The organism is Paraferrimonas sedimenticola (genome assembly GCF_002282855.1).
Classification (GTDB): Bacteria; Pseudomonadota; Gammaproteobacteria; order Enterobacterales; family Shewanellaceae; genus Paraferrimonas; species Paraferrimonas sedimenticola.
Genome location: NZ_NRIR01000004.1, coordinates 55,352 through 170,694, shown reverse-complemented (window position 1 = coordinate 170,694; position 115,343 = coordinate 55,352). Strand labels below are relative to the sequence as shown.

General features: G+C 51.8%; 99 protein-coding genes and 1 other RNA gene (1 of these 100 cut by a window edge). 42 read left to right on the top strand and 58 right to left on the bottom strand.

Features of this window, described 5'->3' with window-relative positions; all coding sequences use genetic code 11:
• Positions 1 to 16: 16 nt before the first annotated feature.
• Positions 17 to 1,546 (top strand): leucyl aminopeptidase family protein, encoded by a 1,530-nt coding sequence (locus CLC93_RS08795; protein ID WP_095505592.1) that lies wholly within the window; start codon positions 17 to 19, stop codon positions 1,544 to 1,546.
• A 321-nt stretch (positions 1,547 to 1,867) separates the two neighbouring features.
• Positions 1,868 to 3,145 (top strand): serine hydrolase domain-containing protein, encoded by a 1,278-nt coding sequence (locus CLC93_RS08790; protein ID WP_095505591.1) that lies wholly within the window; start codon positions 1,868 to 1,870, stop codon positions 3,143 to 3,145.
• Between the two features lie 57 nt (positions 3,146 to 3,202).
• Here the strand turns inward: CLC93_RS08790 and CLC93_RS08785 are convergent, their stop codons facing one another.
• From CLC93_RS08785 to CLC93_RS08775, 3 genes are read right to left on the bottom strand one after another with little or no spacing between them, the layout of a single operon-like run.
• Positions 3,203 to 4,006, bottom strand: coding sequence for a DUF4198 domain-containing protein (locus CLC93_RS08785; RefSeq protein WP_095505590.1), 804 nt, complete (start codon positions 4,004 to 4,006; stop codon positions 3,203 to 3,205).
• 12 nt (positions 4,007 to 4,018) lie between these two features.
• Entirely contained in the window at positions 4,019 to 4,531 is a 513-nt protein-coding gene (locus CLC93_RS08780) for a DUF2271 domain-containing protein (RefSeq protein WP_095505589.1), read from the bottom strand.
• A gap of 14 nt (positions 4,532 to 4,545) precedes the next feature.
• Positions 4,546 to 5,160: a PepSY-associated TM helix domain-containing protein gene (locus CLC93_RS08775; protein WP_095505588.1), complete on the bottom strand. Its 615-nt coding sequence runs from the start codon at positions 5,158 to 5,160 to the stop codon at positions 4,546 to 4,548.
• 363 nt (positions 5,161 to 5,523) lie between these two features.
• Here CLC93_RS08775 and CLC93_RS08770 point away from each other — a divergent pair, with 363 nt between their 5' ends.
• Positions 5,524 to 7,635 carry a TonB-dependent siderophore receptor gene (locus CLC93_RS08770; protein WP_095505587.1) on the top strand — a complete coding sequence of 704 codons (2,112 nt, stop codon included), beginning with the start codon at positions 5,524 to 5,526 and terminating at the stop codon, positions 7,633 to 7,635.
• Between the two features lie 50 nt (positions 7,636 to 7,685).
• Here the strand turns inward: CLC93_RS08770 and CLC93_RS08765 are convergent, their stop codons facing one another.
• Positions 7,686 to 8,003 (bottom strand): hypothetical protein, encoded by a 318-nt coding sequence (locus CLC93_RS08765; protein WP_095505586.1) that lies wholly within the window; start codon positions 8,001 to 8,003, stop codon positions 7,686 to 7,688.
• A gap of 10 nt (positions 8,004 to 8,013) precedes the next feature.
• The gene (locus CLC93_RS08760; protein WP_095505585.1) at positions 8,014 to 8,373 is read right to left on the bottom strand and encodes a nuclear transport factor 2 family protein; all 360 of its coding nucleotides are present in this window, start codon (positions 8,371 to 8,373) and stop codon (positions 8,014 to 8,016) included.
• A 176-nt stretch (positions 8,374 to 8,549) separates the two neighbouring features.
• On the opposite strand from CLC93_RS08760, the gene CLC93_RS08755 reads away from it, so the two are divergent.
• The 6 genes from CLC93_RS08755 to CLC93_RS08730 all read left to right on the top strand — a co-directional run bounded on the left by CLC93_RS08755 (position 8,550) and on the right by CLC93_RS08730 (position 13,910).
• Positions 8,550 to 9,950 carry a sugar porter family MFS transporter gene (locus CLC93_RS08755; protein WP_095505584.1) on the top strand — a complete coding sequence of 467 codons (1,401 nt, stop codon included), beginning with the start codon at positions 8,550 to 8,552 and terminating at the stop codon, positions 9,948 to 9,950.
• A 101-nt stretch (positions 9,951 to 10,051) separates the two neighbouring features.
• Positions 10,052 to 10,825, top strand: a complete 774-nt coding sequence (locus CLC93_RS08750; protein WP_095505583.1) for a glycosyltransferase family 25 protein — start codon at positions 10,052 to 10,054, stop codon at positions 10,823 to 10,825.
• Positions 10,826 to 10,940: 115 nt separating this feature from the next.
• A complete protein-coding gene (locus tag CLC93_RS08745; protein ID WP_169902923.1) occupies positions 10,941 to 11,720 on the top strand; it encodes a glycosyltransferase family 25 protein in 780 nt (259 codons plus the stop codon).
• Positions 11,721 to 11,851: 131 nt separating this feature from the next.
• Positions 11,852 to 12,955, top strand: coding sequence for a glycosyltransferase (locus tag CLC93_RS08740; RefSeq protein ID WP_095505581.1), 1,104 nt, complete (start codon positions 11,852 to 11,854; stop codon positions 12,953 to 12,955).
• 49 nt (positions 12,956 to 13,004) lie between these two features.
• A complete protein-coding gene (locus CLC93_RS08735; RefSeq protein WP_169902921.1) occupies positions 13,005 to 13,508 on the top strand; it encodes a SixA phosphatase family protein in 504 nt (167 codons plus the stop codon).
• A 12-nt stretch (positions 13,509 to 13,520) separates the two neighbouring features.
• Positions 13,521 to 13,910, top strand: coding sequence for a hypothetical protein (locus CLC93_RS08730; protein WP_245837130.1), 390 nt, complete (start codon positions 13,521 to 13,523; stop codon positions 13,908 to 13,910).
• Between the two features lie 59 nt (positions 13,911 to 13,969).
• Here the strand turns inward: CLC93_RS08730 and CLC93_RS08725 are convergent, their stop codons facing one another.
• The 9 genes from CLC93_RS08725 to CLC93_RS08685 all read right to left on the bottom strand — a co-directional run bounded on the left by CLC93_RS08725 (position 13,970) and on the right by CLC93_RS08685 (position 23,387).
• Positions 13,970 to 14,578, bottom strand: a complete 609-nt coding sequence (locus CLC93_RS08725) for a superinfection exclusion B family protein (protein ID WP_095505579.1) — start codon at positions 14,576 to 14,578, stop codon at positions 13,970 to 13,972.
• Between the two features lie 143 nt (positions 14,579 to 14,721).
• Positions 14,722 to 15,756 carry a methyltransferase gene (locus tag CLC93_RS08720; RefSeq protein WP_095505578.1) on the bottom strand — a complete coding sequence of 345 codons (1,035 nt, stop codon included), beginning with the start codon at positions 15,754 to 15,756 and terminating at the stop codon, positions 14,722 to 14,724.
• 152 nt (positions 15,757 to 15,908) lie between these two features.
• Positions 15,909 to 17,288: an alkaline phosphatase gene (locus CLC93_RS08715; RefSeq protein WP_095505577.1), complete on the bottom strand. Its 1,380-nt coding sequence runs from the start codon at positions 17,286 to 17,288 to the stop codon at positions 15,909 to 15,911.
• The gene (gene gshB / locus CLC93_RS08710) at positions 17,288 to 18,238 is read right to left on the bottom strand and encodes a glutathione synthase (protein WP_095505576.1); all 951 of its coding nucleotides are present in this window, start codon (positions 18,236 to 18,238) and stop codon (positions 17,288 to 17,290) included. Before gshB ends, CLC93_RS08715 begins: the two co-directional genes overlap by 1 nt.
• Positions 18,239 to 18,247: 9 nt before the next feature.
• Positions 18,248 to 18,979: a 16S rRNA (uracil(1498)-N(3))-methyltransferase gene (gene rsmE / locus CLC93_RS08705; protein ID WP_095505575.1), complete on the bottom strand. Its 732-nt coding sequence runs from the start codon at positions 18,977 to 18,979 to the stop codon at positions 18,248 to 18,250.
• 52 nt (positions 18,980 to 19,031) lie between these two features.
• A complete protein-coding gene (locus tag CLC93_RS08700) occupies positions 19,032 to 19,790 on the bottom strand; it encodes an endonuclease (RefSeq protein ID WP_095505574.1) in 759 nt (252 codons plus the stop codon).
• Positions 19,791 to 19,837: 47 nt separating this feature from the next.
• Positions 19,838 to 20,353 carry a SprT family zinc-dependent metalloprotease gene (locus tag CLC93_RS08695; RefSeq protein ID WP_095505573.1) on the bottom strand — a complete coding sequence of 172 codons (516 nt, stop codon included), beginning with the start codon at positions 20,351 to 20,353 and terminating at the stop codon, positions 19,838 to 19,840.
• On the bottom strand, positions 20,343 to 21,506 hold the full coding sequence (locus CLC93_RS08690; RefSeq protein ID WP_095505572.1) for a C15 family peptidase: 1,164 nt from the start codon (positions 21,504 to 21,506) through the stop codon (positions 20,343 to 20,345). Before CLC93_RS08690 ends, CLC93_RS08695 begins: the two co-directional genes overlap by 11 nt.
• A gap of 63 nt (positions 21,507 to 21,569) precedes the next feature.
• Entirely contained in the window at positions 21,570 to 23,387 is a 1,818-nt protein-coding gene (locus CLC93_RS08685) for a GGDEF domain-containing protein (protein ID WP_095505571.1), read from the bottom strand.
• Positions 23,388 to 23,613: 226 nt separating this feature from the next.
• Here CLC93_RS08685 and CLC93_RS08680 point away from each other — a divergent pair, with 226 nt between their 5' ends.
• A complete protein-coding gene (locus tag CLC93_RS08680) occupies positions 23,614 to 25,662 on the top strand; it encodes a M13 family metallopeptidase (RefSeq protein ID WP_169902919.1) in 2,049 nt (682 codons plus the stop codon).
• A gap of 138 nt (positions 25,663 to 25,800) precedes the next feature.
• On the top strand, positions 25,801 to 26,961 hold the full coding sequence (locus CLC93_RS08675; protein WP_095505569.1) for a glycosyltransferase family 4 protein: 1,161 nt from the start codon (positions 25,801 to 25,803) through the stop codon (positions 26,959 to 26,961).
• A gap of 8 nt (positions 26,962 to 26,969) precedes the next feature.
• On the opposite strand, the gene CLC93_RS08670 is transcribed toward CLC93_RS08675, so the two are convergent.
• The 4 genes from CLC93_RS08670 to CLC93_RS08655 are packed head-to-tail and all read right to left on the bottom strand — an operon-like array spanning position 26,970 to position 31,133.
• Positions 26,970 to 27,260, bottom strand: coding sequence for an antibiotic biosynthesis monooxygenase family protein (locus CLC93_RS08670; protein ID WP_095505568.1), 291 nt, complete (start codon positions 27,258 to 27,260; stop codon positions 26,970 to 26,972).
• A 37-nt stretch (positions 27,261 to 27,297) separates the two neighbouring features.
• Positions 27,298 to 29,037: a sugar phosphorylase gene (locus CLC93_RS08665; RefSeq protein ID WP_095505567.1), complete on the bottom strand. Its 1,740-nt coding sequence runs from the start codon at positions 29,035 to 29,037 to the stop codon at positions 27,298 to 27,300.
• The gene (locus CLC93_RS08660) at positions 29,037 to 30,278 is read right to left on the bottom strand and encodes a glycosyltransferase family protein (protein WP_095505566.1); all 1,242 of its coding nucleotides are present in this window, start codon (positions 30,276 to 30,278) and stop codon (positions 29,037 to 29,039) included. The genes CLC93_RS08665 and CLC93_RS08660 overlap by 1 nt, the downstream gene beginning before the upstream one ends.
• Positions 30,279 to 30,293: 15 nt before the next feature.
• Positions 30,294 to 31,133, bottom strand: a complete 840-nt coding sequence (locus CLC93_RS08655) for an HAD-IIB family hydrolase (RefSeq protein ID WP_095505565.1) — start codon at positions 31,131 to 31,133, stop codon at positions 30,294 to 30,296.
• A 270-nt stretch (positions 31,134 to 31,403) separates the two neighbouring features.
• On the opposite strand from CLC93_RS08655, the gene CLC93_RS08650 reads away from it, so the two are divergent.
• Positions 31,404 to 31,871: a YHS domain-containing (seleno)protein gene (locus CLC93_RS08650; protein ID WP_095505564.1), complete on the top strand. Its 468-nt coding sequence runs from the start codon at positions 31,404 to 31,406 to the stop codon at positions 31,869 to 31,871.
• Here CLC93_RS08650 and CLC93_RS08645 read toward each other — a convergent pair.
• Positions 31,868 to 32,302 carry a DUF3010 family protein gene (locus tag CLC93_RS08645; protein ID WP_095505563.1) on the bottom strand — a complete coding sequence of 145 codons (435 nt, stop codon included), beginning with the start codon at positions 32,300 to 32,302 and terminating at the stop codon, positions 31,868 to 31,870. The two genes, CLC93_RS08650 and CLC93_RS08645, sit on opposite strands and share 4 nt — an antisense overlap.
• A 64-nt stretch (positions 32,303 to 32,366) precedes the next feature.
• Positions 32,367 to 33,503 (bottom strand): glycosyltransferase family 2 protein, encoded by a 1,137-nt coding sequence (locus tag CLC93_RS08640; protein WP_095505562.1) that lies wholly within the window; start codon positions 33,501 to 33,503, stop codon positions 32,367 to 32,369.
• Positions 33,504 to 33,701: 198 nt separating this feature from the next.
• On the opposite strand from CLC93_RS08640, the gene CLC93_RS08635 reads away from it, so the two are divergent.
• Positions 33,702 to 34,514 carry a glycosyltransferase family 2 protein gene (locus CLC93_RS08635; RefSeq protein WP_095505561.1) on the top strand — a complete coding sequence of 271 codons (813 nt, stop codon included), beginning with the start codon at positions 33,702 to 33,704 and terminating at the stop codon, positions 34,512 to 34,514.
• Here CLC93_RS08635 and CLC93_RS08630 read toward each other — a convergent pair.
• A complete protein-coding gene (locus CLC93_RS08630; RefSeq protein ID WP_095505560.1) occupies positions 34,504 to 35,295 on the bottom strand; it encodes a hypothetical protein in 792 nt (263 codons plus the stop codon). The two genes, CLC93_RS08635 and CLC93_RS08630, sit on opposite strands and share 11 nt — an antisense overlap.
• Before the next feature lie 131 nt (positions 35,296 to 35,426).
• Positions 35,427 to 36,578: a methionine adenosyltransferase gene (metK, locus tag CLC93_RS08625; RefSeq protein WP_095505559.1), complete on the bottom strand. Its 1,152-nt coding sequence runs from the start codon at positions 36,576 to 36,578 to the stop codon at positions 35,427 to 35,429.
• A 278-nt stretch (positions 36,579 to 36,856) separates the two neighbouring features.
• Here metK and tkt point away from each other — a divergent pair, with 278 nt between their 5' ends.
• From tkt to CLC93_RS08600, 5 genes are all read left to right on the top strand, one after another.
• Positions 36,857 to 38,851, top strand: coding sequence for a transketolase (tkt, locus tag CLC93_RS08620; RefSeq protein ID WP_095505558.1), 1,995 nt, complete (start codon positions 36,857 to 36,859; stop codon positions 38,849 to 38,851).
• 3 nt (positions 38,852 to 38,854) lie between these two features.
• A complete protein-coding gene (gene epd, locus CLC93_RS08615; protein ID WP_095505557.1) occupies positions 38,855 to 39,889 on the top strand; it encodes an erythrose-4-phosphate dehydrogenase in 1,035 nt (344 codons plus the stop codon).
• 18 nt (positions 39,890 to 39,907) lie between these two features.
• Positions 39,908 to 41,086: a phosphoglycerate kinase gene (locus tag CLC93_RS08610; RefSeq protein ID WP_095505556.1), complete on the top strand. Its 1,179-nt coding sequence runs from the start codon at positions 39,908 to 39,910 to the stop codon at positions 41,084 to 41,086.
• Positions 41,087 to 41,221: 135 nt separating this feature from the next.
• Complete coding sequence (gene fba / locus CLC93_RS08605) at positions 41,222 to 42,289, top strand: class II fructose-bisphosphate aldolase (RefSeq protein WP_095505555.1); 1,068 nt, start codon at positions 41,222 to 41,224, stop codon at positions 42,287 to 42,289.
• A 153-nt stretch (positions 42,290 to 42,442) separates the two neighbouring features.
• Positions 42,443 to 43,150 (top strand): DUF481 domain-containing protein, encoded by a 708-nt coding sequence (locus CLC93_RS08600; protein WP_095505554.1) that lies wholly within the window; start codon positions 42,443 to 42,445, stop codon positions 43,148 to 43,150.
• On the opposite strand, the gene CLC93_RS08595 is transcribed toward CLC93_RS08600, so the two are convergent.
• From CLC93_RS08595 to CLC93_RS08575, 5 genes are all read right to left on the bottom strand, one after another.
• Positions 43,147 to 45,270 carry a nitrogen regulation protein NR(II) gene (locus CLC93_RS08595; RefSeq protein WP_095505553.1) on the bottom strand — a complete coding sequence of 708 codons (2,124 nt, stop codon included), beginning with the start codon at positions 45,268 to 45,270 and terminating at the stop codon, positions 43,147 to 43,149. The genes CLC93_RS08600 and CLC93_RS08595 overlap by 4 nt on opposite strands.
• Before the next feature lie 203 nt (positions 45,271 to 45,473).
• Positions 45,474 to 48,611 (bottom strand): efflux RND transporter permease subunit, encoded by a 3,138-nt coding sequence (locus CLC93_RS08590; protein WP_095505552.1) that lies wholly within the window; start codon positions 48,609 to 48,611, stop codon positions 45,474 to 45,476.
• A gap of 2 nt (positions 48,612 to 48,613) precedes the next feature.
• Positions 48,614 to 49,807, bottom strand: coding sequence for an efflux RND transporter periplasmic adaptor subunit (locus CLC93_RS08585; RefSeq protein WP_095505551.1), 1,194 nt, complete (start codon positions 49,805 to 49,807; stop codon positions 48,614 to 48,616).
• Between the two features lie 150 nt (positions 49,808 to 49,957).
• Entirely contained in the window at positions 49,958 to 51,181 is a 1,224-nt protein-coding gene (gene srmB / locus CLC93_RS08580; protein ID WP_095505550.1) for an ATP-dependent RNA helicase SrmB, read from the bottom strand.
• A gap of 47 nt (positions 51,182 to 51,228) precedes the next feature.
• Entirely contained in the window at positions 51,229 to 51,996 is a 768-nt protein-coding gene (locus CLC93_RS08575) for a tRNA1(Val) (adenine(37)-N6)-methyltransferase (protein ID WP_245837129.1), read from the bottom strand.
• A gap of 222 nt (positions 51,997 to 52,218) precedes the next feature.
• On the opposite strand from CLC93_RS08575, the gene brnQ reads away from it, so the two are divergent.
• From brnQ to recJ, 4 genes are all read left to right on the top strand, one after another.
• A complete protein-coding gene (gene brnQ, locus CLC93_RS08570) occupies positions 52,219 to 53,502 on the top strand; it encodes a branched-chain amino acid transport system II carrier protein (protein ID WP_095505549.1) in 1,284 nt (427 codons plus the stop codon).
• A 9-nt stretch (positions 53,503 to 53,511) separates the two neighbouring features.
• Entirely contained in the window at positions 53,512 to 54,417 is a 906-nt protein-coding gene (xerD, locus tag CLC93_RS08565; protein WP_095505548.1) for a site-specific tyrosine recombinase XerD, read from the top strand.
• 189 nt (positions 54,418 to 54,606) lie between these two features.
• Complete coding sequence (dsbC, locus tag CLC93_RS08560) at positions 54,607 to 55,335, top strand: bifunctional protein-disulfide isomerase/oxidoreductase DsbC (protein WP_095505547.1); 729 nt, start codon at positions 54,607 to 54,609, stop codon at positions 55,333 to 55,335.
• A gap of 17 nt (positions 55,336 to 55,352) precedes the next feature.
• Complete coding sequence (gene recJ, locus CLC93_RS08555) at positions 55,353 to 57,071, top strand: single-stranded-DNA-specific exonuclease RecJ (protein ID WP_425439843.1); 1,719 nt, start codon at positions 55,353 to 55,355, stop codon at positions 57,069 to 57,071.
• On the opposite strand, the gene CLC93_RS08550 is transcribed toward recJ, so the two are convergent.
• The 3 genes from CLC93_RS08550 to CLC93_RS08540 form a co-directional block, all read right to left on the bottom strand.
• Positions 57,068 to 57,700, bottom strand: a complete 633-nt coding sequence (locus tag CLC93_RS08550) for an energy transducer TonB (protein WP_095505546.1) — start codon at positions 57,698 to 57,700, stop codon at positions 57,068 to 57,070. The genes recJ and CLC93_RS08550 overlap by 4 nt on opposite strands.
• Before the next feature lie 124 nt (positions 57,701 to 57,824).
• Positions 57,825 to 59,045 (bottom strand): EAL and HDOD domain-containing protein, encoded by a 1,221-nt coding sequence (locus CLC93_RS08545; protein WP_095505545.1) that lies wholly within the window; start codon positions 59,043 to 59,045, stop codon positions 57,825 to 57,827.
• Positions 59,046 to 59,087: 42 nt separating this feature from the next.
• Positions 59,088 to 60,875, bottom strand: coding sequence for an aminopeptidase P family protein (locus CLC93_RS08540; protein WP_095505544.1), 1,788 nt, complete (start codon positions 60,873 to 60,875; stop codon positions 59,088 to 59,090).
• 195 nt (positions 60,876 to 61,070) lie between these two features.
• Here CLC93_RS08540 and prfB point away from each other — a divergent pair.
• From prfB to aroG, 6 genes are all read left to right on the top strand, one after another.
• A protein-coding gene (gene prfB / locus CLC93_RS08535) for a peptide chain release factor 2 (protein WP_169902917.1) occupies positions 61,071 to 62,169 on the top strand; the annotation gives its coding sequence in 2 pieces (ribosomal slippage) (positions 61,071 to 61,145 and positions 61,147 to 62,169; 1,098 coding nt in all).
• A 22-nt stretch (positions 62,170 to 62,191) separates the two neighbouring features.
• Positions 62,192 to 63,682, top strand: coding sequence for a lysine--tRNA ligase (lysS, locus tag CLC93_RS08530; RefSeq protein ID WP_095505543.1), 1,491 nt, complete (start codon positions 62,192 to 62,194; stop codon positions 63,680 to 63,682).
• A 326-nt stretch (positions 63,683 to 64,008) separates the two neighbouring features.
• A complete protein-coding gene (locus tag CLC93_RS08525) occupies positions 64,009 to 64,689 on the top strand; it encodes a hypothetical protein (RefSeq protein WP_095505542.1) in 681 nt (226 codons plus the stop codon).
• A 265-nt stretch (positions 64,690 to 64,954) separates the two neighbouring features.
• Positions 64,955 to 65,623, top strand: a complete 669-nt coding sequence (locus CLC93_RS08520; RefSeq protein WP_095505541.1) for a hypothetical protein — start codon at positions 64,955 to 64,957, stop codon at positions 65,621 to 65,623.
• 354 nt (positions 65,624 to 65,977) lie between these two features.
• Positions 65,978 to 67,246, top strand: coding sequence for a dicarboxylate/amino acid:cation symporter (locus tag CLC93_RS08515; protein WP_095505540.1), 1,269 nt, complete (start codon positions 65,978 to 65,980; stop codon positions 67,244 to 67,246).
• Positions 67,247 to 67,413: 167 nt separating this feature from the next.
• Positions 67,414 to 68,469: a 3-deoxy-7-phosphoheptulonate synthase AroG gene (aroG, locus tag CLC93_RS08510; RefSeq protein WP_095505539.1), complete on the top strand. Its 1,056-nt coding sequence runs from the start codon at positions 67,414 to 67,416 to the stop codon at positions 68,467 to 68,469.
• Here aroG and CLC93_RS08505 read toward each other — a convergent pair.
• The gene (locus CLC93_RS08505; RefSeq protein ID WP_169902915.1) at positions 68,466 to 69,242 is read right to left on the bottom strand and encodes a YbaY family lipoprotein; all 777 of its coding nucleotides are present in this window, start codon (positions 69,240 to 69,242) and stop codon (positions 68,466 to 68,468) included. The two genes, aroG and CLC93_RS08505, sit on opposite strands and share 4 nt — an antisense overlap.
• A 152-nt stretch (positions 69,243 to 69,394) precedes the next feature.
• Between CLC93_RS08505 and CLC93_RS08500 the strand changes: the two genes are divergently transcribed.
• Both CLC93_RS08500 and CLC93_RS08495 read left to right on the top strand, forming a co-directional pair.
• The gene (locus CLC93_RS08500) at positions 69,395 to 70,132 is read left to right on the top strand and encodes a ferredoxin--NADP reductase (protein WP_095505537.1); all 738 of its coding nucleotides are present in this window, start codon (positions 69,395 to 69,397) and stop codon (positions 70,130 to 70,132) included.
• 158 nt (positions 70,133 to 70,290) lie between these two features.
• Positions 70,291 to 70,848, top strand: a complete 558-nt coding sequence (locus tag CLC93_RS08495; RefSeq protein WP_169902913.1) for a cytochrome P460 family protein — start codon at positions 70,291 to 70,293, stop codon at positions 70,846 to 70,848.
• A gap of 64 nt (positions 70,849 to 70,912) precedes the next feature.
• Here CLC93_RS08495 and CLC93_RS08490 read toward each other — a convergent pair whose 3' ends face one another.
• From CLC93_RS08490 to serA, 8 genes are all read right to left on the bottom strand, one after another.
• The gene (locus CLC93_RS08490; protein ID WP_095505535.1) at positions 70,913 to 71,314 is read right to left on the bottom strand and encodes a nitrate reductase cytochrome c-type subunit; all 402 of its coding nucleotides are present in this window, start codon (positions 71,312 to 71,314) and stop codon (positions 70,913 to 70,915) included.
• A gap of 15 nt (positions 71,315 to 71,329) precedes the next feature.
• Positions 71,330 to 73,810, bottom strand: coding sequence for a nitrate reductase catalytic subunit NapA (napA, locus tag CLC93_RS08485; protein WP_095505534.1), 2,481 nt, complete (start codon positions 73,808 to 73,810; stop codon positions 71,330 to 71,332).
• A 27-nt stretch (positions 73,811 to 73,837) separates the two neighbouring features.
• Positions 73,838 to 74,086, bottom strand: a complete 249-nt coding sequence (locus tag CLC93_RS08480; protein WP_095505533.1) for a chaperone NapD — start codon at positions 74,084 to 74,086, stop codon at positions 73,838 to 73,840.
• 161 nt (positions 74,087 to 74,247) lie between these two features.
• Complete coding sequence (locus CLC93_RS08475) at positions 74,248 to 75,324, bottom strand: lipocalin-like domain-containing protein (RefSeq protein WP_095505532.1); 1,077 nt, start codon at positions 75,322 to 75,324, stop codon at positions 74,248 to 74,250.
• Positions 75,324 to 77,789 carry an ABC transporter permease gene (locus CLC93_RS08470; protein ID WP_095505531.1) on the bottom strand — a complete coding sequence of 822 codons (2,466 nt, stop codon included), beginning with the start codon at positions 77,787 to 77,789 and terminating at the stop codon, positions 75,324 to 75,326. The genes CLC93_RS08475 and CLC93_RS08470 overlap by 1 nt, the downstream gene beginning before the upstream one ends.
• Positions 77,771 to 78,487 carry an ABC transporter ATP-binding protein gene (locus CLC93_RS08465; protein WP_095505530.1) on the bottom strand — a complete coding sequence of 239 codons (717 nt, stop codon included), beginning with the start codon at positions 78,485 to 78,487 and terminating at the stop codon, positions 77,771 to 77,773. Before CLC93_RS08465 ends, CLC93_RS08470 begins: the two co-directional genes overlap by 19 nt.
• Before the next feature lie 130 nt (positions 78,488 to 78,617).
• Positions 78,618 to 79,496, bottom strand: a complete 879-nt coding sequence (gene ygfZ, locus CLC93_RS08460) for a CAF17-like 4Fe-4S cluster assembly/insertion protein YgfZ (protein WP_095505529.1) — start codon at positions 79,494 to 79,496, stop codon at positions 78,618 to 78,620.
• Between the two features lie 160 nt (positions 79,497 to 79,656).
• Positions 79,657 to 80,886 (bottom strand): phosphoglycerate dehydrogenase, encoded by a 1,230-nt coding sequence (gene serA / locus CLC93_RS08455; protein WP_095505528.1) that lies wholly within the window; start codon positions 80,884 to 80,886, stop codon positions 79,657 to 79,659.
• Positions 80,887 to 81,111: 225 nt separating this feature from the next.
• On the opposite strand from serA, the gene CLC93_RS08450 reads away from it, so the two are divergent.
• Positions 81,112 to 81,798: a helix-turn-helix transcriptional regulator gene (locus tag CLC93_RS08450; RefSeq protein WP_169902911.1), complete on the top strand. Its 687-nt coding sequence runs from the start codon at positions 81,112 to 81,114 to the stop codon at positions 81,796 to 81,798.
• Here the strand turns inward: CLC93_RS08450 and CLC93_RS08445 are convergent.
• The 10 genes from CLC93_RS08445 to CLC93_RS08400 all read right to left on the bottom strand — a co-directional run bounded on the left by CLC93_RS08445 (position 81,791) and on the right by CLC93_RS08400 (position 90,520).
• Positions 81,791 to 82,381, bottom strand: a complete 591-nt coding sequence (locus CLC93_RS08445; RefSeq protein ID WP_095505526.1) for a TetR/AcrR family transcriptional regulator — start codon at positions 82,379 to 82,381, stop codon at positions 81,791 to 81,793. The genes CLC93_RS08450 and CLC93_RS08445 overlap by 8 nt on opposite strands.
• A gap of 3 nt (positions 82,382 to 82,384) precedes the next feature.
• Complete coding sequence (locus CLC93_RS08440) at positions 82,385 to 83,818, bottom strand: coniferyl aldehyde dehydrogenase (RefSeq protein WP_095505525.1); 1,434 nt, start codon at positions 83,816 to 83,818, stop codon at positions 82,385 to 82,387.
• An 85-nt stretch (positions 83,819 to 83,903) separates the two neighbouring features.
• Positions 83,904 to 84,998, bottom strand: a complete 1,095-nt coding sequence (locus CLC93_RS08435) for an energy transducer TonB (protein ID WP_095505524.1) — start codon at positions 84,996 to 84,998, stop codon at positions 83,904 to 83,906.
• A 116-nt stretch (positions 84,999 to 85,114) separates the two neighbouring features.
• On the bottom strand, positions 85,115 to 86,167 hold the full coding sequence (locus CLC93_RS08430; RefSeq protein ID WP_169902909.1) for an energy transducer TonB: 1,053 nt from the start codon (positions 86,165 to 86,167) through the stop codon (positions 85,115 to 85,117).
• A 67-nt stretch (positions 86,168 to 86,234) separates the two neighbouring features.
• A complete protein-coding gene (locus CLC93_RS08425) occupies positions 86,235 to 86,783 on the bottom strand; it encodes a glutathione peroxidase (RefSeq protein ID WP_095505522.1) in 549 nt (182 codons plus the stop codon).
• A gap of 80 nt (positions 86,784 to 86,863) precedes the next feature.
• Entirely contained in the window at positions 86,864 to 88,663 is a 1,800-nt protein-coding gene (locus CLC93_RS08420) for a glycerophosphodiester phosphodiesterase family protein (protein WP_095505521.1), read from the bottom strand.
• A gap of 3 nt (positions 88,664 to 88,666) precedes the next feature.
• Positions 88,667 to 89,320 carry a ribose-5-phosphate isomerase RpiA gene (gene rpiA / locus CLC93_RS08415; protein WP_095505520.1) on the bottom strand — a complete coding sequence of 218 codons (654 nt, stop codon included), beginning with the start codon at positions 89,318 to 89,320 and terminating at the stop codon, positions 88,667 to 88,669.
• 107 nt (positions 89,321 to 89,427) lie between these two features.
• On the bottom strand, positions 89,428 to 89,997 hold the full coding sequence (locus CLC93_RS08410) for a 5-formyltetrahydrofolate cyclo-ligase (protein WP_095505519.1): 570 nt from the start codon (positions 89,995 to 89,997) through the stop codon (positions 89,428 to 89,430).
• A 24-nt stretch (positions 89,998 to 90,021) separates the two neighbouring features.
• Positions 90,022 to 90,203, bottom strand: a non-coding RNA gene (gene ssrS, locus CLC93_RS08405) — 6S RNA.
• Between the two features lie 8 nt (positions 90,204 to 90,211).
• Positions 90,212 to 90,520, bottom strand: coding sequence for a cell division protein ZapA (locus tag CLC93_RS08400; RefSeq protein ID WP_095505518.1), 309 nt, complete (start codon positions 90,518 to 90,520; stop codon positions 90,212 to 90,214).
• Between the two features lie 139 nt (positions 90,521 to 90,659).
• Between CLC93_RS08400 and CLC93_RS08395 the strand changes: the two genes are divergently transcribed.
• The 7 genes from CLC93_RS08395 to CLC93_RS08365 all read left to right on the top strand — a co-directional run bounded on the left by CLC93_RS08395 (position 90,660) and on the right by CLC93_RS08365 (position 99,516).
• Entirely contained in the window at positions 90,660 to 91,232 is a 573-nt protein-coding gene (locus CLC93_RS08395; RefSeq protein WP_169902907.1) for a UPF0149 family protein, read from the top strand.
• Positions 91,233 to 91,242: 10 nt separating this feature from the next.
• On the top strand, positions 91,243 to 92,448 hold the full coding sequence (ubiH, locus tag CLC93_RS08390; protein WP_281254656.1) for a 2-octaprenyl-6-methoxyphenyl hydroxylase: 1,206 nt from the start codon (positions 91,243 to 91,245) through the stop codon (positions 92,446 to 92,448).
• Between the two features lie 12 nt (positions 92,449 to 92,460).
• Entirely contained in the window at positions 92,461 to 93,672 is a 1,212-nt protein-coding gene (locus CLC93_RS08385; protein WP_245837128.1) for an FAD-dependent monooxygenase, read from the top strand.
• Positions 93,673 to 93,810: 138 nt separating this feature from the next.
• A complete protein-coding gene (gcvT, locus tag CLC93_RS08380; protein ID WP_095505741.1) occupies positions 93,811 to 94,905 on the top strand; it encodes a glycine cleavage system aminomethyltransferase GcvT in 1,095 nt (364 codons plus the stop codon).
• A 32-nt stretch (positions 94,906 to 94,937) separates the two neighbouring features.
• Complete coding sequence (gene gcvH, locus CLC93_RS08375) at positions 94,938 to 95,327, top strand: glycine cleavage system protein GcvH (protein ID WP_095505515.1); 390 nt, start codon at positions 94,938 to 94,940, stop codon at positions 95,325 to 95,327.
• Between the two features lie 6 nt (positions 95,328 to 95,333).
• Entirely contained in the window at positions 95,334 to 98,231 is a 2,898-nt protein-coding gene (gene gcvP, locus CLC93_RS08370; protein ID WP_095505514.1) for an aminomethyl-transferring glycine dehydrogenase, read from the top strand.
• An 832-nt stretch (positions 98,232 to 99,063) separates the two neighbouring features.
• Positions 99,064 to 99,516, top strand: coding sequence for a hypothetical protein (locus CLC93_RS08365; protein WP_141237367.1), 453 nt, complete (start codon positions 99,064 to 99,066; stop codon positions 99,514 to 99,516).
• Between the two features lie 68 nt (positions 99,517 to 99,584).
• Here CLC93_RS08365 and CLC93_RS08360 read toward each other — a convergent pair whose 3' ends face one another.
• Entirely contained in the window at positions 99,585 to 100,547 is a 963-nt protein-coding gene (locus tag CLC93_RS08360) for a hypothetical protein (RefSeq protein WP_095505512.1), read from the bottom strand.
• Entirely contained in the window at positions 100,544 to 101,407 is an 864-nt protein-coding gene (locus tag CLC93_RS08355; RefSeq protein ID WP_095505511.1) for an SDR family oxidoreductase, read from the bottom strand. Before CLC93_RS08355 ends, CLC93_RS08360 begins: the two co-directional genes overlap by 4 nt.
• 90 nt (positions 101,408 to 101,497) lie before the next feature.
• On the opposite strand from CLC93_RS08355, the gene CLC93_RS08350 reads away from it, so the two are divergent.
• Positions 101,498 to 102,097 carry a TetR/AcrR family transcriptional regulator gene (locus CLC93_RS08350; protein WP_095505510.1) on the top strand — a complete coding sequence of 200 codons (600 nt, stop codon included), beginning with the start codon at positions 101,498 to 101,500 and terminating at the stop codon, positions 102,095 to 102,097.
• Positions 102,098 to 102,275: 178 nt separating this feature from the next.
• Here CLC93_RS08350 and yfcC read toward each other — a convergent pair whose 3' ends face one another.
• The gene (gene yfcC / locus CLC93_RS08345; protein ID WP_425439844.1) at positions 102,276 to 103,736 is read right to left on the bottom strand and encodes a putative basic amino acid antiporter YfcC; all 1,461 of its coding nucleotides are present in this window, start codon (positions 103,734 to 103,736) and stop codon (positions 102,276 to 102,278) included.
• Between the two features lie 276 nt (positions 103,737 to 104,012).
• Positions 104,013 to 104,996 (bottom strand): acrylyl-CoA reductase (NADPH), encoded by a 984-nt coding sequence (acuI, locus tag CLC93_RS08340; RefSeq protein ID WP_095505509.1) that lies wholly within the window; start codon positions 104,994 to 104,996, stop codon positions 104,013 to 104,015.
• A 206-nt stretch (positions 104,997 to 105,202) separates the two neighbouring features.
• Here acuI and CLC93_RS08335 point away from each other — a divergent pair, with 206 nt between their 5' ends.
• From CLC93_RS08335 to CLC93_RS08325, 3 genes are all read left to right on the top strand, one after another.
• Positions 105,203 to 107,167 carry a winged helix-turn-helix domain-containing protein gene (locus CLC93_RS08335; protein WP_095505508.1) on the top strand — a complete coding sequence of 655 codons (1,965 nt, stop codon included), beginning with the start codon at positions 105,203 to 105,205 and terminating at the stop codon, positions 107,165 to 107,167.
• Positions 107,168 to 107,272: 105 nt separating this feature from the next.
• Positions 107,273 to 107,632: a group I truncated hemoglobin gene (locus CLC93_RS08330; protein ID WP_095505507.1), complete on the top strand. Its 360-nt coding sequence runs from the start codon at positions 107,273 to 107,275 to the stop codon at positions 107,630 to 107,632.
• A gap of 117 nt (positions 107,633 to 107,749) precedes the next feature.
• Positions 107,750 to 109,291 carry a glutamate synthase-related protein gene (locus tag CLC93_RS08325; protein ID WP_095505506.1) on the top strand — a complete coding sequence of 514 codons (1,542 nt, stop codon included), beginning with the start codon at positions 107,750 to 107,752 and terminating at the stop codon, positions 109,289 to 109,291.
• Here the strand turns inward: CLC93_RS08325 and CLC93_RS08320 are convergent.
• The 5 genes from CLC93_RS08320 to CLC93_RS08300 all read right to left on the bottom strand — a co-directional run.
• Positions 109,288 to 110,373: a BamA/TamA family outer membrane protein gene (locus tag CLC93_RS08320; RefSeq protein WP_095505505.1), complete on the bottom strand. Its 1,086-nt coding sequence runs from the start codon at positions 110,371 to 110,373 to the stop codon at positions 109,288 to 109,290. The genes CLC93_RS08325 and CLC93_RS08320 overlap by 4 nt on opposite strands.
• A gap of 147 nt (positions 110,374 to 110,520) precedes the next feature.
• A complete protein-coding gene (locus CLC93_RS08315) occupies positions 110,521 to 112,584 on the bottom strand; it encodes an ATP-dependent helicase (RefSeq protein ID WP_095505504.1) in 2,064 nt (687 codons plus the stop codon).
• A gap of 103 nt (positions 112,585 to 112,687) precedes the next feature.
• The gene (locus tag CLC93_RS08310) at positions 112,688 to 113,425 is read right to left on the bottom strand and encodes an alpha/beta fold hydrolase (RefSeq protein ID WP_095505503.1); all 738 of its coding nucleotides are present in this window, start codon (positions 113,423 to 113,425) and stop codon (positions 112,688 to 112,690) included.
• Between the two features lie 3 nt (positions 113,426 to 113,428).
• Positions 113,429 to 114,853 (bottom strand): diguanylate cyclase domain-containing protein, encoded by a 1,425-nt coding sequence (locus tag CLC93_RS08305; RefSeq protein ID WP_095505502.1) that lies wholly within the window; start codon positions 114,851 to 114,853, stop codon positions 113,429 to 113,431.
• 170 nt (positions 114,854 to 115,023) lie between these two features.
• Positions 115,024 to 115,343 carry the 3' end of a haloacid dehalogenase type II gene (locus CLC93_RS08300; RefSeq protein ID WP_095505501.1) on the bottom strand. The gene runs 442 nt beyond the window's last position, so the window shows 320 of its 762 coding nt (coding positions 443–762); its start codon lies beyond the right edge, outside the window — the gene reads right to left on this strand; its stop codon occupies positions 115,024 to 115,026.

Here is a 115,343-nt window from a genome sequence, read left to right as displayed (position 1 = left end):
AAACTCTGAGGTAATAATGCGAAACTTCAAGCTTTGGCAGCCCGTGCTGGCTCTTTTTGTCTCTGCGCTGGCCACTGGAGTAAATGCCACCAGTGTATCCTTTGAAAACAAGGTGCAAGGAAAGAGCTTCGCTCGTGTGGTGTTTCAATATGCCGATGGTAGCGGAAACGCGCCTGCCAACCTTGGTAAGGACAGTCAGCAACAACTGACCACCGCCAAGTCGGTTTACGACTTTAGCGGAAAGCTTGGCAGCACCGCCAAGTTAGTCGCACCTGCCGGCGACGACACCATGCAAGTGGTGGTTATGGGTCTTGGTGATTCCGAGCAATTAGACCAAGCAAAAGCGGTTTCTATTGGTGGCAAATTGGCACAACTGTTTGCGCACAAAGAAATTCGCAACGTGGACATCGTCCTCAAGGGGCTGGAAAGCAAACTGCCGTCACAAGAACTTGCGGCAAACATAGCGCATGGTGTGTCACTGGGCTCTTACCGATTTAATGAATATCTTCCGCAAGCAACGGCACCAAACAATGCGTACCGCTTGGTGCTCGACGAGAAGAAACAAGCATCCTCTTTATACAGTCAGCTGCGCGCAGTAGAGAGCGGCGTTTTCCTCGCCCGTGATCTGGTTAACCTTAACGGTGGCGACTTAACTCCGGTGGAATTTGCGCAAACCGCGCAAGATGAGTTGAGCGATTTAAATGTTGAAGTGCAGGTGTTCAGCGATGAACAAATCAAAGCCATGAAGATGGGTTTGTTGCACGCGGTTGGTCAAGGCAGTGTGTCTGGCTCGCGCTTGGTGATTGCCCACTATAAAGGCAGCAACGACAAGCCAATTGCTTTGGTTGGTAAGGGTGTGACCTTTGATACCGGTGGTTATAACCTAAAAACCAACGCCAGCATCGCGGCCATGAAAACGGATATGGCAGGTGCGGCAGCTGTGTTGGGTACAATCAAAGCCTTGGCGGCGCAAAATGCGAAAGTAAACGTGATTGGTGTGATGCCGCTGGCGCACAACATGGTATCTGAAACCGCCTTGATTCCTGGCGACGTCCTTACGTCGATGGCGGGTAAGACGGTAGAGATCATTAACACTGACGCAGAAGGTCGTTTGGTAATGGCAGATGCCATGTGGCATGTACAACAAGAGTATCAGCCAGAAATTCTTATTAATATTGCCACCTTAACTGGTTCGAAAATCCGCGCGGTAGGTAATCGCTACGCGGGTCTATTTAGCGATGACATGGAACTGGTGAATCAGCTCACTGACTCAGGCTCGAGAGTTAATGAGGAACTGTGGCGCTTACCCTTGGCTTATGGCGATATGCTGGATAGTTCCATTGCCGATACCACCAACCTTGGCTCGGGCGGCCCAGGCGCATCCACTGCGGCGATGTTCTTGAAGCTGTTTGTCAAAGAGGACACTCGTTGGGCGCACATTGATATCGCTGGAAACGCGCGCGTTCGCAAGACTAAAGACGAAACGCCGGTTGGCGCGAATGGCTTTGGGGTGCGATTGTTTGTGGAGTGGCTAAACGCCAACTAACCCAAGTCGTAAAACCGAAAATCGGTTATCGATGAAGCACCCAATCGGGTGCTTTTTTTGTGCCTAAGTGGCGCGGCGGTCTCTCTTTTTGCTAGCAAGATCCGGACGTTTCAACGAACCATCAATCCTGTTAGAAATCACTAGAAATTCATCAATCGCTAATCTAGGCGGCAAATAGCCAAGCCGATTGATGCTTGTTGTGAGCCTTAAGCCTTGCCGCTCGCCAGCATACTCCAACGCGCTTAAAGCGCTTCACCAGCTTGGCTAACCGTCTCAATGACTCTCACGGCGATAGCGCCGTAACACTTAGAGGAAGTAAAGATGAAAACACGATTGTTGTCGTTGGCCGTTATGGTAGGCATGGGCTTTAGTGCGCATGCGGTAACCTTTAACTCACCCGATGCAAACTTCATCGACTCGGCCAATTCGATTGGCATGACCGGAGAAACCTGGGAAACCCCAGAGTATGTTTCTTCAGCTATGCCTCACGTCTACAAATTCACTCACAGCTATACCTTGCACAAAGGCCAATTCGTGCAGGAGCTAGAAAAAGGCAAGCCTCTGGATTTGGAACAAGTGCAAGTCGAGGATTTCGATGGCCCGCTGTCTGTGATGGATTTCTTGAGAAATCGCATGCAAAACCACAATGCGGTTATTTTGAAAGATGGCAAATTGGTGCACGAGCACTATGGCAATGGCATGGACCAGCATTCTCCTCATCTCGACATGTCGGTGTCTAAGTCTTTTACCGCCATGGCGGCGGCTATCGCCGTGGATAAAGGCTTGCTGAATTGGACTGACAAAGCTGTGCGCTACGTCCCTGAATTAAAGGGGACGGCATTTAAGAATGCCAGTGTTAGCGACATCTCGGACATGCGCACGGCGGTGGTTCTCGCGCCAGGCACGGTGGAAAAATATTGGGACGTTAGATTGTCCAACGCCCAAGGTTACTATGGAGTGGAGGCTTCCAAACCATACCCCAATGGCACTTTGGACTTCTTTCCTTTGATCACCGAACGTCAAGACTACGCCATGGGTGAGAAGTACGATTACCAAGACGTGAACAGCGAGTTGTTGGGATTGATTGTCGACCGCGCGACGGGCAAGTCCTTTACCGAAATCCTTGAAAAAGAGCTGCTTCAAAAAGTCGGTGTAGGCGCAGATGCCTATTTCATGTCCGACAAAAAAGGGCTGGCAATGGGCTCTACTGGCATGAACATGGCCACCAAAGACTTGGCTCGAGTTGGCCTGCTGTTTTTGAATCAAGGTAAGAATCAGCAAGGCGAGCAGGTGTTGCCTGCACAGTTCGTCGAAGCCTTGTGGCAGGGCAATGAGCAAGTGCGCTCGGCTTGGAAAAAAGGCAAAGAGGCTGGGCTTGCCGACGGATTCTACAAAGACCAATTTCGTCTGTTAGAAATCGGGAAGCGTAAGATCTTGGCTATGGTTGGCGTCAATGGTCAGGTTTGCGCAATGGATAAGCAAAGCAATGCGGTAATTACCTTAAACGGCGCTTATCCCATGGCTGAAACTCCGCGCTTTGCAGTGATGCAATTCCATCAGCTGGTGCCGACGATTCTGGATGCACTGGATAGGGTGTGACCCACACTGAATTCCACACAGGAATAAAAGCCAAGGCGGTGCCTTGGCTTTGTTGAGCTAGTCTAACTGAGCTTCAAACACAGTATTCAAACCATAGCTATGACGATCCGCCAAAGGGTCCTTTGGCGATGCCATACTGTAGCTGGCTTCCGCTAAGTATCGGCCTGGCATCTCTGGGGTGAAGCTTACCTTGCCGTCTTTATCGGTTTTCAGATTGAGCATTTTGGCATCGTTGCGATAGCGCACACCATCAGGGGTTACCACAACTTCAATGTCCGCCGCAGGCTTGCCGTTGTAAAAGTACTGGAAAGTGACCTGCTCGCCTTCAATGATATCCGCTGGGTGGGTGTGCGGTTTCATTTCAAAACCTTTACCGCTAAGGGCTAACGTTTTGTCGTTGGGAGCAGCAACAGTCACATAGGTTTCTGATTTGCGCTCGCTGCGCAGCGTGTTTACCTTTTCAGCGCCGTTTGGCAAAAGCGCATCTCGTTCGGCTTTGTTGGCAAATAAGCGTTGGCGCTGGTCGCCGTCTTGATAAACGGTGAAATGCGACGGGCCAAAGGTGTTCACCACTTTGTAGGTGCCCGCTTGGTCAAAGAAATAGTCAAAGGTTGAGCGGCGTTTGCCTTTGATAATGGCATCGGGAGAGGCCGAGGTTCCATCTGGGTGGAATATGCGAACTTTTTCTGCGGAGGCTGGTTTTAGCGCGCTAAATACCACGTTGGTTGCAGAGACATCAAAGGACACCCAGTCCCCTTTAGCATCTGAGATAGTAAAGTCACTCGGTAGAGTGTAGATAGAATGAGACAACGCCGGTGTTGCGACCAAAGCGGTCAAAAATGCTATTGATTTCAATTTCATAACGACTCCTTTTTAAATTTTGTAGCTAAGCGTCACTGAGCCAATTTCATATTTGGCTTTCGAGCTCATGCTGAATTCTTGTTGACCTAATTGAATGGGTTGGCGAACTAAGTCTCGACCGCCGTGCTCTCTAACTACCTCGACGTACAAGGTGTAATCGCCACTAGTGACAGGATTACCTTCGCCATCTTTGGCATCCCACTGGACTTGGTATTGGCCAGCGGGGCGAGTTGCCGAGGAGTAGGCATCGATACCGTCACCTTGATAACGCCCGAATTTGCGCCACCAGCGGCGAATGTCTTTAAGCCATTCAGTGTCTTTGCCGGTCCAAAGGGCAATGTTTCTAACCGTTTTTCCGCCGCTGTCCTCTACCCAAATGGCCACGTAAGGTCGGGCGTAGTCGGCGACTTCTAGCTTGGGAAGCTCAAACTCAATCTGCATTGAGGCCGATGGCGGGACGTTGGCAGCCTGAGCTGAGCCTAACAACACGGCAGCGACAGCACCGAGCAACAGTCTTTTTTTCATTGGAATTCCTATGGTTATTGGCCAATTAGGTAAATGGCCACGGTAGCGGCGGTGCCAAAGCTCATCCAGCGAAGCCCGCGGTTTAGTGTTTTTTTCTTGGGGAGCAGCAAAATGACACCGGTCGCGATAAACAGCAGCATCAATACTGCGCTAAGGTCGATAAACCAAGCCCAAATCGGCCCTGTATTGCGTCCCTTGTGAAGGTCGTTAAGCCAGGCCACAGTGCCAAAATCTATGCTCTCCACTTCACCTTGACGGTTCAACATGTCGATATAGACGGACGCGTCGTACCCAGGCCCTTTGAAGTTCAAACTAATCTCGCCTTCAATCAGCTCGCCATTGTCACTTTCAATAAACACTTCTAGGGGAGAAGCTATCCCGCGAACATCACTGTGTTGTTTTAGGTACTCGATTAAAGCGGCTTGGTTGGGTCGAAACTTATCTGACTCTGACTGCAGCAAATGTTGAGGTATTTCCAGCTCGACCAGCTCACTCTTTGGTTGCCCGACAAACCAGTCGGGGCGATTCAAGGTGATACCTGTCACCGCAAAAAAAATCATCACCAGTAAAGTGGCCATGGAGGTGTAGATGTGGATGGGCCGAGCCCAACTTTGAATCTGTTTTTGCATTTGAAACTTGTGGATGATTTCGATGCCGAGGACTTTAACAATTCGAACGTTAAAAATAAATGAGAATTATTTTTATTTAGATCTTGATCGAGTTTTTAGCTGATAACTAGCTAGCTGGTTCTATCGATAAAACAACATTAACTCTCTATAAAACAATAGCTTAATTGCAGTTATGTTAGGTTTGTAAATCTTGGTAAAGACAGCATTTTAATCTGTGATCTTGGTACCAAATCGTTAAAAAGTTAAAAAACTTGTTTGACAGTGATAATTATTCTCATTTAGATTTGCGCCTGTTTCGAGCGCAATCACCACAGGAATCAGTGGCAAGCGCTCCACCATATTGGATTCGGAGTAATTACAAAAATGACAGCCAAACTCAGCCCTCTGGCTATTAGTGTCGCCGCGCTATTTCTCAATACATCTGCACTGGCCGAAGAGGCGCCCTACAAAATTGACGAAGTCATCGAAGTGAAAGGTCGCACTTTTGTCGATTACAAAAACGACTCGGCGACAGGGGCGATGCGCGCCGACATGAGCATGTTAGAAACTCCGCAATCCGTGGCTGTGATCCCAGAAATTGTTATCGATGAGCGCTTAGCGACCACACTTGGTGAGGTGTTGGATAACGACTCTAGTGTTAGCGCAGGTTCGTCAAAGTGGAACCGCCAAGTGTTTAACTTGCGCGGTTTTGAGATGAGCTCAGGTACCGGTTACCTCAAGGATGGCCAGCAAGTTTGGTCTCACTTTGTCCACCCTATTGAAATTCTAGAGCGAGTGGAGGTGGTAAAAGGACCTTCGAGCATGTTGTACGGCCAAAGTGCGCCGGGCGGCTTGATCAACATGGTTACTAAAAAGCCAACCCATGACCGTCAGCTCAATCTAGGATTTGACACCGATGAGCATGGCTCAACCCGATTCCAAATGGATGCCAGTGGCGCCTTGACCGAGTCTGGTGCGCTTCGCGGTCGAGCGGTTGTGGTAAAGCAAGACACTAAGAGCTGGCGTCAGTACCAAGATGGTTCGGACAATGAGCGTGATCGCGCTTTGGGCTCATTCCAGCTAGAAGGCGACTTGGGTGATTGGGGCATGCTCAATGTTCACTATGATGTGACTCGAGACAAAGCCGGAATGGACGTCGGCGGTTGGTTGGACCAAGACGGCAATCTCATCGGTGGTCGCGAGCAAGTGTGGGACATGCCTTGGGCCTTCACTGACAACGAAATTCAAAACTATGGTGCGGATCTTACCGTTTATCTGAGCAACGATTGGCAGATGAAAGTGGGTGCTAACCATCAGCTTTTCTACCGTCAACGTTTCGATTCCCTGCCAAGCGCCAGTAGCTACAACTCAGAGACGGGTGAGTACACGCTTTCGCCGTTTGATCGAGAAGACGATTGGCAGTTTAAAACCTTCTACGTGGACTTTACCGGTACGGTTGATCTTGCCGGAATGGAGCACAACCTGTTGTTTGGAATGAATGGCGTTGATTACTTCTATCAAACTCGCCGAGACCGTGGCAGCAAAATTACCGTTACTCCAGGCCAACCATTACCGCCAAAACCCGATTTGGATTTTCGCAATGTCGAGAAGGGCGACCCGTCTGAATACCTGTACTACGGTATTTACTTCCAGGACTTGATCACTGTTAACGAGCAATGGCAAGTGCTGCTAGGTGGTCGTTTCGATAAAATGAACAAAGACGTGGAAACCAAAGGCGATGGATTAGGTGACAGCGATGTGTTCTTACCGCGCGCCGGTTTGATATTTCACCCAAGCGAAAACTCCTCGCTGTACGCCAATTACTCAGAGAGTTTTGAGCCGCAAACCTATATCTCCAATGAAGACGATAAGAATTTTGGTCAGAACTTAGATCCAGTGATGGCGAAATCTGTTGAGTTGGGCGGCAAGCTAGAAATGTTCGACGAGCGTTTGTTGCTCACCGGTGCTGTGTTTGACATCACTAAGAGCAATATCGTGTTGACCAACACACAAGTACCACCGGGCTCAGATTACACTCAGATCACCACACAAAGCGGTGAGCAACGCCATAAAGGGGCTGAGATGTCGGCGTCTGGACAAGCTTCTGAAAAGTGGTTCGTGATGGGTTCGGTAATGTGGCTAGATGCCAAGTACGTCAATCACAATCTGTATCAGGGCAATCGCCCTATCGATGCGCCTGAGTTTAGCGGTAACGCCTGGACTCGTTATCAGGCCAGCGACGAGTTGGCGTTTAACCTAGGACTTACCTACGTAGGTGAGCGCTACGCCAACTTGGACAACACCATTAAGAAAGACGCATACACTCGCATCGACCTTGGCGCATCTTACAAGATGCCGATTGGCGATCAGCAATTGGCGTTTCGAGTCAATTTAGAGAACTTGCTAGATAAGAAATACTTAGGCGGCGGTTCTAGCACGGACGTAACCGTTGGAGAGGGGCGTAACATTCGCGCCTCAGTCAGTTACACCTTTTAATTCACACATTGCTCCCATGTCTTTGCGCGGCTTTTAAGGTCGCGCTTTTTTTATCCGGGTACCTTAGGGATGGTCACTTTCGCGTCGGTATCGCCGGCGTAGCTGGTTACTTGAAGGGTGATAATCGCTTCTGTATCACTGGGCTTAGGGGGAGGGGCTGCATCCAGCTTAATGGGTAATTCGGATAGTAACTCGAGCAACTCAGCAAGTTTCTCAGGATAAATCTCAGCGCGCACCACTAGTGCTTTATTGCCCAATCGGGTCATGTCGTCAATGCCGCCGCAAACCGAAGCCATGCGCTCGCGAATCTGAAGAGTGAGCGAATTTATCGGTTGTTGGGTGCTGGCTTGTAGCTGAATGAATTGCATAACTTACGGCTTATTCGGTGGGTAGCGGCAGACCCTGTTGACGAAGGAAGCTGAGTTTATCCCAATAGCCCCTTTGGTTTTGAATTTTTCCGTCGATTACTTCAAAAAAACCACAACCTCTTAGCCCTTGTGGGTCACGCCATTCCAATATGGCCCAATCGCCATCTTCAAACAGATTTTCTATGATACAGACCATTTCGGCATCGGCAAACTCTCTCGCAAACATGGCGCGAATTTGCTCTTTCCCCGTGACTTCCACTTCCGCCACCTGATGATTGCAGGCGTCCTCGTGATACAGCTCTGCCAGTTCATCGGCGTTAGCGTGATTAAACGCGCTCACCCAATCTCTAACTAGGTCCGCTGGCGTCATAGGCTTTTCCTTTTCTTAGCAGATTGTTAGCTTAAGTTTAGCAGGCTCGTAAAGGTGAGATACCAGCGCTAAAAACAAGCTAGAATGAAATGGGTGTAAGCGCTTTCATAAGGCGTTTAAATCGGGCATAGTATTACCACTTAAATTTACCAAGCAGCGAATAATAAGGGCACTCTGTGACAGCACAACAAACCCAAGATAATCTGCCGTTTATCATCCTCATTAGTGTGGTCGCCACCATCGGTGGCTTTTTATTTGGTTACGACAGTGGCGTAATCAATGGAACCGTTGACGGTCTTAAGTCGGCCTTTAACTCCGACAGTATCGGCACAGGTTTTAACGTCGCCAGCATGCTCTTAGGTTGTGCTATTGGTGCCTTCTTGGCCGCTCGATTAGCAGATCGTTTCGGCCGTCGCACCATGCTGATTGTCGCGGCTGTATTCTTTATCGTCAGCGCCTGGGGTTCGGGTATTGCCTCGGCCTCGATGGAATTTGTGTTCTACCGAATCTTGGGTGGTTTCGCTGTGGGTGCGGCCTCTGTGCTGGCGCCCGCTTATATCAGTGAAGTGGCACCAGCTCGCTACCGCGGCGCATTGGCCACGGTTCAGCAAGTGGCCATTGTGTTAGGTCTGTTCTGTGCTTTTATCAGCAACTATTTCTTAGCCAATGCCGCCGGTAGCTCAACCGCTGAGCACTGGATGGAGTTTGCCGCTTGGCGTTGGATGTTCTGGATGGAGCTAATTCCAGCCATCCTGTTCTTCGTGTTGTTGTTCTTTATTCCAGAAAGCCCACGCTACTTGGTATCAAGCAACCGAGTTCAAGAAGCCAAAGCCGTACTCACTCGCTTGTACGGCGCCGCCAAAGCCGAAACTACTTTGGCAGAGATTCAGCAATCGCTGGCTTCGGACCATCGCCCAAGCCTATCCGACTTGCTCGACCAAGCGGGCAAAGTGCGCAAGATTGTTTGGATTGGTATTGGGTTGGCGGTATTCCAGCAGTTGGTGGGTATCAACGTGGTGTTCTACTACGGTGCGGTGCTGTGGCAAGCGGTTGGCTTCTCTGAAGGTGACGCTTTGCTGATCAATGTTATTAGTGCTGGTGTCAGTATCATTGCCTGTCTGATTACCATCAGCCTTATCGATAAGATTGGTCGTAAGCCTTTCTTGATGCTTGGTAGCATTGGTATGGCAATTACTCTAGCTATCATGACCTTTGTGTTTGCTAACGGTTCTCTAGACGCCAGTGGCAATTTAGATTTGGGCGAGCAGGGCGCCATCGCACTGGTTGCCGCCAACGCCTACGTGTTCTTCTTCAACATGTCCTGGGGCCCGGTGATGTGGGTGATGCTGGGTGAGATGTTCCCCAACCAGATGCGCGGTTCGGGCTTGGCCGTTGCCGGATTGGCTCAGTGGGGTGCAAACTTTACCATCACTATGACCTTCCCAATCTTGCTGGGTGCCATCGGACTTGCCGGTGCCTACGGTTTCTACGCCTTTAGTGCGGCGGTTTCTATCCTGTTTGTTGCCAAATATGTGTACGAGACCCGTGGAATCAAGCTTGAAGACATGAAAGGTTAGATCTTTCACCCAATTTCGCCGCCATTGTTTGTGATGTGGCGGCGAAGTTGGCACAATGACTTCACAACAAAATAATAATAAAAAGTATTTGTGGAGCTAATATGGGTCAGTCTTGTCACATATTGTTAATTAATATGGATCGTTCTAGCGAACGTCTCGAGCAATGCCAACGCAAGTTTGCTGCGGCCGGCCTTGAGTTTGAACGCGTCGCTGGAATCGATGGTAGTCACTTGTCTGAGAGCGAAGTCGCTCAATACACCAGTCCAAACCTGTCTGCGCAGCAATATCATCGCGAGCTTTCTCGAGGTGAGATTGGCTGTTACCTTTCCCACCGCAAAGCTTGGCAAACCATAGTGGATCGCCAGTTGCCATACGCCCTAGTACTAGAAGATGACTTTGAAGTGATTGGCAATGTGGACAAGGCTTTCGAAGCCATTGAAAAACTCGATGCCAGCGAGCAGAGCTGGGATTGCATCAAATTGGCGACCTACCGCCATCGGGAGCGAAAAGTACTTTATCGTCAACCGCTGGAAAATATGGAACTGGTGACCTTTGCCAAGGTACCTGCTGGTACATGTGCGCAAGTGGTTAGCTTGGAAGGCGCCAAGCAGCTCCTCAAACACTCGGCTCATTTTGCTCGTCCTGTGGATACTGATCTGCAGCATTGGTGGGAGCGCGGTGTTGAGATCATGGGTTTGCATCCGTTTGTGTTCCACGCCGAAGACGATGTGGTTAGTGAGATTGACACCGTGAGTCAGCGCGCCAAACCCAAACGGCACCGTTTGCGCCGCCTCGCTCAACAGGTGGGTGCTTGGTACAAAGGTTTCATTGAAACTCGCAAGCTAGTGATTCGTCAGCAACAATTACAACGCTAGTCGGTTGTCGCTGCATTTTCACAATCCCTTGTAGTACTTGTATAATGGCGCGTCGATTGGCGCGCTTTTTTGTGAGACTGGCGCGTTTAACCATTTGCAAACACAAGGCGGCCAAGTGTCCTTTAAATGCCCCATACTGCTGATTAACCTTGATCGCTCCACAGACAGATTGGCGCGTTGCCAGCAGTTACTGTCTGACGCGGGTGTCGAGTTTGAGCGAATCAGTGCCGTCGATGGCGGACAACTTAGCGAGCAGCAACTCGAGCAGTACGCTCCAAAAGCCTTGGCTGATGACCTTTATTATCGCCGTCTAACGCCTGGTGAAATTGGCTGCTACCTGTCCCACCGCAAAGCTTGGCAGATAATGGTTGAACGCCAGTATCCTTACGCGATTATTCTCGAGGACGATTTCGAGGTTAGCGGCGACATTTCCCAAACCATAGCGCACATTGGGCGGCTGGATAAAAGCAGTGAAGATTGGTTTTTCTTAAAGCTGGCCTGTGACGATAAGCGCCTTAAGAGCATTCGCTATCGCCGTCCCCTCGGCGAGATGACACTGGCGACATTCTCCAAACAATCCTCAGGCACTTCAGCACAAGCGGTCTCTCTAAAGGGGGCTAAGCGGCTGTTGAAGCACAGCCAAACCTTTGCAAGGCCCATCGACATTGATTTGCAGCATTGGTGGGAGAAAGGCATTCAAATCATGGGGCTGATGCCTTTTGCTTTTCGCGCTGGCGGCTATTGGGACAGTCAAATTTCGGCGATGGCCAATCGCAGTGACCAGCCTCAGAACAGAATGCGTCGAGCCCTATTACTGTTATCGGCCAAGTTGCAAGGCTGGCACGAGACGCGAAAGTTCATCGTCGAGCAGCAAGAGCGCAACACCAAGTTCTGAATATAAGCTGAATCAGTCCAATTCTTTGCGGCATCCCGTAATCCTTGGGATTATACTTAGAGTTTGATTTTGTTAACCTTCTTTGGCTTTGCTAGAGTCATTATCAGGCGTTATCGTTTCGAGTAGCCAGCATGCCCCAAAACCAAAACATACTTATTGTCATCGACAGCCTCAGTGGTGGTGGCGCCGAAAAAACCATGATTCGCCTCGCCCAGGTCTTGGTCAATAAAGGGCATTCGGTTCACTTTATTCCCATCAATAGTTCGCAAGATTACCCGGTTCCTGACTCGATTGGGGTCTCACCTTTAACGGATATTTCCAGCACCAAAACCACTACTATGGGCAACCTGGGACGGTTTCGGGCTCAGTTAAAAGCGCTTATCGGGCAGTTAAGCCAGCAGCGTCCGTTTGACTTGATCTTAAGTAATCTAGAAAACAGCAACTATTTGCTTGCCGGGCTTGAGCTCAAAAACTTAGTGATAGTCGTGCACAACACTGTCACTGAGGAGTTGCGTCAGGAGCGCAGAAGAGGGCCGTTTAAGTACTTTACGATGCGTCCGAAAAAACTCTGTATGCACAATCAGCATCTAGTGTGCGTGTCTAACGGCGTGCAGCAAGACATACTCGAGTGGGGCAAAATCACCCCCAAAAGCCTGCAAACCATCTACAACCCGCTCAACCAAAGCGATTTGTTAGAGGCAGCCAAGTTAGCACCTAATGATTTGCCCAAGGAGCCCTATATCATTCACGTTGGTCGATTTGCGCGAACCAAGCGCCACGATCTGCTAATGAAAATGATGCAGGACCTAAAGAGCAACGTAAAACTGGTGTGTTTGTGCTCGAACCCGAAAAAGGTAATGGCCTTGGCCAAGAAATTCGGCGTTGAATCCCGCGTCATCGCACCGGGTTTTCAGCCCAAGCCCTATCCCTGGATAGCTAACGCTCAAGCCATGGTGTTGGTGTCCGATTTTGAAGGCTTGCCTACCGTGCTTATTGAGTCACTGGCTTTGGGCACACAGGTAATTAGCTCCAACTGCCCAAGTGGTCCGGCTGAGATCCTAACCGGAGAACTGGCGCGTAATTTGGTTCCTATGGATCAAAGAGACCGCTTTGCTGAGTACGTCGATTCGGCTTTGAATAACCCGGTTGATGTCAGTGATTGCGAGATCGTGCGACAGTCTGACGACCAATATGTGGCACAACAATATTTGGATCTGATTCCCAAATTGAGTTAACCAAAACCGCGATTTAGTGCTGTCGCGATTGGCGAAAAAGGTGAGCGATGTGAAGCAATTAACCCTGCTACGCCACGCGAAATCGAGCTGGGCCGACCCAGAGCTCGATGACCATCAGCGACCGCTAAACGCCCGTGGAACGCGCGCTGCCAAGGCGATGGGCGAATTTTTTAGTCAATTTTTAGAGCTTCCTCTGATACACTACAGCCCAGCTTGCCGGTCCCGCCAGACCCTGGAAGGGTTGATTCAAGGATGGCCGCAACTTGCGCAAACCCCACACCAATGCACAGACACACTCTATACCTTTAGCAGTGCGGTCTTGTTGGACTGGATACGCCGGCAGCCGGACTCAGACCAAAGCCTGTTTGTGATTGGGCACAACCCCGCGCTGTTAGATTGCGTGCACTATGTCGCCCCTGAATTTGATTGTCACAAGCTACCAACGGCTGGATGGGTCGAATTAACATTGGCCATTGACCACTGGCAAGCGCTAAGTCCTGACTGCGGAAAAGTGACTCGCTTTCAATGGCCCAAACGCCTTTCTATTGATTGAGTAGTACAAAAAGTGAAAAAACGACTTTTAGCGGCAATGGCATTGGCCGCAAGCACCTCTATGGCTCAAGCTTCAGCCAATCCACAAGTTGGCCTGATGGTCGGCTCTGACAACGGTGTGTCTATCCGCCACCACGATCTGCAATTCGGTGTTGGTATCAACCGCTTGTCTTTCTCGGTAGACAAGACCTATTTCTTTAAGAGCAACCCGAATTTTTACTGGGGCGGTGGCGCTAAATTGCAAGACCATCACAGCAAGCAACTGGCAGCTCGCGCGGTATTTGGTGCCAGCACCAAAGTGGAAGATTTTGTTTTCTTTGCCGAGCTCAAGCCAAGCGTTTACTTGGTTAACAAGGCCTCTGTGGACCTAGAAGCCAATATCGGTGTGCGTTACCAGTTCTAACCGGTCGTCAAACGATAAAGCCCCAGTGAGTTCACTGGGGCTTTTTTGTGACCTGTAGTTTACGAGGTGTGCAGTCTGGGTTTGCAGATACTGGCGGAGAAGCCAGGGCGCGAAGCCAGCAGCTTTTGCTTTTGGCCTTCGTCCAAGCTGCCTTCGGGCAGTCTTAGTAAACGGCGGGATAAACGCTTGCGCGCGGCCAGTGCAATTTTGAACTCAGCAGTTGGGCCTTGAATGGCGTAGTGCTTCGGGTCGCCAACCTGAGCCAATACGCCAGCTTGATGCAGCGCCACTACCGCAGGCTCATCAGCAGGCATGGTCAGCACAGCGCTGGATTGCAGGAAAAACTCGCGTAACAAGGCGCGCTCACAAGGGTCGAGCAGCGCCAATTTATGTTCTACTTTTCTCGCCTGACGCTTATCGCGCACAAAGCTTAGTAACTTTTCGGTGAGAGCGTTTAACACGCGCATTAGCAAAAAGGCCAACGCCGCTATCCAGGTTAATCCCAAATGATGACCATTGAGCGCTCGCCACTGGTCAATGCCCAGCTGAAAGGCGATGGATTCGGGAATACAAAGCAACAAGCCGCAGCTAATCAATACCCAGAAACTGAGTTTGGTGAGGGCTTGGGTGAACGGAGCAAAACCCCGCTGAGTTACGAATTCAGGCATAGCTGTGTCAGTTTTTTGTTATTTCACGACTCTGCACAGGTTTTTGCAATTTAAGTGCCAATTGCGTTTAGACTGGCAACTGCAATTTTATCGCCAAACAAGAATCAGGGAGTGCTCATCGACTCCCTGTGGCCTAGCGCCAATTAGCTCTGAATTTGCTGATAGATCTTAAATTTACCGTTGTCGGCGATGACCCGAGCTTGGCCGAAGTGGGTGGCAATTGCATCAGCGTAAGGCAGGTGGCCATTGGCAACAATTTGCCACAGACTGCGACGCTTCAATTTTTGCTTAGACAGTCGAATAAACTCCATCGCCACTGAGGTGCTGGTGTTTAGCCCGTCGTGAAAGGGAGGGTTCGACAATATGGCTTTCAGGCCGTATTCCACTTGCTGTAGGCCATTCGAGGGATAGACCTTAGCTTGAATTTGATTGCGCTCAAGCGTCATTTTGGTACTGGCCAGCGCCATAGCGTTGATGTCCACGCATTCGAGCTCGATATCTGGGTAGGCTTTCTTGGCCACACAAGCTATCACACCACAGCCACAGCCAAAGTCCAGAACGCGTCCTTTCAGCTCGGGTAAATGCTCCAAAAACAACTCGGTACCCTTGTCTAAGCGTTTGTCGCTAAAGACCCCTGGCAAAATACTCATGCTCAGTTCGCCTTGCGGGGTTTGCACTGTGTAGTGGTTTACCCAATCTTTTAGCGGCGGCATTGGTACTGGTGCGCTGCATACTGCGCTAAACAACAGGCAGTGGCGTGCGTTGTCTTGCTTGATGGCCGGCGCAAAGGCATCGGGTAGCTGTTTGGCAAGGGATTTGATACCGGATTTGTTCTCGCCCACGACCCACAACATGCCATTGGGGGTTAGGTAGCTTGCCGCTAACGCAAACAGATACTTGGCCAGCGCCTTGGCTTTGGGGTAGTAGATTACGACTTGCTCGTAGCTCTGTGGTGCTGTTTCTGGAAGTTGAGTGCCAAAATGACTAAACAGCACTGGGCTTTGTAAGCGCTGTAACTGCTGGTGGTGTTGATAATCAAAAGACAGCGCCGTCACCGGACGCTCGGCCATAGCGAACTCAAGTGCCATCGCATCGTCTTCGTGGTTGAGAAAGAGGGTCGGCGTGTTGTCAAACACATCGAGGTTGCGTTCGATGAGTTGTGATGGGGCTGTCAGCACTGTGATTTCCTGAATGGGTTGAAAGCTGAAAGTATAAGCCACCAGTCGTGCTGGTGGCAGCTCGATATTTCGCTGGTGGCAGCTAGATGTTTAGCCAATAGCGACTATGAGTTTCACTGGCAGCCATTGAATTTTTGGCGGCTGCGGGCCACTCAATTCACGGCTATCCGCTTGCTCGCCGAGTATTCTGTGTGGGCTTGCTGGCCAGCGGTGTTTTCTTGCTTTGGCAATAAGCTCATTAACTTAGTCGCAATTTCTGTGTTGTCTTGATATCCGATAAACAGCTCAGCACCTCGGCCTTTAGCCATTACCGGCACGTCGACCGCGGTGTGCCCCGAGGTGGTCCAGCCGGTGTTGGTACGGGTATCTAACAGAGCTTTTAGGGCCTTGGTAAACTGCTTGGGCTCACCAGTGTCTCGGTCCATTTGTTGCGCCTTGGATAGCGCTTGCCACTCATCCTGGGTTAAACCGAATCCAAGCTTGTCACCGATTTCCGCTTCCCAGCCCGGGTTGTTCATGCTGATTTTTGCAATGGTGTCTAAGCTGGCGGTTAGATTGTGCAGAACCTGAGGTTGCCAAAGATACTCGCGACTCTTGGCCAAGGTCAGGCCTCCGGTACCGTGATCGGCGGTTACCACCATGGTTGAATTCGGATATAGGCGAACAAATTGCTCAACCACTTCAATGGCATAGGCAAAGTCCTTGGTTTCGCTCATAACACCGTGAATGTCGCGCGCATGGCCGGCCCAATCAATTTGACTGCCTTCTACCAACAACAAAAAGCCGTTCGGGTTTTGTCCAAGCAAGCGCAAGGCATGCTCGGTCAACAGGCTTAAACGCTCAGGGTTGGTGTCGTCAATCGAGCGCGGCAGCGAGACATCGCCAAACAAGCCCAATACCGGCGGGCTGGCAACATCATCGAGCTTTGAGTATTCGGTAATGTGGGCAAAACCTTTGTTCTTAAGGGTGGCTAGCATACCTGGGGTGAAGTAATTGCGCCCGCCGCCAAGCATGACATCCGCTGGTGATTCGACGTAGGTCTCCATGATTTCAGCGTAATTACGTCTGTGCTCATTGTGCGCCATGTAAGCCGCGGGCGTGGCATGGTTGATTTGCGAGGTCACCGCGAGGCCGATGCTCATGCCACGCTGCTGGGCCATGCGCATCACAGAGGTCACTGGCTGTTTGTCGCTGTCTAAGCCTATGGCGCCGTTATAGGTTTTCACCCCTGCCGCTAGCGCCGTCGCTGCGGCCGCCGAGTCGGTCACATAGCCGCTTTGGTGAGCTGGATACGTACTCGCCATTCCCACTAGCAGGCGATCAAAGACTGTCTCTTCGATTTCTTCGCTGTCGGGGTTGTCCTGAAAATAGCGATAACCTGTAGTCACCGCAGGGCCCATACCATCGCCAATCATGATGATGATATTGTTGGCCTGAGCGGCGGCAATCGGCGTAGGCTGAGCATCGCCTTCGGCGAATGCATTAGGTGCCAACAACAACAGCGCGGATAGCGCTATGGCGTGAATGCGCATCAGTTTTCCTTCACTTGAGTTTCGATAGCATCAAACAAGGCATCCGTGATGCTAATGCCGTAAGCGGCTTCAATTTCTACCAAACAGGTGGGGCTTGTGACGTTAATTTCGGTGAGCTTGTCGCCAATCACATCCAGCCCAACAAACATCAGACCGCGCTTTTTCAGCTCAGGTCCAATGGCGTTGGCAATCGCCCAATCGCTATCGCTAAGCGGTTGAGCAACACCTCGACCACCGGCGGCAATGTTGCCTCGAGTTTCGCCTTTAGCAGGAATGCGCGCCAAACAGTAAGGCATAGGTTGGCCATCGACCACCAGGATGCGCTTATCGCCGGCATCGATTTGGGGAATGAAGCGCTGTGCCATGGCGTAGCGAGTTTGGTGCTCGGTCAGGGTCTCGATGATAACCCCTATGTTCGGGTCACCTTGCTTAACTCGGAAAATTGAGGCGCCACCCATGCCGTCGAGAGGCTTTAGAATGACATCGCCAAACTCGTCGATGAAGCTGCGAATCTGACTTTGAGAGCGGGTGACTAGCGTGGTTGGCGTAAACTCGCTAAACCAAGCGGTAAATAGCTTTTCGTTGGCGTCGCGCAAGCTTTGTGGCTTGTTGACGATCAACACGCCTTGCTCTTCAGCGCGCTCTAACAGGTAAGTGGCATAGATAAACTCAGTGTCAAAGGGTGGGTCCTTTCGCATCAATACCGCATCGAGCTCAACCATGTCTGTGCTTTGAGGCTCACCAAGGCTGTACCAATCGTTTGGATCCGCCTGAACCTTTAGCTCACGCATATCGGCAAATGGCTTGCCATCGCGCAAATGCAGGTCTTGCATCTCCATGTAGTAAAGCTGATAACCACGAGCCTGCGCTGCCAGCAACATGGCAAAGCTGGTGTCCTTTTTGATATTGATATCGCTGATGGGGTCCATCACGATCCCGAGTTTAAGCATAGCCATCTCCTATCCCAAGTCTCCAAATCTAAGTTGCAGCGCACTGATCACGGTCAGAGCGGCAGTCTCGGTGCGAAGCACTCTTGGGCCGATTAGAATATCGGTGAAATCATGTGTTTGAGTAAGCTGAATTTCAGCGCTGGATAAGCCGCCTTCGGGGCCTATTAGCAGTCGTACTCGTTCGTTGGGTAACGCTAATTGGTTGATGCCGTGTTCGGCTCTTGGATGCAGATTTAGCTTTAGCGCCTGGCTTGGCTCTGCACACCAATCTTCCAAATTCATCGCCGCACGTACTTCAGGGACCGTGGCTCGGCCACTTTGCTCACAGGCGGCGATAACAATTTTCTGCCATTGGCCGATGCGTTTTTGTAAGCGCTCACCGCTTAACTTGACTCCACAGCGCTCTGAAAACAGCGGTGTAATGGTACTCACCCCGAGTTCGACTGATTTTTGCAAGGTGAAGTCCATGCGATCGCCACGGCTGATCACTTGGCCTAGATGTAGGTTCAACGGCGATTCGTTATCCGCAGCAACGCCGGTATTGGCTTGAACCTGAACTGATTTTTTGCTGGTTTGCAAAATTTCAGCGGAGTAGTTGTTGCCATCACCGTTAAACAGCTCAAGGGATTGCCCTGGACTCATGCGCAGCACGCGAGCGACGTGCCCTGCGGCTTCTGCGTCGAGGTCAAATGGGGTATTTGGCGTGATAGGCGCCGAGTGATAGATGCGTGGGACTCTCATCTTGTTGTTTCTAAAGCCGCTTTGTGCCCAGTCGATAAAGGCTTAGTGTAACCTAAAGTGATTCGCTTGTGCGCTCGCCTGCCGCCAAATTTTGAGGCTGACCACAGCGAGACTGAACGTAGCGATTGCGCGTACCCTGCTTGGCGGCGATCGCCAACTCGCGGGTGCACTCGCTTGGTAGGGGCGGGAATTGGCGGTCCCAAGCCTCAAACAACTGCTGTTGGGCGGGAGAAATCTGCAATCCGTACTGATCGCGCATGTACCAATAGGTTCGGGCGATTTGACCACGACTCGCCTCTGGCGGCGAGGCTTTGCGGGCTTTAAAGTCCACTTGCATGTCGCACTGACCGTATTGGCTTGCCCTTCCTGCCAGCGGTGAGAAGCGATAATTGCTGCGATCGCCGTTGACCTCGCCAATTGCCGGCACCAAGTTGTGCAGGTCGGCCTCCATCAAACGAAAAACCGGGTCACTTTTGCGGCACAGTTTGCGGCCACCCTGTTGCCAACACTGGCGTTGATGACCTAACTCCCAGGCGCTTACCAAATGCTCCCACTCGATTCTAGCGGCGCGTTTTTGCTGTTTACGCACCTGATAGCCACAACTTTGCCAGTCGACACTCCAGCGTTTTTGCTCCACCACAATGTCACAGCCGCAGTAAAAGGATTTTAACGGCAGCAGCTCTAGGTACAGACCTTTAGCGAGGCGTTTGGCTTTTTCAAACGAGGTTGGAATTTGCGTTTGCAGCGCAAAGCTTAGGGCACTGGCTAGAATAGTCGCCGTGCTCAGACAGATCAGTAACAGGTAGCGCATCAATTTTCCTACTCGCTTTGGCGCGAGTGACTTCGAAAATACGGGAACTATCTAGCAATTTGGGCGGAGATTTGGGTCAGCACATCACCACAGCGACGACACTGGTAACGAACCCCAGACAGTACCTTGTTGTGTCGCCGCAGTGTAAGAGATACCGGGCCGCAAGTACACTGATACTCAAAGGTTTTACCGATCACTTTGCTGACGTCAAAACTGTGAGTGGCTTTGGGATTTAAACCGAACACTTGCGCCATTAAGGCACGCCATTCAGGGCCGTGGGGGCGCACTTTACCGTACACTTGATGGCATACCAAATGGCACACTTCGTGAGGAACCACTTCTTGCAAAAAAGCCTGCTGATTGTCCTTGTATAGCACGGGATGAAAGCGCAGACGATTGCTGGTTAGGTAGGCGCTTCCGGCAGCCTTTCCACGTTGGCTAAATTCGATGCTAGGGCGAGAAAAGGAGCGTTCTAGTGCGGTTTCAAGCGCTTGAAAACAGGTCTCAACCCTTTGCTCAAGCGCTTGTTGAAGCTGACTATCGAGGTGGCGGCTAGAGGGCAAGCGCGGCCTCGGTCAGCATGGCGTGAATTTGCTTAACGATTTTTTGCTCGGTTTCTTTGTCGTAGCCTTTCACTCTAGGGGTGTGAATATGGCCAACCGCAATCGTGCTTTGGTGCAAGTCGCGTTGCAGCAGCGAGCGATAGCTGATTTCGTTAGACAGGTAACCACCGCCCGAGCCTTCAACCGAAGTCTGTTGCTGTAAGTAGTACAGACTGTCAGCGTCAAATTGGCCTTTTTCCAAAGTGGTGACCTGATGGTTGTCGATGACTTTCCAAGGCCCTTCAGCGCGTTGCATAGCTTCTACCGGCAAGGAAAACTCAATGAATTCAGGTCCGTTTAGCGCCTTTTGATGAAGCTGTGGTGCAACCGGCGATTGGGCATTGGCGCCAGTAAGGTGGTTGAGGTTATCCACCGCCGCCGCCGAGCGGTTACGCCCAGGGAAACGCTCTAAATCAAAGTGGTCGCGGCCCATGGAGATGGTGGTCACCATAGATACTTGGCTATTGCGAAACACAGGTGCTAACCAGGATTCAATCATACCTTGGTCAAAGTCTTCAAAACGCACGGGGATCATGACTGACTGGACTTGTACCTTAAGGCCATTAGCCTTCCAGGTTTTTCCATCGAGCCACAGAGCCGCCAAACCTGAAGGGTTGCTTTGGCTAATGTCTTTGTCGAGGAAGAAAGGGTCAAAGCCGCTGACTAGAATGGCGATATCCGTATCGTCATCAAATTGAATGTTGGCCATGCCGCGAGAATTGGTTTCCACTGCAGTAAGTGCGATGTTTTTCTGCCAATCGGCCATGGCAAAGCCCGGCTTAGTTTGCTTGATAGCTGAGCGCAGGGCCAGTCGTCCCCAGTATAAGGAACGGTCGTCCCAATGGCCCGATTGCACATCGCGTACCGCCTGTTGCCACAAGCGCTCCCCTTCGCGAGCGGCGATTTGCGTGGCCGGAATTTCAGCTTTGCTCTTGGCGAAGCGTTCAATGCTGATATCCAGCATAGGCTGGTAGCGAGTAACCACAGAATCTAGGGCTTGCTCGGCCTTGGTCAGACGGTTTTCTTCGACATCTAACGGCATCAAAGCGGCACTAACGGCGAAGGGTAAACCGGCGAGGGCGGTCAGGGTGAGACGTCGGGCGGTGGCAAACATGTCAGCAATCCTTTGGCATAGGTTTGCTGTCAGAGTATTACATGCGCTCTAAAGGCTCAATAGTTAGCGAGGTTGAGAGGGTAAATGTGGTGAAAAATGTGCGTCTGGGCTGGCGTTTGGCGAGCCCTCAAATAACACCACGCGATTGCGTCCTAGGTTCTTAGCGCGGTACATGGCAAAGTCGGCATCCGCCAACAGTTGCTTGTAGTCGTAGCCAGAGATTTTGGTGGTAGTGACGCCAAAACTGGCACTAACCAAGATACGTTTGCCCACTTGCTCGCTACCTAGGGCCAATAAGGCCTGGCGACATTGCTCGGCTAAGGCTAGTGCCTGATGTTGCGAACAGCCCGGCAGAATAAAGCCGAACTCTTCACCACCCAACCGTCCAAACAAGTCATTCTTGCGGCACACGTCTTTGCACACTCGCGCGGCTTGTTGCAGTACAACATCACCCACAGGGTGTCCGAAGGTGTCGTTGATGGATTTGAAGTGGTCAATGTCCAGCACAATCATGGCAACCGCTTGCGAGCGTTTGCGATTGAGTTGCAACAATCCCTTGGCTTGCTTGGTGAAGAAGCGGCGGTTGTAGCTGTCGGTGAGCGAGTCAAACTGAGCGATACGGCTGACCTGACGGTGCTTGCGGTGAATGCGATATAACCAGAACAGCAAAGCCAGCGACAGACTGGTCAGCAAAGCAATAAACAGGCGATTGTTGGACGCTTGTTGTTGAGCGAGGCGTTGCTCGAGGGTGAGCATCTGATTTTTTTGGTTGAGCATCTGAATTTGCGATAGCTTTTCGCTGTTGCGAAAACGGGTGAGCTGCATTGCCAATTGCTTTTCACCGTCGCTGAGCTCATCGCTGGTACCAAGCTGAGTGTAAGCTTGTAAGTAGGCCAAGGCGTCCTGATTATTTTGCGCCAGTAGTTCAATTTGGTAGCGCAAATAGTAGGCTCGTTTGAGCTCGGGTGTCGCCACTTGCAGCGATTCGCCAAGTTCAATTGCGCTTTGGGCGTAGCGGCGTGCCTGCCCCATGAAACCCAGTCGGAAATAGGCTTGTGCTGACAGGCGGTAGTAGCTAATTTGCAGCGGAGCGTACTGAGATTTAGCGAACAGGGCTTGGTGTTCGACCAATAAGGCCAGCGCTGTGTCCGCTTGCTCGTGATTAAGCCAATGCTGTGCGGTCAGTTGGTGAATGCTGGCGAGCATGATGCTTTCGTTGGCGGCCTGACAGTCGCGTACGGCCAGTTGCAACGGCATGCCGTTAGGGTCTAAGCGGTTGTCAAAACTGTGGGACTCGATAATTAGCCTTCTCGCTAAGCAGGCTTCTCTGGGACTTGGCTGAGCATTCAAAATCTTGGCGGCGTACTCGGTACCCAAGTGATAGAGCCCAAGTTGATTGAAAAACAGGCCCAAGGTTGCCATAGCTCGGTTTTTTTGCGACTGAGAAGATAGTTCGGGCATTTGTGCCATGGCATCTTCGGCGACCGTTAAGCCCTGCTGCCAATCCCGCATCAAACCGTAACTAAATACCAGCAGGGTTTGCGCTTCAAAACGAAGCTCTTGAGAGCTAGACCGGTCAATTAATCGGGTCAAGGCCGCGCGAGCGCTTTGGTGGCGGTTGAGGAAAATGTCGCGATGAGCGCGCAGCAGTGTGTAGCGCTCTAACTGGGATTCATTAAGCGCCAAATCCATTTGAGCCAGCTCTTGCATCAGTTGCTCAAAGCGATCCGGATCCTGAGTTAAAGTGGCATCGGCGTCATTGAGTTTGGCTTCGATTGTTCGGTCACTAGCCATGACGTTGCTGGCGCACAGCAAAACCACCAACACCCAAAGGGTACTGGCTAAAGCCTGCTTTATATTTTTACGTGTGCTGGGCGACATAGCGCGATTCCTAATTCTTCCATAACCGAGGAGTTGAGCGCAAAACGGCCAAAGCACAGTCACTTTGGCCGCCAACTCGCTGGGGTTCTAAATTAATAGTAGTTGGCATTTAGCAAAGCGCTGCAAAAATTGAGGGAAAATTGAAAAAATCAGCTCACGGGCGTAGCTTGCTCCTATGACCCTGACAAAACACACAAATTTATTAGCCATCAACAAAGGTTGGGCAGTGCGAGTCGGCTTAGCGCTGGCGCTGTTAAGCGCTTTGGTGGCTTGTTCAAATGGCGAGGGGCGCTCTCACACTCAAACCGCAAGGGTTGCAGCACCAGTTTCAGGGGTGATTGTGGCGAACATGAACCCTGATATCCGTCCACAGGATGACTTCTACGGCTACGTCAACGGCGGCTGGCAAGACAAGGCAAAACTGCCAGCCAACAAACTCGCCACGGGTGCTTTTTACGATTTACGCGCCTTGTCGTTACAAAGGTTAAAGCTATTGGTGGAGGAAACCGCTGAAGGCGAAGACTGGCCAGCGGGCAGCGAAGCTCAGATGATTGCCGATATGTACCGCTCGGCGATGGACATTCGTCGATTAAATCGACTCGGCCTGAAGCCCATAGCGCCCTTACTCGAGCAGATCGACGCCATTCAATCCGTTGACCAGCTCATGGGGTTCTTTGCCGACTCGCAAATCCTTGGCGGCGGCACGCCTCTGGCTTTTTACGTGGGCATCGACAGTAAAGACTCGAGCAACTACATCGGCCAATTCTGGCAATTTGGTCTTAGCCTACCAGACCAGGATTACTACCTAGCCTCAACCGAGGAGATGCAAAAGCTTCGTCGCGGCTTTCGCAAGCACGTAGTGGAATTGTTTCGACTGGCTCGGCTACCAGGCGCCAGTGATGCCGGAGAACAGGTGTTAGCCCTTGAAACCAAGCTTGCCGAGATCCACTGGGATAGAGTGCAAAATCGCGACGTGGATTCTCGCTATCATCGCTTTAACCAATCCGAGCTGCCCCAAATTACTGACCGCTTCCACTGGGACAGCTATTTGCAACGACTGGGCCTTCCTAGCGACGAGCCAGTGTTGATTAATCAACCCAGCTACGTCGCTGGACTGGGTGAGTTGTTGCACAGCCTCTCGCTTGACGATTGGAAAACCTACGCCCGCTGGCACACGCTCAACAGTTTCTCAAGTTTATTGGGCGATGAATTTAAGCAAACGCGATATGAGTTTTTTGGTCGTCAGGTAGAGGGACTATCCGCCGCAAGGCCCGAGTGGAATCAGGCGGTCAGTTTAGTCGACGACAGTTTGGGCGATGCCTTGGGACGCTTGTACGTGGAGCGCTATTTTTCAGAAGACGCCAAGCAGCAAGTGTTACGCATGGTGGGCAACATTAAAGTGACCTTTGCTGAGCGCATCAAAAATCTGGAGTGGATGAGCCCCCAGACCAAACAAAAAGCACTAGCCAAACTGGCCGCTATGCAGGTGAAAATGGGGTATCCAGACCAATGGCTGGATTACTCAGGTTTAGATATCGATTCGCGCTATTTGGTGCGCAATTGGATGAATTCCCAAACCTATGAGCATCAAAGGCAATTGCGCTTTTTACAGGAGGGAGTCAAGCCTTGGCATTGGAGTATGGCGCCACAGCGAGTGAACGCTTATTACAGTCCGACGCGCAACGAAATCGTATTTCCCGCTGGCATTCTGCAAGCACCCTTCTACGACGCTAGTCATGATGACGCGCTCAATTATGGGGCTATTGGCACCATCATCGGCCATGAGATGGCGCATGCGTTTGATGACCAGGGTGCTCGCTACGACGCCAATGGCAATTTGAATAATTGGTGGAGTGAAGCGGACTACACCGCGTTTCGCGAGCGTACCCATGCCTTGGTGACTCAGTTCAACGGCTACCAATGGAAGGACGGTCAAGCGCTCAATGGCGAGTTAACTCTGGGCGAGAATATTGGCGACTTATCCGGGTTGGCTATCGCGTATGAAGCCTATCGCCACAGTCGCGCAGGTAAACCTGCCCAGACCCTTGATGGCTTTACGCCCGAACAGCGCTTTTTTATCGGATTCGCGCAAATCTGGCGTTCTAAAATCAACCCTCAGACAATGCGCAAGCGGCTGACCACAGGCACTCACTCGCCGGCTCAATTTCGAACCATAGGTCCCTTGTCCAATTTCACACCTTTTTATCAAGCCTTTGACGTTAAGCCCGGTGATGGCATGTATATTCCGTCGCAACAACGGGTTTCAATTTGGTAAAACTGCGGGCTGACTTTTAATCTAAAAACAGAGATTTAGGAGTCAGTTCAAAGCGCTAGCACTTGAACAGCGACTATGGTTAGAGTTTTCTGATATAGTCGCGACGCATTGATTCGCCTTAAGCAGAGGAAGGCTGTTATGACTCGCCCGATAAAAGTGGCCTTGTTGGTAGATGAGTACTTCGGTGGTGCAAAAACTGCCTTTGGTGGGTACGGATTTTTAGCGCGACACATAGTTGCCAAGCACTTGCCTAATGACGAGTTTGAAGTGGAAGTGCTCTTGAAAAAGACCGGCGCCAAACTCAGGTACGCCCCTAAGTGTTACATGGTTGATGGCATACCTGTGTATCACCTCGCCAGCACACCTTGGGATTGGAACAATCGCCGTTTCTTGCGCAAAAAGAACTATGACGTTTATCTGTCCATCGAGCTAACCAATCGTTCTTTTGAAATCATGGCCATTGAGCCGGACACCTCAAAGCCTTTGTTGCTCTGGGTGCAAGACCCCAGACCAAAAGCCGACTGGGAAGAGATAGATACGGTTGAGTTGTTCGCTGAGGACAGTTATTACCATCAACCCACTTACGATTTTGTTCATCAGGCGCATCAAAATGGTCGGGTTCAGTTTGTTACTCAAGCGCACTTCTTAACGCCAAAAGCCAAAGAGTTGTATCGACTGCCAGCCGATACGCCAATTCCATTTTTGCCCAACCCTATCGAAATCGACCGAGACTTCGATGTGGAGCAATACCCCAAAAAGAATCAAGTGATTTTTCTGGGACGCATTGAGTCGGTAAAACGCGGCTGGCTGTTTTGCGAAATTGCCAAGGCCATGCCCGAGCTTGAATTCATTGTATTGGGCAAATCTGGGCGGGATCAGGAAGCCAACCAGAAAATCATGGCGCCTTACTACGAGATTGAGAATCTGACCTTTGCCGGTCACGTGGAAGGTGAGCGAAAACAGCAGTTTTTGCGCGATGCCAAGGTGTTGGTTAACACCTCTATTCACGAAGCCTTGCCGGTTTCTTTCTTAGAAGCGCTAGAAGTCGGCACTCTGCTCGTGAGCTGCCAAAACCCAGACAACTTGACCGAGCGATTTGGTCATTACACCGGCGTGGTGCTTGGTGATGGTTTTGATAAAGTGCCACTTTTCGTTGAGGGGATTCGCAAACTCATAGACAAGGAAGCCGAGCGTCAAGTGCTGGCAATAGAAGCGCGTCAGTACATCCTTGATACTCACTCCATTGAAGCCTTTCAGCGAGATATGCGCGCTGCGCTAAAGGGGATTGTTAAGCGCTAAGGTGGAGGTTACTCAGGTGTACGCAAGTCGCCAATCTGTGCGATTTGGACTTGATAATCACTGTACCAAAGCTGCTTGCCTAGTACTTGAGCACGCCTGTGCTCAGGGTCGGCTTGCCAAGCCTTAATCGAGGCCAAGTCTGGCCAATAGGACAGGGCGATCTCCTGTTTGCCCTCGCAGGCGCTAACAAACTCCAAGCAGCCGTACTCGCGAATCGCTTTGTCTCTTAATTTCACCGCCAACTCAGTGTATTGAGGGTCGAGCTCAGCGGTGGTCGCTCGAAAAATCACTACCAGCATAAACCACTCCAATCGTCCTTAAGCTAAGTTAGGGCGGCTAGGCGGGATTAGCAAGGTTAGTCAGCCAGACGCTCTGATAAGGTGCGAGCTGCAGGGACTTTTGGCTGGGATCAATGCTTTGCTGGCTGAGCAAATCGGTCCACTGGTCTAACTCGGTTAGGTTGATTTCCGATAGAGGCAGGGACTGAGTTTGACTGCTGACGTTGTGGATTGCGAATACGCTTTGGCGACGGTCCAAGCTCTGGCGCCAGATGCCAAATAAGTGTTTGCCCAACTGCAATGTGTACTGAGTGGCATTGGGGTGAAATGCGCTTTGGTGCTGACGAATGCCAACTAGACGCTTTAGTGCAGTTAACGCCTTGGCGTGGTGGCTATCGGTATCCGCGAGTGCGCTTTCTAGTTGGTCTGCTTGCCAGCGGTGGCGATTGATGGCGCGATTGTGCTGGGAGTGCTGCAATTTGTGATAGTCGTTGCCAGTGGCCAACCAACTGTGAATGTAGATCGCCGGAATGCCCTCAAGCGATAGCATGATGCAGTGGGCGCAGATGAATCGAGCCAACTGATGAGAGTCCACTCCTTTGGCGGTGCCCTTCAGTGCGTCGAAGAGACTGATGTTTATCTCGTAAGGTTTGACCCTTTGCTCGGACAAGTTCCGCCAGGAAATGCGTCCGCCAAATCCTTGCATGGTGTTAATTAAGGTTTGGGTTTCGGCCTCATCCAATATGTGTTCGACCGGGCGCAGACCAATGCCATCGTGGGACGCTATAAAGTTCAAAAAGAAGGTGCCGTTTTGCGCCGGCGGCATGGCCATCGCCCAGTTGCTCAAGTGACTGGCATCACCGCTGATTAGAGTGTGCAGCAGCAGTGGCGGCAAGGCGAAATTATAGATACCATGGGCTTCGTTAGCGTTGCCAAAGTAGCTTAAGTTCTCGCGGTTAGGAATATTGGTTTCGGTAATGATCACCGCATTTGGCTGGGCGTGCTCCACCAATAATCTGAGCAGTCGAACTAGGGTGTGGGTTTGAGCCAGATTGAGGCAATTGGTACCTGGGATTTTCCACACAAAGGCGATGGCGTCTAGGCGAAATATGCGCACCTTGTGATTCAAGTAATGGCGAATGATGGCCAAAAACTCCAGCAGTACCTGTGGATTTTCAAAGTCCAAATCCACCTGATCACGGCTAAAGGTGCACCACAACCAGCGCTCACCATCGACGCTGGTATAGCTTTGCAGCAGGTCGTTGGTGCGTGGGCGTACCACCTGAGACAAATCCCAACTCGGATCGGCGCACTTGAAAAAGCCACGGCCGGGATCGCGATTGTGGCGAAAGTTCTCAAACCAACCGCTACGGGCCGAACAGTGGTTGATCACCAAGTCCGCCATCAAGTCCCAACGCTCGCCTATGGCGCGAATGTCATTCCAATCGCCCAGTGAATCGTTGACCGAGTAATAGTCGATGACCGAGAAGCCGTCGTCCGAGCTGTAGGGAAAAAAGGGCAGTATGTGCACCCCTGATACGGTTTCCGCCAGCTGGGCTTCGATAAACCCGTGCAGTGTACTCAAGGGTTTCTCACCGGACTTGAGAATACTATCGCCGTAGCTGATCAGCCAACAGTCGGATTGATCCCAACTGTTGTTATGGGCGCTCGGTGTAGTTACCTCAAAGTCCAATTCCATTTGATACAAGCATTGGCGTGCCAACTGATGGGCATCCAGCTTGGGGTAGAGCTGTTCTAAATAGGCAACAAGGCGTTCAAATAGAGAACCGTGGCTCATTAACTGGCCTTAGCAGGAAGCTGCAAGAACTCTTGAGTGTCCAGCTCAACCGCTTCCACCAAACGCTCCAAAATGTCTGGTACTGCGGCTGACACTCGATGCCAACTAGGAATAAATGGCGTTTCCATGCTGTGGTTGAGAAAGTTGTCACCGGCTTTGAGAATGTTCTCGGCAAATAGCTCTACCGCGGCTTCTTCTTTGTGCACGTCAATGTCCAAGCCATTGATGATGGCATCGTTGCGGTAAGACTCGATAAAGTCCAACGCCAAACGGTAGTAACTGGCTTTTATCGTACGCATCACGCCTTCGTTAAACACCGCACCCTGAGTGGCGAGCTTGCGAAACAGAGCTTTGGAGATGTCGATGGACATTTTTGACAGTCCACCGTTGTCGTTACCGGCGGACAGGTCTTGGTGTTTGTGGTCGTAGCGGTCGCAAATGTCCACTTGGCACAAGCGGTTACTGGCGTAATTGCGCTTCATCTCTGCCAGCACACCAATCTCCAGTCCCCAATCGGATGGAATACGCAGGTCGTTAAGCACGTCTAAGCGGAAAGAGAACTCGCCTGCGAGCGGGTAGCGGAAACTGTCTAAGTATTCCAGGTACTCGTTGTCGGGGAATTGGCGTTTTAGGGTGCGAATCAGCGGGGTCACCAGTAAGCGGCTGACGCGGCCGTTGAGGGTACCTTTAGCAGCGCGAGCGTAATAGCCTTTGCAAAATTTGTATTGGAATGCAGGCTGAGCCACTGGGTACAACAAGCGTGCTAACAAGCCGCGCTCATAGGTAACTATGTCGCAATCGTGCAGTGCTAACGCCTTAACTTGATTGGTGGCCAAGGCATAGCCAAAGCAATACCAGACGTTGCGGCCTTTGCCCATTTCCTCTGGGGCTAAGCCCTTGCTTCTCAGTTCTGCGTCGATGGCACGCAGACGCGGGCCGTCGTTCCAAAGTACTCGATGCTGCTGCGGCAACTGGCCAAAAAACTCCAACGCGTGCTGGTACTCAGCGAGGTTTGCTCTGTCTAAGCCAATGATGATTTGAGATAGGTAGGGTACCTTTTTGAGCTCATCGATGATCTTGGGCAGTGCTTGAGTTTGCAACTCCGAGTACAGCGAGGGCAGTACTAAGCCCAAGGGACGGCGCTTGGCGAACTGGCACAAGTCGCTTTCTAAATCTTCCAGCGAGCGACAGTTGAGATTGTGTAGGGTAGTTATCACACCATTTTGATGAAAATCTGCCATGCGTGTTTTCTCCGCTTAGTAACTGCCAATCAGACTGGTAATGGCTTCGTTCCAACCCGCAGGCCCTTGAGCGCGAGTCGTGAACGACAACCTGTGGTAGCCGGCATCAGGCACCGGATGCGCAGGCGAGCGCACCCAAATTGCGATGTCGGCGGCTTGCATCATGTCGATATCGTTGTGGCTATCGCCAAGAGCGATAACCGTGGTGGGCGAGCCGTGTTGGTTTTGGTAAAGATCTTTGAGCCAGTTGAGCGCCTGGCCTTTGTCGGTTTGACCCAGCACGTGGTAAAAACGACCACCTTTGAGAAGGCGCAGCCCCAACTTTTCTAGGCAGTTTTTAAAAATGGTCAGAGCGGCTTTGCTGTCTTGCCACAACAAAGGCTCAGAATACTCGCGCTGATTGGCCAGCTCGGCATCACCAGCGGACAGGCCAGTGTGGCTCACCAGTTCACTCAAACGCATGTCAGAAAAACCGGTAAAGCGAAAACCGCGTTCAGCTTTGAGCCGTTTCAGTTGAGAGACGATGTGACTGCGAGATAACCCCAGCGGCAATACCCATTCATTGGCGGTTTGCAACAACGCACTGGTATCACAGCTCAGCCGCGCCATCCAAGCTTTGGGAATGATGATCGCTGAGCCGTTTTCGACAATGTAGGGGTCATTGATATTGAGTTGCGAGCGAATTTGAGCCGACTCGATGCGCGTCTTGGAGGTGTTAAAGATCACGGGAATGCCAAGGGACAAGCAGCGGCTTAATGCTGGCTGGGCTTGGTCGGATGAATAGTTGCTGTGGTCCAGCAAGGTGCCATCCAGATCCGTGGCTATCAGGGTGTGCAGCGACGAACAGGTCATCATAGCGCCCTCCTTAGGCTGTGGCTTTGTGTGACAAACGCTTGTCTAAAACGCTTTCTCCGTAAACTCTTTGCTTATACAAACAGGCAAACCCCGTTCCACTTCTGTATCCAGCTGTTTTAATTGATTTTTATTAGTTAGGATGGTTTGAGGTGTTGAATTTTTGCCCAAACCGAGTGCGAGAACGGTTTGTTTGCACCAATCTGGTGCGCGTGCAACATAGCCGCAGGTTTACCGGTCAACTGGTTAAACGCAAATTCTAATGGAGGCGATATGACAATTTGGCGATTAGCTACAGTAATATTTGCCGCACTGCTTATCAGTGCGTGCACCAGTTTAGGCGATGAGCCGGTATTCACAGAGGAGGGTGTTGCTAATCGCGGTTACGACGTGGTGGCGTACTTTACCGATGGTGAGCCGACGCTTGGTGATGCGGCCTTTACCAGTCAGTACCAAGGGGTGCAGTGGCGTTTTGCCAACGCACAGCACAAGGCCATGTTTGATGCAGAGCCGGCAAAGTACGCGCCTGAATACGGCGGTTATTGCGCTTACGCCATGTCGCGAGGCTTTGTGGTAAGTACCGACCCGCAGGCCTGGGAAATCTACAACGACAAGCTCTACTTAAATTACAGCTTGGGCGTGCGAGAGACCTGGCGTAAGGACAAAGAAGGGTATGTCGAGAAAGCGGACGCTAACTGGGTAGAGAAGGCGGCAGAAGTTGCCGCCGAGAATAAGAGTTAGTCTTCGGTTTTCAGATGACAAGAGGCGAAGGCGCTAGTAAAGGCGCCTTCTTGAAAACCTTTAAGGCCGGTGGCGGCAAACTCGATAGGCAGCGGCGTGTGCTTAAGCGAAGTCTTGATTTGATTGGCGCTTAACAGCTCAACGTTCAAACCTTCGATCAGCTGGATTGCCGCTTCCATCTTGAATCCAACCGCGCTACCGGCAAAACGTCCCTTGGTTGGACGTTCGCGGATCACCACTTTTTCTACCTGATAGTCCTTCATCAGCTTTGAGAATTCGAACTGAAAATCTTTTAGAGTTTGGGCATCGGTGCCTTTGCTCATGGTGACGCGACGAGCGCGAAACGGGGGCAGGTCAACTAGGCCTTCAGCGTAGGAAATTAGCGATACCACCGCTTCGTTACTTTTCAGTTCAACACCAACAATTCGCATTTTCTGTCTCTGTTCTCAAATTCTGTCTTAGGTTTCGGAGCGGCATTATAGCCTTTTTCTGGGCCTACCGCTCTCTAAAGGCGGTTAAAAACCAGAGATTTACTCGGTGTTTGGCAATCGCCCAGCGCTGCAGTCGCTGTTTTGGCGTCAGTCCGATACTGGGGTTTAGCTGAGTTTCCACTTCGCAGAGTAATTGATCGGCGAACGCCAGCATGCTTTGAGTCGAGGCAAACGTCAGCCCCTTAGTCCGAATTCGCAGATAATGCCCAAGCTCATCAAACAACTGTTGGTAATAGGTGTTAGCTTGAGTGCTGTTTGCGGATTGATATAACTGCCAACCGGCCTGCAGACTGTAACAGTGATGCCAGCCGTGCTTAGGAGTAATGCGCTGGCGCACAATGGATTTGGGGTTTGAACGATAGAAAGCACTAGCGGTGCGCAGATGGCGTAAACTTTTTACTCGGTAAACCAGAGCATTACTGATTATGCTGTCCTCAAACAATAAGCCATCGGGAAACTCGCAGTCATGCCACAAACTGTGGTGCCAGAGCTTACCCCAGGCAAACCCGCTAAGGTTGGTCTTGATACTCTCAAAGTCGGTGTAAAGCGGCGAGGGACCTCCAAAGGCTTGCTCACGGCTGAAACTCTTGAGTTGAAGACGGTCGAGTTCATCGGTGGCAATCGGATGATTATAGCTTTCCACCACTTGCGCTTCACCAGACTCGGCTTGCACCATAAATTGATTCAAAATCCCCGGCTTAAGTACATCGTCGGAATCAAAGAATAATATGTACTCGCCCACGGCTTCGCTCAGACCAGTATTGCGAGTAGCGGCAATCCCTTGGTTTTGCTGGTGGTTAACGATGCGAAAACGATGACGCTGAGGGTGCGACTCCATAATGGCGAGCGAGCTATCTGGGCTGGCGTCGTGCACCAGAATGATTTCCAGTTTGTCCTGATACTTCTCATCAAGCGGTTGTAGCAGCAAGGAATCTAGGCAAGCGCGCAGATATTTCTCAACGCCGTATACCGGAATCACAACAGAAACCAAAATGTTCTGGTCGCGAGCTTTTCTCATAGGTTTACTGGCGCGCAACGGCGAAGGAGCGGGCGCGTGTGGCTTGGGGTGCTGGCGTAAAGACCACCAATCCATCACCCAAGCAATTGGGAGCAATAGTGTGCGAGAAATCAGTTTCAACATAAGGAACCCATATTCCGTTTTTTAAAACCTGCCAATTGTGAACAAAGTACCCTGAATCGGGGCTGAAGCCAGTGTTAGATGCGTTTGGCAATGTGGGGTATTTGCGGTTATTGTTGCGCCGAAATTAGCGATAGTTGATTAAGTTAACTCTAATTAACTAGAGTAGAAGAGCGGACTCACAGCCCTTGAGGAGACTTAATGCCTTCACCAAAGCGCATCAGTTTAGTGATTACCACCTACAACTGGCCGGATGCATTGCGACGTTCGGTTGAGTCTGCTTGGCGGCAAGTTCGCATGCCTGACGAGATAATCATTGCTGATGATGGCTCGGGTGAAGAGACCCGTGCTTTGATTGCCGAACTTCAACAGCAGTCGCCTGTGCCTATCATTCACAGCTGGCAAGAAGATGACGGTTTTAGGCTTAATCGAAGTCGCAATTTGGCGATAGCCAAGGTCAGTTCAGATTACATAGTGGTGATTGACGGCGACATTGTAATGCACTCGCACTTTCTGGCAGATCACCAGGAAATGGCCAAACCCGGCTATTGCTTGGCAGGGCGGCGCATGTATATGAACCCGACGCTTTCACAACGTGTCCTAGATGGATACGTTCCTCACATGTTGTCTCCGGGCATTCACGCTCATCGTTCTGACTTAATACGCCCGGTATGGCTGCGAAATCTTCGCAGTAGCGTGTGTCACAAGTTACGAGGGTTTTACGGTGCCAACATGTCCTTTTGGCACAATGATGCGCTGAAGGTAAATGGGTTTAATGAAGCCTTTACCGGTTGGGGCGGCGACGATTTAGAGTTTGCGATACGTTTGATGAATATCGGCGTTCACAAGATTAGGATCCGCCACGGCGCCACAGCGTTTCACATCTACCACACCGAGTCTCACCGAGCGATCTCACCTGAGAACCACGCCGAATTTGAGAAAACTCGTATTGAGTCCCTTACTTGGTGCGAGCAGGGACTCAATAGCCATTTGAGCGAGAAAGCTAGTGATTAGCCAGAGCGTTGTTGTAGCGCTCCACTAAGCTGACGCCGCTGCTGTGCTCGTGCCACTGCAACAGATCTATCACAAGTTGGCCTTGGCTATCGTACTGAGCACCCAACAGACCCAGACCTTGCTCGGGTTGCTCAAAGTTGGTCAACAAGCCCATGGCAAAATTGGCGTATTGAAAGGCTTCAAATTCGTTTGCCAAAGCGTAAAAGTCGCTGGCGGACCATTTCTCTGTTTCTTTTTGCAGCACAAACGCCGCTTGCCAAGCTTGGGTAAGCTCGTCGGGTTCGGTTTGTTGCAGTTGATAGGCGTGGCGAGTTTCGTGAATCAACAGCGCTAACGATAACCAAGGATTGGCGTCCGCCAACTTGGCCGAGTTCAAAAACACTTTACCTTCGAGAGGCTCGCTCGGGTCAAAATCAAAGTAGGCAACCTTGTCTGGGTAACTGCTGGCGTCAATTAACAAATCTGGTTGTTTGATCTGCATGAGGCGCACTTGGATAGCAAAGATTTGCTCTAGGTATTCCACTCGCTCGCTGAAGGGCAAAGTCTCCCACTCCTTGAGGGCCTTGGCCAGTGTGCGCACTCGCTGAATGTTACGTGCCAGTTGTCGCGCCTGAGTTTGAGTCTCTAGAGCAGCGCGCTCCAAAAACGGCTTGGCTTCAGGTTGTAGTACGAACGCGTGAGGGGCTTTCGATTGCACTTTGTCAGAGGCAAACCCTTGCGCCGCACTGGTAAAGGGAAGACAGCACAGGCTGACAATGGCAATGGTGAGTTTGACTGACATAACAACTCCCTGTGTCAGTGATTTTTGCTCAGTCTAACCAGTATCCATGCGCGGTACAAACCACCACAACTGAGCTTGAGGTACAAAAAAGCCAGTCGCGAGGACTGGCTTTGGACGAACAGCAGTGGCAGTTACAGACCGGCGTCTGAGCGCAGGGCCTCGGCTTTGTCGGTGCGCTCCCATGGGAACTCTTCGCGACCAAAGTGGCCATAAGCAGCGGTTGGCTGGTAGATAGGACGGTTAAGGTCCAACATTTCAATCAGGCCGTATGGACGTAGGTCAAAGTGACGACGCACCAAATCAATGAGTTTCTCTTCAGATAGCTTACCAGTACCGAAAGTATCGATGCTGATAGAGGTCGGCTCGGCAACACCAATCGCGTAAGACACCTGGATTTCCAAGCGGTCGGCCAGACCAGCGGCAACCAAGTTCTTAGCAACATAGCGACCCGCGTATGCCGCTGAGCGGTCAACTTTTGATGGATCTTTACCAGAGAAGGCACCACCACCGTGACGCGCAACACCGCCGTAGGTATCTACGATGATCTTACGACCCGTCAGACCACAATCCCCCACAGGACCACCGATAACGAAACGGCCGGTTGGGTTGATGAAGAACTTGGTGTTTTTGGTGATCCACTGTTCTGGCAGCTCAGGCTTGATGATGTGTTCGCGAACGGCTTCAATCAGATCCGCTTGCTTGATGTCTTCGTCGTGCTGAGTGGATAGAACCACCGCATCGATACCAGAAATTTTGCCATCTTCATAAGCGAAGGTTACCTGAGATTTGGCATCAGGACGCAACCATGGCAGCTGGCCACTCTTACGCACTTCGGCTTGGCGCTTAACCAAACGGTGGGCGTAGGTAATTGGGGCTGGCATTAGAACGTCGGTTTCGTTAGACGCGTAACCAAACATCAAACCTTGGTCGCCGGCGCCCTGTTCTTTAGGGTCAGCACGGTCAACACCTTGGTTAATGTCAGGCGACTGCTTGCCAATGGCGTTCAGAATCGCGCATGAATCGGCGTCAAAGCCCATGTCTGAGTGGGTGTAGCCAATTTCGCGAACTGTCTTACGGGTTAGCTCTTCAATGTCTACCCAGGCCGAAGTAGTGATTTCACCACCGACCAAAACCATGCCGGTTTTGACATAGGTTTCACAAGCCACACGGGCTTTTGGATCTTGCGCCAAAATGGCGTCTAGCACCGCATCAGAGATTTGATCCGCAATCTTGTCAGGATGCCCCTCAGATACTGACTCTGAGGTAAATAAATGTTTTGCCATGATTTTGCTTCTCGATTGAAGAATTTAACCGTAAAAACGTGTAGAGGTTTCTACTTCTAGACGTCTATTCTATGTATTTAGAGTTCGGATGCTAGTGAAAATCCCAAATAAATTAAAGCAAAGCTTGTAAGGAATGTGTAAAGGCTTGCGAATAGTCACAAAATCCCATTAAAAAATTTGAAGCCTTTCTCAAATTTATTTGATTCAAGTGCGCGCCTTTGGGAAAATGTGGCGCCCCAAATTTTCAACCTACCATTTTAATAATTGCAGGAGAGACCATGTCTTCTCGTAAAGAACTCGCTAATGCCATCCGTGTATTGAGCATGGATGCAGTACAAAAGGCCAAATCAGGCCACCCTGGAGCCCCCATGGGTATGGCCGATATCGCCGAGGTACTTTGGCGTGACTTTCTAAAACACAACCCAGCCAACCCTAACTGGGCCGACCGCGACCGCTTTATTCTATCCAATGGTCACGGTTCAATGCTGTTGTACTCTCTGCTGCACTTATCTGGTTACGACTTAAACATCGAAGACCTGAAAAACTTCCGTCAACTGCACTCGCGTACTCCAGGTCACCCTGAGTACGGTTACGCACCTGGCGTTGAAACCACTACGGGTCCGCTAGGCCAAGGGATCACCAACGCGGTTGGTATGGCGATTGCCGAGAAATCTCTGGCTGCTCAGTTCAACCGCCCAGGCCACGACATCGTTGACCACTTCACCTACGTATTCCTAGGTGACGGTTGTCTAATGGAAGGTATTTCACACGAAGCTTGCTCGCTGGCCGGTACTCTGGGCCTGGGCAAGTTGGTTGCGTTCTGGGATGACAACGGCATCTCAATCGATGGCGAAGTCGAAGGCTGGTTCTCTGACGATACGCCTAAGCGCTTTGAGTCCTACGGCTGGCACGTCATTCCAGCGGTAGACGGCCACGATCCAGAAGCGATTGCTGCGGCTATTGAAGCGGCGCGCGCTGAAACTGGCAAGCCGACTCTGATTTGTACTAAGACCATCATTGGTTACGGTTCGCCTAACAAGTCTGGCAGCCACGACTGTCACGGTGCCCCTCTGGGTGACGACGAAATTAAAGCGTCTCGCGAGTTCCTGGGTTGGGACAAGCCTGCCTTTGACATCCCAGCAGACGTGATGGAAGCCTGGAACGGCGTTGAAGCCGGTACAGCAGCCGAGAAAGCCTGGGACGCCAAAATGCAAGCTTATGCGGCAGAATTCCCTGAGCTAGCGGCTGAGTTTAACCGCCGTCAAGCCGGTGACCTGCCAGCGGATTGGGAGCAAAAATCGCAAGCCTTCATCGCTGAGCTGCAAGCCAACCCTGCTAACATCGCCTCGCGTAAAGCGTCGCAAAATGCTATTGAAGCCTTTGCACCTATGCTGCCTGAGTTCATGGGCGGCTCGGCCGATTTGGCCGGCTCTAACTTGACCCTGTGGTCTGGTTCTAAAGGCCTAGAAGCGGACGACGCTTCGGGTAACTACATCTTTTACGGTGTACGTGAATTTGGCATGAGCGCCATGATGAATGGTATTGCTCTGCACGGCGGTTTCATCCCTTACGGTGCTACCTTCCTGATGTTCATGGAATACGCGCGTAACGCGGTTCGCATGGCGGCGCTGATGAAGCAGCGTTCTATCTTTGTTTACACCCACGATTCAATCGGTCTGGGCGAAGACGGCCCGACTCACCAGCCAGTAGAGCAAATCGCTTCATTGCGTTTGACCCCTAACATGAGCACTTGGCGTCCATGTGACCAGGTTGAGTCTGCAGTGGCTTGGAAAGCCGCGGTTGAGCGCAAAGACGGTCCAACTTCTCTGATTTTCTCTCGCCAAGGTTTGGCACAGCAGGCTCGTGACGAAGCGCAGCTAGCCAACATCGCCAAAGGCGGTTACACCTTGGTGGACTGTGACGGTACGCCAGAGCTAATTTTGATTGCTACCGGTTCTGAAGTCGGCCTAACCGTTGAAGCCGCGGCCGAGCTGACCGCTCAAGGTCGCAAGGTACGCGTGGTGTCTATGCCGTCTACCGACGTCTTTGACGCGCAGAGCGATGAGTACCGCGAATCAGTACTACCAGCAGCCGTGACCAAGCGTATCGCGGTTGAGGCGGGCATCGCTGACTACTGGTACAAGTACGTGGGCTTTGGAGGCAAGATCATCGGTATGACCACCTTTGGTGAATCAGCGCCAGCGGGTCAGTTGTTTGAAATGTTTGGCTTTACCAAGGCGAACGTTATCGAAACTGCTAACAGCCTACTGTAAGCCATGATCCGCGTTGCCATTAATGGCTATGGCCGTATCGGCCGCTCGATATTGCGCGCCCTGTATGAATCAGGGCTGCGCGACCGAGTCCAAGTGGTGGCCATTAATGAGCTGGCGGACGCCAGCGCCATTGCGCACCTGACCCAGTACGACACCACCCATGGCCGCTTTGCCAATGAGGTGTCGCTACATCACAAAGATGACAGTACCTGGATGCACGTCGGTCACGACGACATCCAGTTGCTGCAAATCGCCGATCCAAGCCAATTACCTTGGCGTGAACTCGACATTGAATTGGTGTTTGAGGCTACCGGTGCTCTAAGTACCCGAGATGCCTGCCAAGCTCATATCGATGCCGGTGCTAAGCAAGTCTTGATCAGTCACCCCGCGGACCAAGCGGTGGATGCCACCGTGGTGTATGGGGTTAACCATGAGCAACTCACGGGTCTCGAGACTGTAGTTTCCAACGCTTCTTGCACCACCAACTGCAGCGTGCCGGTTATCGATTTGCTGGACAAAGCTTTCGGGGTTGAGAGTGGGGCGATTACCACCATTCATTCGGCCATGAACGACCAGCAAGTGATCGATGCTTACCATAGCGACCTGCGCCGCACTCGCGCTGCCGGTCAGTCGATCATTCCGGTGGATACCAAGTTGGCCTTGGGGGTTGAGCGAATACTGCCCCATCTAAAAAACAAATTTGAGGCGATTTCAGTGCGCGTGCCAACGGTCAACGTGACCGCTATGGACGTCACCCTGACCCTTAAAAAAGCGGTGGATATCCAAGCCATTAACAGCACGCTAGAGCAAGCCGCAGCTCAGTCTCACAATCACGTGCTTGGCTTTACCATGGACCCATTAGTGTCCACAGATTTTAATCACGACCCGCGCTCATGCATTGTCGATGGCACTCAGACTCGAGTCAGTGCCTCGCACATGGTGAAGATGTTGCTTTGGTGCGACAACGAGTGGGGGTTCGCCAACCGCATGCTAGACACTGGCGTGCACCTGGCACTATTGAAACGAAATACAGCCTAAATCGATTGAGGAAAACCAATGTCAGTATTGAACATGCGTGAACTGGATTTAACCGGTAAACGAGTGCTGATCCGTGAAGATTTAAACGTGCCAATCAAAGACGGCAAAGTCGCGTCAGACGCCCGTTTGTTGGCGGCACTGCCAACCATCAAGCTGGCATTGGAGAAGGGCGCTCAGGTAATGGTAATGTCCCACCTTGGCCGTCCTACCGAAGGCGAGTTCAACGCCGAGTTCTCTATGGCGCCTGTTGTGGCTTATCTCAACGACGCCCTTGAGCAAGAAGTGGTTTTGGCTAGCGACTATCTCGATGGCGTGGCGACTCAAGCCAATCAGGTGGTGGTATTTGAAAACGTTCGCTTTAACCCAGGCGAGAAGAAAAACGACGATGCCTTGGCGCAAAAGCTAGCGGCCCTTTGCGATGTGTTCGTGATGGATGCCTTCGGTACTGCTCACCGCGCGCAAGCCTCAACTCACGGGGTTGCCAAGTACGCGCCTATCGCTTGCGCAGGCCCGCTTTTACAAGGCGAGCTAGAAGCGCTGGCCAAAGCACTGGACAACCCTAAGCGCCCGCTCGTGGCTATTGTGGGTGGTTCTAAGGTTTCGACCAAATTGACCGTGCTAGAGAGCTTAAGCCAGGTAGTTGATCAACTAGTGGTTGGTGGTGGTATTGCCAACACCTTTATCGCGGCTGCCGGCAATGGTGTGGGCAAGTCTTTGTACGAGGCTGACTTGATTGAAGAAGCACAGCGCCTAACCGCACAAGCGCAAAGTCGTGGTGGCGATATTCCGGTACCTACCGACGTGGTTTGCGGCACTGAGTTCAGTCCAGAAGCTGTAGCCGAGCTAAAAGTGGTAGATCAGGTCAACGAGCAAGACATGATTTTCGATATCGGCCCGAATAGCGCAAAAGCGCTGGCCGCTATCCTCAAAAACGCCGGCACCATTGTTTGGAATGGTCCTGTGGGCGTGTTTGAATTTGACCAGTTTGGGGAAGGGACTAAGCGCATAGCTCAGGCCATTGCCGAAAGTGATGCTTTCTCTATTGCCGGTGGTGGTGACACTCTGGCCGCCGTGGATAAATACGGCATTAAAGACAAAGTGTCCTACATTTCTACAGGGGGCGGTGCCTTCTTAGAGTTTTTGGAAGGGAAAAAACTTCCAGCAGTTGCTATCCTAGAAGAGCGCGCTGCACAATAAAATAACATTAATATCAGACGCTTATACTTTGGCAAAATAGCCCAAGATAAGCGTCGACCAGGCAGACATAATAATAACAATATTTGATTAACTAACGGCGATAACACTCGCCACCGAAATTGGAGTTTCGAGACCATGGCACTAATTTCATTGCGTCAATTGTTGGACCACGCTGCCGAAAACGGCTACGGCGTACCAGCGTTTAACGTTAATAACCTAGAACAAATGCGCGCCATCATGCACGCGGCTGAAGTTACCGATAGCCCGGTAATCGTTCAAGCCTCTGCTGGTGCGCGTAAGTACGCTCGTCCTCAGTTCTTGAAGTACCTGATGGAAGCCGCGCTAGAGCAGTACCCAGACATTCCTGTGTGTATTCACCAGGACCATGGTACTCACCCAGACGTATGTCAGCGCTCAATTCAATTGGGTATGTCATCAGTAATGATGGACGGCTCTTTGATGGCGGACGGTAAAACCCCGGCCTCATACGAGTACAACGTCGACGTGACTCGTCGTACTGTGGCTTTCGCCCACGCCTGTGGCGTGTCGGTAGAAGGCGAAATTGGCTGCTTGGGTAGCCTAGAAACCGGCCAAGCCGGCGAAGAAGACGGCATTGGTGCTGTGGGTACTTTGAGCATGGATCAGATGCTGACCAGTCCAGAAGAAGCGGCCCAGTTCGTTGCCGACACCCACGTTGATGCACTGGCGATTGCGATTGGTACCAGCCACGGTGCTTACAAGTTCTCTAAGAAGCCAAGCGGTGACGTGTTGCGCATCGATCGCATCAAAGAGATCCACGAACGCATTCCTAACACTCACTTGGTGATGCACGGTTCCTCTTCTGTGCCACAAGAGTGGTTGGAAGTGATCAACCAGTACGGCGGTGAAATCCCAGAGACCTACGGTGTGCCTGTGGAAGAAATCGTTGAAGGCATTAAGCACGGTGTGCGTAAGATTAACATCGATACCGACCTGCGTTTGGCCTCTACCGGTGCCGTGCGCAAGTTCTTGGCTGAGAACCCTTCAGAGTTTGACCCGCGCAAATTCTTGAAAGCCTCGCAAGAAGCCATGACTCAAGTGTGTATCGACCGCTACCAGGCCTTTGGTTGTGCCGGACAAGGCTCTAAAATCAAGCCTAAGTCACTGCAAGCCATGTACAAAGCTTACCAAGCCGGTGAACTTGACCCACAAGTCGTACTTTAATTTGTACTGATTTGTATGAAAAACGCTCCGAAAGGGGCGTTTTTTTATGCCTTCAACCTCGCAAAGCCAATAGTCTCAGTGATACACTGCTCGCCAACATAATACCTACAAATAATTCACAATAGTTTTCGACCATTCGTTTAGGGGTAGTAGATGAAACACGCGCTGATGTTGGCCGCTTTGGCCACGCCTTTGGTTGCGCTGGCCGAAGAGCCGCAACCATCTTTCACTGGTGAAGCTGAACTGGGCGCCACCATTACCACAGGTAACACCAAAACCACCTCAGTCAAGGGTCGCGTAGACATGCGCCACAACATCATGGACTGGGACAATCAGTACTTGCTTGAGGGGCTATTCAAGGAAGACGAAGATATCCGCACGGCGGAAAACTACCGTGGCTTGCTTCAAGGTAACTATCGCTTCACTCCGACCAACTACATGTTCATCAACTTGACCCACGAAGTGGACAAGTTTGCTGGCTTCGATTCCAAAACCACAGGCGCTGCCGGTTACGGTCACAGATTCTTTGAGCAGGGTAGCACCATTTTGGATGTGGAAATCGGTCCTGGTGTACAGAGTATTAAATACTCCGAACCAAACGATATGCGCGAAACCGACTGGGTAGCCCACGGTGTGCTTAACTTTGCTACTGACATCAGCGAAAACGCTACCTTCAAGCAAATCTTCGTCGTGGATGCGGGCAAGAAAGTGACGGGTCGTTCAGAGACTTCCGTTTCGGCCTCGCTAATTGGTGCGCTGGCGATGAAAGTCGCTTTGGTCGTTAAGTACGACTCAGAGCCTCAGCCAACCTTTGAAAAGACCGACACCGAAACCAACGTGACTCTGCTTTACAAGTTCTAAACGGCGGCGGATTGCTTGGAAAAAGCGATGCAGATTTTCATACCGGACATCTGCTTCGCTCTTCTTAGGGCAATATTTAGCTGACGATAGAGGCCATCGGCATCTGCCAAGTGCGGGTTACCGGTAATTGCGGTGCTAATTCGGTGCTCGCTGTCCAATGAACTCAGCGCCAAGTGCACCTTGCGCACTCGATAGTAAATCTCCTGCGCTTCCCCTTTTGGTACTAACACCATCAGCTGACCTGGACGCCAATGCCAACGTTGCCAGGTGTTGGGAAAGTCCAACTCAATCTGCTGAGTCAAATACTGAATCAGCTCATCTTCACCGTTTTCAAAAGTGCTGGTTTTAGGCGCTACGTCAAACAGCATTAGCTGAATACCTGCACTGTCCTCGTCAGACAAGCGTTCCAATTGACGCTCGAGAGCGGCTTGACTGTCATTGAGCTGGTTGACGGGCAGTGGCTCTATGCTATTGGCGACCACTGTCATCTGGACGCTGATGTAGCGAAGTTGATCGCTCTTGCTCCACTGGCCTTTAGCGCTCACTTCCAGCGCCGCAGATTGATTGTGTTCGTTGCTCAATTGAATCCGTGCCGAGAAGTTCTTGTGCGAATGGCAATGGTTGGTTAGCCGCTGCCAGAAGTTGGCTTGCTGCTGCTCTAACAGAGTCTTTAGGTTGTTGCCGGGCAGTTCGAGATGGTAGTCAGCCAAAAAGCTCTCGTACGCCGGGTTGGCGTTTTCTATTTTGCCATCAGGAGTGACAAGCAGATTCATTTGCGCGCTGTCTAACTGGGCGTGCAAGCGTTTGTTATTGCGTTCCAGTTGGGCCACTTGGCTAAGGTCGGTCAGGCCCAGAATAAACAGCTCAATACTAGAGTCTTCCATGCGTCTGTGGGCCAAGCATTCAACGTTAACGCTGAGTTGGCGCTGGCCCATGGTGATGCCAATGTTGTGCTGTTGATCGAACTTGAGTAGCTTTTGTGCCTGCGCTTCATCAAAGCCCAATAGGCTCTTTAAACTCGAATCTTCCAGTCTGGTTTGTTCGCCGAACAAGTGTCTGGCACCGTCGTTGGCGTAAAGCACTCGCTGGCTTTTGGACACGATCAATATCGGGCTGCCAACAGAGAATAATCGCTTGGCTAGCTTGTGACTGTATTTACGAGTGGCCGTCTCGTTGTGCAGTGTAAAGATGGTGATTACTAAAGCGATAGCCAACAGTCCCAAGATCACACCGATACCAATCACCACGTTGTGGTGACGGGTCAAAGCGGCCTGAATCTGGTCGTTGCGAATATATGATATCAGGTAGTAGTCGTGGCGATTGGTTTCAATGCCTCCGGCTAGGCTGGCTTTAATGTATACATAGGTTGCCTCTTCGCCGGCAATTCGGCCAAACGCTTGGCCCTGCATTTGCTGCCACAATTCTGGGGCTACTTCGGTGATTTGGTCGCCTAAGTTATAGGGTAGTGCAAGGCCTGCGCTTGACCCCCGCTGGTAAAAGAGTCCGCCGTACTCATCCAACACCACAATCGGGCGATTGTTTTGCGCTAAGTAAGGTGCCGCGGTTCCCAGCACTTGCTCAGCGGAAATGTAATGTACGAAGTAACCTCTATCCATTCCCGGCGTGGTTTCCATCAGATTGACCAAATAGAACAGAGGCGTGTCTTTTCCATCGATGGGGTGAAGCTGCATTTCTGAGGTGTAGAAGGTCTGGTTGGCCAGCAGAGCACTGTCATTGATCACCTTTGCTTCAAGCTTTTGTGGCATGAAGTCGTTGGTGGTACTTAGCTCGAGATTACCGTTGAGGTCGTAAAACGCCAGCCCCTGCATACTGGCCAGCTGCTCTGTGTAGTATTCCCAGTTAGCTTGCAGACGCTCTTGGTTAGTTTCGTTGGGGTAATTGAGGTAGTTGCTCAGCAATGAAGAAGAGGCGAAGAATCCGGTGCGACGGATCTGGTTGCCCATTTCTTCCGAGGTCATATTGGCTACGGTTTGCAGTTGATTAAAGCTGTGATCGGCCCAATGGCGCTTTTCGAGCTGAGTTTGGGCGTTGTTTAAGCGAACCACACCATAGCAGACAATGGCGATGACACTCAGGCAGACAAACAGCAGTAAACCCATCCGGCGCTTGCTCCAAAGTACCGGATGAAGCAATTGCTGGAGCGAGTTGAAATCTTGTGTATTGAGTCCGCGCGAGGTAAACATCTAGCTTGCAAAATTGTTATATTTGTACAGCGAGGTAACATCCTAGCACGGCGATCAACAAAAGCGAAAAGCAAGGCGACTGGCATGAAAAAGCGGGACATTAGCCCCGCTTTTTTGCGTTATTGGTTAACAGTTTGTTGCGATTCTCGATTGGGCCGCCACCACCATCGAGTTAAACGTTTGAGATCGTCCAATGCGATGTACAGCACAGGGATCAAAATCAAGGTCACCACGGTGGAGAATACGATACCGAAGGCCAAAGAGGTGGCCATAGGTATCACCACTTGCGCCTGCAAACTGGTTTCAAACATGATTGGCACTAAGCCAAAGAAGGTGGTCAGCGAGGTCAGGATGATGGCCCTAAAGCGCTCACAGCCGGCATTAATCGCCGCATCGACAATCGCCATACCTTGCTTGCGGGCTTTGTTGACGAAGTCCACTAGGATCAGCGAGTCGTTAACCACAACACCTGCCAGCGCCACAATCCCCATCAAACTCAGAATACTGACGTCTAAACCGCGGACTAAGTGGCCGATTACCGCACCAATAATGCCAAACGGAATCACCGACATGATGATCAGCGGTTGACTGTAGGATTTCAGTGGAATGGCCATCAAGGCGTAGATGGTGAACAAGGCGAAGAAGGCCCCTTGAATCAGCGCCACCATAGCAGTGGCCTCATCCGCACTACTGCCATCGAGCTCACTGGTGACATCGGGGTAGCGTTCCTGCATCGCCGGGATCACTCGCTCCAGAATGTCTTTGGTGACCTTTGACGGCTCGACCACGGCTTTGTCGGCGTTGGCACTAATGGTAATAGCGCGCTTGCCATCGACTCGAGTAATGGACGAGAAGCTTTCCGACTGCTCAATTTCGGCAATGTAGGAGAAGGGCACCATTTGGCCTTGCGGGGTGCGAATGCGCATATTCTCCAAGTGGCCAATGGTGCGACGCTGCTCCAACGGATAGCGCACCATGACTTTCACTTCTTCTTTGTTGCGCAAAATACGCTGCGCTTCAAAGCCGTAGAAGGCGTATCGCACTTGCTGGGCTAAGTCGCTTAGGCTAATTCCCAGTGCTTCACCTTGAGGTAAAATTTTAAGGCGAATCTCATCCGAGCCAGATGAGTAGTTGTCCGAGATATCAAATACCCCAGTGTAGTCTCGAAGCTCCCGTTTGAGTTCATCAGCGGCACGGGCCAATTGCTCCAAATCGCTGGAAACCAGACGGAAGGAGATAGCACCACCACCCTGATTACCGGAACTTTGGATATCGACTTTCTTGGCACCGGCGAGCTCGGGTAACTGGTCGCGCCAGGCATTGGCGATTTGAGTGCCTGTGACCCCCAAATCCTCCATCTTATAGAGTTCAACAAACATGAAAGCACTGGTGCGGCTCGACATGTTGACAAAGGTGTGTTTCACCGGCTCAGTCGGCAATTCCTGCCCCATCTGATCGTTCATGCGATACAAGGCGTCTTCAACTTGTCGCAGAGCGTTGAAGGTAGTCTGTTCAGACACACCTTCATCCATTTCAATGCGCACCTGCAAAAAGTCTTGCGGAATGTCGGGGAAGAATACCCAGCGCACTTTACCACTCGCCACCAAAGCCACCGACAAAATCAGTACGGCAATGAAGGACGACAGCACTGTGTAGCGGTTGTTTAAACACCAGCTGACAAACGGACGGTACTTCTCTTGGACAAAGCGATTAAACGCTTGGTTGAACATGATTTTTCGTTGGGTGAACCAGTTGTATTCCTCGAACGGCTTGGGCTTGGCCAGCTTCATGTGCGATAAGTGAGCCGGCAGAATCAACTTGGATTCAACGATGGAGAACATCAGACACAGGATCACCACAAAGCCAATGGACTGCCAGATGCTGCCCATGGGTCCAGACACCATCACCATAGGGGCAAACGCGGCTATGGTAGTCAGTACCCCAAAGATTGCCGGTACCGCTACTCGTTTGGTACCGCGCACTACGCTGTCCACCGAGTGTCCTTCCCGTTCAATGGCGGTATAGGCGCTCTCGCCGATAACAATGGCATCGTCCACCACGATCCCGAGCACCAGAATAAAGCCAAACAGACTGAGCAGATTGATAGACAGGCCCATGAAGGACATGGGCATGATCAACACGGCGCCCAAGAAACAAACTGGCAGACCGACAATCACCCAAAACGCCAGTTTGACGTTGAGGAACAACGCCAGCACCACGAATACCAAAATCGCACCGCCGGCCATGTTAGATAGCATCATGTTCAGACGGCCCGACAGGTAGTGGGTCAAGTCTAACCAGATGTCTAATTCGGCACCCGCTGGTAGCGTATCGCGGCGTTCTTCGATGTAGCGTTTAATGGTTTGGCTGATGGCCAGAGCACTTTGATCGTCAACACTATTGATTTGGACGGTTACCGCAGGTTCGCCGTTAAAGCGAGTGTAAGCCAAGCCCTCTTCAAAATCATCGCGAATGGTAGCCACTTCTGGAAGCATGATGCGACTGCCGTCAGGGCGGGTTTTAACCACTACTTGAGCGAAGTCATCGCCGTAGTATTTCTGTCCCTTAGTGCGCAGTAAGATGTCGCCGGCCTGGGCTTTAATAGAGCCGCCAGGCAGGTCAAGCGAGCTGGCGCGAACCGCTTGTGCCACTTGCTCAAAGCTAAGGCCGTATTCGCGCAGGCGATCTTCTGACACTTCAATAGCGATCTCGTAAGGGCGTGCACCCCAAAAATCCGTGTTGGTAATACCGGGCAGGTTGGTGACTTCGTCGCGAATTTGCTTGCCCAATTCCTTCATCTCGGTACGGGTAAGGTCGCCATATACCGACATCCACAGCACGTTGGACTTGGGTTTTATTCGAAAGATGCGCGGGCGTTCGATGTTTTCTGGGAAGGTTGAAATGGCGTCGATACGCAGCTTCATTTCGTCCAAAACTTCCTTGGGCGAATACTCGTTCTCCACTTCAACAGTGACCTGACCCACGCCTTCGCGAGCCACGGAGGTCATCTTCTTAATGCCATCGATATCCTTGATCTGTTCTTCGATCTTGATATTGATGCCTTCTTCGATTTCCTGCGGGGCCGCGCCAGGATAGGCCACGTTCACTTGAACTAGGTTTAACTCAAAGCTTGGAAACACTTCTTTGTTAATGGTCAGGGCACCAAACAAGCCCCCCACTAACAGAATGATCATCAATAGGTTGGCGGCGACGCTGTTTCGCGCAAACCAAGCAATAATGCCTTTTTGGGTATCCATGCTTAGTTAGCTCCCTTGGCCGCAACCTCGGTCACATTGTCAGACTCTGCATCAGCATTATCTTCACCTAGTACGCGCACTGTCATACCTTCTTCCATGCTGTTCAAGACTGTCATGGCTACACGGTCACCGGCGTTTAAGCCAGAGTCGATGTAAACCGAATCCAAGTCGCTGCGAGCTATGGTGACGTCGCGATACTCAATAGTGTTGTCGTCTTTTACCAAAGCGATTTGGCCGTCCTCCACCAAGTGACGTGGCAAAATGGCCACTTGGGTTAATGGACGGCCTTTGATGCTGGCAGTAACGAAACTGCCAAACTTAAGCGGCATTTCGTGGCTGTCTTTTTTGCGCAGGTATGGGTCGTTCACTTCGGCTACCAAGTACACCATACGGTTCTCGGTATCGATGACGTTTTCGCTACGCGTGATTTGGCCTTTCCAGCTCACCGGCTGTCCCGCCAGTTCCGTGTTTAGCTCAACACTGGTATCTGGATTCGAGATAGATTGCAGATAAGCCAATTCGTCACTGGTCAGTGGCAGGCGAACCTCGGCGATGCGAGTGGAGTAAAGCTGTCCCAGATTCACACCGGTATTAATAAACTGACCCAAATCGACGTTGCGAGCTCGAATGAGACCATCGAAGGGGGCGCGAATTGTGGTGCGGTCAAGGTTGCGCTGAGCTCGAGCCAAGGCGGCTTCGGCAAATCGTACGTTGGCTTCTTCTTGCTTGCGCTGCGGAATGCGCAACGCCAATTCAGTGGGGACTTGGCTGGTGACACCGCGCCAGTTTTCTTCCGCTACACGGCCTTGGGCCACTTCTTCTTCCAAACGGGCAGTGGCTTGCGCCAAGCTGGCTTGGGCTTGCATCAGGTCTGCTTGATAATCGGCGGGCTCAATAACCGCCAAAACGTCGCCTTTTTTGACCATGGCGCCGGCAACAAAGTTATCGGATACGTCGACGAGTCGACCGGAGACTTCGGCGACCAGCTGGGTTTTAACTTTGGGATTAACAGTGCCGTAGGTGTCAATGCTGAAGTAGATGTCTTGCAGCTCTACCGGAGCCACTTCGATAATAGGGGCTTTAACCTGCTTAGGTTCGGTTTCTGGCCCTTGCTTGCTCGCAACTAAGGCGGCGGCACCAACAATTGCGCCGGCGATGATGAGAAACGGCATCGCTCTTCGTAGGTATATGTGCATCTTAAGTCTCGTGTTCCAATCCAGTTGCTTCTCGACTTATTGTCGATCCAATCTTCCGGTGAGAATTTTAATATTAGTACTCGGTAAGATTGTTGCTGTTATACCATAGCTTCCGCGGCGATGGGACAGCCCATTGCCGCGGATTTGTAATCATTTCTTACTCTTGGCTTTGCGCTTGGTTTTAGCGGCACCTTTCTTCTTGACCTTTTTCTTGGTGGGGGCCTTGGCTTCTTTGTGCTTTGGGCGCAATTCAGCGATGACACGGCGCTTCAAGTTTTGGTCGGTAAAGCGCTCAATTTTCGGAATGACGCCGATGTCGTGAGCTTCGACCAAAGAGATGGCAGTGCCTTTGGCTCCGGCTCGACCAGTACGGCCAATGCGATGCACGTAAATGTCGGCCTTGCGCGGCATGTCGAAGTTGATCACGTGGGAGATATTCTCGACGTCGATACCGCGAGCGGCGACGTCGGTGGCAATCAGTACTTTGGCTTCGCCTTTAACCAAGCGAGACAGAGCGCGGAAGCGGTCTCTTTGCTCCATGTCACCGCGCAAGAATGCGGCGGTGATCCCTGCCGATTGCAGCTTGCCCTCAAGCTCTGCCACGGTTTCGCGTTTTTTGACAAACACAATCGCGCGAGTCACTTCTTCTTGGTTGAGCCAGTGGCACAAGAGCGCGAACTTGTGGTCTTTGTCGTCGGCCAAATGCATCCACTGATGGATTTTACCGCTCTCGCGGCGAGGTGGTTTGGCTTCTAGGCGCTGCGGGTTATCCAGCAGCGCATCGGCAAAGGCTTCAACGCCCGGGCTGTTTAAGGTGGCGGAGAACAGCATAGTTTGCTGGCGCTTAAGTGCCGCCGTTGCAATGTCCTTCACGGTTTCTCTAAAGCCCATGTCGAGCATGCGATCCGCTTCGTCGATCACCAAGATTTCTACTTGTTCTAAGGAGAAAGACTCGTTGGCAATGTATTCCACCAAACGCCCCGGAGTTGCTACCAGCAAGTCCATGTTTTTGGCCAGCTGCTTGAGCTGAGGTTGGTAGTCCTGACCACCCGTGATAATGCCAATCTTGAGCTCAGTGAGGTGTGCTAGGTGCGAAGCGTACTGATGAATTTGCGCCGCCAGCTCACGAGTGGGGGTTAGCACCAAAGCACGGGCAGGACCTGGGCGTCGACGGGGAAAGTCGATAAGGTGCTGCAAAATTGGCAACAAGAAAGCGGCGGTTTTACCGGTACCGGTTGGCGCACTGGCAAGAATGTCTTGCTGATCCATCGCCAGAGGTAGCACGGACTCCTGAATCGTGGTGGGACGTTGGTGGTCCATACGTTCAAGGGATGCCATCAATTTGGCATCTAACAACAGGTGATCAAAAGACATTCAATAATTTCCAGTAAAACGAAACAAGTTGGCGAGTTAATCGACCATTATAACTTGAGGTAGAAGGATTTGGTTAGTGCCGCAAACTCTGCGGTGTAATTTTGTTGCTGGTCATAGACCTGCAATTTGCCCCGTTGGCAGTGATCCGGTGCACTAGTTAGCTCAATCAACACGCGATGAGGCGCTTTGTTTGGGGTGGAGTTGACCGCCACTAGACGGGAGGGGTGCAGCCCTACGTTGGCGCACTCCTTCAACAACGCCGATTCGGCGTCCAGAGGTACAATCAAACTGGCGCGTCCCCCAGTGGCCAAACTGCTGGCCAGACTTTGAGCCAGCTCGGCAAAACTCAAAGTCTCAGTGTGCCTAGCTTTGGCGCGCTTGGGATCTGGGCTCAACAAGCCGTTATCGAAGTAGGGCGGGTTGCAAATGATGTGGTCGAAACGCTGCTTGCTTTGAGCAAAGTCTTGCGCTGATTTTCCGATTAAAGTCAGTCGCTCGCGCCAGGGACTGGCGTCGAAGTTAGCTTGGGCACACTTAAGCGCATCCCAATCGATATCGATAGCCGTGATTTGTGCATTTGAGCGCTGAGCGGCCATCAGGGCCAACAGCCCACTACCGCAACCTAAGTCCAATAGGTTTTGCGCTTTGTCGAGCTGTGCCCAAGCCCCGAGCAACACAGAGTCGGTGGATACTTTCATGCCGCATCCACTGTCATCCACGCTAAAGGCTTTAAATCGAAATCCCAACGGCAAACCTACTATGCTTTGTTCAACCTGCGCTAGTTTACGCGAGAAAGGGCGGAAAATCAGTGCCACAGCGGTTATGACGCCAATAGAGCACGGCTGTAATGGAGGCGTTAGCCCTTTGTTGAGGGCTTAGTACTGTTTGCTCGAGTTAAGCCGGCTTAGCTTGAATGTCGGGATTAACTCTGTTATCTCTTGAACCATATGCGTTACATTTGAACACTTTATTAACTTGGCGAGCGAGCCAGTCCTGGTAATTCAAGCCGCTAAGTCCAATCCGTTACGGAGTTAATTTTGCAACAGAATCAATTGTCGTTGGCTGACACTCTCGGCCTAGGCTTTATGACATTCGCCTTTTTCTTGGGCGCCGGTAACCTGATCTTCCCACCTTTGGCTGGACTCATGAGTGGTGAAGCAATGCCGATGGCCATGATGGGCTTTATGCTCACCGCGGTGGGACTGCCTTTGCTCACCTTGTTTGCCGTGGCCAAAGGCAATGGCACCATTATGAGTCTGTTGCCGCCGGTTGTCGCAATTACCGTGACTGCCGCGATTTTCATCATTATTGGCCCGGCTTTCGCTGCGCCAAGAACCAGCTTGGTCGCCTACGAGATTGGTTATAAGCCTTTCTTTGCCGACGCCAACGCGACCAGCCAAGCCCTATACACAGGTGCCTTTTTCGTGGTGGCCATGGTGCTCTCCCTGTACCCGGGACGACTGTTAGATACCGTGGGTAAGATCCTCACGCCAGTGATGATTATCCTGCTGATGATCCTGTCCACTTCTGTGATGTTCTACGACGGTGCCGATGCGCTGCCAGCCTCGGGTAATTTTGCCGAAGGCGCTTTTGTGGCCGGTGTGCTGGAGGGCTACAACACCATGGACGCTTTGGCTTCTGTGGTGTTTGGTGCGCTAATCATCGACGTTTTGCGCAAAAAGCAAATTACCGACCTAAACCAGCAAAACCGCTACCTAGTGATTGCCGCTGTTATCGCTGCAATCGGTTTGGCTGGGGTTTACTTGCCGCTATTTGTCTTGGGCTCACAAGCGGCTGAGCTTGCTCCTAACGCGGAAAACGGTGGCCAAATCCTAAGTGCTTACGTTAGCTCTGCCTTTGGTGGTCCTGGTTTGGTCATGCTGGCCGCGGTAGTGACCTTGGCGTGTTTGACCACAGCTGTGGGTCTTATCAGTGCCTGTTCTGACTTCTTCTCGGAAACCTTTAAGCGACTGGAATACAAGCCTTTGGTTGTGCTTTTCTCTGTGGTTTGTGCGGTGATTGCCAACGTGGGGCTGACTCAACTAATCGCCATTAGTGTGCCAATTTTGGTGTCTGTTTACCCTGTGGCTGTGGCACTGGTAATCGTAACTCTGTTGCGTGACCGCTTTGCCGACCCGGTCACAGCACACCGCGTCGTATTCGCTTTTGCCCTTTGTTACGGTCTAATTGACGGCATGAAAGCTGCTGGCCTGGATATGTCTTTCGTGCAGCGTTTAAGCGATGTATCTATGGGTTGGGTTATCCCGACAGCTATCGTAGTATTTGTATTTACTCTGCTAAAACAAAAACCTCAGTCTTAAAGGGGCTCAATGTCCGAATCCGTTGTAGAGGCGTCGCTGCTAGCAGTAGACGCCTTTGTCGAGCACTTGTGGTTGCAACAAGGGCTCGCTGACAACACTCGCGCCGCCTACCGGCGCGACCTCACTGATTTTGCTCGTTTTGTTCAAACCAAAGGCACTTTGCTGCAAGCTCAAGGCGATTGGGTGCAGGACTATCTGGCTGACAGGCTAGAGCGTCAGCTCAGTGCTAACTCCACCGCCCGCTGCGTCAGTGCCTTGCGGCGCTTTTACAAATGGCAGCAACAGCTTGGGCGCATCGAGCACAATCCGATGGCGCTGATTCAGCCGCCAAAAACTCAACGCAAGCTACCGACCAGTTTGTCGCAGACTCAAGTGGAAGCTCTGCTCAACGAGCCCGACGAAAGTGAGCCGCTCGAGCATCGCGACTTAGCCATGTTGGAGTTGTTGTACGCCTCGGGATTGCGAGTCAGCGAACTGGTGGGGCTGACCATTGACCAACTCAATTTACGCCAAGGACTAGTGCGAGTCATGGGGAAAGGTGGCAAGGAGCGCTTGGTGCCCATTGGCGAGCAAGCAATGGCTGTGATTAGCGACTACTTGGCGGGCTCTCGTGGTGTGCTACTAATGGAAAAACGCTGCGACCATGTGTTTCCCAGCCAACGCGGCAAAGCCATGACCCGCCAGACCTTCTGGCATCGAATTAAACTGTATGTGGCGCGGGCTGGGATTAAAGCGGATATTTCGCCCCATACGTTGCGACACGCTTTTGCCACCCATTTGCTCAATCACGGCGCTGATCTGCGGGTGGTTCAGTTGTTGCTGGGCCACTCGGACTTATCGACCACTCAGATCTATACTCATGTAGCTAAAGCCAGATTGCAGGCCTTGCATCAGGCCCATCACCCCAGAGGCTAATCAAATCCGGCGAATGAGAAGCGGGCAGTGCAGGCTAGACAGCGCAAAAAAATCGACACTGTATTTGCTTTCAATAGACGGTGTCAGTAAGTTTATTCGCACACCTCGGGTCATGTATTCTAACAGGCGCATGTTTTATAGTGATGGCGCTTACACGACTCATCCAACGCGGTAATAAAAGGACAATTCATGTTTCAAGTTAAACCTTGGTTAGTTGGGCTTGGTTTTATGCTCACTCCTCTGATGTCGGCACAAGCTGCCACTGACGGTGATGCAGACCTGGCCCTCAAAAATCAATTGCAACAGCGCCTCAATATTCAAATCGAATCCATTGAGCCTGCGCCGGTTGAAGGCTTGTTAGAGGTCATGTCCGATCGCGGCTTGCTGTACGTGACTAGCGACGGCAGCAAGATGTTTTACGGTCAGATTTATCAGCTTGATGACATGACTAACCTGACCGAGAAAAAGATGGGAGCCGCTCGTCTGCGTCAACTGTCGCCGTTTGAGCAAGACATGATTGTCTACAAGGCCAAGAACGAGCAACACGTGGTGACGGTATTCACGGATATCACCTGTGGCTATTGTCGCAAATTGCACAAGCAAATGGACGAGTACAACGAGTTGGGTATTACCGTGCGTTACTTAGCCTTCCCACGCGGCGGGTTGAACTCGCAAAGCCATCAGGAACTGTCATCGGTTTGGTGTGCGGACAATCAGCGTTCAGCCATGGATAGCGCCAAATCTGGTGGCAAAATTGCCAGCAAGACCTGTCAAAACAGTGTTGACCGCCAGTTTGCTTTGGGCCAACGCTTCGGGGTCAACGGCACCCCTGCGATGGTGTTGAGCGATGGTAGTTTGGTCCCTGGTTATCAGCCACCAGAGCAACTAAAACGCGTCTTGGACGCCAACTCAAAATAATTTAAAAGCGATCCTGAGTGAGCCAAATTCAAGCCATTCGCCGTCGTCCTTGGGTGGACGACGGCCATCTTAGCCATCCCATTCCACTCATTCGTCAGCTGTATGCGCGCCGAGGCGTCAGCAGTGAGGACGAATCCTTAACACTACAGCGACTTATTCCGCCACAAAGTATGTTGGGCCTAGACAAGGCGGCACGACGGATGGCCGACGCGCTGCAAGCCGGCGAGTCGATTTTAGTGGTTGGGGATTTCGACGCTGACGGGGCGACATCGACCGCGATTTGCTTGTTGGGATTGCAACGGATGGGGGCTACCAAGGTCGACTTCCTGATCCCCAACCGCTTTGATTACGGCTACGGTCTGAGTCCACCGCTAGTGCAACTGGCGGCCAGTCGCGGCGCTCAAGTACTGCTTACGGTAGACAATGGCATTTCTTCTATCGACGGTGTGACTCTGGCCAATGAGTTGGGATTGGATGTGGTGGTCACCGACCATCACTTGCCTGGAGAACACCTACCTGAAGCTCACGCGATTGTGAACCCCAATCAACCCGGCTGTCAGTTCGCCAGCAAAGCGCTCGCCGGCTGTGGCGTGGCCTTTTATTTGATGTCGGCGATTCGCGCGGAACTCAAGGGGCGCGGTTGGTTTGACACTCGTCCTGTGCCGAATCTTGGCGAATTGTTGGATATTGTAGCGCTTGGCACGGTGGCCGACTTGGTACCACTGGATGGCAACAACCGGATTCTGGTGCAAGCGGGACTCAAGCGGGTGCGCAGTGGTCAAACTCGACCTGGCATTCAAGCGCTGCTGGAAATTGGCAAACGTCGTTTGCCCCGGGTGGTTGCCAGCGACTTTGCGTTTGCGGTGGCACCGCGCCTGAACGCCGCCGGTCGTCTTGACGATATGGCGCTAGGGGTAGAGCTCTTGTTGTGCGATGACCCCAATCAGGCACAGCGCATGGCGCAGCAACTGGACTTGCTCAATCAAGAGCGGCGCGAGCTGGAAGCGGAAATGCAGCAAGATGCGCTAGCGCACCTGCAAGCCATCGAGTTTGGTGGCGAGCTGCCATGGGGTTTTGCGCTGTTTGACGACAATTGGCATCAAGGCGTGATTGGGATTCTGGCGTCGCGGCTGAAAGAGCGCTACCACAGACCCGTGATTGCCTTTGCTGATGGTGGCGATGGTCAAATCAAGGGCTCTGCGCGCTCGATTCCAGGTTTGCACATGCGCGATTTGCTCGAACGCATTAACGCGCTTCATCCTGGCATGCTGATCAAATTTGGCGGCCATGCGATGGCGGCCGGACTGACCATCAAGCGCAGCGATTTTGAGGCTTTTGAGCAGGCCTATCAGGACAACATCAAAGCCAGCATCGACGCCTCGGTACTCGAAGGTGAGTTACTTAGCGATGGTGAGCTCAGCGCGGCCGAACTCAATCTCGACAATGCGCAGGCGCTGCGCGATGCAGGACCTTGGGGCCAGGGCTTTGACGAGCCTTTGTTCGACGGGGAGTTCTTTATTACTCAGCAGCGAATCGTTGGTGAGAAGCACCTCAAGTTGCAACTTCTGACTCAATGTGGCTCGCAAGAGCTAGACGCCATTTGCTTTAACGTGGATTTAGAGCGTTGGCCTGACGCCAATGTCTCTAAAGTTCAGCTGGCGTATAAGCTTGACGTCAACGAGTTTCGCGGCCACCAAAACGTACAGCTGTTGGTGCAACAGATTCAGGCGTGTTAGCGCGAGCGGGTTAGGCGAAAGTCCAGCTGCACCACTTTGCCGGGCTGACGCACCGCTTTACCACCGATCCGTTTAGGTTGATAGCGCCACTTTTGTAGGGCGCTAATCGCCGCTTGATCAAACACATCCACAGGCTCAGAGGCCACCACCCTTATCTCATCCACCGAGCCGGACTCGGTAATGGTGAACCCTAACTGCACCCATCCTTGAATTCGGTCTCGAGCCGCAGCAATTGGGTATCTAGGCTCGATGCGAACTAAGGGGGTGGCGTTAGCGTCGCCTTGATAGTGGGTTTCTGCTTCCAAAGAGCCCATGCCGCCCAAAGCCAAACCACCAAAATCCAATTGACTGAATTCAATCTGGGCCAGCTCAGGTGAGTCGACTTGCACCGCCGGAACTTCAATTTCGGGGCGTTGAGGGGAGATTAAAGGTTCGGGAGGTGGTAGCTTTGCGCGATATTTTAGCGTCGGCTCGCTGTCCTTGAGCTCCATTGTGATGATTATCGTGGGCACAATCGGCTCCATCAGTGCCGCGCGCTTCGCGCCACCGCTAATAAGCTTGGCCATAAAGCCGAACAACGCAAAGGTCACTACTGTGCCTAACAGCAGGGACCAAAGAGCACGCTTCATAGAAGACCTCAGTCGTCCTGCGTGCCCCTAAGTATAGTGATTAAGCCTTTGTATCGCCGGAATTAACTCGATGCTTTAAAGTCCAACTCAGCGCACGAGAAAGAAAAGGGCGCGGGCGTTGGGGTTAGCTGTGAATGACTTGATAAGTTTCAGTCCAGTCCACCGCCTCAGCGTACGCCTCGGCCACGGCTTCGTAGCTCAGCATCAGCTGGCGCGCCGCTTTGCCTGTGTTGTACCAGCTGCCTTTTTCGTAATGGCGAACCGTGTTGAGGATGTGGAATAAGGGAGTGCGTTCGGCTTCGGTCAGCGCGACAACGATTTCCTGTCGCAGCGGCAACTGTTGCAACAACTGCTCAAGAGGACGGTTGAGAATGGCGTCCAACAAGGAAAGTAAGCCCACTACAAACGCAGCTTCGGCTAGCTTAGGGTCGTACAGTTTGGCGACCAACTCGCAAAAACGCGCCCGCAGTACTGACAGGCGAATCAATTCCCGCGGTTTTTTGCTGGCGCAAACCGCACTGACTAACAGCAGACTCAGTTTTCTTAGCTGAATATCGCCCAAATACACCACAGCCTGCTTAATCGAGGCAATGTCCTGAGTGTTGGGTAGCGTGCCCGAGTTAACAAAGCGCAGTAGCCGATAAGTAAGGCCTGTGTCTCGCTCAAATACCGCAACCATATTGTTGATGATGATCTGGTCGCGCGAGGCTTCGCGATATAACTCGACCATCATTGCCGAGGCCGACTCTAAATCCGAGTGGACTTCCAGTTCAGGCTTGCAGAAAAAATAGCCTTGGAAAAAGTGAAAGCCCAAACGGCGCGCTTGCGCAAACTCTTCTGGAGTTTCGACTCGCTCCGCCAAGAACTTCAATGTGCTGCTTTCGCGCAGGCGTTTAACCAGCGGCTCGACCTCGGCCAATGGTGTGCGCTGAATGTCGAACTTAATCAGTTTCACGTAGGGCAAAAAACGCTCCCACCTAGGCTCGTAGACAAAGTCGTCTAAGGCTAAGTGATACCCCGCTCGGTACAGCTTTTTACAAATCTCCAGCACAGCATCGCTAGGCTCAACTGTCTCCAGAATTTCAATCACGACTTGCTCGCAAGGCACCACTTCGGCAAGGCCAGCTTTCAGGGCTTTTTCCGGAAAGTTAATCAGCGCCGGTTTGCCGCCGGTGATCTTCTTGAGACCAGTGTTGAGGTGGGTGCGCATGATCAGTCGCGCGGTGGCCTCATGCGGGTCAACATCGGGAAAGATGTTTTCCGGGCCATCGCGATACAAAAGCTCATAGGCAACCACTCGTTGTTGGCGGTTAAAGATGGCTTGGCGGGCGGTGTAGATCTTCAAATTGGGTCCTAGCAGCGCTGCATCCAGCAGCGCTTTTGTGTGTTACAGCGCTCGTGTGGCCTGTTTTAGCCATGCCAAATCACTGCCGGTCAGTTCAGGCGACAGGGCTTGGTAAACCAATTGATGATAGTCATTAAGCCAATCGCGCTCGGCACGGGTTAGCAACTCGGCATCAAAAATGCGCAGGTCAAATGGAATCAGAGTCAGAGCTTCAAACTCCAACATATGACGCTCGCTGTGGGCCAAGGCTTCACAACGACGCACCGCCACCAAGTTTTCCAGACGAATGCCGTAACCGTCCGCCTGGTAATAGCCAGGTTCATTGGACAGCACCATGCCTTCAAGCAGTGGCACGCCATTGGCGTTCTTGGCGATTCGCTGTGGTCCTTCGTGAACACTTAAGAAGTGCCCCACGCCGTGGCCCGTGCCATGGTCGTAGTCCAGTCCCTGTTGCCACAGAGGCAAACGAGCTAAGGCGTCCAGTTGTTGTCCTGAGGTGCCTTTAGGGAACTTGGCCTGATCCAGCGCGATGTGACCTTTAAGGACTAAGGTTGCGCGCTCGCGCTGTTCGTCGGTGATATCCCCAATGGCGATGGTACGGGTCACATCGGTAGTGCCGTCGAGATACTGACCGCCCGAGTCCACCAAGTACAAGCTGTTCATTGGCAACATGGCAGGGGTGCCATTGTTGTGATTGTAATGACACATGGCGGCGTTGGCACCAGCGGCCGAAATGGTATCGAAACTCGGCTCTTGATACTTATCCATTGGTGCGCGGAATTCGGCGAGCTTATCTGATAGCTGGCCTTCGTCGTACAAGCGGCCAGCGGCCACTTCGCTATCTAGCCAAGCCAAGAAGCGGGTCACTGCCACACCGTCGCGGCGGTGGGCTTGGCGTAAACCGTTAAGCTCGACCGGGTTCTTTTGCGCTTTAACTAAAGCCACAGGATCGGCTCCGGCGATCAAACTGGCACCTGCGCTTTGAGCGCGCAATTGGCCCCAAGCGTTGCTGCTGTTGGGGTCGGCTAATAGTTTCACATCCTTTAAGCCATCCAGTGCGGCAGCAAAATCGCTCTCGGGGTGAAAGCTGACGCCTTTGCCTACGTGCTCAACGGCAGCGGCTTCTATAAGCTCAACGTCCAAGAACACTTGCATATCGCCATTAGCGTGCAATAAAGCGCTGCCCAGAAGCGCTGGTAGACGCGGAATGTTGTGGGAGCGCAAGTTGGTCAGCCATGCAATCGAGTCTAGCGCGCTGATCAGTGCCACATCCGCTTGGGCTTTGGCGACTAACTCTCCGATTTGCTGGCGCTTTTGCAAACTGCTAGCACCGGCGCTGGCATCGTCAAAACAGAAAATCGGTTGGCTAGGTGCGGCAGGGCGGTCATTCCAAGCGCTGTCCACTGGGTTCTGCTCGACGGCGCTCAGTTGCAGACCGGCTTTTTCTAACTCTAGCTGCAGCGACTGGAAGTCGGCGAGGGTGTGTACTCGAGCGTCAACACCGACAGTCTGACCCCGGCTCATGTTGTCGATAAGCCAGGCGCCTAGCGGGTCGTCGGTCAGCGACTGGTAGCCAAATAGCTCGCCATCCACTTGGGATTGAACCTGCACTGTATAGCGACCATCGACGAAGATAGCGGCACTATCGGCTAAAATCACTGCATGACCTGCGGAGCCGGTAAAGTCGGTCGCCCACAACAAACGCTCGTTGTGCTCAGGCACGTACTCGCCCAAATACTCGTCGGCACGTGGGATAACAAAAGCATCCAGCTGTTGCTTGGCCATCAATTCCCGGATGGCGGCTAGTCGTGAGGCAATGATTTGCGACATGAAGATTCCTTGGAGTGTTACGGCTTGCCGAATGACCGGCAAACGCTCGGAATTTGTGATTATTTCAATGGCCTTGGGTATAGGTTTATGCCAAGGCTTAGGGTAAAATGCCCGGTTTCTATTGGCGCCTGCATTAGCGTCAGCTAGTTAAGACCTAGCCGCAGCATCGGCGAGCCCTAAGAGTAAATTGAACCCATGTTTGAAGTAAACCCAGTACAGAACAAAATTGTGGAGTTGTCGGAACGGACCAACCTCCTTAGGGGGTACCTTTGACTACGACGCAAAATCTGAGCGTCTAGAAGAGGTTACCCGCGAGCTTGAGCAGCCGGAGATTTGGAATGAACCGGAACGCGCCCAAGCCCTAGGAAAAGAGCGCAGTGCGTTAGAAGCCGTGGTAAAGACCATAGATACCATGGATTCGGGTTTAGAAGATGTGGAAGGTTTGGTGGAGCTAGCGGTTGAAGAAAACGACCAAGACACCTTTAACGATGCCGAAGCCGAACTGGCCGAACTAGAGAAACGCTTAGAAGAGCTTGAGTTCCGTCGCATGTTCTCTGGTGCACAAGACGCCAACGACTGCTATTTGGACATTCAAGCAGGTTCGGGCGGCACCGAAGCCCAAGACTGGGCCAGCATGCTACTGCGTATGTACTTGCGTTGGGGCGAAGCCCACGGCTTTAAGACAGAGCTGATGGAAGTCTCCGACGGTGACGTGGCGGGTATTAAAAGCGCCACTATCAAGTTCTCTGGCGAGTACGGCTTTGGTTGGCTGCGCACCGAAACCGGCGTGCACCGCTTAGTGCGCAAATCGCCGTTTGATTCTGGCGGTCGTCGTCATACCTCGTTTGCCTCTGTGTTTGTATTTCCTGAAATTGATGACTCAATTGAAGTGGACATCAATCCGGCTGACTTGCGAATCGATGTGTATCGCGCCTCGGGTGCTGGTGGTCAGCACGTTAACAAAACCGAGTCAGCGGTGCGTATTACTCACTTGCCCACCAATACCGTGGTGCAATGTCAGAACGACCGCTCCCAGCACAAGAACAAAGATACAGCGATGAAGCAGCTGAAAGCTAAGCTGTATGAACTTGAGCTGCAAAAGCAAAACGAAGCCAAGCAAGCCTCGGAAGACGCCAAGTCGGACATAGGCTGGGGCAGCCAGATTCGCTCTTACGTTCTCGACGACAGCCGCATTAAAGACTTGCGCACCGGCGTTGAGAACCGCAATACCACTGCCGTCCTAGACGGTGACTTAGACAGATTTATTGAAGCCAGCCTGAAATCCGGGCTGTAAACGTGACCTACGAGACTTTGTAATGACAGATCAACTTCAAGACGAAAACAAACTGATTGCCGAACGTCGTGCCAAGCTGGACAAGATCCGCCAGAGCTGCAAGGCCAATGGTCACCCAAACGACTTTAACCGCGAGCACCTAGCCGCCGACCTGCAAGCGCAATTCGGTGAGTTCGACAAAGAAGCACTGGCCGAGCAGGGCAATCAAGCCGCTGTTGCCGGTCGCATCATGGCGAAGCGCGGGCCTTTCTTGGTGCTGCAAGATGGCTCTGGCCGCATTCAAGCCTACGCGCCAAAAGAAGTGCAAAAAGAGCTGAAAGCCATTGGCGGTTTGGACATTGGCGACATCATTGGTGTTGCCGGTGAACTGTGTAAATCGGGCAAAGGCGACCTGTACGTCAACATGGACAAGTACCAGTTGTTGACCAAGGCACTGCGTCCATTGCCTGAGAAGTTCCACGGCCTGACCGACCAAGAGCAGCGCTACCGTCAGCGTTACGTTGACCTGATCATGAACGAAGACACGCGCACTACCTTTAAGTTGCGCTCAAAGATCGTCAACGCGATCCGCAACTTCATGGCTGACCACGACTTCATGGAAGTGGAAACGCCTATGATGCAGGTAATTCCAGGTGGCGCTTCGGCGCGTCCGTTTGTGACTCACCACAACGCCCTAGACCAAGAGATGTTCTTGCGTATTGCGCCTGAGCTATACCTTAAGCGTCTGGTTGTGGGTGGTTTTGAGCGTGTATTCGAGATTAACCGCAACTTCCGCAACGAAGGCCTGTCGCCGCGTCACAACCCTGAGTTCACCATGATGGAGTTCTACTGGGCTTATGCGGATTACAACGACCTGATGGACCTAACCGAGTCCATGCTGAAAACCGTCACTCAGCAAGTACTGGGTACCAGCAAAGTGAAATACGGCGAGGTGGAGTTCGACTTTGGCGCTAAGTACGCTCGTATCTCAATGAAGGACTCAGTACTTGAGCACAACCCAAGTGTGACTGCCGACCAGCTTGAAACATTAGAAGCGGCCAGCGCTGTGGCCAAAGGTCTGGGCATCGAAGTGGAGAAGAGCTGGGGTCTGGGCAAAGTGATCACCGAGATCTTTGAAGAGACGGTAGAGCACAAGCTGATTCAGCCTACCTTTATTACCGAGTATCCAGCCGAAGTCTCGCCATTGGCGCGTCGCAACGATAACGATCCCTTCATTACCGACCGCTTTGAGTTCTTCGTTGGCGGGCGTGAGATTGCCAACGGCTTTAGCGAGCTTAACGACGCTGAAGACCAGGACCAGCGCTTTAAGGACCAGGTTGAGCAAAAAGACGCGGGTGACGACGAAGCCATGTTCTACGACGGTGACTACATCACCGCCCTTGAGCACGGTTTACCGCCTACTGCAGGACAAGGTATTGGTATTGACCGCTTGGTGATGCTGTTTACCGACAGTCACACCATTCGCGATGTGATTTTGTTCCCTGCCATGCGTCCGCAAGGTGTTCAGAGCTAAAATCTCAGCAATTCTTGCAAAGCCCGCCGCTCTTGGCGGGCTTTTTTGTATCTGAAGCTGAATAAAAGTTCCTTAATCGCTCAGCTTTTTTAAGGTTATTTAGCGTCTGAACGACAGCCGTTCATTTGTGAACTTGTTAAGCCTTCTATCTTTTGATGTAACTTATTGAGTTTGTTGGCTTTAGTGTAATTTTAGATGAGATCTCGTACAGGTATATTAGGAATTACTGTTCAACTTAGGTTCAGTTAGAAAACCCTACACTGCAATTCAACACGTCGGGGGTCTATTCCGGCTAGATAAACAAATTGATACGGGTAAAGACTCACATGAAAAAAGTATTAGGTTTAGCGTTGGCCTCTTTGGCTTTCGCCGGTGCTGCTCAAGCAGCAGGTGATGAGAACTTCAAAGCGGCTGAGCTATTGGTAGGCACTACCTTTGGTGAGCAAGGCAACTTGCACGCATACTACGAAACCAACTCTGACGTTGGCTACCACGAGTTTGGTATCGGTTATGACTTCCGTGACGTAGCGGTTGAAGGTCTGACTTTGACTCCTCACTACGCTTTCATTAAAGCAGTAAACGGTGGTGACGATAAGCACCGCGCTCAATTCCGCGCTACCTACAAGTTCGCTGAGAACTGGATGGTTCGTGGTGAGTACCGTTACACCGGTGGTTCTCAAGACCAAAACAAAACCTTGCCAGAAGGCACTCCAGGTCGTGGTAACGCAGACAAGTTTGACGATGTTCACCGTGGCCGTATCGGTCTAGGTTACGACTTCGGTCGCGTTAACGTAACTTACGATGCGTTCGCATTCCGTCAAACCAACGACATCATCGCTGCTCGCGAAAACCGTCGTAGCTGGACTGCTCAAGAAGTTCAATTGAACCTGAACACTGGCACTGGCGTTACTCCTTTCGTTCGTTTCATCCACACCTCTGACGGTGGCGCGGCGACTCAGAACAAAGCTGACGACAAAGCCCTATTCGGTCTGAGCTACTGGTTCTAAACCCCAGTACAGACTTGATAAAACACCTCGCCTCGGCGGGGTGTTTTGCGTTTAAGGCACGAACTTTCGAGATTCGCCACAGTGAGCGGCGAAGTTGCGCAAACACCTGATGTGTCAATAAAAACACAGCCAGCGGCGCAACTCTCGATAGACTAATAGTGCTCAAAAACATATTAGCCAATGGCCTTAAAACACCTCGCTTTCGCGAGGTGTTTTGCGTTTAGGGCAAAAACTTTCGAAATTAACCACAGTGAGTGAGTCAAACATGAAACATTTATCAAAACTGGTCTTTCTAGGATTGTTCGCATCAAGCGCAGCTTTTGCCCAAGGCGATAAGAATTTCCTGCCTGCCGAGCTCAATATTGGCACCTCATTTGGTAACGCTTTTGCCTTCTATGAGACCACTTCTGAAATTGGCTATCACATGTTTGGGCTTGGCTATAACTTCAAAGACATACTGACCGAGGGCTTGACCATAGCACCGACGGTAGCGCACATTGCTGGAGTGAACGGCGCGCAGAACAAGAACCGAGTTCAGCTTCGCGCGACTTATACCTTTTTGGAAAAAGCCTTTGTACGAGCTGAGTATCGTTATACCAGCGGCGACAAGCGTGTCGAACTGACTGAGCCAATGAGTGAATATCGCAACCTCAACTACAAGTTCGACGATCAGCAGCGTGCCCGTTTGGGAATAGGCTATGACTTTGGCCGAGTGAAACTCAGCTATGACGTGTTTGCGCACCGTCAGGACAACGATGTAATTGCGGCTCGCCAAAACCGCCAAGAGTGGACCAGCCAGTGGATCCAAGCCGATCTGAATACAGGTACTGGCTTAACCCCATTCGTTCGATTCACCCACACCTCTGACGCCGGTTTGGCTGCGGGCAACCGTCCAGACGACAAAGCCTTATTCGGCCTGATGTATTGGTTCTAATTGACTTCGCCAAACCGGGTAAATGCAAAGCCTAGCAGTCGCTGGGCTTTTTTGTGCGCATATTGAACACGCATACAAACAAGTTGGCGTAAAGGGCTAGAATTTCCGAGTTTAAAAACTATTTTTGGCACTCTTTGTTTCTTTTGTTTTTGTATGGTTAATAAAGCGAGCTATTGTTGATTTATTACCGTTAAAACATGGTGTTGCGTGATGAGTGTCTCACTTTTTAATTGGCGCCAAGTGATCTGGATCACGTCGCAGTTTTGAGTTTTAAAGCTCGGTAATTCAGGATTGATTTAACTATTAAAAACGCCCTTGAGGCGTGTTAGCAATCAACAAAAACTGGGTTTCATTATGTTTCGTTCTCTTTCCAGCAAGATCTTTGGCGGACTCTTCATCGGTCTGTTATTTGGCACGCTGATTCAATACGCATTGGTCGATATTCAATTCTTCAGCGGTACAGTGGTGGAGTTGGCTAGCGGTGCCGGCACCATGTTTGTCAGCCTGATTAAGCTACTGGTCGTCCCTCTGGTGTTCTTTAGTATTGTCAACGGCATTTGTGGCTTGAAGGACATGAATACCTTCGGTCGTCTAGGCGGTAAGACTTTTGGCTTTTATATCGCCAATACTCTGATTGCCATTTCGGTGGCCTTAGTGATTGCCATGGTGCTGCAGCCAGGCAGAGGGCTGGACTTGACCGGCATGAGCAGTGCTGAGATTGCAGCCACCGAGCTACCTAATGTGATCCAGCTGATTGTTGGCATTATTCCGGATAACCCAATTCAAGCCTTTGCCGAAGGCAACATGCTGCAAATCATTTTCATGTCACTGCTAACTGGCGGCATCATCAAAAGCCTTGGCGAAGCCGCAGCACCAGCGCAGCGTTTTTTCGCTCAAGCCAACGCCATCATGATGAAGATGATCACTGTCGTGATGCAGCTGGCACCTATTGGTGTGTTCGCGCTGATGGTGACTCTAGGTGCCACTTTAGAAGCATCAAGCTACCTAAGTGTACTGGGTTATATTGGCCTAATTTTGAGCCTGCTAGTGCTGTGGATCTTCGTGGTGTACCCAAGTCTGGTGGCTTGGAAAACCAATGTGAGTGCTGCGGAGTTTCGCCGTAAGACCCGCGAGCAGTTCTTGTTCTCGCTATCGACCGCCAGCTCTAACGCCACTATCCCAGTGACAATGCGTACCCTGACTGAAAAGCTTAACGTAAAGCCAGCGGTCGCGGGCTTTGGTGTGCCGCTGGGAGCGACCATGAACATGGGCGGTGTGTCGATTTATATCACGATTGCCGCTGTGTTTGTGGGGAATGCCTTTGGCGCGCCAATTGGCTATGAGCAGCTACCGGCATTGGCCTTCTTCGTCTTCTTACTGTCAGTGGGCGCCGGTGGCGTACCCGGTGGTGGTATGGTGATGATTGGGGTTCTGATTCATCAAATGGGCCTGCCAATCGAAGCCTTTGCCCTTGTGGCCGCACTAGACCGTATCATTGATATGTTCGTAACCTCGGCCAACGTGGTGGGTGATAGTGCTGTGGTAACCATTGTGGATCGCAGTGAAGACGATGCCGTAGCCGCACCGGCAAAAGCGCCAGAGTTAGCGACAGCGAACGCCTAACTCAAGCTTGCTCCACTGTTTACAACCGCGGCTCAATCGGCCGCGGTTGTTGCGTTTTAGGCCTTTCCTAGTTGAAAAATAGTGAAACGTGAGCTTGAGGTTTGCACTGAGTAAAGGGTTGCGAGTAGAGTGAGTGACTTGCAAAAATTCCAGAGACAATAAGCATTATGACCGCCAAGACTCACGACTTACGCATTGAGCGGATTAAAGAGTTGCTGCCACCAATTGCAGTCACCGAAAAATACCCAGCCACCGAGCGCGCCATCGATACGGTCGTTGGTTCGCGCACGTCGATTCAAAAGATTTTGACGCGCAAAGACGACCGCTTGTTAGTGATCGTTGGACCTTGTTCGATTCACGATACTGACGCCGCGATGGAGTACGGTCGCCGTTTGGTTAAGCTGCGCGAACAATACAAGGACGACTTAGAAGTGGTGATGCGAGTTTACTTTGAGAAGCCGCGCACCACTGTGGGGTGGAAGGGGCTTATTAACGACCCGTACATGGACAACAGCTTCCAACTCAACGATGGTCTGCGCATGGCGCGCAAGCTGCTGCTAGACCTGAATGACTTGGGTTTGCCGACCGCGGGTGAATTTTTGGATATGATCACCCCGCAGTACGTGGCGGATTTCATGTGTTGGGGCGCGATTGGTGCCCGTACCACAGAGTCTCAGGTGCACCGTGAGCTAGCCTCGGGTTTGTCTTGTCCCGTGGGCTTTAAGAACGGTACCGACGGCACCATTAAAATTGCCATCGACGCCATTGGCTCGGCCAGTTCGCCGCACCATTTCTTGTCGGTAACCAAATACGGTCACTCGGCGATTGTCGCCACTAAGGGTAACGAGCACTGCCACATTATTTTGCGCGGCGGTAAGCAGCCGAATTACCACGCCGACGATGTGGCCGCGATTACCCAAGAGTTAGAGAAAGCCGGTTTGCCCGCCAACATTATGGTGGACTTCTCCCACGCAAATAGCCTCAAGCAATACAAGCGTCAGTTGGATGTGAGCAGTGATATTGCCGGCCAGATTAGCGCGGGTAATTGCAATCTGTGTGGCGTGATGATTGAAAGCCACTTAGAAGAAGGTCGCCAGGATTTGGTTGAAGGCCAACCATTGGCGTACGGTCAGAGCATTACCGATGCCTGTATTGGCTGGCCAGACACTGAGCAGGTGTTGGCTGAGTTGGCGCAATCCGTGCGCCAGCGTCGCCAAGCTTAAGGTTTGGTTACCGCCTTTAATTGGGCCAGTGGCTGCTGCTTGTCATCAAGCAATTGTAGGCGCTGGCCTTTGACATTGAACGACTGGGTCTTGCCTAACACTGTCGATACTTGACGCTCAAGTTCGCTGCCCTCGGCACACATCTTCATGGTGCTGGCCATTAGACCAAAACTCAGCGCTTTGCCTTTTTGCTCGATAGCGCCATTAAAGCTGTTGCAGCCATTAAAACCGCCGACTTTCTGTTGGTCTTGGTCAAACTCTAAATAGGCTGCTCTGCCTTGCTCACCGCTTGCCAGTTCGCCATCGCTAAGCGATTCAAACTGCCAATGTACTCCATATAAGCTACCCATGGCGCTTTGTACCCTTTTCACCAACACCTGACGGTGCGGTTTGTTTTCGTCAAAAGCGGCGATGTACTCGTCATTGGTGTACATCAAACGGCCGTTGTGCTCGATCCGCGCTCGCAGTGCGTATCTATGATTGTTCTTGAATTCGATATTCTGAATTGCAAACTCAAACGGGTAGGGCGGTGCATTTACCGTGTTGAATTCGGCGTGCGCTAACACTTGCGAGGGAGCGTCCGCCAGTGAAACATCTTCGAGATAGACTTGTAGGGTGGCATCCTCAGGCAGTTTTATCTTCTCGCGATAGTAAACCTCACCGGTTAGTACTTCAGGTGTGGTGGACTGTGCAGGCGGATTTGGCTGACACGCTGCCACGCCGGCCACAAGGGCAAGCAGGATGCCGCTGCGCAGTATAGAGGGTGCTCCCATGGAGTCTCCTTTTTGGAATCGAAGCTGAAAATCGAATGAGTAAAAGCACATGCTTTGCTATCTGTCAGTTTCGACCTTGGTTTGCGAAAGAAGTTCGCATCGACTGTGCGAATCGGTATGCTAGTTACATAGATTTAACAAGAGGATGCGCTATGTGGGTTGAAGGTAAAGTGATGCAACGCATCGACTGGAATAACAAGCTGTTTAGCTTGCGTATCGATGCGGATATTGCGCCGTACACCGCCGGTCAGTTCATTAAACTCAGTCAAATTAAAGACGAAAAACGCGTGGCTCGCGCCTACTCTCTGGTCAATGGCGAAGGCTCTGACTTTCTTGAGGTTCTAGCGGTGGAGGTGGAAGAAGGGCAGTTGTCGCCTAATCTGCACCAGCTTGAGCCGGGTGACAGCATTCAAGTCAGCGCCAAGGCGGCGGGCTTTTTGGTGGTCGATGAAGTACCTGCGGCTAAAAATTTGTGGCTGTTGGCTACAGGTACCGCGGTCGGGCCCTTTGTGTCTATGCTGCAAGGGCAAGCCATTTGGGATAAGTTCGAGCGCATTTATTTGGCCTATGGCGCCCGCTTTGAAGAGGACTTGGCCTATCGCGATCAACTGGATGAGTTTGTGCAGCGTGCCCCTAAGCGCTTTGCTTGGCAGCCGTTGATCACTCGAGAGGATTTCGAGGGCAATCTTAGAATGCGAATTCCTCAGGCGCTGGAGCAGGGCGTCTTGCAAAGTCAATGGGATTGTCCGATTGTGGCAGACGATTGTCAGTTCATGCTGTGCGGTAATCCAGACATGATTCAAGAGACGGTGGAGTGGCTTAAATCGCAAGGGTTGCAGAAAAACCTTCGCCGTAAACCGGGCCAGATTACTGTGGAAAAGTATTGGTAATCAGTACTCTAATGTCTGTTTGGACTAAAACTTGTTCAACAGCATTCGGTCAGTGTGCAAGTTTTTACCACTGGCCATTTTGTGATTGACCTCACATTCAGTTGGCGCTTGAATAGCGCCCCTTTCGCTTTTGCGATCACTGAATGAGGACAATCCCAATGCGCCACCTTGTACTAAGTTTCTGCCTGCTAAGTGCCTCGGCTATGGCCGAACTGGCAAACCCTGCTGATACCTACCAAGAGCTAGTTAGCGCTAGTGGCGAGATTGCGTTTCCTGCAGACTTTCAAACTCAGCTGATTCACCTAGGCACCAATGCCGTGATGGGCGAAGGTGGCGAAGTGCAAAACCTCAACGGTATTTACACCCAAAAACTGGCGCTTGAGGCTTTCAACCAAACCGGCGAGTGGCCTGATGGCACTGTGTTTTTTAAGGACATCAAGTTCGCCAAGGCAGAAAAGCTCAACACGGGCACGGTTTACCACCAACAAGGCAGTGACATTTTCTTTGTGATGGTCAAAGACACGCGCGGTCGCTTTGTATCTAGTCCGCATTGGAGCGATGGTTGGGGTTGGGCCATGTTTGACCCAGAGCCAAAGGCCAACGTCAGCCCAAACAGCAGCTTTTGCAAAACTTGTCATGCGCCACGCCAACACACCGATTGGTTGTACATCGACCAATACCCAGCACTGATTGCGCCCAAGCACTTAGTTAAATAATTCGCCTGAATTAAAAAAGCCCCTACCAGCTTGGCTGATAGGGGCTTTTTGCTAACTGGCGAAATTAGAAGTCGTTGCCAACAATTTCGCTTTTATTCGACGCTTGTGGCACGTGACACTGAGTACAGTTGTACCACTTGTTGTCCAGTTGCTGATCGGCGCCAATGTGGCTTGAGTGCACAGGACGCTTCTTGCTAACACCGTGACAGTTCAAACAAGAGTTCTTGTCAGCCGTGATACTGTAGTCCTTGTGCGGAATCAGCGGTGGCTGGTGGACGAAACCACGCTCCATGCTCTTACCCATTTTCGGGTACTCAGGCATGGCATCGGCCGGACGAACCGTGCTGATGTCAGCTGGACCGTGCAGCGACTTAACTGCAACCGGCTCGGCCTGTGGTTCGCTCATTTGTCCTGAGCAAGCGCCAAGTAGTAAGGCGACTGCGACAACGCTTAGTGATTTTTTCATTGTAATATCTCCGCCTTAAACCTTAGTTACCTTCACAGGACACTTCTTGAAGTCCGTTTCTTTCGACAATGGGTCGGTGGCATCAAGCAATAGCTTGTTGACCAACTGACGCGCGTCGAAGAATGGCATGAAGACAACGCCACGAGGCGGCTTGTTGCGACCTTTGGTCTCTACACGAGTACGTACTTCACCACGAGGTGAGGCTACCTTCACTTCGTCACCGCGAACTAGACCGCGAGACTTAGCGTCTTCTGGGTGCATGAAGATCTGCGCGTCTGGGTAAGACTTGTGGATCTCAGGTACACGAGCGGTCATCGAACCTGTGTGCCAGTGCTCCAATACGCGACCTGTGCTCATCCACAAATCGTACTCTGCGGTTGGCTCTTCAGCGGCTGGCTCGTATGGCAGTGCGAAGATAACCGCTTTGCCGTCTGGCTTACCGTAAAACTCAAAGCCTTTACCTGGCTTAACGTATGGGTCAGAACCTTCGGCGTAGCGACGCACGGTTTCTTTGCCGTTAACCACAGGCCAACGGTAACCGCGGCTGGCGTGGTAGGCGTCAAAGTCGGCCAAGTCGTGGTAGTGACCGCGAGTAAAGCCGGCGTACTCTTCGTACAAGCCTTTTTGAATGTAGAAACCAAAGTGGTCTGACTCGGTGTTCATTTCACCTTTACAGTCGCTCACTGGGAACTTGTTCACTTCGCCATTGGCAAACAACACTTCGTACAAGCTCTTACCTGCGTACTCAGGCTTCTTAGCAATCAGCTCGGCATCCCAAACATCTTCGACTTTGAAGCGCTTAGAGAACTCAACTAGCTGCCACAAGTCAGACTTGGCGCCTTTTGGCGGCTCAACTTGCTGGTGCCACATTTGCGTACGACGCTCGGCGTTACCGTAAGCACCTTCTTTCTCTACCCACATCGCAGTCGGCAGAATTAGGTCAGCGGCCATGGCGGTCACGGTTGGGTACGGGTCAGATACCACGATGAAGTTTTCAGGGTTGCGGTAACCTGGCAGTGCTTCGTCGTTGGTGTTCGGACCGGCCTGAATGTTGTTGGTACACATGGTCCAGTAACAGTTCAGTTTGCCGTCTTTGAGCATGCGGTTTTGCAGAACCGCGTGGTAGCCCGGCTTAGGTGGAATGGTGCCTTCAGGCAGCTTCCAGCGCTTCTCAGCAGCTTCGCGGTGCTTAGGATTCTTAACCACCATGTCCGCAGGCAGACGGTGGGCAAAAGTACCCACTTCACGAGCAGTACCACAAGCTGAAGGTTGACCGGTCAAGCTGAATGGGCTGTTACCAGGGGTAGCGATTTTGCCGGTTAGCAGGTGAATGTTGTAAATCATGTTGTTGGCCCAAACACCACGTACGTGCTGGTTGATACCCATGGTCCACAAGCTCATCACCTTGATGTTTGGATCAGCGTAGGCTTCGGCCAACGCAATCAAGTTCTCTTCTGGTACACCAGATTCTTTTGAGGCACGCTCAAGGGTGTACTCAGATACGAAGGCTTTAAAGGCTTCAAAGTCGATCGGTTTTGCACCGCCGTTGCCAGGGTTCTTGGCTTTCTTCTCCAGCGGGTGATCCGGACGCAGACCGTAACCAATGTCGGTCACACCTTCAACGAAGTTGACGTGCTTACCAACGAAGTCTTTGTTGACCTTGTTGTTCTGAATAATGTAGTTGGCGATAAAGTTCAGAATGTACAAGTCGGTTTGCGGCTTAAAGATCAGCGTGTTGTCAGACAAGTCGCAAGAGCGGTTTTCAAAGGTCGACAGTACGTGAACTTTAGAGTTTGGATTGCCTAGGCGACGGTCTGATACGCGAGCCCACAAGATTGGGTGCATTTCTGCCATGTTGGCGCCCCAAAGCACGAAGTGGTCAGCGGCTTCGAAATCGTCGTAGCTGCCCATTGGCTCATCCATGCCGAACGCACGCATAAATGCGCCTACCGCAGAGGCCATACAGTGGCGAGCATTTGGATCGATGTTGTTGGTACGGAAACCGGCTTTGTGCAGTTTAGAAGCGGCATAACCTTCCCAAACCGTCCACTGGCCTGAACCGAACATACCTACAGAAGTTGGGCCTTTTTTAGCGATAGAGGCTTTCCACTTGTCAGCCATGGTGTCTAGCGCCACGTCCCAGCTCACTGGAGTGAACTCACCGTTTTTGTCGTATTTGCCGTCTTTCATACGCAGCAGTGGCGAGTCTAGACGGTCCTTGCCGTACATAATTTTCGACAAGAAGTAACCCTTGATACAGTTCAAGCCCTTGTTGACTGGGCTTTCTGGATCACCTTGAGTCGCAACAACGCGACCTTTTTGGGTACCGACTAAAACGGAACAACCCACACCGCAAAAACGGCAAGGGGCCTTGTCCCATTTGATCTCGCTATCTTTGTCAGCAGCTAACACTTTTACCGGGATGCTCACACCCGCAGCGGTAGCGGCAGCAGCGACAGCGTTGCTCTTTAAGAACTGGCGACGACTGATGCTCATGCGTTCCTCACTTTTCAATATTGGTATTTATTCGATGGGTTCGATTTGGTGATACACCAGAGTGGCAGATAGCACACCTGGGGTTTTGTTAATGGCTTCTACGCCGTCGAGCAGGCCTTTTTGCGACTCGCTTTCAACGGTGACTACTAGCTTGCCTTGATCATTGGTGGCGTGGACTTCAACGCCGGCTAGCGCATTGATGCGCTCGGTGACTTTAGATTCGATATCCGGTTGGCAATGGACAACCAAAGAGGTGACTTGATATTCGTCGGCCATGGATTTGCTCACTTCCTGAGAAATTGGTTTGCGATCAAGTGTAGATTAGATAACCGAAGTTTATTCCACACATTTTTGAGGGATATACCCCCCTAGAGGTAATTCATGAAAAGCTGGATCAGCGTCAAATATTCGCCAATACCTGTTTATTATTCAGTACGTTAATAACCTGTCAACTCTAGGTAACCAAAGCCCTGGTGGGAGCCGAAGAATTGTACCGGCCCTTCCCAGTAGGGCAGGGTCAGCGGCATGCGGCTGTCGGGGTTGATGGCACTGACTTTGAGGTCTATTTGGTAGCGCTCGCTTTTGATGGTCCATTCGCTTGGATAGCGACTGTCATCGGCTTCGAAAAAGCCGGTGGGAGTCATCTGTATATCCGCCGAGTCGAGCGGCTTGCGAGTTCCGTCTCGATACATGATGTTGGCATAAAGGTAAGGATTCTCGCCCCTTAGTTGATACAGCATCAGGCGCTCATCCTCAGATAGCTTGAGTGCGAACCAATCCCAGCCGTCTTGGCTTTCGCCCAAAAACTGTGAGCTCCACTCTCGGTCAAGCCAGGCTTCACCGGTGACGGTTTTTATCTCATCGCCAAAGCGCACTTGTCCGCTGACTCGTATAAAAGGTTGCGAGTAGTAGTGACTGGCGATGGGCTCGCTGTGATGCTTTTGTGAAAAACCGTCTTCACCTTGCAGCCAAATTTGCGATGTACCTTCAAGGCGAAGTTGGTAGCCAAACTCTTCGGTGCTTACCGACAAGCTCGCTGGCAATAGGGTTTCGCCATCACTTTGCCAGCGCCAATTGTTGAGCGCCACAGTTAGCGGGGCTGCGGTGACAAAGGCCAATTGTGGGTGTTGTCGCTGCCAACGTTCAGCGGCTAGGTGCTGGTCTGCCGAAGTGACCGCCGCATGGCCGAGAAACAACTGCTGGGTTTGCCAATCCGGTTGCGCTTCGGCTGGTACCTCTGGAGTTAGGGACACGCGAAACTGAGTCCACTGCAGCCCAAGCGGCTCGCCCTGTTCGTCTTTTAGGTTAGCTGTCAAATACCACCACTCTTGGCGAAAGGCTGGATGAGGGCCGTGGTCTTGGGGGAATTCGATTCGAGTTTCGGGCAATACTTGCGCATAGTCGTCGCCAGATTGCTGCATCGAAGCAATCACCAGTTGTGAGTCATCGCTAGTGGCGGCAGGTTGGCAGGCGCTGATGCCCGCAATGGTCAGTAGTAGGATAAGGATTTTCATCAGCGTGCCTCGGTCTGCAGGCGTTTGAGCAGGGGTTGCGCCAACTGCCAGCGAATGGCGCTCAAGCTCGCCACGCCGGTGGCAATCAAAGCAATCGCTAGCACGTAAAAGTAGTCACTCCACTGCCAGCTCATAGCAATGGTCCAGCCAAAGCTGTGCAAGGTAACTTTGTCGATAAGCGCCCATGCCAGCATTGCGCTAAAGGGCAGAGCCAATAAGCCGCTGGCCAGCACTAGCGTCAGGTTTTGCGCCACGGCCAAGCCCAACACCTGTCTTGGCGATAGTCCTAGGCTGGTGAGCAGCGCAAACACTGCCTGTCGTTGCTGGGATAAGCTGAGCAAGGCACTGAATAGACCAATGGAGGCCACCAATAGGGTCAAGCTGTTGAGCGCTAAAGTAATGGCAAAGGTCTGCTCAAACATGGCCAAAGCGGTCTGTCGCAGTTTCTGCTGGTCAATGATATTTTGCTCTGAGAGGTTAAAGCTTTGCGTCAGCTCGGTGAGCCAAGTTTGCGGGTCTTGATCGTCCGCCAAGAACAGGCCCAGTGACAGAGGTTTGGCCTGCGGCAGCAGTTGCTGGTAAACCGGCATCGGGATGAAGGCTTGCCCTCTAGGGTTGCCGTAGTCGTAGTAAATGGCCGCCACCTGGAACTGACCCAATTCGGCCAGAGTGATGGTCTGTCCTACCTCGAGACCCATTCGCAGGGCTAATGGCTCGCTGATGAGCGCGCGCCGGCTCTCACCAAATTCGGGCCAATACAGCGGCAGCTCGTCTTTCATCGCCAGTACATTGGCCAATTGGTCGGTTTCACTGCTCGACACCAGTACCGGCTGTTCGCCGAGGCGAATGCTGGTTTGATAATAATGCACCACGCGCACATCATTGCCGCGCTGCTTTAAGCTCGCTTCCATGGCTTCACGTTGTGCCGCAGGTGGGCGCAGGTAAATATCGGCGGCCAGCCTCTGGTTGAGGAACCCTTTAAGGCTGACCTCAAAACTGGAAACCAGTGTGTTGATGGCCAAGTTGGCGCACAGAGCAAGGACCATGGCCATCAAGGCCAAACTCAGCCCATCCGCCAGTTGACGTGCATCGGATAGTAGCCACTGACCTAGACCGGCAGGGCGCTTGGAAAGCGGTTTGGTCACCAGTAATAGCAGGCGCTCAAGTGCTAGCGGCAGCATCAGGGGTATGGCCAAGGTCAAAGCGCCTGTGGCGCCTAGAGAGACACGTGGGTGCTGGCTTATCAGCAAGGTGACAAAAGCGGAGAGCGTCAACAACACCCCGAGACCGAACAATCGTTTGCGCAGGTTTTGGTTGCGGTCGAGGCGATCGCTAAGCTCCGCCAGCTCGGTGAGCTTGGTTTGATGTAACTGACGCCAAGTTGGCGCCAACGCCAGCGCGGCGGTGGCCAGAGTGAGCAACCAAGCTTGAATGAACCAACTGATGCGCCACTGCCCCGGCAGCAAGGTCACTTGATACAGTTGTTCTAAGGTCATGGCCACCATGGGCTGTAGCCATTGTGCCAGTTGCAAGCCAACGAAGACGCCAAGGGCCGCACCTATTGCGCTGATAAGTATCATCTCCAGCGCTAATGCATAGGCCACGGCGCGTCCATCGAGGCCGAGTTGACGTAGTCTCAGCAGCAGGTGTTGGCGTTGTAGCAATGAGAAGCGCAGCGCGTGGTAGCCAATAAAAGCACCGACGATAAAAGCCAGGTAGCTAATAGCCTGTAAGTTGAGGTGAAACGAGTCAGTCAGCGAGGCCAATTCCAAACCCTTGTCTTGGGCTTGCATGCGCACCCCATCAATCAGCAAGGGTTCGACCTGTTGTGCGGTCTCTTCGCTAAAAATGGCGATATAGGACAACTGTTGCGGCATTTGTAACAGCCATTTAGCTGCGGCAATGTCCACCATCACACCACTGCCAAGGCGCTCGTCCGGACTAATTAAAATGGGTAGCTGACGTTGATTACTCAAGGCCAGCGAGTCTCCTTCCTCGAGGCCTAAGCGATTGGCGGTATCGCGACTTACAATACCGACAAACGGAGGCTGCCAGAGTTCGGCTAAGTCGAGTCTGGCATCCGTTTCGAGCGTCAATGGCGCTTCGCCACGCCAGTTGGCAAGAATGTCGAGGCCGGTGAGTTTTATGGTGTCGCCATTGGCCAAGGTCAGCCAGCCGCTGATGTAGGGCGCAATGTTCTCAATACCGGCTTGCTTGAGCGCTACGTATTGCTGGTCGCTAATTCCACCATAGTCGTTTTGCGGACCAATCACATGGGTGGCTGGCGCGGCGAGTAGTTCAGAAGCATTTTGATAGCTGTCTTTCGCGCGTTCGTTGATGGCCTTTACGCCTATCAACAAGCTCACAGCCAACACGATGCCCACCAAGGCCGATACAAGCTGCATTGGTGCCTGGCGGTAGTGGCGCAGTAATACGTGAAATGCGGTTAAGGTATCGCTCGCCATGGCGCCTGCTCCGTCTGTGGACTTTGCTCGTCAAAGTGCAGTTGCCCTTGATGCAGCTCGGCTCGCTGTTGCAGGAAGTCGGCGGCTCGGCGAGAGTGAGTCACCATCAAAATAGCGCTGTTGGACGCCTTGCCCAGCTCCACCAACAGTGCCATCACTTGGTCGCTGGCTTCTTGGTCTAGGTTACCTGTGGGCTCGTCGGCGAGTAACAATGGCGGTTGATGAGCAATGGCGCGAGCAATGGCCACCCGTTGTTGCTGTCCACCGGATAGCTGGTAGGGCAATTTGTCCAGAAGTGGTTCTAGGGACAAGCGTTGACAACAATGATCGACCCAGTCGCTCCAAGGTTTACCCGCCAGTTGCAGGCAGAACTCTATGTTCTGGCGAGCGGTTAGCGGGGCGAGCAGATTGTATTGTTGAAACACTACACCAAGGGAGCGACGACGCCACTGAGCCAGCTCGGCTTGACCTAGGTTGGCCAGCGGTTGTCCATCAAACAAAATTTGACCTTGGTCAGCGGGTTCGAATTGAGCGATGACGTTTAACAGGGTCGATTTGCCGCTACCGCTAGCCCCCATCAGGGCCAACTGACTGCCCTCGTGCAGGCTCAAGTCTAAGTTGTCGAGCACCTGCGATGTTAGCTGCCCTTGCGAGAAGGCCTTGCTGATTCCTATAAGTCTTAACAATTCGCGCCCCATCAATGCGTCCTGTGATTAAAGCCTGTTACGAGTGAAGCATAGGAGAGGATCAGCGCGAGACAATGGCGGGCACGCTCAACAGATACAAAAAAGCCGCGCAGTTGCGCGGCTGATTCATGCGGTTTTGACCTTAACTTTGACCTTCATTTAGGCTGTAAGGCAGCGCTTGGACTTGCAGCTGACTATCTATGTCGGCCACTTGGTAGTTGGCGCTCTCATCGGCATCGATGCTCATAATTGCCAGCAGCGACACTTGCTCACCACTCTGGGCCACGGCAACAATTTCACCGGCGCGACGACCGCTGTCTAATTGCAAGCCAGTGGCCGGGCTTACGGTCGATTTGGCCTCGCCTTTAAGCACAAACAAACGACGCTTTAAGCCACCGCGATAGTGGATACGCGCCACGGTCTCTTGGCCAAGATAACAGCCTTTCTCAAAGCTAATGCCGCCAATCGCTTGTAGATTAAACATCTGCGGAATGTACTGGCCCATGTGCTCATTGGCCAGCAGCGGTAAGCCCGCCTCAATTTCATGAGCGATAAAAGGCGAGGTGGCAGTTAGGGTTGCCGCCAATGGACCGATAACCAGCAGACCGTGGTCTTGGCGAACAAAAGTAGTGTCATTTAGCAGGGCAGACTGGCCATCAAAGCTTTGGCCGTGCTCACTGATAAAGGCATCAACATCGCCAGTAACTGCCGCCATGGCCACTTCATCGTCGTGCTGGAATTCTACTTTGTTGAACACGGCGTACTTTTGAATCTGAGCTAGGTCGTCGCTGGCCACACTGTTTGGCAGCAGCAACAAGGCTCCATCGCCCTGACGCACAATTCGAAACGGTGCCAGTAACTTGCCTTTGGGATCGCAGTGACCACCCCAGCACACGCCACCGTCTTCTAGGGCAACTACGTCACAGGTCACTTGGCTTTGCAGAAAACTAAAGGTATCAGCGCCTTCGACGCGAATTAGGCTTAAGTGGTCTAACGAATGAATTTGATACGCTTGGCTCATAGAAGGTCCTATGGATTATTGTTGGCTTGCCTTGTATTGGCTGGAATTGTAATCCAATTCTCAGCATTGGGAAACGAAACCATAAACGGGTAGCCTGTGCTACCCGTTTTTCTGTCGACTGCCTCAGGTTTTGACCGAGCCCTGTTTAGCTGAGAAGGTTTTAGTTGAGTAACCGTGCTCGAATGGTGCCATCAATCGACTTCATCTGCGCCAACGCGCGTTCAGCATCGTTGCTGTCCACATCCATCACCACATAACCAATGTCCGCTGTGGTTTGCAGGTATTGCGAAGCAATGTTGATTTGCTGCTCGGCAAAGGCTTGGTTAATTTGGGTTAACACACCGGGTTGGTTGCGGTGTACGTGCAACAGACGACTGGCGCCTTCGTGGGTCGGTAGCGACACTTCAGGGAAGTTAACCGCGGATAGGGTAGAACCATTGTCTGAGTACTTGGCCAGCTTACCAGCCACTTCAATGCCAATGTTTTGTTGGGCCTCAGCGGTAGAGCCGCCAATGTGTGGTGTGAGCAATACATTGTCTAAACCGCGCAACGCACTGACAAATTCGTCCTGGTTCGACTTGGGCTCAACCGGGAATACGTCAATCGCCGCACCGCCTACGTGGCTTGAAGTCAGGGCTTCGGCTAAAGCATCGATATCCACTACGGTACCGCGCGAGGCGTTGATTAACTTGGCGCCTGGCTTCATCGCTGCCAATTCGGCTTGGCCAATCATGTTCTGAGTTTCTTTGGTCTCAGGTACGTGTAGGCTGACCACATCCGACATGCTTAGCAGTTCGTTTAGCGAGTGAACTTGCTGAGCATTCCCCAAGGGCAGCTTGTCTTCGATGTCGTAAAAGGCCACCTGCATGCCCAAAGTCTCCGCAAGAATTCCAAGCTGAGTACCAATGTGGCCATAGCCAATCACACCTAGAGTCTTACCGCGAACTTCGGTGGAACCTTGGGCGCTTTTCGCCCAACCGCCGCGATGACACTGAGCGTTGCGCTGCGGAATGCCGCGGCACAGCATGATGATCTCACCTAACACCAATTCAGCGACCGAGCGAGTGTTGGAAAACGGTGCGTTAAATACCGGAATTCCTCTGATCTCAGCGGCTTTTAGGGCTACCTGATTAGTGCCAATACAGAAGCAGCCGATGGCCACAAGTTTGTTGGCGTGAGCAATAACTTCTTCGGTAAGCTGAGTGCGACTGCGAATGCCAATAAAGTGCACATTGGCAATTTTTTGCTTGAGCTCTTCATCGCTAAGGGAGGACTTGATTGACTCAACATTGGTGTAGCCCAAACGAGCTAGAGTGTCGATGGCGCTTGGGTGAACACCCTCGAGCAAGAGTATGTTGATTTTGTCCTTATCCAACGAATGCTGCGTCATGGATTTTCCCTTGTTGTTAATTGGCTTTTTTATTCGGTATTTCGAAGCCTCAAAAGTATCAAAAAACCCAAGCTTTGTAAGTGCGTTTCGCCGCTTTGTATGGGATTTATTTTCAACTAGTGCCGCTTGAGTCATACCTTTGGCTGAGGGCGAATTGGCGATACTGGGATTTGTTAGCTATACCCTAGTTACACGATGGAATGTGTATCACGCAAAGGAATTGCCATGCACTCACAAAAATCCCTATTTCTGGTTCAACCCAACGCTCAAGCTTGCACGCTAACGGCAGTAGCGCGGCGCGCCGGCTATCGAATTGCAATCGCTCCTCACTGGCGTTCGCTCCCCTGGCAAGAACACCAAGATAACTCTGTACTGGTATTGCTCAGTTGTCGCGCGGCGTTTCCCTTTGATAACGGTATCCCCCCGCAAGCGGCCGAGTTGCTGGCGCAAACGCCTGACGTCGCTGAGGCGCGAGTGGCCTTGTACCAAGCGCCGAAGAACAGTGTTAACGAGCGGGTGGCGCTAATGATGGGGTTGCAGGGGATTTACTATGACCATCATTCGCTGGAGCGGCTGTTAGTGGGTTTGTCGAAAATGTTGGCCGGAGAGTTGTGGTTTTCCAGCCACGTGGTGGGAGAGCTGTGCCAGCAATTAATCAAGGAGCAAGGCTCTATCGAGGTTGGGCCGCAATCGCTGGAGAAGGTGCAAGCGCTAACCAACAAAGAGGTGCGGGTACTAATGATGATTCACCAAGGTGCGCGTAACAAAGAAATCGCACGCTCGCTTTACATCAGCGAGCACACGGTCAAGTCACACATCTCGGCACTGTATCGAAAAATCGATGCGCGCAGTCGCATCGATTTGCACGAGTGGGCGTCGCGGCATAAGCGTTTGTTAGCGGAAGCTAGCTAACGCTTATGCCCTTCCACATCAATTGAAAGGCGGCGTCCCTGTGCTTTGCCTGATGCCAGAGCTCAGGGTTAGCCATGAAGTACTCGGTAGCCGCTAAAAATTGGCTGTGGCTCATGTGAGCCATCAAGGGCAATGGCGCATGCGTCAGATGTCCTTGGCCAAGTTGTAGAAGCTCGCCAATCAAGCCGATGGCCTGGTCAATGGCTTGCTGATTGATGCTGTCTGACACCTCGTGGCCTTTAAAAAAACGATAGAAAAAACGCGTTTTTAAAGGATTGGCCAGCGCTGTTTCTATGGATTGCTTCCAAACCGACTCAACCAAGGCGCGATACTCGACCGCGCTGCTTGGTGGCGCTGCGCCCTGTACCGATTGAGCGAGAATGCTGGCCATGTCCTCTTTGACTTGCAAATAGAGTTGGTCGAGCAGTTCTTGTTTGTTGGCAAAGTGGTGAAACAGAGTTCCAGTGGCCACTTCAGCGGCGCGCGCAACCGATGCGGTGGAGGTGGCCTCAAACCCCTGTTCAACAAAGAGTTTGAGGGCCGCGTCCAAAATGGCATCTCGCTTGGTAGATTTACGACTCATGGCTTAGCCAACAAACAACTTAGCCAGTATCTTGTGGATCGGCCCCTTGTAAGGAGGATGCACCAACTTGGCGGTATACAAGCGACTTTGACTTAATACTGTCTTGGCTTTGGAGAAGGTCTTAAAGCCTTCCTCGCCGTGGTAGTGACCCATACCTGATGGACCCACGCCACCAAACGGCGCATCTTCGGCCGCTACGTGCATCACAGTGTCATTGATGCACACACCACCAGAGTGAGTTTGCTGTAAAAGCTTGGTTTGCGTGTCTTTGTCAAAGCTCATGATGTACAGCGCCAAAGGTCGGTCGCGGTCGTTGATGTAGGTGATGGCTTCATCCAGAGAATCGTAAGGTACCACTGGCAGTACAGGACCAAAGATCTCCTCTTGCATCAGTGTCATGGTGCTCGACACATTGGTCACCAGTTGAGTCGGCATTTTGCGACTGTCAGTATCAATGCCGTCGTCGCTGGCACTCACTACGCTAGCCCCTTTGGCCTTAGCGTCATCAATCCACTCCATGATGCGATTGAACTGGCGTTCGTTAATCACGTGCGTGTAATCTGGGTTGTTGGCGAAATCCGGGTACATGGCGTTAAAGCGCTTTTTGTAGGCTTCGATGAAGGCCTCTTGCTTGTCTCGTGGCAGCAATACGTAATCTGGGCTAACGCAAATTTGACCGGCATTCAGACACTTACCATAGATAAGACGTTGAACCGCTGTGTCTATGTCCATGTCCGGAGCAATAACCGTTGGGGATTTACCGCCCAGCTCTAGCGTCACTGGCGTCAAGTTATCCGCGGCAGCGCGCATTACGTGCTTGCCAACATTGGTCGAGCCGGTGAACAGCAGATGGTCAAATGGCAGTTGTGAAAATGCCGCCGCTACATCGGCCTCGCCCTCAAAAATGGCGACTGTGTCGGTGTCGAATACTTCAGACAGCAAACCTTGCAACGCTTGGTTGGTGTTTGGGGTGAACTCGGATAGCTTCAGCATGATGCGGTTACCCGCTGCCAGCGCGGTAATTACTGGCACTAAGGCCAACATGATCGGGAAGTTCCAAGGGACAATATTGCCAATCACCCCTAGCGGTTGGTACTCAACTCGAACGCTGGCTGGAGACAGCAGCATACCTGCGCTGCGCTTAGAAGGTTTCATCCATTTCTTTAGCCGTTTGCGGGTGTAATCCAAACTGGTCATGGTTGGCAAAATATCACCCAGCATGGTGTCTTCAGCAGAGCGGTGGCCAAAGTCTTTGCTAATCGCTTCAGTCAGATTAGTTTTGTGCTTGGCGATCGCCTCTTTGAGCTGACTCAGTTGCTTTAGTCGCTCTTGCAAACTCGGGTAGGGGTTGGCTCGAAACGCCGCTTTTTGGGCGTCCAGTTGGGCTTGCATCTCGGCTTTGGGATCTATGGTTAGCGGGGTGACAGCCTGAGTCATTGTAATTTCTCCACGTCTTATTCTAAAAAAAACCGACTGACTAGTCGGTTTAATATAGGTGGATTTTTGAACGCTGGCAAGTGGGTTAACTCGACCCCACTTCAATCAGATGAAATTGAGTATTCTCTTTTCCTAGTACCCAAAGTTCGCACTGTCCCCACTCCACAGGTGCGAAGTGAATCTGTTCGGCCTTGTAACTCAACTCTTGGCGATGATTATCACAGTGAATCTCTAATCGAGTAATTTCACCATGCTCTGGAAGTAGGCTGAAATGATGGCGGAACAGCTTGTGGTTCCAATAACCCTGGTTGCCAATTTGTCCGGCTGCTGCCCAAGAAGCGCCGCTATTGAGTTGCTGAGCGACGCCATTAACGTAGGTGTTGATGGTGCTAGCTAAAGTGGATTCTACTTTCTTACCCGCAAACTCTTCGTAAGTGTCCAATACCAATTGGTATTTGCCAGCTCTCGCGGCTAACTCGATGATCCTGGCTTGGTTAAATTGGTATTTGTTGACGTGTAAATACTGCTGATAGTTATCCAAGTAACTGGTGCGGTAATACAGCTCGGTAGTTTCATCGCCTTCGAGCATGGCAACATTGGCGCTCAACAAACGGAAATAGGCGTCCTCGAACAAATTGGTGCGACCGCGTTGCACGATTTTTTCCAAGTACTGGCGGGCAACTTTAGGATTTCCAGCTTCAACGGCCTCAGCGGCTTTGACAAACAGCGCCTTAAAGCCATCACGCGGCTCTTTAGGGCGTGGGGTTACGAAGAACTCGTAGGTCAACACATTGCGTATGTTAATGCTGTTGTCATGACTCTCCCAAGGCTTAAAGCGCCATTGCTCAATCACTTTCATTAAAGACTCTTCTGCCCAAGCTTGTCCCGACGAGTCAACTAGCTTAGGGGCAATCACTTTGCCTTGTGGGTCGATACTAAAGCTAACTCGGGCCCAACCTTCTTGCCCCGAATTGGAGGCGCCTTTCTTGTGAGATGGCTGAACTTGCTCAATTACCGGCATTGGTGTTTTCAGCAGTGCCTGCGAGTCTGGTTCTTTTTTCAGTTTTCGTTTTTGAATGTCGTCGTCGAGCCAGCGATATTCCCAATCACTTGCGGCCAAAAGGGGAAGGGACAACAAACCGCTCAGCACAGCTGACCCAATAAAAGTAAGATGACGCATACGAGTTCCTTTGTATGTAGTTTTATGGGGAACTAAGAGACCGCGTCATTATCCCGCGCATTGAGTTGATAGCAAACTTGCGATGAAAAAGTTGCGAGCCATAACAATTAATTAACTCAGTACTCGATAAGTGTGAGCTCTGCATCGGAGTCTGCTTTAACAGTGATGCCGCAGTTGTTGCCTGCAGGCATTGAGTAGCGGAAATTGTAAACAAAGTTGTATTTGTACGCCTTATCGCCGCAGTTGAAGATTAACCAGGCGATTTCACCTTGGTGAACAACCACTTCGAATTGTTCGCGCACTGGCTTATGGTACCAGCTGCGATTGGCGCTAAGTCGATGCAACACCTGTATTGGAGCCTCCTGCTGTTCGAGGTCCAGAATTTCTGTCTTGAGTTCTTCGACAAATGCTCTGGTTGGCGAGTCTTGAGGTTGGCCTTTGTATTCCGGCTGTTCTTCAACTAACTGCAGAACCCTCTGGGCTTGTCTAAGGTGCCCAAGTTCAACCGCAACTGCGACGAACTCCAACCGGTTAAATAAGCTTTGTCGGCCATTCAGGGCATCCCGGTAATTGTTGACCAACAGCCTTCTCAACTCGTAGACCTTTAGCCAATCTTGCAGTTCTGTGTAGTAGGCGGCTTGTAGGTAAGTACGACGATTATTTTCGTTGAAGTTGGTGGGTTGATATTGAGCAAGCTCTTGGTAAATCACGGAGCGGGCATTGCTATCGTCGCTATAAAGCGCATCGTAGCTTTTCTGATAGAGAGTATTGAATGTCTTGGATGGTCGAGGAGCGTGTCCGGGCCGACTGTTAAACAGTACTAATTGCACTAAGTTAGTAGAGTCAACGGCGCGCCCGTTGAGTTCAGCCGCTTGATACACTGAGGATTGGACTCGCTTTAGTGCCGCCCGCTCTAGCCATCGAAGACCGATAGAGTCGTAAATTTCCGCGCGTGTGACCTTGCCTTCGGCATTGAGGTCGTAACTGACAAGCGCCCAACCTTCTTGGTCGAACTGGTGTTGTCGGCGGGTTTCTTTGATTTGGCGGTATTCAAGCAGTTTGGAGGGCTGGTAACTACCCACAAACAACTGTGTCTGATCCAACGCTTGCGCCGCGGTTGGGACGCATGCCAGTACTACGATAAGCAGCGAGGCCATCCTAGTGTTCATCATCTTTCCTTAGATAAAAAAGGCAGCGTCATTGCTGCCTCGGTTATTTTAGCCCATTTTCAGGACCTTAAGGCATAGCGATAGTATTCTCAATGGCGCTGATGATCTCGTCGCTGTCAGGTTTTGTGCGTGAGCCCCACGAGCCAATGACCTTACCGTTTTGGTCTACTAGATACTTGTGGAAGTTCCAGTTTGGCGCGTCATCCGCTTGGTCAGCAAGATTCTTGAACAGTGGAATGGCATCTGAGCCGCGCACAGCCACTGGCTGAGTCATGGCAAATTTCACACCGTAGTTGATGTAGCAAACCTCAGCGGTCTTGGCTTGATCATCGTCTTCTTGAAAGAAGTCGTCTGATGGGAAACCTACCACTGTGAGGCCCTTGTCTTTGTACTGGCTGTAGACCGCTTGCAGTTCTTTGAATTGCGGGGTGAAGCCGCAGTGACTGGCGGTGTTGACTACGAGTACGGCCTTACCGGCAGTCTCGGCACACATGTCGATGGTTTTATTCGAGTGCAGTTTTGGGTATTCGGTGTTAAACACCTCAGCACACTCACTTGCGATGGCAGACGTGCTAGCAAGTCCTAGTGTTAGAGCGAGTAAAGACAAAGTTTTCATGACAGGTTCCCTCGGCATAAAGTCAGTTTAAGTTAACAAAGGATTGCCTGATTAACGAGTGAGGTGTCAGAAAAGATCAGCTAGCGCAGCAGTTGGTGCACTCTCCGTAAAATAATCTCCGCTTCTGAAAGTTGGTTGTAAGCGTCTATTGCTTCACGGATCGCGCCAAGCTCGTCGCTGATAAGCGAATCGGCGCCCAGCAACATGGCGCGCTTGGCATTGACCTGAGTGTTAACCGTCCAAACGTGTACTTCCAGACCCTGCTGTTTGTAGGCCACCACACTAGCGCTATCCAACTGGCCTTGGTTGACCGCCACAAAATCAAAACCCTCGAGGTTTTGGCTGCCGAGACTAGCGGTGACAATTAGCCCCAATGGAATGCTTTGATTTTGAGCGCGCACTTGGCGCAAGGCGTTTTGCGACAAGGAACTGATAACCACCTGATCGGCCATCCTGGCTGACTCAATGGCTGCAAGCACAGCGGGTACCAACTTGGGTGATAATGGCCCGAAATGCTTGAGCTCAATGTTAAGCCGGATTCGGTCTTTGGCTGCGCCGAGAAACTCGTCCAAACTAGCCAAATAAGGCTGGGGTTGGCCATTCTTTGAGAATAGCGGCACTGAGGCTAATTGTGCCAACGGGCTCTGCGACACCACCATAGGCTCGCCGGCCAAGCGCATCAAATCCCGGTCGTGGATCACTACCACACGTCCATCGGCGGTGAGCTGTACGTCAATTTCTGCCAACTCAGCACCGCTTTCAATGGCGCTTTCAAGCCCGGCCAAGGTGTTCTCCACTTGGCTAAAGCCGCCTGCGCGATGAGCTGTGAGGGTTACCTCTTGTTTGGGGAAGTAGTGGCTGGCCAAATAGTAGTTATCGGCTACCAGTAAGAATAGTACGCCTAAGAAACCGGCTTTAAACCACCAAGGTAAATGCCGCGGAGTGTCTTGACCGAGTTTAAGCCGACCGGGTGTGGCGATTTGATAGACCCGCATGGTCACCATGGCCAGCAACAGCGAATCGATGCCGGAGATAAATATCACGGCGAGAGTGACTAGCAGCAAAGCACCCACAAGCCAGGGTAAGGCTGCATCAAAATCAGTGGGCAAAAGCGGAACTAGAATATCCACCGCCCAAGTGGTCAAGGCTAACAGTGGAATCGCAAACCCCAATCGCAAGCCTTGCCATAACAACAAATAGATAAACAGTTGGTGACGGTTTCCGTGCAGGCGATTGCGACTTTCTTTCATTGCCGGCTTTACGGCCATGCCTTCAAACAGCATTAAAGGCAAAGCAAGCTGCCAGTTGATTAACCAGACGCCAAGTGCGATGAGCGCCGCGATGCTAGCCAGTCCTAGTAAGCCAACCGCCAGTACAAATTCACCAGGGAGCTCGCTCAGGTAGTAGTTAATGTCGTATTCGGTGAGCAGCCAGTGGTATAGCCCCAAGCCAATTAACAGCAGCGGCGCGATAAGAGTCATGGTGGAGGCGGCCTGCAGCACTGAGACTTTGAGCAGCGGATAGCTATGGCGAACTATCTGTTGAATCGAGTGTTGCCAGTTCTTACCGCGACTTTTGCCTTTGTCTGTGGCTAATAAAAACAGCATACCGGCGTGCTCGAGGTGATACGAGGTCAAAGCCGCGGCTAGCAGTACAAAGATAGAAACAAAGCCCAAAGGGGAGAGCAGGAAGTTAACTAGTTTGAAGTTGGCCAAGTCTGCAGGACTAATTAGGCTAAGGCCAATACCACCCAAACTGGCGGCGAGCGGGGTCAACACTACCAAAAGGAGTGTCTTATAAACTAACTGAAAACGCAGTAGCGCAATGGCGCTGCGCCGCACCTGGGCTACTGCGTATAGGACGTCGTGAAAAAGCTGCAAAGCTTACTTTTTAATGACCCCAGACTCAGCGCCAATTAGCAGCGCATCGGCACCGCGATCGGCAAACAAACCGTTGGTAACAACACCCACAATCGCATTGATTTGAGTCTCAAGTGCTACTGGATCGGTAATTTTCAGACCGTACACGTCAAGGATCACATTGCCGTTGTCAGTGATGCAGCCTTCGCGGTAAACAGGATCTCCGCCCATTTTCAACAGCTGACGTGCCACGTAAGAACGCGCCATTGGAATCACTTCTACTGGCAGTGGGAATTCGCCCAGAACGTCCACTTCTTTAGTGTCGTCCACGATGCAGATAAACTTCTCAGCAACTGCCGCCACAATCTTTTCGCGAGTCAGTGCTGCACCGCCGCCTTTGATCATGTGGTTTTGCGGATTGATTTCATCAGCGCCATCAACGTACACCGACAAGCTGTCGACTTCGTTTAAATCAAACACGTCGATGCCCAGTGACTTAAGCTTTTCGGTTGAGGCTTCAGAGCTTGATACCGCGCCATCGATTTTCTCTTTGATGCTACCCAAGGCGTCAATGAAGTGGTTCACAGTTGAGCCTGTGCCAACGCCAACAATGGTGCCAGGTTTTACGTATTCCAACGCAGCCCAGCCTGCTGCTTTTTTCTTTTCGTCTTGGGTCATGACGCTCGATCCTTAGGTGTAGTTATGGGCGCCTATAAGCATAGGCCTTTGATTGTTGCGGCGCATTATAGAGCTTGGTCAGCAAACCGTCACCCAAATCCTTTCGCTCATAGCTCGAAGATTTTGTCTGAGGTGATGATGCCGTGTAGCGGTTGATCCCAACTCTCAACGGGCAAGGCCCGCTGTTCTTGAATGGGATGGGCCAAACCATAGGCTTTGGGGGCATGGTCACTCGCCAAAGTGCGGTCGTAAAAACCGCCACCCATACCAAGGCGATTACCTCGACTGTCAAACGCTACTAATGGGGTGAAAATCGCGTCTAATTGCGCCAGGGGGATCACCGCTGAGCAATCGAGTTGCGGCTCTTGTATGCCATAGCGGTTGCAGCGCATCGGCGTGTCTGGGCGGTAATCAATAAACAATAAATGCCCTTGGCTAAAGGGGTGCAAGATCGGTAGGGCGACTTGCACATCCGCTTGCCAAAGCGCTTGAATCGCGGCTTTAGTGCCAATCTCGCCATCGAAACTCAGGTATAAGGCCACGCGAGAAAGTTGTTTGAGCGCACAGAAGTTGACTAGCTGAGTAGCGAGTTGGTGTTCGGCTTGGGTTTGCTGCTCGGCGGATAAGGCTCGGCGCGCGTCGCGCATTTGCTGTCGAATCGCCTGTCGTGTATCCATACCCGCACCAGCTGAAAGAGAGAAGGGAACCCCAGGATGCCGCCGCTAGGTGTTGCCCTTGAAACCGTAGTTTCAAGGCGGGATAGTAGTATCGGGATTAGGCTCCTCAGTACATGCTGAGTTTGCACACCCTCCGATAGTTCCTAACCCTAGGTTAATAGCATCGGCCAGGGACGTTACCCAACAAGCAAACACCCCAGGGAAAGTCAGTAGTTTATTCGGCTTTTACCGCGTGCTCAACTAAAGCCTCTTCTAATGTGCGCTGTAGCAATAAAATGCGCTCTTCAAAGGCCTGTTGGGCATTTTGGTTTCGATTTTTCTCTTTTGACAAATCGTAGCCTAGCTGCAGGGCAGCCATCACCGCCAGTTCTTCTCGATTTTGGCAGTGGGTGCGCGCACGAATAGCACGCATTTTATCATCTAGGTCCCTAGCTACCGCTTGCAAGGCCTCTTCTTCGCCGTCAGGGCAGCTAACGCTGAACACACGGCCCATGAGGTTAATGCTTATACGGTTAACAGTCACTAAGTTTGACCTATTTTAGCAAGGATTTTCGGCGACTATATCCAGCCCCGAATAAAAGTGCAAGTGGGAGCTGTGCGTCTTTTGCCAAGGCGGCGAATGTTGTAGCATTAACAGCCAGATGCACACTAGGGAAGCGGCTATGTCACTGTCAGCCACCATACAACTCGAACAAATACAACAAGCCCTACGCGACGCCGAAATCGGTATGCACCCAGTTGAACTCCAAGCCGTGGTCACCGGCCTGATAGCCGGCGGGGTTACCCTTGATGAGCGCGGTTGGCGTCGGCCTTTCTACGAATTGGTCAACGACGGTCAAAAGCTACCGGAAGAAATATACCGAAAAGCCCAAGCCCTTTATCGCGAAGCCGCGGCCGCTTTGTCCGAAGGTGAAATGAACTTTAACTTGCTTCTGCCCGAAGACGACGATGCGTCGCTCGCGCAACGTCTAGAAGCCCTGTCTTTGTGGACTCAAGGCTTTTTGACCGCGATTGCCATGGTGCAACCTGAGCTCAATAAAGCGCCGGCGGATCTCAAGGAAATGATTGAAGATTTGGGCGCGATTGTTCAAGTGGACCAAGACGTTGAAGACAACGACGACAACGAGCACGCCTACACTGAGCTCAGCGAGTACGTCAAGCTGGTGGTTATCAGCTGCTTTGCCGAATACGGCAACAGTGCTAGCGAAAACAACACCAACCCAACCATTCACTGAGTAAGCGTCCGTGAGTCAACCTAAGACTTATGATTTGGTCATCGTTGGCGGCGCTATGGCGGGCGCCAGCTTGGCCTTGGCGCTTTGTCAGCTTACAAACAGCGCCAACAAAACCCCTAAGATAGCCTTGGTTGAGGCCTTTGAGCCTTCAACTAAGCATCCTGGCTTTGATGCTCGTGCAATTGCGCTTGCTGCCGCGACCCTGGCTCAGCTAAAGCGTTGGGGCTTGTGGTCGTCATTATCGAGCTTGGGCACGCCCATTGAACACATTGAAGTCAGCGATCGCGGCCATGCAGGTACCTGTCGCCTGCACGCTGAGGATTACCATCAGTCTGAGCTAGGCCACGTTGTTGAGCTTGAGGCGGTAGGCCAGGTGCTGCATACGCTTTTGTCGAAAGCAGATGTAGATTTGTATTGCCCGGACTCAGTACAAAGTGTTGATTCGACTGTCGATAACCATACCCTGACCTTGAGCAGCGGCCAGCAGTTGCAATGCGCTTTGCTGGTGGGTGCCGATGGCCTCAACTCAGTGGTGCGCCAGAGTTTAAAGATTCCACTGACTCAAAAAGATTTTGGTCAGGCGGCGGTGATTGCCAATATTCGCTGCGACAAGCCAAGCAATGGCTGGGCGTTTGAGCGCTTTAGCGAATTTGGCCCGATAGCCCTGTTGCCCATGAGTGATGAGCGTATGTCGCTGGTGTGGGCCATGGAAGAAAGCCAGCAAGCCGAGATTTTAGCGCTAGAGGATGACGCCTTTATCGCTCGGTTGCAGCAAGCCTTTGGCTACCGATTGGGTAATATCACTCAAACCGGCGCGCGCTCGGGCTATCCATTGAAATTGAGTTTCATCGAGCGACCCATTCACCACAGATGCGTGTTGGTGGGCAATGCGGCGCAAACCTTACACCCAATCGCAGGCCAAGGGTTTAACTTAGGCCTTCGCGATGTGGCCGCCCTGGTGACCTGCATCGACAAAGCTTGGCAGCAAAGCCAGGACTTAGGCTCGGTGGCGGTGACCCACGATTATTTGCAATCGCGCGCAAGCGATCGCAGCCAAACTATTACCAGCATCGAAGCACTGGTGCGTGGTTTTTCTAATTCGCATTGGCCCATGGTGGCCGGGCGCAACGTCGCTCTTCATTTACTTAATGCGATCTCTCCTTTGAAAACTCCAATCGCTCAACGCGCTATGGGGTTTCATCAAGCGCTAGATTAAGGACTTCAGAGTATGAATCAGCCGATGCAGGCTCCGATTAACGTCGACATCGCGGTGATCGGCGGTGGCATGGTAGGTATGGCGTGCGCCGTTGGTGCGGCGCAACAGGGCTACTCGGTGGCCATTTTGGCTCCAGAAACCGTGCCGCCAATGAGCGACGACTACGGCTTACGCGTATCAGCTATCAGTCATGCCAGTCAGCGCTTACTCACTCGCTTAGGCGCTTGGAATAACATTCCGCGAAAGGCGCCGTATCAATCAATGCACGTATGGGATAAAGATGGCTTAGGCCGCATCGACTTAACTGGCGACAACCTAGGTCATAAGACCATAGGTCACATCATTGAGAATCACGCGGTGCAGTTGGGTTTGCAAAGCGCGCTAGAGGCCAGTGACAAAATTCAGGTGGTTAGCGATAAGTTAGCGCAACTGACTTTAGGCGATGACTCCGCGTGGGCGATGACCGAAGGCGGTCGCATGGTGGGTGCCAAGCTGGTGGTCGGTGCCGATGGCGCTCGCTCAAAGGTGCGTCAGTTGGCCAATATAGGCATCAAGTTTCAGGACTACGGCCACAACGCCTTAGTCGCCAGCATCAAAACCGAATTGCCCCACGACGGCGTGGCCCGTCAGGTGTTTCTAAAAGATGGCCCACTGGCCTTTTTGCCATTGGGCGAGCCAAACCTGTGCTCTATCGTGTGGTCATTACCACCGCAAGAGGCCAGTCGTTTGAGCCAGTGCTCGAATGATGAGTTTAACCGAGAGCTGACCGCCGCCTTTGATGGCGCCTTGGGCTTGTGCGAGTTGGTATCAGAGCGCCCGGCGTTCCCGCTGACCATGCGCTTGGCCAATGACTTTGCCAAGCAGCGCTTGGTACTAATGGGCGATGCCGCCCACACCATTCATCCGTTAGCAGGACAAGGGGTAAACCTTGGACTGTTGGATTGCGGCTCGCTCTTGGACAAACTCGAAGATTGGCAAGGACGCGGCGTCGATATTGGTGACGAGCGTTACTTGGCGGAATACCAGCGTTGGCGCAAGGCCGAAGCGCTGGAAATGATTGCCACAATGGAGGCCTTTAAGCGCTTGTTTGCTGGCAACCACCCACTAAAACAAGGCATTCGCGGCTTGGGCATGAAATTGGTGGATAACTTGCCTATGCTCAAGGACAAGTTGGTGGCTCGCGCCATGGGATTGTCGGGTGATTTGCCCACTTGCTGTCGTTAGACCAGCCAAAGCGCTTTTTTTGTATACAAAACGCCGCATCTCGGTATAATTTGCGGCGCATCACATCCCGACCCCAACGACTGTGATAAGGCACACAGTTGCGGGAGCCATAAATAATAAAAGATGATGGTTAGCTACATGCCAAATAAAACCGTTCTGTTTGATAAACACCTAGAATCTAACGCCAAAATGGTCGATTTCCACGGCTGGGAAATGCCCATTAACTACGGCTCACAAATCGAAGAACACCACGCGGTTCGCCGCGACGCCGGTATGTTCGACGTGTCTCACATGACAGTTGTCGACATCAAAGGCGCCCAAGTCAAAACTTTCCTACAAAAACTGCTGGCCAACGACGTGGCTAAACTGACCGTAGCGGGTAAAGCCCTATACGGCGGTATGCTGAACCTAGAAGGCTGTGTAATTGACGATTTGATCACTTATTACCTGGCTGATGACTGGTATCGTTTGGTAGTGAACTCGGCCACTCGCGAAAAAGATCTGAAGTGGATCGGCGAGCAAGCCCAAGGCTTTGAAGTCAGCGTGACTGAGCGTCCTGAACTGGCGATGATCGCGGTTCAAGGCCCGAACGCTAAAGCCAAAGCCAACGCCGTATTCAACGCCGAGCAGCAAGCCGCTGTTGAAGGCATGAAGCCTTTCTTTGGCGTGCAAGCGGGCGATCTCTTTATTGCTACCACAGGCTATACTGGCGAAGCGGGCTACGAGATTGTGGTCCCAGAAGCTCAAGCCGCCGAATTGTGGCAGGCGCTGTTAGACCAAGGCGTAGCCCCATGTGGTTTGGGTGCTCGTGATACCTTGCGTCTGGAAGCTGGCATGAACCTGTACGGTCAGGACATGGACGAAAGCGTCAATCCGCTAGCGGCCAACATGGGCTGGACTGTGGCATGGGAGCCGGCTGAGCGCGACTTTAACGGCCGCGCCGCATTGGAACAAATTAAAGCCAAGGGCACTGAGAAATTGGTGGGTTTGGTGATGAAAGACAAGGGCGTTTTGCGCGCGGGATTGAGCGTGCACTTTGTCGATGCTGACGGTCAGGAGCACGAGGGCGTGATTACCTCAGGTACCTTCTCACCGACCTTAGGCCACGCCATCGCAATGGCGCGCGTGCCAAAGGGCATTGGCGAAACCGCCGAAGTGGCAATGCGCAAGAAGCGCGTTGAAGTAAAAGTTATCAAGCCTTGCTTTGTTCGCAACGGCAAGCAAGCGTTTTAACAAATTAGACTACCGAAGCTAGGGGAACAACAATGAGCAACATTCCTGCAGAACTAAAATACGCTAACTCCCACGAGTGGGTTCGCAAAGAAGAAGACGGTAGCTACACCGTAGGTATTACCGAGCACGCCCAAGAGCTGCTAGGTGACATGGTATTTGTTGAGCTGCCAGAAGTGGAAGACACAGTAAGCGCTGGCGACGACGTGGCGGTTGCTGAATCGGTAAAAGCCGCTTCTGACATCTACGCACCTATTTCAGGTGAAATCATCGCGATTAACGAAGAGCTAGAAGACTCGCCAGAGCAAGTAAACTCTGACGCCTTTGGCGATGGCTGGATGTTCCGCATCATGCCTTCAGACGTTTCTGAACTGGACTCTCTATTGGATGCCGAAGGCTACCAAGCGGTAATTGACGAAGAATAAGCAGTTATGACTCAACAGGTGACCCTTTTTGATCTGGAGCAGCACGAGCTGTTCCAGCGTCGTCACATTGGCCCATCAGAAGCCGAGCAACAAACCATGCTCGACTTCGTTGGCGCTGAAAGCCTTGACGACCTGACTCAGCAAATCGTACCCGAAGCCATTCGCCTGCAAGGCGAGCTAAAGGTTGGTGCTTCCAAAGGCGAAGCCGAGACTCTGAGCTACTTGAAATCCTTGGCTTCTAAAAACCAAGTGTTCAAAAGCTACATTGGCACCGGCTACTTTGGTACCGAAGTACCAAGCGTTATTTTGCGCAACGTGCTGGAAAACCCAGGCTGGTACACAGCGTATACCCCTTACCAACCAGAAATTGCTCAAGGCCGTTTAGAAGCCATTCTGAACTTCCAACAGTTGAGCATGGACTTAACGGGTCTGGATTTGGCTTCAGCGTCTCTGCTTGACGAAGCGACTGCTGCGGCAGAAGCCATGGCGCTGGCCAAGCGTGTGTCCAAGAACAAGAAGTGCAATCTGTACTACATTGCTGACGACGTTTACCCACAAACTCAAGACGTAGTGATCACTCGCGCCGAGCAGTTTGGCTTTGACGTGATGGTAGGTCCTGCAGAAGACGTGGTAAATCACGACGTATTTGGTGCGCTATTACAGTACCCGAACCGTTGGGGTGATATCACTGATATCAGCGGTCTGATTAGCGAAGTGCAAGCCAAGAAGGGCATTGTTGCGGTAGCTGCTGACATCATGTCATTGGTACTGCTTAAGTCACCTGGCAGCCTAGGTGCCGACGTGGTGCTAGGTTCAGCACAACGCTTTGGCGTACCTATGGGCTATGGTGGTCCACACGCCGCCTTCTTCGTGACCCGTGACGCTTACAAACGCTCTATGCCTGGCCGTATCATTGGCGTGTCTAAAGACACCCGTGGTAACAAAGCCTTGCGTATGGCGATGCAGACTCGCGAGCAGCACATTCGTCGCGAGAAAGCCAACTCCAACATTTGTACCGCTCAGGTGCTGCTGGCCAACATGGCAAGCTTCTACGCGGTATTCCACGGCCCACACGGTTTGCGTGTGATTGCCGAACGCATCAACCGTCTGACCGACATTCTGGCCGCTGGCCTTAAGTCGAAAGGCATCAAGGTGGTTAACCAAAGCTGGTTTGACACCCTGACCTTTAGCGTTGAAGACGTTGAGGCTGTAGTGGCTCGCTCGCAAGTCGCGGGTATTAACCTGCGTATCGACCAAGTGGGCACTCTGGGCGTGTCGATTGACGAGACCACCACTCGCGAAGACTTGGTGGTGCTGTTTGACGTTATCCTAGGTGAGAACCACGGGGTAAGCGTTTCAGTTCTGGATGCCGACTTAGTAGCCAATGGCTCTAACTCAATTCCAGAAGAGCTGGTACGCGAAGACGACATTCTGACTCATCCGGTGTTTAACTCTTACCAGAGTGAAACCGAGATGATGCGCTACATCAAGCGTTTAGAAAACAAAGACTTGGCGCTAAACCACTCAATGATTTCATTGGGTAGCTGCACCATGAAGCTAAACGCTGCCACTCAGATGATCCCAGTGAGCTGGCCTGAGTTTGCCAACATGCACCCGTTCTGCCCAGTGAATCAGGCGGAAGGCTACCAGCGCATGATCAAAGAGTTGGATGATTCTTTGGTTGAAATTACCGGTTACGACCACATTTGCATGCAGCCAAACTCTGGTGCGCAGGGCGAATACGCGGGTCTGTTGGCGATTAAGAAGTACCACGAGTCTCGTGGCGAAGGTCACCGTAACATCTGTCTGATCCCTCAGTCAGCCCACGGCACCAACCCAGCGTCTGCGCAAATGGCCTCACTGAAAGTGGTTGTGGTTGCTTGTGATAAGTCGGGCAACGTGGACATGGAAGACTTGAAAGCCAAAGCGTCTGAGCTGGCGGACAACCTGTCTTGCATCATGATCACCTACCCATCGACTCACGGTGTGTACGAAGAGCAAGTCAAAGAAATCTGCGACGTAGTGCATCAGCACGGCGGCCAGGTTTACATGGACGGCGCCAACATGAACGCTCAAGTGGGTTTGACCTCACCAGGCTTTATTGGCTCTGATGTGTCTCACTTGAACCTGCATAAAACCTTTGCCATCCCGCACGGCGGCGGTGGTCCTGGTATGGGACCGATTGGCGTGAAAGCCCACTTGGCACCGTTTGTTGCCGGTCATAGTGTCGTGAAGCGTGGCGACGAAGCGCAAGACAATGGCGCAGTATCCGCAGCCCCTTGGGGTAGCGCGGGTATCCTGCCTATCTCTTGGAGCTACATCACCATGCTAGGTGCCAAGGGTCTGACTAAGTCGACTCAGGTAGCCATGCTAAATGCCAACTACCTGACCAAGAAGCTGGCGGAGCACTACCCGATTCTGTACACCGGCCGTAACGACCGCGTGGCGCACGAGTGCATCGTTGACCTACGTCCAATCAAAGAAGCCTCTGGCGTGTCTGAAATGGACATTGCTAAGCGTCTGATGGACTACGGCTTCCACTCGCCAACCATGAGCTTCCCAGTTGCGGGCACGCTAATGGTTGAGCCAACCGAGTCGGAGTCTCAGTTCGAGATTGACCGTTTCGTTGAAGCCATGGTGAGCATCAAAGCAGAAATCAACAAGGTAGAAAGTGGCGAGTGGCCAGCGGATAACAACCCGCTAGCGAATGCGCCGCACACCCTAGCCGATATCGTTGACCCAGAGTTTGACGCCCGTCCGTACGACCGTCAGACCGCGGCTTACCCGGTAGAGACCTGTAAGCTAGACAAGTTCTGGCCGACGGTTAACCGCATCGATGATGTGTATGGGGATCGCAACTTGTTCTGTTCTTGCCCTCCGTTGGAGAGCTACTCGCAAGAGTAAGGCAGATGTAGAGATACCATTAAGAGTGTGAACTCGATGATTTTAGAGGAGGGCAAAAGCCCTCCTCTTTTGTTTGGTAGAGGCATAGATCGAAAAAGAGATTTCAGTCGTTTACACAGTCTCACAGCAAGTTGTACGAGCAGACCAGCATTATTGCTATATCGAACTTTGGTTTATTAGAATGGTCAAAAGTAGTTAGTGCAGCCAAATTGGCGACGGCACGCAGCATTGCTGCATCGTAGAAACAACCATTGAAAGCTTTAGATTTTAAGCGTCAAAACGTAACAATCCGTTGAAAGGTTGAAGTGGTCGAATGCTCAGGTTTTGGTCATAATTTGAGCTGAAGGGTGGTTCACTTTCCAATGCAAATTCACATTAACAAAGAGAGATTTGAAAGATGGGTAAATTAGATAAAGCGTTAATTGTTGGCATCGTAGCAGCTGTTTTAGTTTTGTTTGGCTCCGTGTTGTATGACGTCTTTACTCTCTCGAATTATTCAGGATAGTACTAGCTGCCTGTAGGGTGGTATGCGTTCTAGCTTAGACTTGATCTACCAAGAGTGACTCTACAGTGCCCATCGGGGCGAGATCCAATTCACAGCTTTGTTTTCTTCTCGCCACAATCTTGTTTTGATTAAGAATACCGCTTTCAGCGGTGTTCTTTTGTGCGTTTAGTAAAAATGCCCCTTGGGGATACAAACAGCCTCAAAGGCAAGATAGTATTGGCGCATTAAATTCTCGTTGCTCCTTGGATCACCGCTTTGACTCAACCCAAATCAACATTCGTCACTGTTTTAGCATGGCTATTCATTATTGGCTCTGGGTTCAGCCTCGTGATGGCTATTCTGCAAGGTGTGCTGTTTGGCGTGTTATTCTCAGGTGAGATGGCATCGTCAATTGCCAGGGACTTTCCTGTTGAGTCTATGGATGCTTTCCAGTCCTTCTCGACCTTGTTCACTGTGTTTATCGGCATTAGCGTTGTGGCGCTGGCATGCTCGATTGCACTGCTGAAACGAAAGAACTGGGCGCGACTTCTGTTCATTGGACTGACTGGTGTGGGTGCTTTGTTTCAAAGCATAGGTCTGGCGCTGCAACTTAAAGTGGCGACACTGTTTTCAACTGCGCCTCGAGTGGAAGGCTTTAACGAAGCCGAGCAACTAGGCAATATCATGGTCTGGTTTGTAACCGGTATTTCGGCTGTGATGCTAGGACTGATGCTGTGGGTCATTTACAAGCTTTGCAGCAAGCCAATAGTGCGAGAGTTTAAGCCGATCAACGAGGCGTAAACAGCTGTAGAGATTGAAAAAAAATGCGCTCAAACCGCGAGCGCAACATTCACATCCTAGGGTTGGATTTAAAGGTATTCGGCCCCGAGTACTAGCTCTTTTTCTGTCCAGCGAAGCAAGCCATAGGTCATGTAAACCGGCTGTCCTGAAGCGTAGAACTGATACACGCAGGCCATGTCTTTATTGTCGTTGACTATGATTTCTCGGCTAAACAGATGGCCCGACTCACCGAAGAAATGGCGTTGAGCGAACATATAGCGGCCAAAGCCGGTGCCATTCCCGTACACATCTGGGCCCAGGTATTGGCAGTTATTGTCCTTGCGCACTCGTAGCGATTTGAACTTGCGATTGATCACCCCTTCGATGGTGACAGTCTGCTCGGCATGCAGCATGTTGACCGGTTTATGCTCTATCACCACTCGGTTTTTACCCAAGTACTCTTGGTTCATGTCATACACGTCAAACTCGCCGACCCAAACACCCGCGTGCTTTACCGGCACAGTGTGGGGTGTGCGTCCAAGCTCGCGCTCAGACACCTGCCAGTCGGCGATTTTTGCCTGAGTTTCTGGGCTCTCATCACCGCTTTCGGTATTGATGTACAGACCATTCATCACTGCAACCAAAGTGTTGCCCTCGTACATTTGTGACGAGTAGGCCTGCAAACCCAACTCGGGAATGGTTTGGTTAAGCGTGTGCAGGTTGTAGTTCCAATAGGGCGAGTAGTAGTAAGAGTTCACAAGGTTGCCAAACGGCTGTCCGCTGCCGATGAAATCCGGCCCGGTATAGATGCGATCTTTATCGCTATCCACCACGCCAAACAGCTGGTCTTCGCCGCGTTCCATGCGCGATCTCAGCGGCCCATTGGTATCGAATTCATCGCGGATCCAATAAGTGGCTTGACCGTTTTTAAAGCTGCTTTCGCGGCTCACTTTATTCGCACCTACAAAGCTGCCATCGGCTTCAAACACACAGGGGTAGCCGTGCCACTCACCGGATATTTTTTGCTGAAAATCGCTGGGTTTATCGCTCATTGCTGGCCTCCTTGAAACACCGCTTTATGGGCTTTGACAAAATCAGCCAAGCTGCGCGGCGGACGTCCAACCACCTCTTCAAAGGTAGTGGTGGTATGGACATAATCGTCACTGGCAATGTCCACCAAGAGTTCGGTGACCACTGTTGCGTGCCAGGGCACCAGTACGGTTTCTAGGATGGCTTGATACTCGGCGGCGGGTATATCCACATAGCGGATTTCACGACCAAGCACTTGAGAGAAAATCTCGGCAGCGCGATCAAAGTCCATCAGCTCAGGACCGCTGATTTCATAGGATTGGCCGGCATGTTTGGCATCGCTTAATACTTCGGCCAAGAAAGCACCCACATCATCACAGTCCGTCATCGCTACTTTGCCTTTGCCGCTAGGGTAGGCGAACAGATTGTCGTGATTAATGGTGTAGGCGCTGGCCAGTAGGTTTTGCATAAAGAAGTTCGGACGGACAAAGCACCAATCCATGCCGCTGTCGCGAATTTGTTGCTCGATAGCCAAGTGCATTTGCGGCACTTGAGCATCCACTTCAGGGCGCGACTCCATCGAGGACAGTTTCACCACGTATTTCACTTGCTGAGCTTTTGCCACTTCAACTAGCAAGCTCTCCATGGCTTGCTGCTGTGGGCCATTGGGCAGCAGAATAAGCAGTTTGTCAGCGCCTTTCATGGCTTGCTCAAGCCTTGCCTTGTCATCGCAACTTCCCTGGACTAACTCGACTCCTAGCTCTTGCAGAAACTGTGCTTTGTTGCTGTCGCGCACGATGGCACGCAGTGGCAAGCCTTTTGCCGCCAGAGTCTTGGCGACCACAGCGCCAGTTTTGCCGGTGGCTCCAGTTAACAGAATCATTGAAGTGCTTCCTTTTTAAGCAATGGTGTTTACACATTATTTAATATTGTAAACAGTGTCAACACCAAAAAGCTCAGATATAATCCTGATATGAATCAGACACTAAGCAATACCCCTCGAGTCAATGAGGACAAAATCATAGAGGCTGCACTGGTGTGCTTTGGTCGCTATGGCTTTCAAAAAGCCTCGATGGCGGATGTCGCCAAGCAGGCTCAGTTGTCTCGAACCGCGCTTTATAAGTACTACAACAACAAAGAAAAACTCTTCTTGGCAATTTGCGATAAGGCCTTTAGCGAAGTGTCTGAAGCCATTCAGCTCGCGGCTCAAATTGAGGGTGAGCCACTGACGCGCTTACAGGCGATCTTCAGCGCTCGAATGCTGTGGTTTTTCAAGATGCTGGATTACGGGCCGCACGGGTTTGAGATGATCGACCAAAACCACAAGGTTAGTGGTGTCGTAGGCTCTAAAGCTAACCAAAAGTTTGTCGCGCGCATTGCGGGGTTGTTTGAAGAGGCGGAGGCATCTGGAGAGCTTGCACTCGCGGCGCAAAAAGTATCACCTATGTTCGCGGCCCAGTTGCTGGTGGACTCCGCTGACGGAGTGCTGGCTGAAACCCATCACAAAGATGAGCTTCAGCAGCGAGTGGCTTTGTTGATTCGAGTGTTTTGGCAAGGATTGGCGGTTAGGTAGATTGCGCTGCTCTGTCATTCTCGCGCCGCCGTTGTCATTCTCGCGAAAGCGGGAATCTAGCCACTCGCTATTTGCAGTTGGGTAGATCCCCAGTCAAGCTGAGGATGACGAGGATGACGAGGATGACGAGGATGACGAGGATGACGGGATGACAGGGATGACAAAACGTCTTTCCTACCTAGCTAAACCCTATCTGCACCGCCACCACGATAAAGGCGATAGAAATCGCCGCCAGTATCAACATAAAGCGCCACACAAACTTAGCCCACACGAACCAGTCCACCTTACACACGCCCAAGCAACCAATCAGCGCTGCGGAGGTTGGAATGATGATGTTGGTAAAGCCATCGCCTAGCTGGAAGGCCAACACCGCAATCTGGCGCGACAAGCCAAGAATATCCGCCAAGGGTGCCATAATCGGCATGGTTAACGCTGCCTGACCAGAGCCTGAGGCGATAAAGAAATTAAACACCGACTGGAACAAGTACATGCAAATCGCCGACAGGGTTTGCGGCAAGTCGCCCAGCGCCTGTCCTGTATAGTGCAGTAGGGTATTCAGCACCGAGGCTTGGTCCGCCTGATCGCCACCAAGCACAATCACAATCCCCTTGGCCATACCTACAATCATGGCGGCTGGTAATAACTCTTTGGCGCCGCTCTTAAAGGCATTTGCCACTTGATTGATGGTCATCCGCCCGCAAGCGATGGCGAAGATGCCCACTACTACACCTAAGGTGAAGAACTGACTGGCCAACTCAGGAATGTAATAGCCGCGAGCAATTACGCCCCAAATCACCCAAATAATCCCGGCTAAGAAGGTGCTCAAAATCAGGCCGTCGGTCTTGCTAAAGCGCGCATTCGACAGACTGTCTAAGCCTTGAATCGGTGAACTGTCAGGGCACACCGACAGCTCGGGTTGGCGCTTAATTTTGGCCGCGTAGTGCATGGTAAACACCACACCAACCGCAGTGAACACCACCCACATCACGATACGGAAGTTCATCCCAGACATCAGTGGAATGTCGGCAATCCCCTGAGCAATGGCCACGCTAAAGGGGTTCATCCAAGAGGCGGCAAAGCCAATCTGGGTCGATGCGTAGGCCACTAACACAGTGACGACACCGTCGTAGCCCAGCGCCCGCATTAACGGCAGCAAGACAATACAAAAGGCAATCGACTCTTCGCCCATTCCAAAGATGGCACCACCGGCGGAAAACAGAACAAACAGCAGTGGAATAAACATCACCTCTAGCTGCTTGGTGTTGTTAATCAGGGTCAAAATGCCGTTATCAATTGCCTTGGTTTGCATGATGATGCCAAACGCACCACCGGTGAGGATGATGAACATCATCACCCCAATCGCCGAGCCCCACTTACTGCCCGACACCATGCCCTCAAAGGCGAAGTTCAAAAAGCCAATCTCACCGTGCTCGGCAAACAAGGGCACCCCTTGATAGTCCTCGGCAAATTGAAAGCTCCCTGCAACTAGCTCTTTCTTGTTGGTGTCTGGGTTCATCACCACTTCAAAAAAACCGGCGGGAATAAAGTGAGTGGCAATGGCTGCAACCAGCACCACAAAAAACAAAATCACCAGCGCATCGGGCATGGCCTTATTGGTGTGGTTGGGCATGGGTTGCATCAAACCGGACTGAGGCACGGCTTGATTGTCGGCAGATTGGGGCTGATTCGAGCTCATAAGGGGCGATTAGGTCCTAGTGTTTTTTATTTTTTTAAGAGGGCTAGTAAAACACGAGAAGGGCGCAAGGCGTAAAACAAAATGGGTAAAAGGTGTATTAGTGCGGGCTTTTGTTAATCAGGAGCGGGTGCGGCAACCAATTGCTAGCAAGTTTGTAACCCCTCGCCAAAGTGGGTTAGAGCTGGTGCCTCGTGAGAAAGCTCCAGCCCTACAAGCAGTTTAGTCAGCTATCTTAACCACAACTCGACCGCGCACTTTATTGCTCAGCAGGTCTTTGGCGACACCAATCGCCTCATCCAAGCTTATGGTGCGGCTAATGTCGGCCAAGTCTTTGGCCTCCAACAACTCGGCCAAGCGCTGCCAAGCCTGCTCGCGATCCGCGAGCGGTCGCATCACAGAATCGATGCCGTACAGCGTTACGCCACGCAAAATGAAAGGCGCGACCGAAGATGGGAAGTCCATCCCTTGGGCCAAACCACAAGCCGCGACTGCTCCGCCGTATTGAGTCGCGGCGCAAGCATTGGCCAGTGTATGGCTGCCCACACAATCGACCACCGCCGCCCAGCGCTCGCGTTGCAGTGGCTTTCCTTTCTCAGACAAGCTGGCGCGATCAATTACCTCGCTGGCGCCCAAGCCTTTAAGGTAATCCGCTTCTTCAGCGCGCCCGGTGGACGCCACTACTTGATAACCCAGTTTGTTCAAAAGGGTAATAGCAAAGCTGCCCACACCGCCGGCGGCGCCGGTAACCAACACCTCGCCTTTGTCTGGCGTAATACCGTGTTTTTCAATGGCGAGCACACACAGCATGGCGGTATAGCCAGCGGTGCCGACAGCCATGGCATCGGTTGGCGAGATGCCATCAGGCAAGGCAATCAACCAATCGGCTTTTAAGCTGGCCTTTTCGGCTAAGCCACCCCAATGGGTCTCACCGACGCCAAAACCGTTGAGCAGCACCAAATCACCGCTCTTAAATCGTTCTGAAGCGCTATTGGTAACTCGGCCGACCAAATCAATACCCGGCACCATGGGCCACTGACGGACCACAGGAGCGGCACCGGTAATGGCCAGACCGTCTTTGTAATTTAGGGTGGACGCTAGCACGTCCAGTTGCACATCCGCTTCGGGCAAGTCGGACTCATTAAGGCTGACAACTTGGGCTTGAGTGCCTTGCTCGCTTTGTTGCAGTTGGATGGCTTTGAACATGGTGATTCGCTCCTATTACGAATATACGAATGCCGAATTAATTAGGCGGATGCCTGTGGCGCACAGTTTAGTAATTAACATAGTCGCCTTACGCCGATTCGTCTGTGTGTTTGTCTGACATAAGCCGAACCCGCAGGTTCGAACTACACTGATAGGGCGGTGGATTTGTGCTTAGCCATCGCCGAAAGGTCAAAAGGGAGTGACCGATGGACAGCTCGATTCAAACCCTCGCTCAGTTGATTCATGGACACAGTGCCGCGGCCTGTTTTGGCCGAGAAGCCCAGCTTGCCCAATTGCACCAACTACACCAAGCGGCCTTGCCGGTTTGCACTTGTATCTACGGGGCTCCAGGGATTGGCAAAACTTGCTTGATGGAGCACTTTGTCAGCCAGTGCCAAGACGAGCCAGTGCGTTTTGTCATTTTGGATGCCAATGGCTTTAAGCCCACTGCGGCAGAATTAGAAGCGCAGCTCGCCACAGAGCTCAAATGCACCGCACAAACCGTGTTTGCCACCTTAGCCAGTCAGACGCAGCGGACGATTTTAATTATCGACAATTACCAGGCGATGCGACTATTAGACAATTGGCTAAGAGATTGTTTTCTCTCCCACTTGCCCGCGAACGTGCGTCTATTGCTCCTGTCGCAATGTCGCCCGAGTAGCACCTGGACAACGCGCTCGCCGTGGCAAGAGACTTGCCAGGTTATCGAACTTGGTCCTTTGTCTACGGATGAAACCCAAAGCTATTTTGCAGCCAAAGGCTACACCCAGACGCAAGTTAGGCAGCTCACTGAGCTCACTCAAGGCTTGCCAATTGCCATTAAGCTGGCCAGTGACACCTTAACCCCTGGTGGAGAAGGTGAGTTCAATCAACGCCAGTCGAATAACCTGCTGATTGAATTGGCTCAGGTATACCTTGAGAGCATGCCCGAGGCAGAATTAGGCCACCAAGGCTTGGCTCACAAGCTCAAACTCTTGTCTCCCTTGCGCCGAATAACCACAGAGGTACTGGATGCCATGTTTCCTGAGCAATCCAGTGCTCGTTTGTATCAGCGGCTAAAGACTTTGCCTTTTGTTAGCGAAAGCAGCGATGGTCTGCAGATCCAAGCTTCGGTGCAAGCGGCATTACTAGCGAGCTTGAACGCTGAGTCCAACAAGACGGTACAGGCCATCAAACGCAAGGCTTGGGCCATGCTCGCCAGCGAGCTTAAATCCAGTCATCAGCACAATCTGTGGCGCTTTACTGCAGATACCATCTACCTCTTATCGTCGCCAATCATTCGAGAGGCCTTCTTTCCTGAGCAACTGCCGTTTTTTGATGTGGTTGATGCCAAGGCTGACCAGGGGGAGCAAGTGCTGGCCATCGCCGAGCGCCACGAAAGTTCGGCGGCGCTGGCGATAACTCGGCGTTGGTGGCAACTCATGCCTCAAGCCTTTCGCTTAGTACTGAACCAAAATGGCGAAGTCGCCGGTTACTATCTGGCAATTGCTTCTGATGCGCTGCCCACCGGACTCTCTCAATCCGATCCCTTATTGCGGGCTTGGCAACACCATCTTAAGTCGCAGCGACTCAGTCGAACCCAAAATGCCTTGTTCATTCGACGCTGGTTGGCGAATGACGAGGGCGATGCCCCCTCCGTGGTTCAGGCGGCGGCTTGGCTTGACCTCAAGCGCACCTATTTGGAAATGTGGCCTTCGTTGCGACTGGTGTATTTAGCGGTAAACGACTTGGCTCCCTATGCGCAAACCGCAGGTTTTCTTGGGTTTACTCCGCACACTGAATTGTCGTCCAGCTTGGGCGAGCAAAGCTATCACGGTGCAGTGTTAGATATGGGCCCTGCCTCAGTTAGAGGCTGGTTGCATGGCTTGCTCACCAAAGAGTTGGGGTTGCAGCCTGACCAATTGCTCGATGCGGCGCACCAGTGTTTGCTGGTGGATGGCGAGTCGATACCGCTAACTGGGTTGGAGTTTAAGGTGGTTAGCCTGCTATCCAGTCAGATTGGGCAAGCGGTATCTCGCGAGTACTTGCTAAAGGTGGTGTGGGGCATTGAATACAGCACCAGTTCCAATGTGGTGGATGCGATCATTACTAATTTGAGACGAAAAATGGCGAACCAAGCTCATCGAATTGAGACGGTTCGCGGTATGGGTTATCGGCTGACTCAGGCCTAAAACTCAGTAATTCTCATACTAATCTCATAATTGAAATGACGCGCTGGCCTAGACTCAAAGGGTTGTCGCAACAACCGAATTTGAAATCACTAAAAGGATGGAACTATGTCCGCATCACTGTTTGAACGACTTGGCGGTGAAGAAGGAATTCGCAAGATTTCCAACGACGTCGTCGATTTACACCTAGACAATGCCAGCATCGCGGCGCGATTTGCCGGCAGCAATCTCGAGCGACTAAAAGCTAACGTTGCCGCTTTCTTTATCTCCGGCAGCGGCGGCCCGCAGATCTATGAAGGCAAAGATATGCTGGCGGCGCACAAACACATGAACATCAGCGACCAAGAGTACATGGCAGCGGTGGATGATGTGATGACAGCGCTGGAACGCAACGGCATTGGCGCCACAGAAAAAGGCGAGATCCTGTATATCTTTTACAGCCTTCGCCCCCAAGTGGTGGGTGTATAGCCCAAATCCAACTGTGAATCGGGGCCTAGGGGCCTCGATTTTTTGTCGCGGTGAGTCATCCAACTTTGGCTGAGTGGACTATCTTTGTATTGAATAATCAATAAGGTAGGAAGCGCTATGGCCAAGCCGGTAATTGCCGATAACAAGCCCAAGAAAGTCGAGCTAAGTAAGGGCGACACCATCTATTTTTGCGCCTGTGGGCGCTCTAAAAACCAACCCTTTTGCGACGGGTCCCACAAGGGCACTGACTTTAAACCGCTAGCGCATACCCCTGATGAAGACGGTGAAGCCTACCTGTGCCAGTGCAAACACAGTAATAATCTGCCTTTTTGCGATGGTAGCCATAAACAGTTTGATGCCGAGCAAGTGGGTCAAGAAGGGCCAGGCGTGTCTGCGCAACAAGAAGGTGCGCCTAGCGCTGAGCCCACCACCGAAGAACCCACTGTGTCCTTTATTCATCAGCTTGCCCGCGAGGGGTTATCTAAACTTGGCCACCACGGCCCCATGACCTCTATGGGGGTGCCAAGGCACCAACTGCCTCACTGGGATGACATTCAGCTGATGGTGGCGCAAATGGCCACCAAGCCTCTAATGGAAGATGCACCAGTGGCTACCGAGCTGGTGATTGGTCCGCAGGCGGACAAGCCGCTTAAACTGGCCATTCCGCTGTTTGTGTCGGACATGAGTTTTGGCGCGCTCTCCGAAGAGGCGAAAGTGGCATTAGCCAAAGGTGCTGAATTAGCGGGCACCGGCATTTGTTCAGGTGAGGGTGGCATGCTGCCCGAAGAGCAGGCAGCCAACTCTCGCTATTTTTATGAGCTGGCGAGCGCTCAATTCGGCTATTCGGAAGATAAGCTCAAACAAGTCCAAGCGTTTCATTTTAAAGGCGGGCAAGGTGCTAAAACCGGCACCGGTGGCCATCTACCGGGCAACAAGAACATAGGCAAAATCTCCGAAGTACGTGGCATACCGGTTGGCGAGCCGGCCATCTCGCCCCCCACCTTTAAAGACTTGGCTAGCGTGGATGACTTTAAGCGCTTTGGCGAGCGAGTGCGTGAGATCACTGGCGGTATTCCGATTGGCTTTAAGCTCAGTGCCAATCACATCGAGGCGGATATGCAGTTTGCGCTAGATGCGGGTGCTGATTACATCATTCTTGATGGACGCGGAGGTGGTACCGGGGCGGCACCTGAGATGTTTCGCGATCATATCAGTGTGCCTACGATCCCAGCTCTAGCTCGAGCGCGACGCTTTCTCGACGAGAAAGGGGCTAGTGGCAGAGTAACCTTAATCATTACCGGGGGGCTTCGCGTTCCCATGGACTTTGTTAAAGCGATGGCGCTCGGTGCTGATGGAGTGGCGCTATCTAATAGCGCGATGCAAGCGATAGGCTGCGTGGCCGCACGCATGTGCAACACCAACCTGTGTCCTGCGGGGATTGCCACCCAAAACAAAGATTTGCGCCAAAGGCTAAATGTCGACAAGTCGGCGGGACAGCTTAAGAATTTCTTTGAGGCGTCAACGGAATTGATGCAAGTGATGGCACGCGCCTGTGGCCATCACTCGCTAGCGCAATTTAACGCAAACGACCTAGCCACCTGGCACGAGCAGATGGCTAAGCTAACCGGCATTCGCTACGCCGGTGTTGGCAAGCTTTAGAAGGCTTCGCCAAAGCGCAGGTAAAAGGTGGTGCCGTTGCCTTCAGAGGTTGCGATATCGGCACCAATCACCAAACCTTCTTCGCGGTTTAGGGTGTAGCGAGCACCGATACCAGCCGATGGTATTAAGCGAGACTCTTTGCCAAATAGCTTATCTATGCTATCGCCAATGGCTGCCGCACCAGCAAACACCACGCCGCCCCAAGTTTCGTTGAAGTTGTGGCGGTACTCGACTTCGCCCTGAAGCACCGCATTGCCCTTGTACTTGTTCCAGTCGAAACCGCGAATGTCTGGGTGTGCTAGCTGGTAAATGGGCACATTGCCAATAGAGTTACGACTGCCGATGCGATAAGCCAACACGTGATCCCCAAGCGGGATGTAGTGATTCAGCTTCACGTTGGCGTAGTGGTATGGCTTACCAGTGTCGCGATTCTTGCGGTAATGCAGGGTTTTGGCTTCTACCAACAGACCTTTGCGGGCAGCGAGGAAATTATCGCGAGTGTCGTAACTCACCACAAAACCGGCAGCACTGTTGTTGCCACCCATCAGATGGTTAAACACTTTGCGCTCATCGTCTGGTACGTCTTCACGTAAGTTGGCTCTGCCGCCGCTATAAAGGGCATGAATACCTGCGTACAGATTCGGAATGATTTGCTTGCGAATTGAGCCGTACAAGAAAGTCGAATTGCTGGCGTATTTGGCCGGCTCGGGTAATGGCGCGCCACCGGCACCATAGTATTTCAGGTTCAGACCAAAGTAGCCCGCATAAACCTCGGCACGCCACGCATCGTTGGCAAACATGTGGTCATGGCCAACAATCCCCATGTAACTTTTGGTATCCGTGTACTGAGCGTAGGCAAAGGACACCGAAGGTTTGGTGGCACCTTCTGCGCGCTCGTGAATGTACATGGCATTGACCCCAAGCCCAGCACCAAGCGCGTCGTCGGTAACCGGTACCGGCATGACGGCAAATTTGGTGTCTTTTTTCTCAGCTTGTTGTTCGCTTTCTTCCACTGTGTCAGCCACGGCCCACAAAGGCGAGATGCTCAACAGACTTGAGCACAAAAGAGTCTTAAATTTCATTGAATGGGCGCTTCCTGAATTCGCAGTCTAGCTGCGATACAAATCAAAACGCGCAGTTAATCAGAGTTAAAGCGGCAAGACTGTGTGTGAACTCCTTTCGGGTGTGGCAATTTGCTCTTTATCCGCAACATTTGAGCGGAGAAAACACTAGCTATCCCACTGACTCAAAATGGTTTTGCGAATATCGGTTATTGCCGCTAAACCCGCTTGGCGTTCTTCTTGGTCAGGGCTGACTTTGGGGTAATGGCAAGTCTCAAGCATTTGGCTCACTCGCTCGCTTAGAAAGCGGCTTTTAGCACCGTAGACGTGCTTGTCACCCCAACTTTGCTGCTCTGGCACCCAGTATTTTAAGGGTTGCATCAGGTGCAACTGGTCCTTGGCTCGCGTCATGGCCACGTAAAGCAAGCGGCGCTCTTCTTCCATGGCACGTGAATCGCGCACCGCGTACTCGTTGGGAAAATTGCCATCGGCGACATTCAGTAAGAATACGTTTTGCCACTCTTGTCCCTTGGCGCTGTGCACCGTGGAGAGAATCAAAAAGTCGTCGTCGATTAAGGCCGAGTCGCACAAGTCGCCGCTGGACTGCGGTGGGTCAAGTGTCAGCTCGGTTAAAAAACGCTCGCGATTGGGGTATTGCTGAGAGATTTGTACCAATTGCTCTACATCACCCCAACGAGCAAAGTGGTCTTCGTAGTTGTGCTCAAGCAAGCCTTGATAGGCCTTAGCGGCTTGCTCTAGTTGTTGCTGCCAAGGCAGGCTACCAGCATTGATAGCCAATACACTATGTAGCACTTGGCTGTAGCACTCGCGCGCGGCTTCTGGCATAAGCACATCACCTAGGCTCGATAGCCGGAATTGGTGGGAGGCGAGGTGATTCAGTGCTTTCTCAGCGATTTTAGGACCGACTCCAGGCAGTAACTTGAGCAGGCGAAACCCAGAGATCTTGTGTTTGGGGTTATCTGCCCAACGCAGTAAGCACAGCAGGTCTTTAACATGAGCCGCTTCTAAAAACTTAAGCCCACCGTGTTTCACATAGGGTATGTTACGACGGGTTAGCTCGAGCTCTAAGCGGTCACTGTGGTAGCTACTGCGAAACAACACGGCTTGGCGTTTGAGCTCGACCCCTGACTCTCGCGCCGCCAGCACCTGCTCTACTATGTACTCCGCCTGTTTGGCATCGTCCTCAACCGTCACTAGCTTGGGCTTGACCCCCAGCGGCTTGTCGCTGTTGAGTTTGACCTTATAACCCTCAGCGCTCTCTTCGAGCAGGGTATTGGATAAGTCCAGAATCTTTTGATGGGAGCGGTAGTTATGCTGCAGCGCAATCACCTTAGCCGGTGGCTCAAACTGCTGAGGAAAGTTGAGAATGTTATCCACACTGGCGGCGCGAAAACCATAGATAGATTGGGCGTCATCGCCAACCACGGTTAGTCCGCGACCGTCAGGGAACAAGCGGGTCAGCAAACCCGCCTGCAATTGATTGGTGTCTTGATATTCATCCACCAACACATAATCGAAGCGCTCACGCACCTGCTTGGAAATTTCGGGGACTTCGGCCATGTGATAGGCGTACAACAGCAGGTCGTCGTAATCTAGGCTGAGTTGCTCGGCTTTGGTTTTGGCATAGGCGCTAAATAACTGCTTAAGTTGCTCGGGCCAATCGCTGCAATGGGGAAAGTGTTGCTTTACGATTTCTTCAATGGGTTGTTGGCTGTTTACACAGCGCGAATAAATATCCAGACAGGTCTTCTTTTTGGGAAAGCGGCGGTGAGTTTTGCTAAAGCCCAGTTCGTGCCTGAGCACATCGAGCATGTCGGCTGAGTCGTTTCTATCGAGTACGGTAAAGTCGCTTTCCAAGCCTATGGCTGGGGCAAACTCCCGCAGTAAGCGCGCTGAAATCGAATGAAAGGTTCCCATCCATTCAATCTTGGCGGCCAGCTTTGATTTCTTTTGCATAGCCAACGTCTGCTCGACAATTCGATTGGCGCGGGAGGCGAGCTCCGCGGCGGCGCGTCGAGCAAAGGTCACCAGTAAGATTTTTTCAGGCGGCACACCGCTTAAAATCAATTGGGCCGTCTTGTGCGCCAGCGTGTTGGTTTTACCCGTACCCGCGCCGGCAATGATCAGCAAAGGGCCGCTTTCAGATTGCTCGGGCAGTCCGTAATGAACCGCTTCGGTTTGTTGGCTATTGAGTTGAACGCTAGGCAGCATAGGAATTTCCGCAGAGTATTGGCACTTAAGCCAATGTACCCGAAAATACCAATGCTGTATAGATATACAGTACCCGGTTGTCGTGGGATTAGTCGTCGTGGGATTAGTTATCGTGGGAAAAGTAACCGTGCTCGATGAAGTGAACCACTTCGCGACTAACATCTTCGCTGTAACGCATGGCGGCATGGCCCACTTTTAGGCGAATAAAGTCTTTCATAGACGCTACCTTAGTGGACTCCACTGAAACCAAGCCGTCGTTGGCGTGAGTAAACAAATGCTTGGTTAATGGGCTGGATTTTGTTCCGGCAATCACCCCGACAGGCCAGTCGATTTGCGACATTTTCTGCCACTGTGCAATGGCCTCGGAACTTAAAGAGGCGGGCGCGCCACCGCCTAGTTGCATCAGCCAGCCACCTTCGAGCCAGTCGGCGACTTCGCTACCGTGACTTGGGGTACCAACTAACACCACTTCTCCCAGTTGTCCTTTGGGTAACACGAGCTGTCGATGATTGAGGTAGCTGGTAATCACTAGACCGCCCATAGAGTGTCCAACAAAATGCACTCGCTGATGACTAGTGAGGCAAGCGTCGATTTGAGCGCGGGTTTGCTCAAGCACTTGTTGCACGCTAACGCCTATGGTGCGGTAGTCCAAGCGGCAGACTTTGTAGCCGGATTTTTCGAGTCGATAGCGCATCATCCACATGGATTTGTCACCGCGACCCAGACCGTGGGCAAGCACTATTAGCTCTTGAGCTTCCGCCTTAGTGGTTGCTGCAGCGATGGCGGGCATAGCGCCAACGCTGGCCAACAACAGGGCGAGGGGAAGCCAATAACCTGCCATGGGTTAGTCGCTCTTGGTAGGCATTTGCTCTAGCGATTGGTCAAACACGCGATAGCGATTCTTGCCAGAGATTTTGGCTTGGTACATGGCTTGATCCGCATAGCGAATCAGGGTGTCCATATCCTTGGCGTAGTCCGGGTAGAGCACAGCGCCAATCGAGGCGGACATAGTGAAGCTGTGAGTCGATATGCGAAACGGTTGTTGCAGGGATTCAAGAATTCGCTTCAAGCAAACATCGGCGTCTGAGTCTTGCTCGATACCCTGAATGATGAAGGTGAATTCATCGCCCCCTTGGCGGGAAAGAGTATCTTGCTCGCGAATACTGGCCGAGAGTCGAATCGCCACCTGTTTGAGTAGCTCATCGCCCAGAGTGTGGCCATATTGGTCGTTGACCGCCTTAAATTCGTCTAGGTCCAAAAAGCCCACCAATACCTTGTGCTTAGAGCGTTTTGACGCCGCAACCATCTGACGGAATCGATCGGCAAACAACAAGCGGCTTGGCAGGTCGGTGAGCGGGTCGTAGTTGGCCAAGTACTCCAACTGTTCCCTGTGCTCTTTTTGCTCAGTGATATTTTGGAAGGTGCCTACCAACTTGAGCAGTTGACCGTTTTCTTTAATGGCACGTCCTAGAGTGCGCACCCAAATTCGACGACCGGTATAAGTGATAAAACGAAACTCGCGATCCCAACCGCCACCGTGTTCGATTTCGTTTTGGATCATCTCTTCGACCAGCGGTCTATCTTCGGGCACGTAGAAGTTAATCGCTTCGTTGAGCTCTGGCTCCCAGCCATCGGGCACTTCGTGAATCTTGTAGGTTTGCTCGTCCCAATGCGGAGTGCCGGTGAGCATGTCAAGCTCCCACACACCGATACCGTTCATTTCGGTGGCTTGGGAGAAGAGCAGAGAGCGTTTTTCTTGCTCTCGTTTTTGCTCGTAAACGTCGCTGAGATCGCTGAAGATCGCCGCGTACCCCAACAGCTTGCCATTGTCATCGTTAATGCTTGAAGCGGTCAGTAGTTCGGGAACCAGTTCGCCGTCTTTTTTTCGAGTCCACAGCTCACCGCGCCAAGAACCATGCTCGGCAATGTGGGCGTGAATATCGGCGTAAAATTCTGGCGTGTGACGATCAGAGCGAAGGATTTGCGAGTTGCGCCCGATGAGCTCGTCGGCGCGGTAGCCAGACGAGGCCAGTCGAAATTGGTTTACATTGAGAATTGTGCCGCTGGGATCGGTAACAATCATACCTTCTTGGGCGTCGTCTAATACCTTCATCACCCAGCTTTGATGTTCGCCTAGCTCGTATTGTGACTCGGACTGTTGAGCGTGGCTGGCCAGTCGAGTAAAGATCCAGCCAATGGCTGCGCCGCCAGCAAACAGCAGCAGGGCAAAAATCCAAGGCAGACTTTCAAAAGATGCCGGTTCCGACATGTCGAATTCTCTTGTTGTTGTTTTAGTTTTAAGGGTATCGCTTTCCTACCGTTAGCATACTGTTTCGCTTGGTTAATTGATAGCCAGCATCGCTCATGCTCAATAGGAAACGGCGGCGTCACGGGAGACGCCGCCTGCCGCATTAGCAAAGGGGTGAGGGTGAACCCTTACTAGCGCGATTCTTTGAGGACTTGTTCGGTCAGCTTAACTAAGTCGGGAGCGACGTAGTCAGCTGGCTGAGCAAGGGCAAACTGGTACTTGCCAGGACGCTGAACAAAGCCGGTCTGTAAACCCGCATTGGCGGCGCCTGCGATGTCCCAGGCGTGTGCGGCTATCAGCATGGCGTCTTGCGGTGCTACATCCATTTTCTCCAACGCCCATTGATAAACCCGTAAATCTGGCTTGTAGATTTGTAGGTGTTCCACCGTTAGCGAGCCATCGAAGTACTCGGTTAGCTTGGCGTTGTTTAACTGGCTGGCAATGCCTGCAT

Excerpts from the sequence above, each read along its gene's own strand:
- yfcC (WP_425439844.1), bottom strand. The coding sequence starts at position 103,736 with ATGCAACCCATGCCCAACCACACCAATAAGGCCATGCCCGATGCGCTG.
- CLC93_RS08440 (WP_095505525.1), bottom strand. The coding sequence starts at position 83,818 with ATGACTCAGGCTGTCACCCCGCTAACCATAGATCCCAAAGCCGAGATG.
- acuI (WP_095505509.1), bottom strand. The coding sequence starts at position 104,996 with ATGTTCAAAGCCATCCAACTGCAACAAAGCGAGCAAGGCACTCAAGCC.
- CLC93_RS08520 (WP_095505541.1), top strand. The coding sequence starts at position 64,955 with ATGAAACATTTATCAAAACTGGTCTTTCTAGGATTGTTCGCATCAAGC.
- CLC93_RS08725 (WP_095505579.1), bottom strand. The coding sequence starts at position 14,578 with ATGCCTGAATTCGTAACTCAGCGGGGTTTTGCTCCGTTCACCCAAGCC.
- CLC93_RS08410 (WP_095505519.1), bottom strand. The coding sequence starts at position 89,997 with ATGGATACACGACAGGCGATTCGACAGCAAATGCGCGACGCGCGCCGA.
- CLC93_RS08395 (WP_169902907.1), top strand. The coding sequence starts at position 90,660 with ATGTCACTGTCAGCCACCATACAACTCGAACAAATACAACAAGCCCTA.
- CLC93_RS08350 (WP_095505510.1), top strand. The coding sequence starts at position 101,498 with ATGAATCAGACACTAAGCAATACCCCTCGAGTCAATGAGGACAAAATC.
- gcvT (WP_095505741.1), top strand. The coding sequence starts at position 93,811 with ATGCCAAATAAAACCGTTCTGTTTGATAAACACCTAGAATCTAACGCC.
- napA (WP_095505534.1), bottom strand. The coding sequence starts at position 73,810 with ATGAGCATCAGTCGTCGCCAGTTCTTAAAGAGCAACGCTGTCGCTGCT.
- CLC93_RS08675 (WP_095505569.1), top strand. The coding sequence starts at position 25,801 with ATGACTCGCCCGATAAAAGTGGCCTTGTTGGTAGATGAGTACTTCGGT.
- CLC93_RS08790 (WP_095505591.1), top strand. The coding sequence starts at position 1,868 with ATGAAAACACGATTGTTGTCGTTGGCCGTTATGGTAGGCATGGGCTTT.
- ygfZ (WP_095505529.1), bottom strand. The coding sequence starts at position 79,496 with ATGAGCCAAGCGTATCAAATTCATTCGTTAGACCACTTAAGCCTAATT.
- fba (WP_095505555.1), top strand. The coding sequence starts at position 41,222 with ATGGCACTAATTTCATTGCGTCAATTGTTGGACCACGCTGCCGAAAAC.
- CLC93_RS08655 (WP_095505565.1), bottom strand. The coding sequence starts at position 31,133 with ATGATGACCTGTTCGTCGCTGCACACCCTGATAGCCACGGATCTGGAT.
- CLC93_RS08585 (WP_095505551.1), bottom strand. The coding sequence starts at position 49,807 with ATGCACATATACCTACGAAGAGCGATGCCGTTTCTCATCATCGCCGGC.
- CLC93_RS08750 (WP_095505583.1), top strand. The coding sequence starts at position 10,052 with ATGGGTCAGTCTTGTCACATATTGTTAATTAATATGGATCGTTCTAGC.
- CLC93_RS08665 (WP_095505567.1), bottom strand. The coding sequence starts at position 29,037 with ATGAGCCACGGTTCTCTATTTGAACGCCTTGTTGCCTATTTAGAACAG.
- CLC93_RS08470 (WP_095505531.1), bottom strand. The coding sequence starts at position 77,789 with ATGGCGAGCGATACCTTAACCGCATTTCACGTATTACTGCGCCACTAC.
- CLC93_RS08645 (WP_095505563.1), bottom strand. The coding sequence starts at position 32,302 with ATGCGAATTGTTGGTGTTGAACTGAAAAGTAACGAAGCGGTGGTATCG.
- CLC93_RS08445 (WP_095505526.1), bottom strand. The coding sequence starts at position 82,381 with ATGAGTCGTAAATCTACCAAGCGAGATGCCATTTTGGACGCGGCCCTC.
- CLC93_RS08780 (WP_095505589.1), bottom strand. The coding sequence starts at position 4,531 with ATGAAAAAAAGACTGTTGCTCGGTGCTGTCGCTGCCGTGTTGTTAGGC.
- tkt (WP_095505558.1), top strand. The coding sequence starts at position 36,857 with ATGTCTTCTCGTAAAGAACTCGCTAATGCCATCCGTGTATTGAGCATG.
- srmB (WP_095505550.1), bottom strand. The coding sequence starts at position 51,181 with ATGTCTTTTGATCACCTGTTGTTAGATGCCAAATTGATGGCATCCCTT.
- CLC93_RS08640 (WP_095505562.1), bottom strand. The coding sequence starts at position 33,503 with ATGTTGAAACTGATTTCTCGCACACTATTGCTCCCAATTGCTTGGGTG.
- CLC93_RS08660 (WP_095505566.1), bottom strand. The coding sequence starts at position 30,278 with ATGGCAGATTTTCATCAAAATGGTGTGATAACTACCCTACACAATCTC.
- CLC93_RS08550 (WP_095505546.1), bottom strand. The coding sequence starts at position 57,700 with ATGAAGCGTGCTCTTTGGTCCCTGCTGTTAGGCACAGTAGTGACCTTT.
- CLC93_RS08650 (WP_095505564.1), top strand. The coding sequence starts at position 31,404 with ATGACAATTTGGCGATTAGCTACAGTAATATTTGCCGCACTGCTTATC.
- CLC93_RS08760 (WP_095505585.1), bottom strand. The coding sequence starts at position 8,373 with ATGACGCCAGCGGACCTAGTTAGAGATTGGGTGAGCGCGTTTAATCAC.
- CLC93_RS08685 (WP_095505571.1), bottom strand. The coding sequence starts at position 23,387 with ATGTCGCCCAGCACACGTAAAAATATAAAGCAGGCTTTAGCCAGTACC.
- CLC93_RS08590 (WP_095505552.1), bottom strand. The coding sequence starts at position 48,611 with ATGGATACCCAAAAAGGCATTATTGCTTGGTTTGCGCGAAACAGCGTC.
- CLC93_RS08435 (WP_095505524.1), bottom strand. The coding sequence starts at position 84,998 with ATGCGTCATCTTACTTTTATTGGGTCAGCTGTGCTGAGCGGTTTGTTG.
- CLC93_RS08610 (WP_095505556.1), top strand. The coding sequence starts at position 39,908 with ATGTCAGTATTGAACATGCGTGAACTGGATTTAACCGGTAAACGAGTG.
- CLC93_RS08635 (WP_095505561.1), top strand. The coding sequence starts at position 33,702 with ATGCCTTCACCAAAGCGCATCAGTTTAGTGATTACCACCTACAACTGG.
- CLC93_RS08765 (WP_095505586.1), bottom strand. The coding sequence starts at position 8,003 with ATGCAATTCATTCAGCTACAAGCCAGCACCCAACAACCGATAAATTCG.
- CLC93_RS08740 (WP_095505581.1), top strand. The coding sequence starts at position 11,852 with ATGCCCCAAAACCAAAACATACTTATTGTCATCGACAGCCTCAGTGGT.
- CLC93_RS08630 (WP_095505560.1), bottom strand. The coding sequence starts at position 35,295 with ATGTCAGTCAAACTCACCATTGCCATTGTCAGCCTGTGCTGTCTTCCC.
- CLC93_RS08355 (WP_095505511.1), bottom strand. The coding sequence starts at position 101,407 with ATGATTCTGTTAACTGGAGCCACCGGCAAAACTGGCGCTGTGGTCGCC.
- CLC93_RS08335 (WP_095505508.1), top strand. The coding sequence starts at position 105,203 with ATGGACAGCTCGATTCAAACCCTCGCTCAGTTGATTCATGGACACAGT.
- CLC93_RS08480 (WP_095505533.1), bottom strand. The coding sequence starts at position 74,086 with ATGGCCGACGAATATCAAGTCACCTCTTTGGTTGTCCATTGCCAACCG.
- CLC93_RS08775 (WP_095505588.1), bottom strand. The coding sequence starts at position 5,160 with ATGCAAAAACAGATTCAAAGTTGGGCTCGGCCCATCCACATCTACACC.
- CLC93_RS08305 (WP_095505502.1), bottom strand. The coding sequence starts at position 114,853 with ATGTCGGAACCGGCATCTTTTGAAAGTCTGCCTTGGATTTTTGCCCTG.
- CLC93_RS08320 (WP_095505505.1), bottom strand. The coding sequence starts at position 110,373 with ATGAAATTTAAGACTCTTTTGTGCTCAAGTCTGTTGAGCATCTCGCCT.
- CLC93_RS08325 (WP_095505506.1), top strand. The coding sequence starts at position 107,750 with ATGGCCAAGCCGGTAATTGCCGATAACAAGCCCAAGAAAGTCGAGCTA.
- lysS (WP_095505543.1), top strand. The coding sequence starts at position 62,192 with ATGACAGATCAACTTCAAGACGAAAACAAACTGATTGCCGAACGTCGT.
- CLC93_RS08500 (WP_095505537.1), top strand. The coding sequence starts at position 69,395 with ATGTGGGTTGAAGGTAAAGTGATGCAACGCATCGACTGGAATAACAAG.
- CLC93_RS08515 (WP_095505540.1), top strand. The coding sequence starts at position 65,978 with ATGTTTCGTTCTCTTTCCAGCAAGATCTTTGGCGGACTCTTCATCGGT.
- CLC93_RS08315 (WP_095505504.1), bottom strand. The coding sequence starts at position 112,584 with ATGCTGCCTAGCGTTCAACTCAATAGCCAACAAACCGAAGCGGTTCAT.
- CLC93_RS08785 (WP_095505590.1), bottom strand. The coding sequence starts at position 4,006 with ATGAAATTGAAATCAATAGCATTTTTGACCGCTTTGGTCGCAACACCG.
- CLC93_RS08540 (WP_095505544.1), bottom strand. The coding sequence starts at position 60,875 with ATGTCGCAAATCATTGCCTCACGACTAGCCGCCATCCGGGAATTGATG.
- rsmE (WP_095505575.1), bottom strand. The coding sequence starts at position 18,979 with ATGAGAGTCCCACGCATCTATCACTCGGCGCCTATCACGCCAAATACC.
- dsbC (WP_095505547.1), top strand. The coding sequence starts at position 54,607 with ATGTTTCAAGTTAAACCTTGGTTAGTTGGGCTTGGTTTTATGCTCACT.
- xerD (WP_095505548.1), top strand. The coding sequence starts at position 53,512 with ATGTCCGAATCCGTTGTAGAGGCGTCGCTGCTAGCAGTAGACGCCTTT.
- aroG (WP_095505539.1), top strand. The coding sequence starts at position 67,414 with ATGACCGCCAAGACTCACGACTTACGCATTGAGCGGATTAAAGAGTTG.
- CLC93_RS08430 (WP_169902909.1), bottom strand. The coding sequence starts at position 86,167 with ATGAACACTAGGATGGCCTCGCTGCTTATCGTAGTACTGGCATGCGTC.
- CLC93_RS08600 (WP_095505554.1), top strand. The coding sequence starts at position 42,443 with ATGAAACACGCGCTGATGTTGGCCGCTTTGGCCACGCCTTTGGTTGCG.
- CLC93_RS08525 (WP_095505542.1), top strand. The coding sequence starts at position 64,009 with ATGAAAAAAGTATTAGGTTTAGCGTTGGCCTCTTTGGCTTTCGCCGGT.
- gshB (WP_095505576.1), bottom strand. The coding sequence starts at position 18,238 with ATGCTTAAACTCGGGATCGTGATGGACCCCATCAGCGATATCAATATC.
- CLC93_RS08385 (WP_245837128.1), top strand. The coding sequence starts at position 92,461 with ATGAATCAGCCGATGCAGGCTCCGATTAACGTCGACATCGCGGTGATC.
- CLC93_RS08360 (WP_095505512.1), bottom strand. The coding sequence starts at position 100,547 with ATGAGCGATAAACCCAGCGATTTTCAGCAAAAAATATCCGGTGAGTGG.
- epd (WP_095505557.1), top strand. The coding sequence starts at position 38,855 with ATGATCCGCGTTGCCATTAATGGCTATGGCCGTATCGGCCGCTCGATA.
- CLC93_RS08670 (WP_095505568.1), bottom strand. The coding sequence starts at position 27,260 with ATGCTGGTAGTGATTTTTCGAGCGACCACCGCTGAGCTCGACCCTCAA.
- CLC93_RS08310 (WP_095505503.1), bottom strand. The coding sequence starts at position 113,425 with ATGGCAGGTTATTGGCTTCCCCTCGCCCTGTTGTTGGCCAGCGTTGGC.
- CLC93_RS08475 (WP_095505532.1), bottom strand. The coding sequence starts at position 75,324 with ATGAAAATCCTTATCCTACTACTGACCATTGCGGGCATCAGCGCCTGC.
- CLC93_RS08690 (WP_095505572.1), bottom strand. The coding sequence starts at position 21,506 with ATGTTTGCCACCGCCCGACGTCTCACCCTGACCGCCCTCGCCGGTTTA.
- CLC93_RS08495 (WP_169902913.1), top strand. The coding sequence starts at position 70,291 with ATGCGCCACCTTGTACTAAGTTTCTGCCTGCTAAGTGCCTCGGCTATG.
- gcvP (WP_095505514.1), top strand. The coding sequence starts at position 95,334 with ATGACTCAACAGGTGACCCTTTTTGATCTGGAGCAGCACGAGCTGTTC.
- metK (WP_095505559.1), bottom strand. The coding sequence starts at position 36,578 with ATGGCAAAACATTTATTTACCTCAGAGTCAGTATCTGAGGGGCATCCT.
- rpiA (WP_095505520.1), bottom strand. The coding sequence starts at position 89,320 with ATGACCCAAGACGAAAAGAAAAAAGCAGCAGGCTGGGCTGCGTTGGAA.
- CLC93_RS08330 (WP_095505507.1), top strand. The coding sequence starts at position 107,273 with ATGTCCGCATCACTGTTTGAACGACTTGGCGGTGAAGAAGGAATTCGC.
- CLC93_RS08490 (WP_095505535.1), bottom strand. The coding sequence starts at position 71,314 with ATGAAAAAATCACTAAGCGTTGTCGCAGTCGCCTTACTACTTGGCGCT.
- CLC93_RS08465 (WP_095505530.1), bottom strand. The coding sequence starts at position 78,487 with ATGGGGCGCGAATTGTTAAGACTTATAGGAATCAGCAAGGCCTTCTCG.
- CLC93_RS08450 (WP_169902911.1), top strand. The coding sequence starts at position 81,112 with ATGCACTCACAAAAATCCCTATTTCTGGTTCAACCCAACGCTCAAGCT.
- CLC93_RS08700 (WP_095505574.1), bottom strand. The coding sequence starts at position 19,790 with ATGCGCTACCTGTTACTGATCTGTCTGAGCACGGCGACTATTCTAGCC.
- CLC93_RS08715 (WP_095505577.1), bottom strand. The coding sequence starts at position 17,288 with ATGCGCATTCACGCCATAGCGCTATCCGCGCTGTTGTTGTTGGCACCT.
- serA (WP_095505528.1), bottom strand. The coding sequence starts at position 80,886 with ATGACGCAGCATTCGTTGGATAAGGACAAAATCAACATACTCTTGCTC.
- CLC93_RS08770 (WP_095505587.1), top strand. The coding sequence starts at position 5,524 with ATGACAGCCAAACTCAGCCCTCTGGCTATTAGTGTCGCCGCGCTATTT.
- gcvH (WP_095505515.1), top strand. The coding sequence starts at position 94,938 with ATGAGCAACATTCCTGCAGAACTAAAATACGCTAACTCCCACGAGTGG.
- CLC93_RS08425 (WP_095505522.1), bottom strand. The coding sequence starts at position 86,783 with ATGAAAACTTTGTCTTTACTCGCTCTAACACTAGGACTTGCTAGCACG.
- CLC93_RS08505 (WP_169902915.1), bottom strand. The coding sequence starts at position 69,242 with ATGGGAGCACCCTCTATACTGCGCAGCGGCATCCTGCTTGCCCTTGTG.
- CLC93_RS08595 (WP_095505553.1), bottom strand. The coding sequence starts at position 45,270 with ATGGGTTTACTGCTGTTTGTCTGCCTGAGTGTCATCGCCATTGTCTGC.
- CLC93_RS08795 (WP_095505592.1), top strand. The coding sequence starts at position 17 with ATGCGAAACTTCAAGCTTTGGCAGCCCGTGCTGGCTCTTTTTGTCTCT.